This window comes from Chlorobium sp., assembly GCF_049593655.1.
In the GTDB taxonomy this organism is placed as follows: Bacteria; Bacteroidota; Chlorobiia; order Chlorobiales; family Chlorobiaceae; genus Chlorobium.
The window spans coordinates 1-112,738 of sequence record NZ_JBAWHG010000048.1 but is presented as its reverse complement, the minus strand read 5'-3'; the positions used below and the strand labels follow the sequence as shown (position 1 = coordinate 112,738).

Annotated in this window: 112 protein-coding genes and 1 tRNA gene (1 of these 113 cut by a window edge); 71 read left to right on the top strand and 42 right to left on the bottom strand. The window is 56.8% G+C overall.

The window, feature by feature from the left end:
* Positions 1–1,314, bottom strand: partial view of an SAM-dependent methyltransferase gene (locus WBP50_RS08530; protein ID WP_423933410.1) — the 5' portion only. Its footprint begins 84 nt before the window's first position; 1,314 of the gene's 1,398 nt are visible here — the first part of the coding sequence; the start codon lies at positions 1,312–1,314; its stop codon lies off the left edge, out of view.
* A gap of 525 nt (positions 1,315–1,839) precedes the next feature.
* Here WBP50_RS08530 and WBP50_RS08525 point away from each other — a divergent pair.
* Positions 1,840–2,181: a c-type cytochrome gene (locus WBP50_RS08525; protein ID WP_423933408.1), complete on the top strand. Its 342-nt coding sequence runs from the start codon at positions 1,840–1,842 to the stop codon at positions 2,179–2,181.
* A gap of 62 nt (positions 2,182–2,243) precedes the next feature.
* On the opposite strand, the gene WBP50_RS08520 is transcribed toward WBP50_RS08525, so the two are convergent.
* From WBP50_RS08520 to WBP50_RS08500, 5 genes are all read right to left on the bottom strand, one after another.
* Positions 2,244–2,987 (bottom strand): hypothetical protein, encoded by a 744-nt coding sequence (locus WBP50_RS08520; protein ID WP_423933405.1) that lies wholly within the window; start codon positions 2,985–2,987, stop codon positions 2,244–2,246.
* Positions 2,988–3,093: 106 nt separating this feature from the next.
* The gene (locus WBP50_RS08515; protein WP_423933403.1) at positions 3,094–3,963 is read right to left on the bottom strand and encodes a thiamine pyrophosphate-dependent enzyme; all 870 of its coding nucleotides are present in this window, start codon (positions 3,961–3,963) and stop codon (positions 3,094–3,096) included.
* A gap of 1 nt (position 3,964) precedes the next feature.
* Complete coding sequence (locus WBP50_RS08510) at positions 3,965–5,671, bottom strand: 2-oxoacid:acceptor oxidoreductase subunit alpha (RefSeq protein ID WP_423933402.1); 1,707 nt, start codon at positions 5,669–5,671, stop codon at positions 3,965–3,967.
* A 78-nt stretch (positions 5,672–5,749) separates the two neighbouring features.
* Positions 5,750–6,991, bottom strand: coding sequence for a DUF937 domain-containing protein (locus WBP50_RS08505; RefSeq protein ID WP_423933399.1), 1,242 nt, complete (start codon positions 6,989–6,991; stop codon positions 5,750–5,752).
* Complete coding sequence (locus WBP50_RS08500) at positions 6,945–7,313, bottom strand: hypothetical protein (RefSeq protein WP_423933396.1); 369 nt, start codon at positions 7,311–7,313, stop codon at positions 6,945–6,947. Before WBP50_RS08500 ends, WBP50_RS08505 begins: the two co-directional genes overlap by 47 nt.
* A 65-nt stretch (positions 7,314–7,378) precedes the next feature.
* On the opposite strand from WBP50_RS08500, the gene WBP50_RS08495 reads away from it, so the two are divergent.
* From WBP50_RS08495 to WBP50_RS08485, 3 genes are all read left to right on the top strand, one after another.
* Positions 7,379–9,364 carry a hypothetical protein gene (locus tag WBP50_RS08495; protein WP_423933393.1) on the top strand — a complete coding sequence of 662 codons (1,986 nt, stop codon included), beginning with the start codon at positions 7,379–7,381 and terminating at the stop codon, positions 9,362–9,364.
* A 76-nt stretch (positions 9,365–9,440) separates the two neighbouring features.
* Positions 9,441–10,790 (top strand): GNAT family N-acetyltransferase, encoded by a 1,350-nt coding sequence (locus WBP50_RS08490; protein ID WP_423933391.1) that lies wholly within the window; start codon positions 9,441–9,443, stop codon positions 10,788–10,790.
* A 50-nt stretch (positions 10,791–10,840) separates the two neighbouring features.
* The gene (locus WBP50_RS08485; protein WP_423933388.1) at positions 10,841–12,574 is read left to right on the top strand and encodes a phospholipase D-like domain-containing protein; all 1,734 of its coding nucleotides are present in this window, start codon (positions 10,841–10,843) and stop codon (positions 12,572–12,574) included.
* Positions 12,575–12,599: 25 nt separating this feature from the next.
* Here the strand turns inward: WBP50_RS08485 and WBP50_RS08480 are convergent, their stop codons facing one another.
* From WBP50_RS08480 to prfB, 3 genes are all read right to left on the bottom strand, one after another.
* A complete protein-coding gene (locus WBP50_RS08480; RefSeq protein WP_423933386.1) occupies positions 12,600–13,454 on the bottom strand; it encodes a M23 family metallopeptidase in 855 nt (284 codons plus the stop codon).
* Complete coding sequence (locus WBP50_RS08475) at positions 13,451–14,281, bottom strand: metallophosphoesterase (RefSeq protein ID WP_423933383.1); 831 nt, start codon at positions 14,279–14,281, stop codon at positions 13,451–13,453. The genes WBP50_RS08480 and WBP50_RS08475 overlap by 4 nt, the downstream gene beginning before the upstream one ends.
* Positions 14,282–14,319: 38 nt before the next feature.
* A protein-coding gene (gene prfB / locus WBP50_RS08470; RefSeq protein WP_423933380.1) for a peptide chain release factor 2 occupies positions 14,320–15,415 on the bottom strand; the annotation gives its coding sequence in 2 pieces (ribosomal slippage) (positions 14,320–15,345 and positions 15,347–15,415; 1,095 coding nt in all).
* Positions 15,416–15,697: 282 nt separating this feature from the next.
* Between prfB and WBP50_RS08465 the strand changes: the two genes are divergently transcribed.
* From WBP50_RS08465 to WBP50_RS08455, 3 genes are all read left to right on the top strand, one after another.
* Complete coding sequence (locus WBP50_RS08465) at positions 15,698–17,716, top strand: alpha-1,4-glucan--maltose-1-phosphate maltosyltransferase (RefSeq protein WP_423933377.1); 2,019 nt, start codon at positions 15,698–15,700, stop codon at positions 17,714–17,716.
* A 43-nt stretch (positions 17,717–17,759) separates the two neighbouring features.
* On the top strand, positions 17,760–21,059 hold the full coding sequence (gene treS / locus WBP50_RS08460) for a maltose alpha-D-glucosyltransferase (RefSeq protein WP_423933374.1): 3,300 nt from the start codon (positions 17,760–17,762) through the stop codon (positions 21,057–21,059).
* A gap of 69 nt (positions 21,060–21,128) precedes the next feature.
* Positions 21,129–21,782, top strand: a complete 654-nt coding sequence (locus WBP50_RS08455; protein WP_423933372.1) for an alpha/beta hydrolase — start codon at positions 21,129–21,131, stop codon at positions 21,780–21,782.
* On the opposite strand, the gene mazG is transcribed toward WBP50_RS08455, so the two are convergent.
* Positions 21,769–22,584, bottom strand: a complete 816-nt coding sequence (gene mazG / locus WBP50_RS08450; protein WP_423933371.1) for a nucleoside triphosphate pyrophosphohydrolase — start codon at positions 22,582–22,584, stop codon at positions 21,769–21,771. The genes WBP50_RS08455 and mazG overlap by 14 nt on opposite strands.
* A gap of 112 nt (positions 22,585–22,696) precedes the next feature.
* On the opposite strand from mazG, the gene WBP50_RS08445 reads away from it, so the two are divergent.
* From WBP50_RS08445 to WBP50_RS08420, 6 genes are all read left to right on the top strand, one after another.
* Positions 22,697–23,368, top strand: a complete 672-nt coding sequence (locus WBP50_RS08445; RefSeq protein WP_423933368.1) for an SDR family oxidoreductase — start codon at positions 22,697–22,699, stop codon at positions 23,366–23,368.
* A 29-nt stretch (positions 23,369–23,397) separates the two neighbouring features.
* The gene (mnmE, locus tag WBP50_RS08440; RefSeq protein ID WP_423933365.1) at positions 23,398–24,822 is read left to right on the top strand and encodes a tRNA uridine-5-carboxymethylaminomethyl(34) synthesis GTPase MnmE; all 1,425 of its coding nucleotides are present in this window, start codon (positions 23,398–23,400) and stop codon (positions 24,820–24,822) included.
* A 111-nt stretch (positions 24,823–24,933) separates the two neighbouring features.
* Entirely contained in the window at positions 24,934–25,458 is a 525-nt protein-coding gene (locus WBP50_RS08435) for a four helix bundle suffix domain-containing protein (RefSeq protein ID WP_423933363.1), read from the top strand.
* 209 nt (positions 25,459–25,667) lie between these two features.
* Positions 25,668–26,429, top strand: a complete 762-nt coding sequence (locus WBP50_RS08430; RefSeq protein WP_423933361.1) for an SDR family oxidoreductase — start codon at positions 25,668–25,670, stop codon at positions 26,427–26,429.
* Between the two features lie 80 nt (positions 26,430–26,509).
* Positions 26,510–27,100, top strand: a complete 591-nt coding sequence (locus tag WBP50_RS08425; RefSeq protein WP_423933359.1) for a TIGR00730 family Rossman fold protein — start codon at positions 26,510–26,512, stop codon at positions 27,098–27,100.
* A gap of 21 nt (positions 27,101–27,121) precedes the next feature.
* Positions 27,122–27,835, top strand: coding sequence for a class I SAM-dependent methyltransferase (locus tag WBP50_RS08420; RefSeq protein WP_423933357.1), 714 nt, complete (start codon positions 27,122–27,124; stop codon positions 27,833–27,835).
* Positions 27,836–27,841: 6 nt separating this feature from the next.
* On the opposite strand, the gene WBP50_RS08415 is transcribed toward WBP50_RS08420, so the two are convergent.
* A complete protein-coding gene (locus WBP50_RS08415) occupies positions 27,842–28,282 on the bottom strand; it encodes a septal ring lytic transglycosylase RlpA family protein (RefSeq protein WP_423933355.1) in 441 nt (146 codons plus the stop codon).
* Between the two features lie 112 nt (positions 28,283–28,394).
* The gene (locus tag WBP50_RS08410; RefSeq protein ID WP_423933352.1) at positions 28,395–28,895 is read right to left on the bottom strand and encodes a septal ring lytic transglycosylase RlpA family protein; all 501 of its coding nucleotides are present in this window, start codon (positions 28,893–28,895) and stop codon (positions 28,395–28,397) included.
* A gap of 275 nt (positions 28,896–29,170) precedes the next feature.
* On the opposite strand from WBP50_RS08410, the gene WBP50_RS08405 reads away from it, so the two are divergent.
* The 3 genes from WBP50_RS08405 (at position 29,171) to WBP50_RS08395 (ending at position 31,835) form a co-directional block, all read left to right on the top strand.
* Complete coding sequence (locus WBP50_RS08405) at positions 29,171–30,097, top strand: tetratricopeptide repeat protein (RefSeq protein WP_423933349.1); 927 nt, start codon at positions 29,171–29,173, stop codon at positions 30,095–30,097.
* 98 nt (positions 30,098–30,195) lie between these two features.
* Positions 30,196–31,380: a TRC40/GET3/ArsA family transport-energizing ATPase gene (locus tag WBP50_RS08400; protein ID WP_423933438.1), complete on the top strand. Its 1,185-nt coding sequence runs from the start codon at positions 30,196–30,198 to the stop codon at positions 31,378–31,380.
* A 158-nt stretch (positions 31,381–31,538) separates the two neighbouring features.
* Positions 31,539–31,835 carry a hypothetical protein gene (locus WBP50_RS08395; RefSeq protein WP_423933348.1) on the top strand — a complete coding sequence of 99 codons (297 nt, stop codon included), beginning with the start codon at positions 31,539–31,541 and terminating at the stop codon, positions 31,833–31,835.
* Positions 31,836–31,850: 15 nt separating this feature from the next.
* On the opposite strand, the gene WBP50_RS08390 is transcribed toward WBP50_RS08395, so the two are convergent.
* Both WBP50_RS08390 and WBP50_RS08385 read right to left on the bottom strand, forming a co-directional pair.
* Complete coding sequence (locus WBP50_RS08390) at positions 31,851–32,084, bottom strand: hypothetical protein (protein ID WP_423933345.1); 234 nt, start codon at positions 32,082–32,084, stop codon at positions 31,851–31,853.
* Positions 32,085–32,156: 72 nt separating this feature from the next.
* Positions 32,157–33,512: a pentapeptide repeat-containing protein gene (locus WBP50_RS08385; protein ID WP_423933343.1), complete on the bottom strand. Its 1,356-nt coding sequence runs from the start codon at positions 33,510–33,512 to the stop codon at positions 32,157–32,159.
* A 184-nt stretch (positions 33,513–33,696) separates the two neighbouring features.
* Here WBP50_RS08385 and WBP50_RS08380 point away from each other — a divergent pair, with 184 nt between their 5' ends.
* Positions 33,697–34,395: an SDR family oxidoreductase gene (locus tag WBP50_RS08380; protein WP_423933341.1), complete on the top strand. Its 699-nt coding sequence runs from the start codon at positions 33,697–33,699 to the stop codon at positions 34,393–34,395.
* Positions 34,396–34,473: 78 nt separating this feature from the next.
* Here the strand turns inward: WBP50_RS08380 and WBP50_RS08375 are convergent, their stop codons facing one another.
* From WBP50_RS08375 to WBP50_RS08335, 9 genes are all read right to left on the bottom strand, one after another.
* A complete protein-coding gene (locus WBP50_RS08375; protein WP_423933338.1) occupies positions 34,474–34,731 on the bottom strand; it encodes a bacteriochlorophyll c-binding family protein in 258 nt (85 codons plus the stop codon).
* A gap of 153 nt (positions 34,732–34,884) precedes the next feature.
* Positions 34,885–35,244: a response regulator transcription factor gene (locus WBP50_RS08370; protein WP_423933336.1), complete on the bottom strand. Its 360-nt coding sequence runs from the start codon at positions 35,242–35,244 to the stop codon at positions 34,885–34,887.
* On the bottom strand, positions 35,241–38,423 hold the full coding sequence (locus tag WBP50_RS08365) for a PAS domain-containing hybrid sensor histidine kinase/response regulator (RefSeq protein WP_423933335.1): 3,183 nt from the start codon (positions 38,421–38,423) through the stop codon (positions 35,241–35,243). Before WBP50_RS08365 ends, WBP50_RS08370 begins: the two co-directional genes overlap by 4 nt.
* Before the next feature lie 62 nt (positions 38,424–38,485).
* Positions 38,486–39,901 (bottom strand): sodium:solute symporter, encoded by a 1,416-nt coding sequence (locus WBP50_RS08360; protein ID WP_423933332.1) that lies wholly within the window; start codon positions 39,899–39,901, stop codon positions 38,486–38,488.
* A 21-nt stretch (positions 39,902–39,922) separates the two neighbouring features.
* The gene (locus tag WBP50_RS08355) at positions 39,923–41,086 is read right to left on the bottom strand and encodes an exo-beta-N-acetylmuramidase NamZ family protein (RefSeq protein WP_423933329.1); all 1,164 of its coding nucleotides are present in this window, start codon (positions 41,084–41,086) and stop codon (positions 39,923–39,925) included.
* 27 nt (positions 41,087–41,113) lie between these two features.
* Positions 41,114–42,049, bottom strand: a complete 936-nt coding sequence (locus WBP50_RS08350; protein WP_423933327.1) for a sugar phosphate nucleotidyltransferase — start codon at positions 42,047–42,049, stop codon at positions 41,114–41,116.
* Complete coding sequence (locus WBP50_RS08345; protein WP_423933325.1) at positions 42,046–43,053, bottom strand: aminoglycoside phosphotransferase family protein; 1,008 nt, start codon at positions 43,051–43,053, stop codon at positions 42,046–42,048. The genes WBP50_RS08350 and WBP50_RS08345 overlap by 4 nt, the downstream gene beginning before the upstream one ends.
* 137 nt (positions 43,054–43,190) lie before the next feature.
* Positions 43,191–43,418 carry a chlorosome envelope protein B gene (locus tag WBP50_RS08340; protein ID WP_423933324.1) on the bottom strand — a complete coding sequence of 76 codons (228 nt, stop codon included), beginning with the start codon at positions 43,416–43,418 and terminating at the stop codon, positions 43,191–43,193.
* 150 nt (positions 43,419–43,568) lie between these two features.
* The gene (locus WBP50_RS08335; RefSeq protein ID WP_423933321.1) at positions 43,569–43,943 is read right to left on the bottom strand and encodes a hypothetical protein; all 375 of its coding nucleotides are present in this window, start codon (positions 43,941–43,943) and stop codon (positions 43,569–43,571) included.
* Positions 43,944–43,982: 39 nt separating this feature from the next.
* Between WBP50_RS08335 and WBP50_RS08330 the strand changes: the two genes are divergently transcribed.
* The 14 genes from WBP50_RS08330 to ribE all read left to right on the top strand — a co-directional run bounded on the left by WBP50_RS08330 (position 43,983) and on the right by ribE (position 57,850).
* The gene (locus WBP50_RS08330; protein WP_423933319.1) at positions 43,983–44,594 is read left to right on the top strand and encodes a DUF1997 domain-containing protein; all 612 of its coding nucleotides are present in this window, start codon (positions 43,983–43,985) and stop codon (positions 44,592–44,594) included.
* A gap of 124 nt (positions 44,595–44,718) precedes the next feature.
* Positions 44,719–44,949 carry a metal-sensitive transcriptional regulator gene (locus tag WBP50_RS08325; RefSeq protein WP_423933317.1) on the top strand — a complete coding sequence of 77 codons (231 nt, stop codon included), beginning with the start codon at positions 44,719–44,721 and terminating at the stop codon, positions 44,947–44,949.
* Between the two features lie 6 nt (positions 44,950–44,955).
* Positions 44,956–46,281 carry a TolC family protein gene (locus tag WBP50_RS08320; protein WP_423933314.1) on the top strand — a complete coding sequence of 442 codons (1,326 nt, stop codon included), beginning with the start codon at positions 44,956–44,958 and terminating at the stop codon, positions 46,279–46,281.
* 51 nt (positions 46,282–46,332) lie between these two features.
* Positions 46,333–46,749 (top strand): hypothetical protein, encoded by a 417-nt coding sequence (locus WBP50_RS08315; protein WP_423933311.1) that lies wholly within the window; start codon positions 46,333–46,335, stop codon positions 46,747–46,749.
* Positions 46,742–49,972: an efflux RND transporter permease subunit gene (locus WBP50_RS08310; RefSeq protein ID WP_423933308.1), complete on the top strand. Its 3,231-nt coding sequence runs from the start codon at positions 46,742–46,744 to the stop codon at positions 49,970–49,972. The genes WBP50_RS08315 and WBP50_RS08310 overlap by 8 nt, the downstream gene beginning before the upstream one ends.
* Positions 49,969–50,277 (top strand): hypothetical protein, encoded by a 309-nt coding sequence (locus tag WBP50_RS08305; protein WP_423933307.1) that lies wholly within the window; start codon positions 49,969–49,971, stop codon positions 50,275–50,277. Before WBP50_RS08310 ends, WBP50_RS08305 begins: the two co-directional genes overlap by 4 nt.
* 21 nt (positions 50,278–50,298) lie before the next feature.
* Positions 50,299–50,940, top strand: a complete 642-nt coding sequence (locus WBP50_RS08300) for an MBL fold metallo-hydrolase (RefSeq protein ID WP_423933305.1) — start codon at positions 50,299–50,301, stop codon at positions 50,938–50,940.
* Positions 50,941–51,118: 178 nt separating this feature from the next.
* The gene (locus WBP50_RS08295) at positions 51,119–51,565 is read left to right on the top strand and encodes a CBS domain-containing protein (RefSeq protein WP_423933303.1); all 447 of its coding nucleotides are present in this window, start codon (positions 51,119–51,121) and stop codon (positions 51,563–51,565) included.
* Positions 51,566–51,700: 135 nt separating this feature from the next.
* Entirely contained in the window at positions 51,701–53,404 is a 1,704-nt protein-coding gene (locus WBP50_RS08290) for an FAD-binding protein (protein WP_423933300.1), read from the top strand.
* 12 nt (positions 53,405–53,416) lie between these two features.
* Positions 53,417–54,451 carry a succinate dehydrogenase/fumarate reductase iron-sulfur subunit gene (locus WBP50_RS08285; protein WP_423933298.1) on the top strand — a complete coding sequence of 345 codons (1,035 nt, stop codon included), beginning with the start codon at positions 53,417–53,419 and terminating at the stop codon, positions 54,449–54,451.
* 17 nt (positions 54,452–54,468) lie between these two features.
* Positions 54,469–55,317: a CoB--CoM heterodisulfide reductase iron-sulfur subunit B family protein gene (locus WBP50_RS08280; protein ID WP_423933435.1), complete on the top strand. Its 849-nt coding sequence runs from the start codon at positions 54,469–54,471 to the stop codon at positions 55,315–55,317.
* 176 nt (positions 55,318–55,493) lie between these two features.
* Entirely contained in the window at positions 55,494–56,549 is a 1,056-nt protein-coding gene (hemE, locus tag WBP50_RS08275; protein ID WP_423933295.1) for a uroporphyrinogen decarboxylase, read from the top strand.
* Between the two features lie 170 nt (positions 56,550–56,719).
* On the top strand, positions 56,720–57,361 hold the full coding sequence (locus tag WBP50_RS08270) for a D-sedoheptulose-7-phosphate isomerase (RefSeq protein ID WP_423933293.1): 642 nt from the start codon (positions 56,720–56,722) through the stop codon (positions 57,359–57,361).
* A 21-nt stretch (positions 57,362–57,382) separates the two neighbouring features.
* A complete protein-coding gene (gene ribE / locus WBP50_RS08265; RefSeq protein WP_423933433.1) occupies positions 57,383–57,850 on the top strand; it encodes a 6,7-dimethyl-8-ribityllumazine synthase in 468 nt (155 codons plus the stop codon).
* Here ribE and WBP50_RS08260 read toward each other — a convergent pair.
* The 3 genes from WBP50_RS08260 to WBP50_RS08250 are packed head-to-tail and all read right to left on the bottom strand — an operon-like array spanning position 57,841 to position 60,874.
* Positions 57,841–58,557 (bottom strand): lysophospholipid acyltransferase family protein, encoded by a 717-nt coding sequence (locus WBP50_RS08260; RefSeq protein WP_423933291.1) that lies wholly within the window; start codon positions 58,555–58,557, stop codon positions 57,841–57,843. The genes ribE and WBP50_RS08260 overlap by 10 nt on opposite strands.
* A gap of 16 nt (positions 58,558–58,573) precedes the next feature.
* Positions 58,574–59,887: a threonine synthase gene (thrC, locus tag WBP50_RS08255; protein ID WP_423933288.1), complete on the bottom strand. Its 1,314-nt coding sequence runs from the start codon at positions 59,885–59,887 to the stop codon at positions 58,574–58,576.
* A gap of 24 nt (positions 59,888–59,911) precedes the next feature.
* Positions 59,912–60,874, bottom strand: coding sequence for a homoserine kinase (locus WBP50_RS08250; protein WP_423933286.1), 963 nt, complete (start codon positions 60,872–60,874; stop codon positions 59,912–59,914).
* A 243-nt stretch (positions 60,875–61,117) separates the two neighbouring features.
* Between WBP50_RS08250 and atpA the strand changes: the two genes are divergently transcribed.
* The 6 genes from atpA to WBP50_RS08220 all read left to right on the top strand — a co-directional run bounded on the left by atpA (position 61,118) and on the right by WBP50_RS08220 (position 69,659).
* Complete coding sequence (atpA, locus tag WBP50_RS08245; protein ID WP_423933283.1) at positions 61,118–62,698, top strand: F0F1 ATP synthase subunit alpha; 1,581 nt, start codon at positions 61,118–61,120, stop codon at positions 62,696–62,698.
* Positions 62,699–62,748: 50 nt separating this feature from the next.
* Positions 62,749–63,624 (top strand): F0F1 ATP synthase subunit gamma, encoded by an 876-nt coding sequence (locus tag WBP50_RS08240; protein ID WP_423933281.1) that lies wholly within the window; start codon positions 62,749–62,751, stop codon positions 63,622–63,624.
* 177 nt (positions 63,625–63,801) lie between these two features.
* Entirely contained in the window at positions 63,802–66,276 is a 2,475-nt protein-coding gene (gene thrA, locus WBP50_RS08235) for a bifunctional aspartate kinase/homoserine dehydrogenase I (protein ID WP_423933279.1), read from the top strand.
* Between the two features lie 8 nt (positions 66,277–66,284).
* Positions 66,285–67,556 (top strand): CinA family nicotinamide mononucleotide deamidase-related protein, encoded by a 1,272-nt coding sequence (locus tag WBP50_RS08230; RefSeq protein WP_423933278.1) that lies wholly within the window; start codon positions 66,285–66,287, stop codon positions 67,554–67,556.
* A 92-nt stretch (positions 67,557–67,648) separates the two neighbouring features.
* Positions 67,649–69,538 carry a DNA mismatch repair endonuclease MutL gene (gene mutL, locus WBP50_RS08225; RefSeq protein WP_423933275.1) on the top strand — a complete coding sequence of 630 codons (1,890 nt, stop codon included), beginning with the start codon at positions 67,649–67,651 and terminating at the stop codon, positions 69,536–69,538.
* A gap of 48 nt (positions 69,539–69,586) precedes the next feature.
* Positions 69,587–69,659: transfer RNA gene (locus WBP50_RS08220), tRNA-Arg, on the top strand.
* Positions 69,660–69,785: 126 nt separating this feature from the next.
* Here the strand turns inward: WBP50_RS08220 and WBP50_RS08215 are convergent.
* Positions 69,786–70,211: a c-type cytochrome gene (locus tag WBP50_RS08215; protein ID WP_423933273.1), complete on the bottom strand. Its 426-nt coding sequence runs from the start codon at positions 70,209–70,211 to the stop codon at positions 69,786–69,788.
* Positions 70,212–70,546: 335 nt separating this feature from the next.
* Between WBP50_RS08215 and mtgA the strand changes: the two genes are divergently transcribed.
* From mtgA to WBP50_RS08155, 12 genes are all read left to right on the top strand, one after another.
* On the top strand, positions 70,547–71,458 hold the full coding sequence (gene mtgA / locus WBP50_RS08210; protein WP_423933270.1) for a monofunctional biosynthetic peptidoglycan transglycosylase: 912 nt from the start codon (positions 70,547–70,549) through the stop codon (positions 71,456–71,458).
* Between the two features lie 55 nt (positions 71,459–71,513).
* On the top strand, positions 71,514–72,431 hold the full coding sequence (locus WBP50_RS08205; RefSeq protein WP_423933267.1) for a hypothetical protein: 918 nt from the start codon (positions 71,514–71,516) through the stop codon (positions 72,429–72,431).
* Positions 72,432–72,501: 70 nt separating this feature from the next.
* The gene (locus WBP50_RS08200; protein ID WP_423933265.1) at positions 72,502–72,786 is read left to right on the top strand and encodes an ArsR/SmtB family transcription factor; all 285 of its coding nucleotides are present in this window, start codon (positions 72,502–72,504) and stop codon (positions 72,784–72,786) included.
* A gap of 63 nt (positions 72,787–72,849) precedes the next feature.
* A complete protein-coding gene (locus WBP50_RS08195; RefSeq protein ID WP_423933262.1) occupies positions 72,850–73,017 on the top strand; it encodes a hypothetical protein in 168 nt (55 codons plus the stop codon).
* A gap of 33 nt (positions 73,018–73,050) precedes the next feature.
* Positions 73,051–74,034: an ABC transporter ATP-binding protein gene (locus tag WBP50_RS08190; protein ID WP_423933260.1), complete on the top strand. Its 984-nt coding sequence runs from the start codon at positions 73,051–73,053 to the stop codon at positions 74,032–74,034.
* Positions 74,031–74,768, top strand: a complete 738-nt coding sequence (locus tag WBP50_RS08185; RefSeq protein WP_423933257.1) for an ABC transporter permease — start codon at positions 74,031–74,033, stop codon at positions 74,766–74,768. The genes WBP50_RS08190 and WBP50_RS08185 overlap by 4 nt, the downstream gene beginning before the upstream one ends.
* Positions 74,769–74,872: 104 nt before the next feature.
* Positions 74,873–75,349, top strand: coding sequence for an META domain-containing protein (locus tag WBP50_RS08180; RefSeq protein WP_423933255.1), 477 nt, complete (start codon positions 74,873–74,875; stop codon positions 75,347–75,349).
* Positions 75,350–75,686: 337 nt separating this feature from the next.
* Positions 75,687–77,375, top strand: a complete 1,689-nt coding sequence (gene leuA / locus WBP50_RS08175; RefSeq protein ID WP_423933252.1) for a 2-isopropylmalate synthase — start codon at positions 75,687–75,689, stop codon at positions 77,373–77,375.
* Positions 77,376–77,469: 94 nt separating this feature from the next.
* Positions 77,470–77,901: a Fur family transcriptional regulator gene (locus tag WBP50_RS08170; protein ID WP_423933249.1), complete on the top strand. Its 432-nt coding sequence runs from the start codon at positions 77,470–77,472 to the stop codon at positions 77,899–77,901.
* Complete coding sequence (locus tag WBP50_RS08165; RefSeq protein WP_423933246.1) at positions 77,898–78,806, top strand: metal ABC transporter solute-binding protein, Zn/Mn family; 909 nt, start codon at positions 77,898–77,900, stop codon at positions 78,804–78,806. Before WBP50_RS08170 ends, WBP50_RS08165 begins: the two co-directional genes overlap by 4 nt.
* Positions 78,803–79,573 carry a metal ABC transporter ATP-binding protein gene (locus WBP50_RS08160; protein WP_423933243.1) on the top strand — a complete coding sequence of 257 codons (771 nt, stop codon included), beginning with the start codon at positions 78,803–78,805 and terminating at the stop codon, positions 79,571–79,573. Before WBP50_RS08165 ends, WBP50_RS08160 begins: the two co-directional genes overlap by 4 nt.
* Positions 79,574–79,577: 4 nt before the next feature.
* A complete protein-coding gene (locus tag WBP50_RS08155; RefSeq protein WP_423933240.1) occupies positions 79,578–80,399 on the top strand; it encodes a metal ABC transporter permease in 822 nt (273 codons plus the stop codon).
* Here the strand turns inward: WBP50_RS08155 and WBP50_RS08150 are convergent.
* The 3 genes from WBP50_RS08150 to WBP50_RS08140 form a co-directional block, all read right to left on the bottom strand.
* A complete protein-coding gene (locus tag WBP50_RS08150) occupies positions 80,374–80,835 on the bottom strand; it encodes a universal stress protein (protein WP_423933238.1) in 462 nt (153 codons plus the stop codon). The two genes, WBP50_RS08155 and WBP50_RS08150, sit on opposite strands and share 26 nt — an antisense overlap.
* A complete protein-coding gene (gene mobAB, locus WBP50_RS08145; protein WP_423933235.1) occupies positions 80,832–81,956 on the bottom strand; it encodes a bifunctional molybdenum cofactor guanylyltransferase MobA/molybdopterin-guanine dinucleotide biosynthesis adaptor protein MobB in 1,125 nt (374 codons plus the stop codon). The genes WBP50_RS08150 and mobAB overlap by 4 nt, the downstream gene beginning before the upstream one ends.
* A gap of 79 nt (positions 81,957–82,035) precedes the next feature.
* A complete protein-coding gene (locus WBP50_RS08140; protein ID WP_423933232.1) occupies positions 82,036–82,206 on the bottom strand; it encodes a YqaE/Pmp3 family membrane protein in 171 nt (56 codons plus the stop codon).
* 202 nt (positions 82,207–82,408) lie between these two features.
* Between WBP50_RS08140 and WBP50_RS08135 the strand changes: the two genes are divergently transcribed.
* The 4 genes from WBP50_RS08135 to glp all read left to right on the top strand — a co-directional run bounded on the left by WBP50_RS08135 (position 82,409) and on the right by glp (position 85,877).
* Complete coding sequence (locus WBP50_RS08135) at positions 82,409–82,738, top strand: hypothetical protein (RefSeq protein ID WP_423933230.1); 330 nt, start codon at positions 82,409–82,411, stop codon at positions 82,736–82,738.
* A 95-nt stretch (positions 82,739–82,833) separates the two neighbouring features.
* Entirely contained in the window at positions 82,834–83,664 is an 831-nt protein-coding gene (locus WBP50_RS08130) for a glycerophosphodiester phosphodiesterase family protein (protein WP_423933227.1), read from the top strand.
* A 30-nt stretch (positions 83,665–83,694) separates the two neighbouring features.
* Positions 83,695–84,639 carry a bifunctional molybdenum cofactor biosynthesis protein MoaC/MoaB gene (moaCB, locus tag WBP50_RS08125; RefSeq protein WP_423933225.1) on the top strand — a complete coding sequence of 315 codons (945 nt, stop codon included), beginning with the start codon at positions 83,695–83,697 and terminating at the stop codon, positions 84,637–84,639.
* Positions 84,636–85,877, top strand: a complete 1,242-nt coding sequence (gene glp, locus WBP50_RS08120; RefSeq protein WP_423933223.1) for a gephyrin-like molybdotransferase Glp — start codon at positions 84,636–84,638, stop codon at positions 85,875–85,877. The genes moaCB and glp overlap by 4 nt, the downstream gene beginning before the upstream one ends.
* Before the next feature lie 15 nt (positions 85,878–85,892).
* On the opposite strand, the gene WBP50_RS08115 is transcribed toward glp, so the two are convergent.
* The 11 genes from WBP50_RS08115 to tsaD all read right to left on the bottom strand — a co-directional run bounded on the left by WBP50_RS08115 (position 85,893) and on the right by tsaD (position 95,682).
* Positions 85,893–87,209 carry a BatD family protein gene (locus WBP50_RS08115; RefSeq protein WP_423933220.1) on the bottom strand — a complete coding sequence of 439 codons (1,317 nt, stop codon included), beginning with the start codon at positions 87,207–87,209 and terminating at the stop codon, positions 85,893–85,895.
* 20 nt (positions 87,210–87,229) lie between these two features.
* Positions 87,230–88,033: a pyrroline-5-carboxylate reductase gene (gene proC / locus WBP50_RS08110; protein WP_423933217.1), complete on the bottom strand. Its 804-nt coding sequence runs from the start codon at positions 88,031–88,033 to the stop codon at positions 87,230–87,232.
* Positions 88,034–88,114: 81 nt separating this feature from the next.
* Complete coding sequence (locus tag WBP50_RS08105; RefSeq protein ID WP_423933215.1) at positions 88,115–88,375, bottom strand: SemiSWEET transporter; 261 nt, start codon at positions 88,373–88,375, stop codon at positions 88,115–88,117.
* A gap of 202 nt (positions 88,376–88,577) precedes the next feature.
* A complete protein-coding gene (locus WBP50_RS08100) occupies positions 88,578–88,901 on the bottom strand; it encodes a c-type cytochrome (protein WP_423933212.1) in 324 nt (107 codons plus the stop codon).
* A 224-nt stretch (positions 88,902–89,125) separates the two neighbouring features.
* Entirely contained in the window at positions 89,126–89,560 is a 435-nt protein-coding gene (locus WBP50_RS08095; protein WP_423933209.1) for a c-type cytochrome, read from the bottom strand.
* Between the two features lie 99 nt (positions 89,561–89,659).
* The gene (locus WBP50_RS08090) at positions 89,660–91,081 is read right to left on the bottom strand and encodes a B12-binding domain-containing radical SAM protein (RefSeq protein WP_423933207.1); all 1,422 of its coding nucleotides are present in this window, start codon (positions 91,079–91,081) and stop codon (positions 89,660–89,662) included.
* Between the two features lie 6 nt (positions 91,082–91,087).
* Positions 91,088–91,747: a hypothetical protein gene (locus WBP50_RS08085; RefSeq protein WP_423933204.1), complete on the bottom strand. Its 660-nt coding sequence runs from the start codon at positions 91,745–91,747 to the stop codon at positions 91,088–91,090.
* Positions 91,748–91,899: 152 nt separating this feature from the next.
* Positions 91,900–93,039: a pyridoxal-phosphate-dependent aminotransferase family protein gene (locus WBP50_RS08080; protein WP_423933201.1), complete on the bottom strand. Its 1,140-nt coding sequence runs from the start codon at positions 93,037–93,039 to the stop codon at positions 91,900–91,902.
* A gap of 43 nt (positions 93,040–93,082) precedes the next feature.
* Positions 93,083–94,192, bottom strand: a complete 1,110-nt coding sequence (carA, locus tag WBP50_RS08075; protein WP_423933199.1) for a glutamine-hydrolyzing carbamoyl-phosphate synthase small subunit — start codon at positions 94,190–94,192, stop codon at positions 93,083–93,085.
* 9 nt (positions 94,193–94,201) lie between these two features.
* Positions 94,202–94,558, bottom strand: a complete 357-nt coding sequence (gene yajC / locus WBP50_RS08070; protein ID WP_423933196.1) for a preprotein translocase subunit YajC — start codon at positions 94,556–94,558, stop codon at positions 94,202–94,204.
* 62 nt (positions 94,559–94,620) lie between these two features.
* Positions 94,621–95,682, bottom strand: coding sequence for a tRNA (adenosine(37)-N6)-threonylcarbamoyltransferase complex transferase subunit TsaD (gene tsaD, locus WBP50_RS08065; protein WP_423933193.1), 1,062 nt, complete (start codon positions 95,680–95,682; stop codon positions 94,621–94,623).
* Between the two features lie 69 nt (positions 95,683–95,751).
* Between tsaD and WBP50_RS08060 the strand changes: the two genes are divergently transcribed.
* The 10 genes from WBP50_RS08060 (at position 95,752) to gatB (ending at position 105,261) form a co-directional block, all read left to right on the top strand.
* A complete protein-coding gene (locus WBP50_RS08060) occupies positions 95,752–95,931 on the top strand; it encodes a hypothetical protein (RefSeq protein ID WP_423933190.1) in 180 nt (59 codons plus the stop codon).
* Positions 95,932–95,993: 62 nt separating this feature from the next.
* Positions 95,994–96,992, top strand: a complete 999-nt coding sequence (locus WBP50_RS08055; RefSeq protein WP_423933188.1) for an AAA family ATPase — start codon at positions 95,994–95,996, stop codon at positions 96,990–96,992.
* Positions 96,993–97,041: 49 nt separating this feature from the next.
* On the top strand, positions 97,042–97,935 hold the full coding sequence (locus WBP50_RS08050; protein WP_423933186.1) for a DUF58 domain-containing protein: 894 nt from the start codon (positions 97,042–97,044) through the stop codon (positions 97,933–97,935).
* A complete protein-coding gene (locus WBP50_RS08045; protein ID WP_423933183.1) occupies positions 97,919–98,869 on the top strand; it encodes a hypothetical protein in 951 nt (316 codons plus the stop codon). The genes WBP50_RS08050 and WBP50_RS08045 overlap by 17 nt, the downstream gene beginning before the upstream one ends.
* Positions 98,870–98,957: 88 nt before the next feature.
* Positions 98,958–99,935: a VWA domain-containing protein gene (locus tag WBP50_RS08040; protein ID WP_423933180.1), complete on the top strand. Its 978-nt coding sequence runs from the start codon at positions 98,958–98,960 to the stop codon at positions 99,933–99,935.
* Positions 99,936–99,980: 45 nt separating this feature from the next.
* A complete protein-coding gene (locus tag WBP50_RS08035) occupies positions 99,981–100,994 on the top strand; it encodes a VWA domain-containing protein (protein ID WP_423933177.1) in 1,014 nt (337 codons plus the stop codon).
* A gap of 124 nt (positions 100,995–101,118) precedes the next feature.
* Positions 101,119–101,418, top strand: coding sequence for a hypothetical protein (locus WBP50_RS08030; RefSeq protein WP_423933174.1), 300 nt, complete (start codon positions 101,119–101,121; stop codon positions 101,416–101,418).
* 221 nt (positions 101,419–101,639) lie between these two features.
* Positions 101,640–102,968, top strand: a complete 1,329-nt coding sequence (locus WBP50_RS08025; RefSeq protein ID WP_423933172.1) for a Clp protease N-terminal domain-containing protein — start codon at positions 101,640–101,642, stop codon at positions 102,966–102,968.
* Positions 102,969–103,241: 273 nt separating this feature from the next.
* Positions 103,242–103,775, top strand: a complete 534-nt coding sequence (locus tag WBP50_RS08020) for a hypothetical protein (protein ID WP_423933169.1) — start codon at positions 103,242–103,244, stop codon at positions 103,773–103,775.
* Positions 103,776–103,833: 58 nt separating this feature from the next.
* On the top strand, positions 103,834–105,261 hold the full coding sequence (gatB, locus tag WBP50_RS08015) for an Asp-tRNA(Asn)/Glu-tRNA(Gln) amidotransferase subunit GatB (protein ID WP_423933166.1): 1,428 nt from the start codon (positions 103,834–103,836) through the stop codon (positions 105,259–105,261).
* Positions 105,262–105,268: 7 nt separating this feature from the next.
* Here the strand turns inward: gatB and xseB are convergent, their stop codons facing one another.
* A complete protein-coding gene (gene xseB / locus WBP50_RS08010; protein ID WP_423933163.1) occupies positions 105,269–105,535 on the bottom strand; it encodes an exodeoxyribonuclease VII small subunit in 267 nt (88 codons plus the stop codon).
* Between the two features lie 133 nt (positions 105,536–105,668).
* On the opposite strand from xseB, the gene obgE reads away from it, so the two are divergent.
* The 8 genes from obgE to WBP50_RS07970 form a co-directional block, all read left to right on the top strand.
* On the top strand, positions 105,669–106,685 hold the full coding sequence (obgE, locus tag WBP50_RS08005) for a GTPase ObgE (protein WP_423933161.1): 1,017 nt from the start codon (positions 105,669–105,671) through the stop codon (positions 106,683–106,685).
* On the top strand, positions 106,685–107,155 hold the full coding sequence (locus WBP50_RS08000) for an N-acetyltransferase (protein WP_423933158.1): 471 nt from the start codon (positions 106,685–106,687) through the stop codon (positions 107,153–107,155). The genes obgE and WBP50_RS08000 overlap by 1 nt, the downstream gene beginning before the upstream one ends.
* 46 nt (positions 107,156–107,201) lie before the next feature.
* Positions 107,202–107,468: an HPr family phosphocarrier protein gene (locus tag WBP50_RS07995; protein ID WP_423933156.1), complete on the top strand. Its 267-nt coding sequence runs from the start codon at positions 107,202–107,204 to the stop codon at positions 107,466–107,468.
* A gap of 33 nt (positions 107,469–107,501) precedes the next feature.
* Entirely contained in the window at positions 107,502–108,812 is a 1,311-nt protein-coding gene (locus WBP50_RS07990) for a glycosyltransferase (RefSeq protein WP_423933154.1), read from the top strand.
* Positions 108,809–109,651: a glycosyltransferase family 2 protein gene (locus WBP50_RS07985; RefSeq protein WP_423933152.1), complete on the top strand. Its 843-nt coding sequence runs from the start codon at positions 108,809–108,811 to the stop codon at positions 109,649–109,651. The genes WBP50_RS07990 and WBP50_RS07985 overlap by 4 nt, the downstream gene beginning before the upstream one ends.
* Positions 109,648–110,823, top strand: coding sequence for a glycosyltransferase (locus WBP50_RS07980; protein ID WP_423933149.1), 1,176 nt, complete (start codon positions 109,648–109,650; stop codon positions 110,821–110,823). Before WBP50_RS07985 ends, WBP50_RS07980 begins: the two co-directional genes overlap by 4 nt.
* Positions 110,820–112,355, top strand: coding sequence for an oligosaccharide flippase family protein (locus WBP50_RS07975; RefSeq protein WP_423933147.1), 1,536 nt, complete (start codon positions 110,820–110,822; stop codon positions 112,353–112,355). The genes WBP50_RS07980 and WBP50_RS07975 overlap by 4 nt, the downstream gene beginning before the upstream one ends.
* A gap of 167 nt (positions 112,356–112,522) precedes the next feature.
* On the top strand, positions 112,523–112,738 hold a 216-nt coding region (locus WBP50_RS07970), incomplete at its 3' end, for a hypothetical protein (RefSeq protein WP_423933144.1).

Genomic DNA, 112,738 nt, shown 5'->3' with positions numbered 1-112,738 from the left:
CTCCAGGGCGAGGTGGTATTTTTCTGCAAGCGCTCCGATATCGTTGTACCCATTGACGAACGGTTCTCCCATTTTGCGCATGTTTCTCATAAAGTCTTCAGCAGCTTTCACGCCCGTGCCGTCCTCGACAAGATCCTCCGAAACATAGTCGAACCAGAAACAGGAATCCTGTGTCATCATCCTTGTGATTGAGGTGAGGATGAAATCGATCTCCTCAGGCCGGAAATACATCGACCCGCCCTCCCAGATGAAAAACGTCGGCAGTTCATGATCGAAATCCTCCGTTTGCCGCAGCGCATCGTCTATCGGCCGGAGCGTAAGGTCGATGTCGATGTTGCGTATGGTGTTTTTTTTGCTGTAATCGAAAATCCTTTTTCTTTCGTTCAGCATGATCGGCAGGTCGAGTTCGTAAATGGTCGCGTTCTCGACATTCAGTCGCCAGAACCTGCTGTCGTAGCCGGCACCGATATTGACGACATTGCATGCCGGTTTCTCCTGTGCAAATTGTATGATGGCAGCATCGAGATGGAGCGTTCTGGCGGTCACCATGTTTTGCAGATACGGAGTGTCCATGCTGAATCGCCTTGCAAGGGTAATGCCCTGTTTGCCGGCAAGCATGAAGGCGTACGGGTCGTCAAAGCGCCGTTCCTCGACGGGTTTTTCCTGTTCCATGGCACGCAGCCCGACAATGAGCTTCGCTGTTGTTTTCGTTTTGTGTTCGTAGAGTACATTGATTTTTTCCACATCGAAGGCGTTTCTTTTCATGCCGTTGATGTCCTGTGCCCAGTAGGTGAAATCAGCCTGGGCAACGAGCTTCTCCCCGTTGTACATCATTATCGGAACGGTGGTTATGACTCTTTTGCTCTCCGCATATCTTTTTGCCAGCATTTCCCACTTGCTCTTGTCTATCGATGCTTTGCAGGTAAGATTGTGGCAGCTGGGTGCAAACCACTGAATGGCTGCTTTTGCTCCCCACATATAGGCGGCGTTGTCATCGGTAGACGGGACAAAACCGATAATCGGGATCATATGGAACAGTGACGCCAGGGCGATGCCTCCGGTGTAATCGGCGGCAAGCAGCATCAGGGCTGCCTGATGGGTGATATACTGATTGGAAGAGTTGGGGTTGAGCGGGAGCACTGTTTCCGTATAGCCACGTTCAACGGCCGTGATTTTCCAGTCGATAAAGTCGAGTACGGGAACGGATTCATGAAAGGAATCCGTAAGAGCTGCAAGATTGAAGCGCTCTTTGCGATCCTGTTCCCATGCATCGATCGAATGCAGAAGGAACGAGGTATTAAAGTAAAGACTCATGGTTTATCGGTACTTATTTGAATCGGGGTGCGTTGAAATGGCCTGACATTTTGTACCCATACTTCGGTCAGGCGGGAATCTTCGCCGTCCCTGCAAGGCCGGGGATTCCATTCTGATGCTGAGGTATTCGGGGACAGTGAAAAATCATGGGTCGATGTAACCCCTGCACTTCTCAGCTGTTTTTGATACTCAAGCCGAAAAAAACAGAAACAGCGGGAGAGGGTTACGACGACGGTTGTCAACTAATAAAAGGTAACGATCTTTTTTGAAAAGAATGGTGAGTATCCTGTTAAAAAAAGGTCATTTGAGAGGGCTTTAAAATACGGCGTCATGTGAAGGTGCGGGGAATAGACAGATCGGTGCCGGTTGTGGATGCTGCTGCAATGAACGGTTTTTTTGAATGTTTTACGCTGCAGCTGAAATGCCTGGAACCAGGTAAAGGCATTTCAGGTTGGAAAAACGGAAGGGAAGGAGATTGCCCATGGAGTCCCTTCATTCCGGATTGCGGACATAAATCTTTTCATCATGAACCCTATACTGCGAAGCGCGAGCGCCCTGATGCTCGTAACTGCCACGGGGGCTTTTTTCGGCAGCGCAATGGCTGCCGATACGCCTTCGGCCGCCCGCGGCAAAAAACTCTTCAACGACCCCGCTTTGGGCGGTTCGACCAATTCAATGAGCTGTAACGGCTGTCACCCTTCGGGAAAGGGTCTTGAGTATGCATGGAAGAATCCGAAGCTCGCCGAAACCATCAACATTTGCATTACAGGGCAGTTGAAGGGAAAGGCTTTGCCTCTGGATTCGATGGAGATGCGGTCGCTCGTTCTCTATGTCAGGTCGCTGAAGTCGCCTGTTTCCGGTTACTGACATTGGCCTGAGCACCCGTAAAGCGGCGCTGTTTCCCGTTCATTTCCTGTCCGGTATTTCGCTCAGTCTCCGAAGACGAGAACATCGGGTATCTCATACCGCTCGTCGTCCCCAAGGCTGATGGTGTTGAGATCGCCCTTTTTCGTGTAGGTTACCGGATCGGGCGCATCGGAGGCTGCAGGTATGCCCTTCACGAAAAGGATCTTCCGTTTCATGCCGCCCGCGAAACGGGTCTCTACGGTGGCGGTTCCGTCGGTTCCCCTGCGGATGACGAAAGCCTCGCAGGAAACAGCCTTAGGGTCGAAGGGATGGCGTGCGACGATTGTGGCCGAGGCGTGGAACGGTGTGCCGGAAATGAGCGCATCCTCCTTTGCGGAAAGGGCCGCAAGGGGTTTGCCTGTCACCCCGATTTTCAGCGTAAAGCTGCCCGATTCGTTGCGTCGCGCCGCTGCGCGCATCAGATAGACGCGGACGGTGTAGCTGCCGTCGTCGGGAAGCATGCCCCTGAAGCTGTTTCCGGAAGTACTTCCGACGAACATCGACTGCTCGCTCTCCGGCGGGTTGACGTTGAAGCAGTTCTGCGGATTGGTTGTCGTTATGGTTACGGCAAGCGTCTGGCCTGCTTTCGCCTCCAGCCGGTAATCGATGTACTGATAGCCCTTCAGTTTTCCCCTGATGATCGTCGATGCGGCGTTTCCGGCAAACCGTACCTGTTCGGTGCGTTTGTCCTGCGATGCCGCACCGGCTCCTGGCGTCGGCAGGATGCTGATGCATGCCAGTGCCGTTATGGCAACAATTGTTTTCATGTCGAATCACTCACGTTTGTTTGTTGTGACAGCCTTCGGACGGAAATGCGCTGCAGCCGTGGCCTATGCCCGATGATAAGATGCACCGCCCCAGCGGGCGGGTTTCTCAGCGGTATTCGGCAATCATTTTTTCGAAAGCCTCCTCCCGGAACTCCTGAGACCGGAGAGGGGTGTTGCCGATGCCGAGCAGGTCTTCATATACCGGACGTCCTTCCTCGCGGAAAATGACGCCGAGAGGCAGTTTTTCGGTTTCGACGGCTTTCGCGAAGGCCTGCATGCGGTCGGCAGGGTCGTAATCTCCCGGAAGGTAGTAGGTGTTTTCCCGGAACCACTGGTAGGTGTTGAGCCTGTTGAACACCACGCAGGGCTGGAACACATCCACCACGGCAAATCCCCTGAAGGATATTGCCTGCTTGATGATCTCTTTGGTCTCCTCTTCATCCCCGGCACTTGCTCTGGCGACGAACGGCGCGTTCAGCGCCAGCGAGACCGCCAGAGGATTGAAGGGTTCGAGCATGACGCCGTCTATCTGCACGGGTGTTTTCATGCCCGGCAGGGAGGTGGGTGATGCCTGCCCCTTGGTGAGTCCGTAAATCATGTTGTCGTGCACGATCAGTGTCATGTCGCAGTTACGGCGTATGGCGTGCAGAAAGTGGTTGCCCCCCTCTCCGTACATGCACCCGTCTCCGGATTCGGCGATGACCGTCAGATTCCGGTTCGAAAGCCTTATGCCGAGAGCCGCAGGAAGTGAGCGGCCGTGCAGGCCGTTGAACATGTTCGTATTGAGGTACTGCGGTGTTTTGGCTCCCTGTCCGATGCCCGATACGACGACCAGATTGCGGCGGTCGATGCCCAGCTCGATGAGCGCACCCTTGAGTGCATCGAGCAGTTTGTAGTTGCCGCATCCAGGGCACCAGCCCATCTCTTTATTGGGCATGTCGAACGGGTTCGGCTTCGCTGGCGACGGGGTTTTCATCTCAAATCTCCCTGAGTGCTTCGACGACCTCTTCAACCGAAAACGGTTCGCCGGTCCATTTAAGAATTCTGTGTGCCGTGCTTACGGCGAGCTCCCGATGCAGAAGATCGGCGAACTGTCCTGATGCGTTGTTTTCGAGCACGGTGACGATTTTGCCTTTCAGAAGGGCAGCGACAGAGGGATTGATGGGATAGAGCTGGGAAAAGTGCAGCCCGGCCAGATCGGCGCGCTGCAGCGTGTCGAGCGATTCCTCCAGCACGCCCCGGTTCGATCCCCAGGCTACAACGATGTTCGGCGCATCCGCCGATCCTCCGACCAGTTCCGGCATCAGGGATTCCTCCGCGAGGGTGTTTATGCGCCGGAGCCTTTTTTCAACCATGCGGCGGCGGGTTTCGAAGTTTTCGGTGAGATGTCCCGTTTCGTCGTGTTCATGGGAATCGCACTTTACGATTCCCTTTCCGTAGCCGGGCACGCCTCTCGGAGAAAGTCCGTCAGGGGTAAAGCGGTAACGCATGTACTCTTCGTCCGTTTCGACGATATGGCGTTCGATGGGTTCTTTTCTGACGGCGGATTCCGGCACCGTGCCTGCCGAGTCGAGGAAAAACTGGTCGGTAAGCACGAATACCGTCAACTGGTAGCGATCGGCGAGCTGAAAGGCTCGCTGGGTCAGCAGTATCGCTTCGGCAAAGGTGCCTGGCGCCAGGATCACCCTGGGGAATTCGCCGTGTCCGGCATGGAGCACCAGGCTGAGATCGCCCTGCTCCGTGCGGGTGGGCATGCCGGTTGCCGGACCCGGTCGCTGACCGAGGTGCACCACAAGCGGCACCTCGGTCATGCCGGCAAGACTTATTCCTTCCTCCATGAGCGCAAATCCACCCCCGGAGGTGGTCACGATCGCCCGCGCTCCGGCGTATGAGGCTCCAAGTGCCGTGTTGATGGCGGCTATTTCGTCCTCGGCCTGATCCACTACAATGCTGAACTCGTGGGATCTCTGGGCCAGAAAGGTCAGCACTCCGGTGCCGGGAGACATGGGGTAGGAGGAGATGAAGGTGCATCCGGCGGCAACGGCGCCGATTCCCACGGCGGCGGTGCCGTCGAGAAGCAACTCCTTTGGCCGGTTTTTTTCCGGTTCAACGGCGATTTCGACCTCGATCTCTTCGCGCAAAGCGGTCTCACGTCCGAAAGCGTATCCGAGCCGGGCGGCTTCGATATTGTCGGCAACGACCGATTCACCCTTGTCGGCAAAAATTTCGCGAAGATAGTTATCGAGCCCGCCCTGAGGGATACCCAGAAGACCGAGTGCCACGGCGACGGCCGCGGTACTGGAATAGATCGGGTTACCGGCCTGTCTGGCAAACGCGGTGATTGGCGTGTCCACCAGGTGACCCGGATCGGCGCTCTCTACCTGGTTTTTATCGGCAAACACCATGGTCGTCGGTGCGATCCGTGTTTTCAGGTGTTCGATCGCATCGGCGTTGAGTGCAAAAAGAAAATCGATCCGGTTAACATAGGCATGCCTTTTCTTGCCGGTGATGCGCACCTGGGTCGAGTTGCTGCCTCCCCTGACGCGGGACATGAATTCAGTGCAGGCAAACACATGGCAACGGCTCCGCTTGAGCACATTCACCAGAGTCAATGCTATGGTCTGGATCCCCTGACCGGCACCGCCTCCGAAAACAATCGAAATATCGCTTGAGTAGTGCCGCATGCTTCTGATCGTTCGATTGCACCCCCCGGCATATCCGGGGGGCAATTGAAAAAAGAACAGAAATCCAGTCCGATCCGTTCATTTTTTCGCGACCCGGCAATCGACCCTCCGGTTCTTCTGCCGTCCCTCCTCGGTTGCGTTGTCCGCAACAGGGTGCTGGTCCCCGTAGCCCTCGGCGGCCAGTCTGGCCTTGTCGATGCCGAGTTTCACGATCTCTGCCATGACGGCTTCCGCCCGCTCCTGTGACAACTTCAGGTTGGCCTGCGGGTTACCCGCATTGTCCGTATAGCCGCCGAATTTCAGCGTGACCGCAGGGAATGCCTTGAGGATTTCGTTGATGTTGTTGATCTGTTCCTGCGATTCCGGCTTCAGCGTCGCCTTGCCGGTATCGAACACAAGGCGGTCGAACGAGAACCAGGTCTCCTTGTCTGCCGGTTTTGTCGCATCCTCGATGAAGGCGATCAGCTTCCGTTCTATCCCGAACTCCGGAATGTTGAGCTTTACTCCGTTCGGCAATTCGTATTCGGCGAAGGCGCCGAGCGCATTTGCAGAGTCAGGTGCTGCGACTGCAGCGGTATCCGGAGCTGCCGCCGTGGTATCGGGGACAGCAATGGCTGCAGGAGGAGGCGTTTCCTTCACAGGCGTTTGATTACAGGTTTTCAGGAGCAGCAGGATTGCCGCTATCCCGAGCAGGAACGGCCAGAGTCCTTTGAGGAACGCAGGGATGTTCCCGGGAATGCCGATCGGCGCCGATGGCGGCAAACCGCCAAGCTGTGAGAGGCTTGCCAGTCCGAGAACGTTTGACAGAGCTGCAGGTGCGGCGCTCTGAACAAAATCTTTCTGGGAATCCAGCAGTTTCACCACGCCTGCGGAATCGAGATTTTCGTCTGCAGTCTGCTTGCCGAGTATTCCCATGATGAGCGGCGCAAGCATGGCGAGCATGGACGACGAAGATCCTTTCGCCAGGCCGGTCGCCGATGAAACAACCGTTTCCAGATTGCCGAGTTTGCTGCCGAACAGAAACGACAGCAGATCACTGCCAGTCTTGAGCAGATCGTCGGTGCCGCTTTTTCCGGCAAGCATGCCGCTGAAGCGCTTCAGGAAATCACCGGTGTACCCGCCGCTGTTGATACGGCTGAAAATGTCCTGCGCACCGTCATGAGCCGACGCCCTGCTCATGAGACCGGCTATTACCGACGCAGCAGCGGGGCCGATGCTGCCTGTGACGCTGGAACTGCTTTCGCCTAAAAAGGCTGCTATTTTTCCGGCGTTTTCACCGGACAGCTCTTTGGTGACGATATCCAAAAGATTCACTGCCATAGCGGTTTCCTCCTGTTGAAGTTTTTTTTGTAAACGATAAGACAGGAAATGATGACGGCGTACTGATCACGGCCTCACGATACGGCAGGAAAGCCGATTGCTGCAGGCGCGATATGTTTCTGACGAGCGAAGTACAACAGGCATGCTCATGACGACGGGAGCCCTGCCGGTGTTGTCCGGCTCGGGGGATATCTGCTACAGTAAATATAATGTAGCCCGATTTTTTGATTTCCGGTAATGTCAGGTTGGCAAAAAAGGGGCGTTTTTCGATCGGGGCGGCTTCTGGCGGTACAATCCCGAAGGATTCCGGCATTGTTTTCATGCATGCAAAATGTGTATTTTATGCTGTCGCGGCAATCATGTTACAAACTGGAAAAAAACAGCGGCTTGACAGGAGCAGAGAACACCCCCGCATTCAGGATAACCGGCCACCCATGGGTGATAGCCGGTTCATTGTACGGCTTGCGCCAGTCATCACTGGCGGTTCCTCTGCTGATAGAAGAGGACATCGCTCTGGAACGGGTGATGAGGGCAGGTCACGGACTTTCCGCTCTTCTGCCGGATGACTCCATTGTGCGCCATCCCCTGAAACCGGCGTCGATTCATGCGGATTCCGAGGCTGCCGCCGACACCCTGCTCTACTGGATGATGCGTCTGCAGCAGGCAGCAGGAGTTCCTATGCTTGAGCAGGGAAAGATCATTGCAAGGCATGCCGCAACCCGTACCCTCGTGGTCGCCGTTCCTGCGGTTTTACGAATGCATACAGTAACCGGACAGGTTTTGTCCTGGCTGATCGAGATGTTCAACTCGGCAGGCTCCGACAGGGCGCTCAGCGCAGCGCTCAGGGGATTGCCGGACCGTATAAAGCTCCTTGCAAAGACGGTTCCCGGCCGTTCGAACACTCCCCGGTTTTTAAAAGCGGCCTTTGCAATGGGGTTACCCTGCCGTGAAGTAGCCGGAGAGGTCTATCAGTTCGGTTACGGTTCCAGGGCGCGATTGCTCGACAGTACCTTCACCGACAAGACCCCGCAGATCGCCGCCCACTTTGCCCGCAACAAGCTGCTGGCCTCGGATGTATTGCGTGGGGCGGGAATTCCTGTGCCGGCGCACAGACTGGTTCCGGACGTCGCCATGGCCCTGAAGGTGGCAGACGATCTTGGTTTTCCTGTTGTGGTCAAGCCGTCGGATCTCGACGGCGGGGTGGCCGTTTTTGCCGGATTGACTTCTCCCGATGAAGTCAGACGGGCATTTTCCGCCGCTCAGCGGAAATCGAAAAATATTCTGGTGGAGAAGCATGTTGAGGGAAGGGACTATCGGCTGACGGTGTTTCAGGGCGAACTGGTCTGGGCGATAGAGCGGATTCCTGGAGGCGTGACGGGCGACGGATCGAGTACCGTTGCGGCTCTGATAGAGCGCCTCAACAGCGATCCCCGACGGGGGGAGGGCCCTCACGCGCCGCTCAAGCGGATTATACCGGATGAAGAGTCGTCCTTGCTGCTTTCGAGAGCGGGTTTGGGGATGGAGAGCGTGCCCGGCACAGGAGTGTTCGTGCGACTCAGAAGAGCCGCCAACGTAGCATGCGGAGGCATGCCCTGTTCCGTTTTTGAGCAGGTGCACCCGGACAACGCCCTTCTTGCGGTTCGTGCCGCTGCCGCATTGCGGCTCGACTTGGCAGGCGTCGATCTGCTGATTCCCGATATAAGCCGATCCTGGCTTGAAACCGGAGCCGTTGTCTGCGAAGTGAACGGGCAGCCGAATTTAGGCGAAACAACGGCTCCGCATCTCTATGCCGAGCTTCTCAGGAAACTGGTTCAGGGTTCCGGCCGGGTTCCCGCTGTTGTTGTTGTCGGCGCTTCTCCGGAATGGGATATCGGCGAAGCAGTTGCCGGACGCCTGGATGATGCGGGTTTCAGAACGGGAAGAGCTGATTCCGGAGGCGTTATCATCGGAGGGCATTGCGTCACGGCAGGGACTCCCGATTCCTACACAGCAGGAATGATACTGACAGGGGATAACAACGTCGATGCTGTGGTTCTCTGCATAACCGATACCGCTGTTCTGCGCAGAGGCCTGCCGTTTGACCGATACGACATGCTTGTTTTCGCCGGTTCGCATATTACCCTGACCGGGGAGGAACAGCGGATTCCCCGGGAACGGCTTCTGCGTGACTTTTTCGCCGCGCTTTCCCCCTGTTGCGACGGCAGGGTTATTGTCGTTACCGGATCCGGCCTGGATAGTCCGGAACTGTTCGGGAAACTGCCTGAAGCGGTGCGCAACGAACCGGTCGAAAAAAGTCGGGCCGCCGAAACCATTGCCGCAGCATTGATGCATGCCGACTCGAGACATCGCTCCGGGGAGGCTCTCCAGACCTGACGGGGGCCGTGATTTTTTTGCCAGCACAGCCGCAGCGGTGAACGACCGCTGAACAAACCGATAAATTCTTCGAAATATGAATTATACAATCGAAAAGGCGATTCCCGATGATTACGCCATGATTCTGGATGTCATGAAGCCCTGGAACATGCACCATGTTCCCTCTGTAGAGATGGAGGATCTTGACATTTCATGTTTTTTTGTGGCCCGGATGTCCGGCAAGCTTGCCGGTGCGGCGGGCTACAGGCTTCTGTCGGCGACCGAGGGAAAGACAACGCTTCTGGGCATAAGGCCGGAGTTTTCAGGCATGGGCATCGGCCGGGCATTGCAGAATGCCCGACTTGAGGAGATGTTCGGTGCCGGCGTCAGGAGGGTCGTTACGAACGCAGACAGACAGGAAACCATACTCTGGTACAAAAAGCATTACGGTTACCGCCAGATAGGAACCTTGAAGAAACTATGCGATTTCAGTCTTTCCGATGTCGATCACTGGACGACGCTCGAGATGGATCTCATGGAGTACATGCGTTCGAGAGGGGGGCATGAAGAGTACCGCAAATCATATATGGCTCTGAACGACGCCCATCCGCTTTCGCCCTACCCTCCGCTGATCATCAATGCCTGCCTGACCGGAATGGTGCCGACGAAATTCAGCAATCCGCATGTGCCGGTGCATCCTGACGAGATTATAGCGGATGCCATCCGGGTGTTCGATGCCGGTGCAAGGGTTGTCCATCTGCATGCAAGAGACGCAGCGGGCGAACCCACTCCCGATGCGAAGCTGTACGAAAAAATTATTTCAGCCGTCAGAAAAGAACGTCCGGGGATGGTTTGCTGTGTGACGACATCGGGCAGAAACTGGCGGGAGTTCGAGCAGCGGGCGGAGGTTCTCTATCTGAGTGGCGATGCCAAGCCGGATATGGCGAGCCTGACGCTCGGCTCCCTGAATTTTTTCACCGGCCCCAGCGTCAATTCGATTGAAATTGTCGAACGGCTGGCCATGGCCATGCAGGAACAGGATATCAAGCCGGAAATAGAGGTGTTCGATGCGGGAATGATCAATCTCGCGAAATATCTCGAGCGCAACCGCCTGATTTCGGGAAGGAAATATTTCAATCTGCTTCTCGGCAATATCAACACCATGCCGGCGACCATTGCAAATCTTGCCGCGATGGTACAGGCTCTTCCGGATAATGCAATCTGGGCAGGAGCCGGCCTCGGCCAGTTCCAGCTCCCCATGAACGCCGCAGCAATTGTTGCCGGGGGCCATGTGCGGGTGGGTATAGAGGATTCCATCTATTACGATTACGCCAAGGAGGTTCCGGCTTCCAACGAAAGCCTTGTCCGGAGGGTCGTCCGCATTGCCGATGAGCTGCAGCGGCCCGTAGCAACGGTCGCGCAGACGCGGCAGATGATGGGCCTGTAGGTTCAGGCCTTTTCCGGTTACGTTCCATGTTATAAAACAGGGAGGATGATATGGCTGCCGAGTTTCAGGTTATCGGAAAGAATCCTCGGGCGCTTTTCACGCTCAAGCTGCACCGGGGTGAGGGTATGCTGCTGCTTGGCATGAACTGGAAGACCGCTGCTCCCCCCAGGGATTTTTCAGGATTTGCCATTGAGTACAGGGAGCCGGGAGGGGACAGGTTCTTTGCGTTGAAAAACCGGATAGCCTTTTCCGATGAGCACGGCTCGGTCACTTCCGCAACGCTTTCAAGCAGGCTTTCGCCGTTCCAGAAATTCCGCTGGGTGCATTTTCCCCGGAATGCGGAGATGCCCGGAGAGTTCGTTTACCGGGTTACTCCGGTATTCATGAACGACAATGGTGAACTCAGTTACGGAGAGGCGCAGGAGGCATCGATCGAATTACGGCGTGAAACCTTTCCGGGCCTGCTCAATGTGGCCTTCACCCGGGGATTTGTCTCTTCACAGGCATTCGTCGACCGGTACGGGGCGGATACGCTCCCGACGCTTCTTCCCGAAAATGCCGATGAGGGACTGCGTTTCAGACCGACCCATGCAGAAGCGCAGGAGGCTCTGGCGTGGATGGGGTTCGAGGCGCGCAAAGCCATTCTCGGTGTACTTGACGAGGCGGTTGCCGATCCGGATGCGCAGGTTCGCGTCGTAGCCTACGATCTGTGCGAGCCGGAAGTCGTCTCCCGGCTGAAAAAGCTGAAAGGGCGTCTGAAAATCATCATTGACGACAGCGACCACCACGGCATGGCGGATTCTGCGGAGTCCGCAGCGGAAGCGCTTCTCGGGAAGTCCGCCGGCAAGGCAAACGTGAAAAGGCACCACATGAACAACCTCCAGCATAACAAAACCATCGTGGTGGACGGGCCTCTGGTGCAGGCAGTCGTATGCGGGTCAACCAATTTTACCTGGAGGGGTTTTTTCGTCCAGGCCAATAATGCGGTGGTTCTGAGGGGCAGCGGTGCAGTCGGGCCGTTTCTGGGAGCTTTCGACAACTACTGGAGGTACGATTCCGTCAAGGAGTTCGGCAAAACCGAGTCGTCAGAATGGATGGACCTCGGCCTTGAGGGTATCGATGCCAGAGTGGCTTTTTCGCCGCACGACAAGAAACGGAATGCGCTGCTGAAAACGATTGCCGAGGACATCGGAACAACGACATCGAGCCTGTTGTACTCCCTGGCGTTTCTCTACCAGACGCCCGGAGCGGTTCATGATGCCATTGCCGGAGTTACCCTGCGTCCGGATACCTTTGTATACGGTATGTCCGATAAAAAAGTCAAGGGTCGTCTTTCGGGGATCGATCTTCAGCTGCCGGACGGGAAGGTCGCTCCGGTAAGGCCCTCCGCGCTTACCCGGAATGTTCCCGAGCCTTTCAGGTCCGAACCGACAGGTCTTTCCGGTGGAGTCGGCAACCGCATGCATCATAAATTTCTCGTGATCGATTTTGACAAACCTTCGGCAAGGGTCTATCTCGGTTCCTATAATTTTTCGGAGCCTGCCGACACCAGGAACGGGGAAAACCTTTTGCTTATCCGCGATCGCCGGATAGCGGTATCCTATGTCGTAGAAGCTATAAGGCTTTTCGACCATTACCATTTCCGGGTATGCCAGGAGGAGGCAAAGAGGGAGAAACGCCAGCTCAACCTCAAACGGCCCCCGCGGGCACAGGGAGAAGAGCCATGGTGGGCTGAAGACTACCGCGACGGACGCAAAATCCGCGATCGCGAACTGTTTGCCTGAACCCTGATTTCCCTTCCCTGCGGTTTCAGAAGGATTTTCCCTCGAAGAGCTGAGGATCGACGCTGGTGCCGTAGAGATAGGTGCCCCAATGCAGGTGCGGCGCGGTCGAGATGCCGGTATGGCCGACCGTTCCGATCGCCTCGCCCCTTTCAACGAGCTGTCCTGCCCGGACGGCAATCGTGTGCAGGTGCATGTAGATGGTGGTGAGCCCCTGGCCGTGATCAATGACGACGGTGTTGCCGTGCACCCGGAACCCTTCGCTGACCGTTCCGCACAGCACGACCCGCCCTTTCGCCGTGCTTTTTACCGGCGTTCCCTCGGGTGCGGAGATGTCGATACCCTTATGATAGCTCTCTACAGGACCGCCGTCGTACGACCGTTTCAGGCCGAAGAGGCTGCTGGTTCTGCCGGGCGACGGACGGAGGAAGATTCCCGTGTAAAGCTTTTCGGGGCTTTCGGTCAACAGGGCGGCCTTGACCCGTGTTTTTTCCGTCTCGGTCGCCTTGAGCCCCTGTTTCGACGGGTCGAGCGTGATATACTGGATTTTCCGGTTGTTCGGCTTTACCAGCACGGGGATTTTTCTCTCGCCGGACGCGGTTCGTACCAGCAGCGCGTATCCTCCGGGTTTCGTGAGGTTTTCCACCGGCACCATCGCCCGCCATGAGCTATCCGGCTGGCGAAACAGGGTATAGGTGCGCTCCATGAACCAGAGCGAAGGCAGTGTCCGCTCTCCGCTCACCCTGACGGAGAAGAACTCACCCTGTTTTTTTGCGGTTTCGGGAACCTCGACACGGAGGGTATCGGAGGAGAGCGCATGCGCTGCGGACGGTAAAGCCGCCAAGGCAAGAAAAATCAGGAGAAAGGGGGTGAGGCGTATCATGCGTCATCGGTCCTGTTAAGTTCAAGATCAAGCACGACCTCTCCGCTCCTGGCCGTTACGACCAGCCGGTCTTGCAGAAGCTCCGCTACGCTCCATGCGGTTCCGGGATGTTCCGCGCGGTTGACAAATGCCGGCAGCACAAGATAGTGAATGTCCTTTTCTTTCGCATGTCCACCGTAGTGGTAATGGCCTCCGATGCACGCCCTGACCGCAGGATACGCTTCGAGCAGTTTCCTTACCTCCCGGTGGTTCCAGAGCATTCCGTGCTTCAGGTCGGTTGTGGCGGGATGGAGCGGAAAATGGCAGATCACGATGACCGACTCTTTTTTTGCCGACGCCTCCTGCAGTTCGCTGTGGAGCCATTCGATCTGTCGCTTTCCCACTGCGCCGCAATAGTCGTGCAGCTCCGGTCGAGCAAGGCATGAGCGCAGCAGTGCGCGGTCTGCACCGGTTTCCGGCTCGTTCAGAACCGATACGTCCATGCCATCGAGCACGACGAAGCGGAATTTTTCCTTCCTGAAGGAGTAATATGCCCGTTCCATGCCGAGATTTCGCAGCAGATCCTTCTGCGGAACCGCAAGGCAGTGGTTTCCGATGACATGGTGGATGGTGCCTGTATACTTTTTCAGCATCGGGAGCACCTGTCGCAGCTCTTCTTCCGCCCGTTCCGGAGTGCCGTTTATCATGTCGCCGAGCTGCAGGACGAAGTCCAGGGAGCCGTTGCGAAAATCTTCAATACAGGCGCCAAGGTCCGGGGTTGCCGCATGAGCCCCCCCGGCAGCGTCGCTGACGCTGAAGTGTATGTCGGTGATCAGGCCGATGCGCATGGGCCGGTTGTTTTTTCGGCGCCGTTTATCCTGCGGGTTCAGTCGCTGAATTCGGAAAGGTATTTTTCCATGAACGCGTCAAGGTCGCCGTCAAGCACGGTTTCGATATCGAACCGCTCGTAGTTGGTCCGGTGGTCCTTGATGCGCCGGTCGTCGAGCACATAGCTGCGGATCTGGCTGCCCCATTCGATTTTTTTCTTTTTCCCTTCGATCTCGCGTTTCCTGGCATCCTCCTCTTCGCGCTGCCGCTGGTAGAGCTGGGCCATGAGCATTTTCATGGCCCGCTCCCGGTTCTGGAACTGCGAGCGCTCCTGCTGGCAGCCGACCACGATGCCCGAGGGGATGTGCTTGATGCGTACGGCGGTCTCCACCTTGTTGACGTTCTGGCCGCCCTTGCCACCGCTTCGGAAGGTTGAGAGTTCCAGATCCTCCTTGCGCACGTCGATTTCAACGTCGGGAGGCGCTTCCGGATAGGTATAGACGCTGGCGAATGATGTATGGCGTCGGGCGTTCGAGTCGAACGGCGAGACACGCACCAGCCGGTGAACGCCGTTTTCGGCTTTCAGATAGCCATAAGCGTAAGGTCCCTGAATTTCCAGCGTGGCGGTCTTGATGCCTGCGCCGTCGCCCTCCTGGTAGTCGTCGGTATAGACCTTGAACCCTTTGCGTTCGGCCCATCGCATATACATGCGGTAAAGCATTTCGGCCCAGTCCTGCGCCTCGGTGCCGCCTGCTCCGGCATGTATGGTGATGATGGCGTTGCCGGGATCGTCCTTGCCGGAAAGCATGTTTTTGAACTCAAGCGAGGAGATGTCGCCCTCGAGTGCGGCTATGATGCCTGAAAGTTCGTCGTTGAAGGACTCATCTTCGAGTTCGGAGGCCACGTCAAGTTCCTCGCGGCAGGTTTTCGCTCCGGCGGCTAGTCTGTCGTATGCTTCCGTCCAGGATTTATGCTCGTTCAGCTCCTTGAGGATTTTGTTGGCCTGCTGCTGATCGTTCCAGAATGCGGGGTCGGCGGTTATTTTTTCGAGATCGTCGATTTTTTCTTTGCGCTCGTCAACGTCAAAGATACCCCCGTAACTGTTCCAGGCGCTCCTCGATGGCCTGCAGTCTTTCTTTTTGTGGTTCAAACATAATACGTTGTAATACTTGTGGTTAGAAGTGTTCTTGACTTGCAGGGCCGGCATATTTCCCGCTTCTTCCGGGACCCCCGTTTTCTTTCAAAGCTAAGGAATAATTTTTTCCAGAGAATATCAAATGCATGCGGCATGCAAACTTTTATCGATACTGAGGAAATCTTCCTATTTTCCATTCAAGAAAAATACAACAGGGCTATTGCCTGCAGGTTTCCTGCAGGCAAACTGTTTTGCCCCGACTGTCCGGTTCCGTCCGGCCTGCCAACCTGAGAATCCGACTATGAACAACACATTCCGTCACACGGTCCCTCATCTGATCCTCGATGATTTTGACGGCCGCCAGAGAGTTATTATCGAACAGGTCGCACCTGAACTTGACGGGGGCAAATACCCGGTCAGGTGCATGGAGGGCGAGCTGTTGACGGTTGAGGCCGATATTTTTACCGACGGGGCAGATACCATCAGCGCGGCCATCTGCTGCAGGCCTGCGGGCGGTATCGGAGAGTGGCTGCGATTCGTCATGCAGCCAAGAGAGAACGACCGATGGGAAGGCTCTCTGCCTGCCGGCAAACCGGGCAGGTACGAGTATACCATCGAGGCATGGATCGACCATTTCATCACCTGGAAAAAAGGGCTGTCCAAAAAAGTTGAAGCAGGTCAGGACGTATCGCTCGATCTGCGGATCGGGGCGCTGTTCGTGGAGAAGGCTGCAGGCCGGGCACAGGAGGCCGATGCCCTGCAACTGCAGGCATACGGGGCAAAGATGCTTGCCCCGGAACAGGTGACGGCCGTCGCCGCGGCTTCAGACGAAGAGCTTGAGCTGCTGATGCTTCGCTATCCCGACAAGGCGCATGCCTCCCGCTATGAAAAGGCGCTCGTTCTTGTCGTTGAGACGCCGAAAGCAGGCTTCAGTTCATGGTACGAGTTTTTCCCCCGTTCATGGGGTCTCGAACCGGGCAGGCACGGCACCTTCCGCGACTGCATGCGTCTGCTCCCGCTTGTTGCCGGCATGGGGTTCGATGTGGTCTATCTGCCGCCCATACATCCGATCGGCATCACCAAGCGCAAGGGAAAGAACAACGCGCTTGTCGCGGGTCCGGATGAGCCGGGCAGCTGCTGGGCTATCGGCAGTGCCCAGGGAGGTCACAAGTCGGTGCACCCGGAACTCGGCACGCTTGAGGATTTTCGCGCTTTTGTCGCCGAAGCTGAGCGGCACTCCATCTCCGTGGCGCTCGATATCGCCTTTCAGTGTTCACCCGACCATCCCTATGTAAAAGAGCACCCGCAGTGGTTCAGGTGGCGTCCGGACGGAACGGTGCAGTTCGCCGAAAATCCTCCGAAACGGTACGAGGATATTCTGCCTATCGATTTTGAAAGTCCGGACTGGCAGAACCTCTGGATCGAGCTGCGCAGCATTTTTCTATTCTGGATCGGGAACGGGGTTTCCGTTTTCAGGGTCGACAACCCGCACACCAAGGCCTTTCCGTTCTGGGAATGGGCTATTGCCACCATACAGGAGGAGCATCCGGAAACGGTTTTTCTTGCCGAAGCCTTTACCCGTCCGCGTCTGATGGGCCGGCTTGCCAGAGCGGGATTTACCCAGTCGTACAGTTATTTCACCTGGCGCAACACCAAATGGGAGCTGCAGGAGTACCTCAGGGAACTGAGCTCGGCTCCGCTGAAACATTACATGCGTCCGAACTTCTGGCCCAACACGCCCGATATCCTGCACGAAGAGCTGCAGACCGGCGGTCGTCCGAAATTCATCATTCGCCTTGTGCTTGCTGCAACCCTCTCGTCGAACTACGGCATGTACGGCCCGGCATACGAGCTGTGCGAGCATCTGCCGGTCGCGCCGGGCAAGGAGGAGTACCTCGATTCAGAGAAATACGAAATCAAGCGGTGGGATCTCGACCGGCCGGGAAACATCAGAGCCGAAATTACGCTTCTCAACCGGATCAGAAAGGAGAACCCGGCATTGCAGAGTACATCGAACATTACCTTTCTGCGCATCGACGCATCGGCAGGCCATGAGCACGACTGGCTGATCGGGTATGTGAAGCAGTCCACAGACGGGCGAAACATCATTCTGACCGTCGTCAACCTCGACCAGTCCAACAGCCACGGCGGCTGGCTGCACCTTCCGCTCGAACGGTTCGGTATCGACGCGGGCAGCCGTTATCGTATGGAGGACCTTTTCGGCGGCGGAAGTTACGAGTGGCATGGCGAGTGGAACTACATCGAGCTGAACCCGGCAGTGATGCCCGCGCATGTGTTCAGGGTGGACTTTATATCGTAATCTCATTTTCAATAATTACTTATCAGATCTTAACGTTTCTATCATGTATCAACCCGAATCGCTCTGGTACAAAGACGCTATTATTTACGAAGCGCACGTCAAGACGTTTTTCGACAGCAACAATGACGGCATCGGTGATTTTGAAGGTTTGCGCCAGAAGCTTGGTTATCTGGAAAGTCTCGGGGTTACAGCCATCTGGCTGCTTCCGTTCTACCCCTCTCCGTTACGCGACGACGGCTACGACATCGCCGACTATATGAAGGTCAATCCCGATTACGGGACGCTCGACGATTTCCGCCAGTTTCTCGAAGAGGCCCACTCGCGCGGCCTCAAGGTGATCACCGAGCTGGTGGTCAACCACACCTCCGACCAGCACGCATGGTTCCAGCGGGCCCGAAGGGCGCCGGCAGGGTCGCCGGAGCGCAACTTCTATGTCTGGAACGATACGCCCGACAAGTACGCCGAAACCCGGATCATCTTTCAGGATTTCGAGGCTTCGAACTGGACCTACGACCCGGTTGCCGGCCAGTATTTCTGGCACCGCTTCTACCATCACCAGCCGGATCTGAACTTCGAGAACCCGGAGGTGCACAAGGCGCTTTTCGATGTGCTCGACTTCTGGCTCGGCATGGGCGTAGACGGCCTGCGTCTGGACGCCGTGCCCTACCTCTACGAAGCTGAAGGCACCAATTGCGAGAACCTTCCCCCTACCTACGAATTTCTTCGCAGGCTTCGGGCGCATGTGGACGAAAAGTTTCCCAACAGGATGCTGCTTGCCGAGGCCAACCAGTGGCCTGAAGATTCGGCGGCCTATCTCGGCGAAGGCGACCTGTGCCACATGAACTTCCATTTTCCGCTTATGCCGCGGATGTACATGGCCCTTGCCACCGAAGATCGTTTTCCCATTCTCGACATTCTCGAACAGACTCCGGAGATTCCCGAAACCTGCCAGTGGGCATCGTTTCTGCGCAACCACGACGAACTGACCCTTGAAATGGTGACTGACGAAGAGCGCGACTACATGCGACGGGTCTACGCCAACGATCCCAGGGCGCGCATCAACCTCGGCATACGCAGACGGCTTGCCCCGCTCATGTCGAACGACCGGAGGCGCATAGAGCTGATGAACATCATGCTCCTTTCGCTGCCCGGTACGCCGGTGCTCTACTACGGCGACGAGATCGGTATGGGCGACAACTACTATCTCGGCGACCGCGACGGCGTGCGCACTCCCATGCAGTGGAACTCCGACCGCAATGCGGGCTTTTCGCGCGCCAACCCGCAGCAGCTGCTGCTGCCGGTCATCATCGACCCCGAGTATCATTACGAGGCGGTGAACGTCGAGGTGCAGGAGAGCAACGTGAACTCCCTGCTCTGGTGGATGCGCCATACCATAACCACGGCGCGGCGCTACAAGTCGCTCAGCCGGGGCAGCATCGAGTTCCTGCAGGTGAACAATCCCAAGGTGCTGATCTTCACCCGCACGTTCGAGGATGAAACCATGCTGACGGTCATCAATCTGTCGCGTAATGCCCAGGCGGTCTCGATCGACCTGTCGCGCTTCGAAGGGTGCATACCCGAAGAGGTGTTCAGCCTGAACCGCTTCCCGAAAATCCGCAACATCCCCTACATGGTGGCCTTGGGCTCCTACGGGTTTTTCTGGCTCAGAATGGTCAGGGAGAGCGAAAAAGTGGACGCGCACCCTTATCTCGACAAGCCGTACGCGAAAGTATCGCGCTGGCAGGGGTGCTTTACCGGCAAAAACCGCGAGAAGCTCGAAACGGAAATTCTCCCGAAGTACTATATGGGCAGCCGCTGGTTCGGCGGCAAGGCGCGAACCGTCATTCGCGTTGCCATAGCCGATACCATTCCGGTGGAAGGTATGGCAAATGCCAAGCTGCTCATCACCGAAGTAAGCTATGCAAGCGGCGAGAACGAGCGCTACCAGCTTCCGGTCTCTTTTGTGCCCGATGCGGGGATCAACCGCACTGACGACAACTTCTACCTCCGGGCAATCGCCAGAGTCGTGCTCGGCGAGGAAGAGGGGTATCTCTGCGATGCGACCTACGAAAAGAGCTTTCTCGGCCAGCTTTTCCATCTGGTCACCGGCTGCGCCGAATGGAAAGGCAAGCTCGGCAACGTCAACGGGGTCAAGGGCGAGGCGTTCGACGCGCTCTGCAGAATCGACGGATTCGGTTCGGAACCCGCGCTGCTCGGCAACGAACAGAGCAACACCTCCATCCGCTATCGCGACGATCTCTGCCTGAAACTCTACCGGAGAATCGAAGTCGGCGTTTCGCCCGAAGTCGAGATGTGTCGCGCGCTGACCGAAAAAACCTCGTTCCGACAGCTTCCCGATTATCTCGGATCGCTCGATTACGCCCAGAACCGCACCAACCGCTACTCCATCGGCATCCTGCAGAGTTTCGTGCCCAATGAGGGCGATGCCTGGAAGCTCTCGCTCGATTACGTGCAGCGCTATTATGAAGAGGTGCTCTCGAAAGTGCAGGGTGGCATGGAGCTTCCGCCTCTCAGCGGATTGAGCGGCGACCCCGTGGCGATTCCTCCGGTCATGCAGGAGCTGATCGGCGGATCCTGGCTCGGCATGGTTGAAAAACTTGCCGAACGCACGGCCGAGATGCACATCGCGCTGGCATCGATAACCGATCAGCCCGAGTTTGCGCCGGAACCCTTCACGTCGCTCTACCAGCGCTCCATCTACCAGGCCATGTGCGAGCAGGTCAAGCGCAGCATGATTCTTCTGCGTGAAGTACGCGCTTCGATGACCGGCGAGCCCAGGGAACTGGTCGAACTGCTTCTGGCCAGCCAGAAAAAAATCCTGCAGCAGTTCGACCCGATCAGGCTCGGCAAGATCGATACGCTCAAGGTCCGCATTCACGGCGACTATCACCTCGGTCAGGTGCTCTATACCGGCAACGACTTCGTGATCATCGACTTCGAGGGCGAGCCAGCCCGTCCGATCTCCGAGCGCAAGATCAAGCGTTCGGTCTTCCGCGATGTGGCCGGTATGATGCGCTCGTTCGATTACGCGGCTTTCAATGTGCTGCTGCAGAACAACCCGGTCATCAGGCCGGAGGATGCCCAGCGTCTGGAACCGTGGGCGGAACGCTGGAGCTACTACGTGGGTCAGCATTTTGTGGATGCCTATTTCAATGCCGCCAAAGGCCATGAGATCGTTCCCGAAGATGCCGCCCAGCGCGAGCACCTGCTTCGCGGCTATCTTATGAACAAGGCGGTCTACGAGCTGAATTACGAGCTCAACAGCCGGCCGCTCTGGGCGTCGATTCCCATGCGGGGCATTCTGAAGCTTATCGAGTCGTAACCTGCAGGTATTTCTGCCGGTACGGGCCGGGTTTTTCCCGCCCTGCCGGCAATGTTTTTCCCTTCCGCCATGAGCGCTGTTGCTGCATACACCATTCAGGTCCCGGTACACGGGCGCTATCTGCTCCGGATGCCCGAAACCGGAGCTTCCGCTCCGCTGCTGGCCGGATTTCACGGTTACGGCGAAACTGCCGAAGACGAAATGGCTCGGCTCGAAGCCATCGGCGGTGCTTCCGGATACTGCCTTTGCGCCATCGAGGCGCTTCACCCCTTCCTTACACCCAAAGGGGTTTCCGGTGCAAGCTGGATGACCTCGAAGGAGCGCGACCTGCGCATCGAGGAGAATGTCGGCTATGTCGATGAGGTTTTAAGCTCGCTGCTCGATTCGGGCAGGATAAGCGGCAATCTGGTGCTCCACGGGTTCTCGCAGGGGGCAGGCATGGCCTGCCGTACTGCCGTGATTGGCCGGCACGCCGTTACGGGGGTGATGCTGCTCGGCGGCGATATACCGCCGGAACTCGACCGGCTCGAACGGATGCGGCGGGTGCACCTTGCGCGGGGAAGGCGCGACCCCCTCTATGCGGAGGAGCGCTTCGTGCGCGATGCCGGGCGACTCAGGGATGCTGAAGTGGCCTGCTCGCCGGTGACCTTTGCCGGCGGCCACGGGGCCAACGAAGAGTATTACCGTTCGGCAGCGGAGTTTCTGAGGGCTATCGGGAGGTAGCGCTTTTTGCCTTGTTCCACAGCACATCCAGTTCTTCCGGGCCGTACTCCTGCCAGGGCCGGCCTGAGGCCTGCACCTCGCGTTCCATACAGGCGAAGCGTGTCATGAACTTGCCGGTAGCCTTGCGGAGCGAATCCTCGGGGTTCACGCCCAGAAAACGGCTGTAGTTGACGATGGTGAAGAGCAGGTCGCCGAACTCGTCCTCCTGCTCCGTTTTCGTTGTGGCGCCCTGCAGCTCGCCGATCTCTTCGGAGAGCTTTTCGAGCACCTCGTCGCCGGTTTTCCAGTCGAAGCCAACGCCAGCCACCTTTTTCTGCACCCGGTAGGCGCGCAGCAGTTCCGACATGGCCTTCGGCACGCCGTCGAGAAGGCTTATGCGCCCCTCCCTGAGCTTGAGGGTTTCCCAGTTTTTCAGCACATCCGTTTCGCTGTCGGCCACGATGTCGCCGAACACGTGCGGGTGCCGGCCGATAAGCTTCTCGCAGAGCGAGGTGAACACGTCGGAAAAGGTGAACGAGCCGCTCTCCTCGGCCAGAATCACCTGAAAGCAGATGTGCAGAAAGAGGTCGCCAAGCTCTTTTTTCAGCTCGACCTCGTCGCCCTCGTCGATGGCGTGGATCAGCTCGTAGCTCTCCTCGAGCAGCAGATGGGCAAGAGACTCCCTTGTCTGTTTCCTGTCCCAGGGGCACTCATGGCGGAGTACCCTGACGAGATTGACAACCCGCTCGAAGTTATCGGCAACTCCGTTTCCATCGGGATTCAGTACCGAGGCTTTCAGTGATTCGATCGACGGGTCGTTCATGGTTTCCGGGTATTGCATTTCTGGGTGTCATCAGAGTCCGTTGTGTGCCAAAGTTACCATTTCTTCTCTATATTTCTGCTAAACATGGCCAGACAATCAACCCCGTTTACCCGTGAACCTTCAGAACCGTACCGCCGTCGTAACCGGATCGAGTTCCGGGATCGGCCTGCATACCGCAACCGAACTGCTTGAAAAAGGGGCCGTTGTCTACGGCCTGAGCCGCCGCGAAACCCCGATCGGGCATGACCGGTTCCGCTGGATCGGCACCGACCTCTCTGTGCCTTTTGAAATCGCCGCGGCATTCCTGACCATCAGGGAGCTTGCGGGAACCATATCGGTGCTGGTGAACAACGCCGGGCTCGGGATTTTCGGCGATGTCGAGACCATAACCCCCGAAGCGTGGGCGGAGGTTATCGGCGTCAACCTGACGGCGGCCTTTCTCTGCAGTCGCGAGGTTGTGCCGCAGATGAAGCAGCACCGCTCCGGCACCATCGTGAACGTCTCCTCCATAGCCGGAAAGCGCGGCTTCAAGGGAGGGACGGCTTACTGCGCCTCGAAATTCGGCCTGAACGGCTTTTCGGAAGCGCTCATGGAGGAACTGAGGGAGTTCGGCATCCGAGTCTGCACCGTCAACCCCGGATCGACCGATACGGAATTTTTCGACCGATCGGCCGTTCAGCCGAACAAACGCATGGGCCCGCAGGACGTCGCCCGTGTCATCGTTTCGGCCATCGAGCTTCCTGACGACGTTCTTGCCGATCAGATCGTCGTTCGTCCGCTGTAACCCTCGTCATCATCCACTATAACGCACCCATGCCAGACCATCAGCAGCAAGTCGTCATCCAGGAAGAGCCCATAGCAGCCATAGCAACGCCTGTAGGAGTAGGAGCGCTCGCCGTCATCCGCATCAGCGGCAGAGGCGTGCTCGACATCGCACAGCGGCTTTTCAGAAAATCCGGCCATCCCGACTTTCAGCTCCGTGAGTCGAAGGGCTTTACGGCCCATTTCGGCCGGGTGTACGAGCGCGAAGAACTTGTCGACGAGGTGGTTGCCCTGGTGTTCCGCTCGCCGAACTCCTATACCAGGGAGGATATGGTGGAGTTCAGCTGCCACGGCGGGCCTGTGGTTGTCAGGCACATGCTGCAGGCGTTCTGCAATGCAGGGTGCCGTCTGGCCGAGCCTGGCGAGTTCACCCGCAGGGCCTTTCTTAACGGGCGCATAGACCTTCTGCAGGCCGAGGCCATCGGAGAGATGATTCACGCCCGATCGGAATCGGCATACCGGACAGCGGTGAACCAGATGCAGGGCAATCTGTCCATGAAGCTCGAACAGTTGCGCCAGAGACTGCTGGAGTCCTGCGCCCTGCTCGAACTCGAACTGGACTTCAGCGAGGAGGAGGTGGAGTTCCAGAGCCGCGGCGAGCTGAGGCTGCAGCTCGGGCAGCTGCAGGACGAGGTACAGAAACTCGTGGACTCCTACCGGCACGGCCGTCTGCTCAGCGAAGGGGTGGCTACGGTGATCGTCGGCAAGCCCAATGCGGGCAAATCCACCCTGCTCAACACCCTGCTCGGCGAGGAGCGGGCTATCGTGAGCCATATGCCCGGCACCACGCGCGACTACATCGAGGAGTGTTTCGTGCACGAAAAGACCATGTTCCGCCTTACCGATACCGCCGGGCTGCGCGAAGCCGCCGAGGAGATCGAGCGGGAGGGAGTCGGCAGGAGCTACAAAAAGATCGGCGAGGCCGACCTGATCCTCTACATGCTCGACCTGAGCCAGCCGGACTGGCTGAAGGAGGCGGAGGTGATCAGGGAGTTCCGCGACACCTACAACCGGGCAAAACTCATCGTCATAGCCAACAAGACCGACCTCTCCGCTGAAAGCGCATTGCGCATCAGCACGCTGCAGGAAGAGACCTGCTGCGATGTCGCGGGTGTCTCGGCAAAGCAGGGCGAGGGGATCGAAGGGCTGCTCCGGCTCATGAGCGGCATGGTCGAAGGGCTCGACAAGCTGCACGACGCCAGCGTGCTGGTCACCAGCCTGCGCCACTACGCCTCACTGCGCAACGCCGGCGACGCCGTCCGGAACGCACTGGAACTTCTCGGCGCGTACGCCGGCACCGAACTCATCGCCTTCGAACTCCGCTCAGCCCTCGACTATGTCGGCGAGATCACCGGGAAGGTGGTCAGCGGGGAGCTGCTCAACGTGATTTTTGACCGGTTCTGCATCGGGAAATAGCGGGTAAGGACATAAAGGCCGGAACGGGCCAATGGAAAATAAGTTGAGATATTCAGGTCCCTTATGTCCGTTATGTCCCTGCATTCAATAAAACAGCATATTCAATTCTTTATGACCGGCTCGTTCATTCCCCCGCAGGACTGTTATCATAACCAGTTGTCCCGCAAAAAGGCACAGATCGTCTACGATGCCACCGTGTATTTCTGCAACCGGTTTTTCCTCAGGCCCGATCGAACCATCGACCGGATGGTGCAGGCTGCCCGTTCGGGGAAGCAGAATATCGTCGAGGGCAGTCAGGCACCGGGTGCGTCGAAGGAGACGGAGATCAGACTGACCAGTGTCGCCCGGGCAAGTCTGGAGGAACTGCTCGAGGATTACCGCGATTTTCTGAGGATGCAAGGGTTGCAGGAGTGGCCCCAGGGGCATCCGTACACAAAGCGGATGCGGGAGTTGAACGGCCAGCCGGGAGCTGATTACGAGACCTTCCGCAAGGGAATCGAGCATGCCGATCCGGAAATTTCCGCAAATGTGGTGATGGGACTGATAAAGGTCACGACATTTCTGCTCGACAGGCAACTGGAGCAGCAGGAGCACTCATTTCCTGAGGATGGCGGTCTGCGGGGAGCGCAGGCATAATGCCCGAAAACGGAATAAAGACAGTTAGGCCCTTTATGTCCCTTCGGTACCCGAAAGTTTTTCCTATGACCTGTAAGTTACTGCCTCATGGTCCGCAACCGCCATATAGTCCCCGTAAAAAAGCAATCCATGAGCCCTTCACGGATTGCTTTTTTGCTTTGCCTGCGTATATATAAATGATATCAGTAACGTATCAAGCAATACACACCATGAATGAGCAGTATGAAAGGATAGCGATTGTAACCGGAGCCACATCCGGCATCGGTGAGGCGACGGCGCGCCTGTTCGCGGCTTCCGGTTACGGGGTCGTGGGCAGCGGACGCAATGCGGAAAAACTGGCCGATCTTGAGCGCGAGCTCGGCAGGGTATTCTGCGCGGTGGCCGGAGACGCCGCCGATGAGGCGGTGATCGACCGGCTGTTCGCAGCGTCCGGGGCGAGGTTCAGCAGGGAGCCCGACATCGTGGTGGCCAACGCAGGGCGCGGACTCGGCGGTTCGGTGAAGGATGCCGACCTCGGGGAGTTCAGGGAGGTGCTCGACATCAACGTGACCGGAGCGCTGCTGCTTCTGCAGAAGGCCGCCCGCAGGATGGTTGCCATGCAGGAAGGGCGCTTTCCCGGAAAAGCCGCCGATATCGTCGTTGTCGGTTCCACCGTCGGGCGTCAGATTTCGCCTTTCAGTGCGGTGTACGGGGCTACGAAATTCGCCGTGCACTCCCTTGCCGAGGGGCTGCGTCGCGAAATCGGCCCGAAAGGCGTACGGGTGTCGCTGGTGGCGCCTGGCATCGTGGTGAGCGGGTTTCAGTCGGTGGCGGGCTATACCGACGATCTGGTCAATACCTTTCACGACCGGTTCGGTCCGCTGCTCTTCGGAGAGGATGTGGCCCGGGCGATTCACGGGATCGTATCGCAGCCGCCGCATGTGCATTTCAGCGATGTCGTCGTGCGGCCGACACGCCAGGATTATCCCTAAGGGCGAGCTGCATAGTTGTCGGTCTCTTCGGCCGCTTTCGGCCGGCTGAATCGGGAGAAACGGTTATTCCGGAAAAGAAGATGAACCTTAAGTCGATTTGTGTTTACTGTGGATCAAGTCCCGGTATTCTTCCCGAATACATCGCTGCCGCGACGCAATTCGGGAGGCTTCTTGCCCTTCGCGGCATCGAACTTGTCTTTGGGGGCGGCAATGTGGGATTGATGGGCGCAGTCGCTGATGGTGCGCTCGATGCAGGCGGGAGAGTAACCGGCGTCATACCCCGGAGACTTCTGGAAAAAGAGGTCGCCCACAAAAACCTTACCGAGCTTCGCTGCGTTTCCTCGATGCACGAGCGGAAGATGATGATGGCCGACCTGTCGGACGCCTTTGTGGCTTTGCCGGGCGGTATCGGCACGCTTGAGGAGATATTCGAGGTCTATACGTGGACGCAGTTGGGTTTTCACCGGAAACCCTGCGCATTCCTGAATGTCGCCGGTTTTTATTCGGGCCTGTTTTCCTTTCTCGAGTTCATGGTGGAACAGCGGTTTGTCAAGGATGAGCATTACAGGAGCCTGATTGTCGATTCGGATGGCGCCCGGCTCATCGATCGCATCGCCGCATACGAGCATGTTGCCCTCGATAAATGGATAGACAGAAAAAAAGAGGCCTGATCAATCTTATCCGGTAGCGCCGTGTCGTTCTATTCCGAATTCGCCCCCTATTACGAGCAGGTGTTTCCGTTCAGGGAGGAGGTGTACGATTTCCTGAAGGGATATGCCCGGGCCGACGGCGCTGTACTCGATATCGGGTGCGGTCCGGGCCATTACTGCGGAAGATTTGCCCGTGACGGCTTTGCCGCCGTGGGGATCGATCTCGACAGCCGGATGATCGGAGCGGCCAAGGCATCCTATCCGCAGGCCTCGTTCCACTGCATGGACATGGCCGATGCCGGTGTTCTTCAGGGGACTTTCGGTTTGGCGTATTCCATCGGCAACGTGTTGTCCCACCTGTCTCCCGGCAAACTGGAGCGGTTCATTGCAGAGATGTACACCCTGCTCGCTCCGGGTGGATGCTGGGTGCTGCAGGTCGTGAACTGGGAGGAGATGCTCGATCGGAGGGAGTTCCTGTTTCCGGTAAAAACGCTTGATGGCGGAGAGATGACCTTTCATCGCCGGTACAGCGATATAACGCAGGAACAGGTGCGGTTCACGTTTTCGCTCAAAAGGGGGGATGCGGCGGTTTTCAGCGAAGAGTTCGCTCTCTATCCGGTAACTTCCGGCAGGTACCGCCAGCTTCACGAGCGAGCGGGTTTTATCTGTACGGGCAGTTACGGCGCTTTCGGCGGCAAGGCGTTCAGCAGGGAGCGTTCAGCCGCGCTGGTGATGGTTTTCAGGAAAGGGAAATAGCGTATATCAGTTCACGGCCACGATCCGTACCGATGCCGTGCCTCTGCCGAGCAGGCCGAGCTCTCTTGCCGCGGCGGGAGAGACGTCTATAATCCGGCTTCTGAGGTATGGGCCGCGATCGTTGATTCGCACGATAACTTCCCTCCCGTTGTCGAGATTGGTTACCCTGACCGTGGTTCCGAAAGGGAGGGTGCGGTGTGCGGCGGTAAAGTCCTGTACGCTGAAGCGTTCTCCGCTTGCAGTTCTTTTTCCGTGGAAGCGCTGGGAATAATAGGATGCCCGGCCTTCAGAAGCGAGCATGCCGCTGCTGCCGGAAACAGCCGTGGTCGCGGGTGTTTCGGACTGAAAAACAGGTTCGGCAGCACCGCAGGTAGCCGGGCGGAGTGCGACCAGAACGAGCAGTATTGCCGTGGCTGACGCAGACGGGAATTTGAACGTTTGCCGCATGATCCTGTTGTTTTCTGCCGGGTACCGAGCGCTCCGCTTCTCCTGGCAGCCTTTCAGGCAATTGGAGAGCGGCGCGATGCTCGATAGCAGTGCAGGTTTCTGAAAATGCTCTCTATCCGGAGTATGCGTCCGCGATTTGTTTATTGATGGCTTCCACGCGCACCTGGGCGGTTCCGGATCTGAACAGGCCGATCTCTTTGGCTGCTTCTGCCGAAAGATCGATTATTCTTCCCTTGATAAAAGGACCGCGGTCGTTGATGCGCACAATGACATCCTTGCCATTTCGGAGATTGGTGACCCTTACGCGGGTACCGAAAGGCAGGGAAGGATGCGCGGCGGTCAGTTCGTTCATGTCGAACGTTTCGCCGTTTGCTGTTTTTTTACCGTGAAACTGGTTTGCGTAATATGATGCCTTTCCTTCCGAAACCAGAAGAAAGCTTTGGGCTTTGTTTCTGCCCTCAGGACGGGAGTCGGCAAAAGCTGTGGAATGAATTGCTGATTCGAGCTGGTCTGATGAACCCGAAAAAGGCATGCTTGTCTGGCATGCGGAAAAGAGTAAACAGGTCAGTACGCCATAGATCGAAAAAGAGAAGATTTTTTTTTCATGTCTCATAAATGCTAAGGTTTAGCACTCTGTCCCTTAAACAAGATCGACAATAAGAACAGGTAAATTGAATAAAATTTCATTTAGTATTCATTGTTTTGACAACACTAAATATAGAGAATAATATTTTAAAGATGCAAATAAGGCACTAAAGCCGCTGATAGCGGTGCTTTCCGGAGGCATAAATGGCATTTTTCCTCAGAAATCCGGTCGGTTTTTCGTCCGGGTTTGTTACTTTACCATGCCGGTAAAGAGGAGATTGATAAGGGTTTTTTTTAAAAAAAATGAATATTATTCACAGGGCATCCATTGTTGCCGCTGTTTCGCTGCTGCTGCATACGACCACCGTGGTCGCCGAGACCGCAGATGAGTACATTGAGCTGGGTATCGGACTTGGACGACAAGGGCACGTTCAGGAGGCCATCGATTCTTTCAGCAGAGCCATCATGCTCGATCCCGAAAATGCTGGAGCGTATTACAACCGGGGACTCGCAAAATCCCTTGGAGGCGATGCCAGACAGGCTCTTGCCGATTATACCAGAGCGATTGATCTCGATCCGAAACTGCTCGGGGCGTATAACAACAGGGGATTTGCCCGTGCGGCTCTCGGGGATTTCAGGGGAGCAGTCGCCGATATTTCAAAAGCGATAGCGCTTGACCCTGCCATCCCGGAATTCTACAATAACCGGGGCACGGCCAGATCGGCACTTGGCGACTACAAGGGAGCTATTGCAGATTACTCCCGCTCGATACAGCTCAGTCCGCAGCTTGCCGGCGCATATAACAACCGGGGTCTTGCAAAAAGCCTCAGTGGCGACCACAGAGGAGCCATCAGTGATTTCTCGCTCGCTCTCGAACGGGACCAGGGATATGACGCAGCATGGTACAACCGCGGCAACGCCAGGGCGAACAGCGGTGATCTGAAGGGCGCCCTGGAAGATTACAACAAGGCGCTGATTCTCAATACCGGGCTGGTCGAGGCATACAACAACCGAGCCTGTACGAAGGCTGCGCTTGGCGATTACCAGGGCGCAATTGACGATATGAACCGGCTTCTTCAGATCAGACCGGAGAACGCCGAAGCCTATTACAACAGAGGGCTGGCCAGAAAACAGCTGGGAGATGCCGGCGGAGCGATCGAAGATATGCAGAAGGCCGCCAGTCTTGGCGATACGCTTTCCATCCAGGCGCTCAGGGCGCTGGGGAAGTAGGCTTCTTCCGGTCCTCGCTGCCGGTAAACTTTTTATATGACGCTGCCGGTTATAGCAAACGGTGTTTAACGCTTGGTAACGATTGCTGTGAGGTGCCTATGCGTCTTATTCTCATGACCGGCAAAGGCGGCGTCGGCAAAACATCCATGGCGGCTGCGACAGGGCTTCGCTGTGCGGAACTCGGCTACAAGACGCTGGTACTGAGCACCGACCCTGCCCATTCGCTTGCCGACAGCTTCGATATGCCTCTCGGGCATGAACCGGTAAGAGTTTCCGAGAACCTTTACGCTGCCGAGCTCGATGTGCTGCAGGAACTCGAACAGAACTGGGGGGCGGTAAAGCGTTACATCACGGAGGTGCTGCAGGCACGGGGGCTGGATGCCGTACAGGCCGATGAGTTGGCTATTTTGCCGGGAACCGATGAAATTTTCGGGCTTGTCAGGGTGTTCCGCCACCACCGGGAGGGGAGCTACGATGTGCTGATCATCGATTCGGCGCCTACCGGAACGGCTCTGAGACTTCTGAGCATTCCGGAAGTGACCGGCTGGTACATGCGCCGGTTTTACAGGCCGATGGAAAAAGTCGCGCTCTATCTTCGGCCACTCGTTGAACCGATTTTTCGCCCGATTGCGGGGTTTTCGCTTCCCGACAAGGCGCTGATGCAGATTCCCCATGAGTTCTATGAAAACATAGCGGCGCTCGGCGGCATTCTTACCGATAATACCGTTACCTCCGTACGGCTTGTTACCAACCCTGAAAAAATGGTGATCAAGGAGTCGTTGCGTGCGCATGCTTACCTGAGTCTCTACAATATCTCCGTCGATCTGGTCATCGCCAACAGAATCATCCCGCCCGAGGTCAACGATCCTTATTTTGTTTACTGGAAGGCGAACCAGGCAATCTACCGTCAGGAGATTATCGACAGTTTCAGCCCCCTGCCGGTCAAGGAGGTGCCGCTTTATTCCCGTGAAATCTGCGGTATGGATGCGCTGGAAAAACTCAGGGATTTTCTCTATCCGGACGGGGAGGACCCATCACAGGTATACTACCATAACCAGACCTTACGGGTGCTGAAGGTTGCGGACGGGTTTTCTCTCGAGCTGTATCTGCCCGGAATACCCAAAGAGCAGATACAGCTCAGCAAGAGCGGGGACGAGCTCAATATCCGGATCGGGAATCACCGGCGCAATATGGTGCTTCCCCAGTCGCTGGCTACACTGAAAACGGACGGTGCGGAAATGGAGGGCGAGCGTCTGGTGATCCGCTTTACCGAAAAACCCTGAAAACGGACGGTTATCGTACAATAAACCGCATTATTGCGGTTCCTGAAGCGACAAACTGTTTTGAATATCGGTTATCGATTGTAAATTAAAAGTTTAGGGTTTCACTATCATTCAACGCAGTCAAGCAGCCGGATGTCTATGCCGGAGAGGAGGTCAAGATGACGCAGTTCAGGGTTGGCGATGCCATTGTCTACCACAAGCCGAAAAGTTCGTTCTGCCCGGGTCCCAGAGCCAGGCAGGTTTATCCTCTCGAACACGGAGAGGAGTATCATTATGTGGTGGACAAGTTCTGGAAGGTAACGGATGTACATAATGACGGAACCATAGAGGTTACCACCCGTACCGGAAAAAAACATCGGCTTGAAGCCGGCGATCCCAATATCCGCAAGGCAGACATCTTTCAGCACCTCATGTACCGCAAACGGTTTCCGCAACTGGCGGAGATCAGGAAATAGCGGCTCGACAGATTTTCACTCCTCACCATCGCCGGCCGGTTCGGTTCCTGCACGAAGATGATGTGCTTCGGTATCGTACCAGAGCGGAGCGTCATGACGCAGCATGCTGATAACTACCTGAAATTCAGCAGGGTCTTTGAATACCCTGTTTTCTATCTGCTGGTTGTCCGAGTCATAGAAGGCTATGCGCCCTTCATGTTCGGTAATGTCCCATCTGCTGTAGTAGCTCGAAACGAGAATATTTGCCATAACCGGAATTTTTTCAGCTTTTTTCTTTCTGGTCGGGGGGGCGGCCGGGAGTCGGCCGCCCGTTTCCGGTATTCAGGGTTTCCTGAAAATCGCTCCTTTCGGAATGGCCCAGTCTGCAGTTGCATTTTTTCCTGAAGGAAGTATGGTTTCGGGAGTGATGATGGCATTCTTCAGGTTTGTGTCCATCATGTTGGCGCCCTTGAGTATGGCTCCCGAAAGATCGGCACCCTCTAAATCGGCGTCGAAGAGCGAGGTGCCGCTAAGATCGGCGCCGCGCAGGTTGGCCCCTGCGAGCATCGCTCCGTAAAGGTTTGCCCCTGTCAGATCTGCATTGCTCAGATCGGCTTCCCTGAGGAATGTCCGGTCGAAGTTTGCCTTCTGGAGCTTTGCTCCCTGCAGTTTTGCCCCTTTCATGTCGGCTTTCTGGAAATTCGATCCGCTGAAATCCGCGCCGTTGAGAAGCGCCTCGTCGAGGTTGGCATCCTCGAAATCCGATCCTGCCATCGATGCCTGCTGCAGGTTCACTCCCCTGAGCCTGGCATTCTCCAGTTTTTCCTGTTTGAGGGTTATCGGCAGTTCCGGATTTTTGGATCTCATGCTGTTCCATGTCTCCACGTCGTCAATAAGGAGCGCCTGCTGTTTTTCCCTGCTTTGCGGTGCGTTTTTTACGCTTCCTGAACGGTTTTTCGCAGAGGTTCCGTCATCTTCCGGCTGATCCGACAGGTATACCGGTTCGGGGGGCGTCAGGTAGACCGGCGGAGCGGTTTCGGGTTCGCTGACAAAGCGGGCCTTGCGCATGGAGGCCCAGGATCTCGTCGCTTTATCGCCGGAAGCGGTGATGGTGTTGCCGGAAACCGAGGCTCCGTTGAGGTCGGCAGTGTCCAGGAACTGCGCGCCCTTGAAATTGGCGCCTTTCAGATTCGAGTGCTGCAGATTGGTTTCGAAAAGAACCGTACCGGCAAGGTTAGCTCCGGAAAGATCCGCGGCCTCAAGCTGACTCCATCTGAGGTTGACTCCCTGCAGGTTAGCCCTGCTGAGAGAGGCTCCTTTCATGAACGACTCCTTGAGATTCGCCTTGACGAGAGACGCTCCGCTTAAATCAGCCTCTTTCATGTCGGCTTTCTTGATGAAGGCCATGGAGAGATTCGTTCGCTGCAGGTTAGCCCTGTTGAGGTTTGCTCCGCTCAGTTCCGCCCGTACCAGCGAGACGTTGCTGAGATTTGCCCCTTCGAGGTTGGCGTCATCCAGTTTTGCCTTGTTCAGATCGATGGTTTTTCCGGGATTGGACTGCCGTGCGGCATGCCATTGTTCCCGGTTGTTGATGAGCATTTTTATTGCCTCGGGATCGGCAGCCAGGCCGGGAGTCGGAGCGGTACAAAAGCAGGCCGCAAGCAGAAAAGCCTGCGCAAGGGAGCGTTTCAGGTTCATGCCGGGAGTGTTGATGCCCGAACGATGCGTCTTGCTGTCAGTCGCTGCGTTCGTGCGGTGATAAGGGTTATGGTTACGGTAAAAGTAAGGAAAATGCCGGTAAGTAGTGAAACTTTCTTCTTTGAATGGTGATTGTATAATATACGGATAAAATTTATCTGGATTCATTAAAGGAGCTTCAATTATGGACGGAAAGTCATCATATAAAGGCAGGGTGCTTGTTGCCGGAGCGACAGGCAAAACCGGACAGTGGGTTGTAAAGCGTCTGCAGCATTATGGTATTCCGGTTCGCGTACTTGTGAGATCATTCGAAAAAGCCGCGATGTTCGGCAGCGGTGTCGAGGTTGCCGTGGGACATGTGCAGAATACGGAGGAGATTGCCGCCGCTGTAAAGGGCTGCGACGCCGTCATTTCCGCTCTTGGATCGAGTTCTTTTTTCGGAGAGGCATCGCCGCAGGAGGTTGACCGGGATGGAGTTATCCGGCTTGCCGACGAGGCATTGAAGGCTGGCGTGACGCATTTTGCCATGGTCAGTTCCATTGCGGTAACCAAATGGTACCACCCCCTGAATCTTTTTGCAGGGGTGCTTTCCATGAAGTATGCTGCCGAAGAGCATGTCAGATCGGTATTTTCCCGTGAAGGCCGGAGTTATACCATTGTCCGTCCGGGAGGGCTGAAGGATGGGGAGCCACTCATGTTCAGGCTTCACGTGGATGAGGGAGACCGGATATGGAACGGGTGGACGAACCGTTCCGATGTTGCCGAACTGCTTGTGCTTTCGCTGTGGAATGGCAAGGCCCGAAACAGAACCTTCGAGGTGATCAGCGAATCCGGCGAGGTTCAGGAGAGTCTCGAACGGTATTACGACAGGCTGGCGGGTTAGTGCAGCATGGCTGAAACGGTAAAGCCCTCCGAGTGGAGGGCTTTATTGAAATCCGGAAAATCTGTTTCTGCAGCGAAATCAGTCCTTGAACCTGCGCTCGACATCCTTGTTGGGTACCGCATATCCCGACGTGTCGGGGGAAGAGCCTCTCAGCCCTGCGGATGCTCCGCCGCCACCGTAAAGATGAGGGTATGCATTGGCTCCAAGCCGTTTTGTGGTTTTGCCGATGTTTTCCAGGGCATCGCCAACAACCCACCAGTGGCCGTCAATGAACACCTCCAGAAACCTCCCGTATGCTTCGGCACCCTGAACGAATGCTCCTGAATTATTGCTCATTTTTTCTGTTCTTAGTGGTTTGCATATCGATTGTCCCGACCGCATCCTGTTGCAGTGTCAACATCCGGCAGGCGCTTTTTTCAAAGTAAAAAAATATTTCTCGACTGCCAAAGGCTTTTTATCGACCGCACGGGCGGTCAATCGACCCTGTTTTTACAGGTTTCTGATGATGTCGAGCAGCTCCTGCCGTCCGAACGGTTTGCAGAGAGATGCGTCTGCGCCCATCATCAGGGCGAGGTTCAGGTAGTTTTCCGGAATGCATATTCCTCCGCCCGAGATGGCGACGATTTTCGTTGCGGGAGATTGTTTTTTTACCTCTCTGATGGTTTCAATGCCCTCCTTTTCGGGCATGAGCATGTCGGTAACGATCAGGTCGAAAGGTCCCCTGCAGTTCAGCTGCTTCGTGCCTTCAAGACCATTGCACGCCTCCACGACGGAGTGCCCTTCATCAGCCAGGATCAGGCTGATCATGTTTCTGATGTCCGCATCGTCTTCAATCACCAGGACGTTCATGATGTTTTTCCGGAGAGGTTCTGATAGAGAGCTTTTCTGACAGCTGCGGCCAGTTCGCTGAACGCAACCGGTTTTACCAGCACGGTACTGATGTCGGACAGCCGCAGCTGTTCCCGGTCGATATCCTTGTCATTGCCGGCGATGATGATGACCGGGACGCCTGGTTGTGCCGCGCGGACTTTTTCTGCAACGTCGAAACCGTTCATCTCCGGCATGAAAAGGTCGGTGATGACCAGTTCGAAGCCCGAGGGATTTTCCGAAAAGAGGGTTACCGCCTGGACGCTGTCGTTGCCGGTTACGGCGTGATAGCCGAGCTGGTCGAGCATGTGGCTGATGGTTTCGGTGACGGCCGTTTCATCGTCGATCACCAGAATAGATTCATTTTCGCTGCCGGCGACGGCGTTTTCCGGTTTTTCACTGCAGATGTTCCGGTTGCCCAGGGGAAAGTAGACGTGAACGGCGGTTCCCTTGCCGGGTTTGCTGTGAATGGTGATGGTCCCGTGGTGACTCTGAATGATGCCGTGAACAACCGACAGGCCGAGTCCGGTTCCCTTGTCAGGAGGTTTCGTGCTGAAAAAAGGCTCGAAAATCCGTTCGAGATTTTTCTTGCTGATCCCGATACCGGTATCGCATATGGTCAGGCGGATATACTCCTGCCCCGGCTTCAGCCCCGGCCAGGCTTTTGCCATCCTGAGGGTAGAGTGGACGGGCTTCAGTCCGACGGTCAGCGTTCCGCCCTTTTTCTGCATCGCCTGAACGGCATTGGTGCAGAGGTTCATGACGACCTGATGCATCTGTTCGGGATCGGCGAGAATTTCCGCACAGGGGACTGAGAGGAGCTGGCGTACGGATATCCCTGCCGGGATTGACGGTATCAGGAGCGACATCACGTCGGTGACGATGGGGTGAAGGCTGACGGGTTTCTGCTGCTGGGCGGCCTGCCTGTTGAAGGTGAGTATCTGTGCGATGAGTTTTTTTGCCCTGTGGGCAGCCTTGACGATCGAGTCAAGGTACTGGTTGTTCGGATCCGATGCGATCATTCTCAGCTTGGCCATCTCTGCATAGCCGAGGATCGGGGTGAGAATGTTGTTGAAGTCGTGAGCGATTCCTGCGGCGAGGGTTCCTATGGTTTCAAGTTTCTGGGCCTGGCGAAGCTGTTCCTCGAGTTTTTCTTTCTGCGTTTCCGCTTTCTTGTAATTGGTTATGTCGAGAAATACCGTCTGCGTTGCCGGAGTCCGGTTGTATTCGATGGCGGTACTGTGAACGGCAACCCAGACGAAACTGCCGTTTTTGTGCAGGATTCTGTAGTCTCTGCGAGGCTTCTTTTTCTTTCCCGCCAGCCGTTTTCTGAACTGCGCGAAAAAAATGTCGCGGTCTTCAGGGTGAACCATGTCGGAGACCTGCCGGGCACTCAGGCCGACCAGCTCCTCTGGAGTGTAACCCGTGATCGCCTCCATGGGCTGACTGGCATAGGAAATCCTCAGCGGGTCGTCCTGCGCGATGATTACCCCCTGAATCGAACCCTCGACGAGCTTCCGGTATTTTTCCTCGCTCTGCTGCAGGGCATGCTCGATGCTCCTTTTTTCCGTTATATCCTCGTTCAGGGCTATGAAGTGGCTTATTTCTCCTCCGGCCTCCGTAATCGGGCCAATGGTAGTCTTTTCCCAGAAGAGTTCGCCGTTCTTTTTCCTGCTGTGGAACTCCCCCTGCCAGACAGCTCCTTCCGAAATGGTTTTCCAGATGTTCCGGTAGTACTCATCGGGCCGTTCAGGGGTTTTGAACATGCGCAGATTGCGGCCAGCAACCTCGCCGGCCCGGTATCCCGTTGTGTTGACGAAGGCCGGATTGACATACTCGATATCGCCCTCTTTATCGGTGATGATGATGGAGATCGGGCTCTGTTCCACGGCGGCGGAGAGTTTGCGAAGCTGCAGTTCGATCTGTTTTCGCTCCGTGATGTCGATGCAGGTGATGAAAAAGGCAGCTTCGCCTTCGTAGTCGAAGGGGTAGACCTTGTAGTGCAGCCATATCTGCTTCCCGTTTTTTCTTTTGATACGGGTTTCAAAATTTTCCAGAATGCCGTTTTTCCGCAACAGGGCGATGAGGCGATCACGTTCGTCGGGGTCCACATAAAACTGTCGGGAATTAAGCCGGACGATCTCTTCCTGGCTGTAGCCTACGATATTGCACAGAGCCTTGTTCGCGACGTGGATTTTTCCCTTTGCATTGGTGATGGCTACGCCGAGGAACATGTTGTCGAAAAGGAAGCGGTATCTCTCCTCGGAAGCTTTTTTTGCGTTTTCCGCGTTTTTTCGTTCGGTTATATCGGTTATGAATCCTTCCAGAAAGATTCCTTCACCGGGCTCCTCAACGCCGAGCCCTTTTTCCCAGACATGCTTTGTCGAACCCTCAGCGGTTATGATGCGGTACTCGATTTCGAAAGGCTTTTTTTTCTTCAGGGCTTTTCCGACCGCCGTCGAGATTCCCGGGAGGTCATCGGGATGAACCAGATCGGTGAATGCCTTTTTCCGGTTGTGGATCAGGTCATCAGCGGGATATCCGGTAAGGGCAAGGCATCCGTTGCTGATGAATTCCATGGTCCAGAACAGGTCGTTTCTGCACCGATAGGCTATGCCAGGGATGTTGTCCATCAGGTTCGCCAGCTGCCTTTCCGAGTAGCGGAGAGCCTCTTCGGCGTTTTTCTGATCGATGAGGGTGTGCTCTATGGCGTAAACGAACTGTCGTCCGTTTTCGGTGACCATTTCGGTGGTTATTCTTACCGGAAAGGTAGAGCCGTTTTTCCGGAGAGCGTCGCATTCGAACGGCCGGTGCTTATTCGAAAGGGCCCGGCCGATCTGTTCCGTCACGAATTTCCGGTGATGCCGGGCAAAGAGGGAGGTGAAGGGCTGATGCTTCAGTTCCTTCTCCGTAAAGCCGTGTATGGCGCAGGCGGCAGGATTTGCGGTTTCTATGGCCGGACCGCCGTCGTGCGACGGGTCGACGACCACCAGATAATGGGGGGCGTGCTCGACAAAGGCGAAAAAGTTTTTTCTGAGCCCGATCAGGGGTTTTTCAGCATCATCCTGTCGGTCAGCTCTGTTGCCGCACAGCGAAAGCTGCTTTTTCAACGAGGCTATCTCGTCCTGCAGTTCAGCCTTTGTTTTGTTGCGCTCTGACACAGGGGTTCCGGCTTATGGGCTGCTCTTTTTTTTAAAGATACGATATGCCGTCATTATCGCAATCAGGACTTTGCATTCATTTCAGGTTTGATGCTTTTGATCAGGATATCGGCAAGCAGGGTTATCAGAATGTTGACGGAGACCGAAATGATGATGTACCAGGTCCAGGCGATTCCGTTCATCTTCAGGATAAAGACTATCCCCATGCTTGCAAGCAGGCCTGACGCCAGGCTTGCGGGATGAAAGTTCCGTTTGCTTTTCGAGAGCAGGAAGAGGCCGAGCAGCCCTCCGTAGGTAAAGGATGCTATTTCAAGACCGACCATTATGATTGCTTTGTCGTTTTCGTCGAACAGCAGGGCTATTCCGATAAGCACGGCAGCCCATCCTGCGCTGATGATTCTGGAGAGGTTCAGCGACGCCCGTCCGCCCATCAGATCGGTAACGGTCGATGCGGCAAGGGAGTTGATCGAGGATGCTATGGTGGACATTGCGGCTGAAAGAATGCCCGCCAGCAGCAGACCCTTGAGTCCGGACGGCAGGTAGTCGACGATAAACGTGGCGAACTCCCTGTCCTTTTCGGTTACGGCGCCCTGCATGAACAGATACATGAGCGATCCTGCCAGCAGGAAGATCATGAATTGCACGAATACGAAAAGGCCGCTGCCGATCAGGGCTTTTCGTGCCGAGCCGAGGTCGCTGCAGCCGAGTACCCGCTGCACCATCATGTAATCGACACCGTGAGATGCCAGGGAGAGAAACACGCCTCCGAGAAAGGCGCCGCCGAAAGCCATGGGATTGAAAAGCAGGTCGCCGCTCATGTTGAACATGGTGAGCTTTCCTGCAGCCGCAAGGGAGCCGAGTATCTGCGGCAAGCTGTCATCGAGCTGGAGCAGGATAAAGACAATGGATATGATGCCTCCGAGGAGGTAGAGCCCGAACTGGATGCTGTCGAGCCAGACTACGGTTTTCAGGCCGCCCGAAATCGTGTAGATCAGCGTTACTGCACCGATAAGGAGTACTGCGACCGGAAGCGACCAGCCGGTCACAACCTGCACGACAACGCCGGTAGCCAGAAACCTGACGCCGTCGCCGAGGATTCGGGTTACAAGAAAGACGACCGAGGCAAGCTTCTGCATGCCGGTGCCGAATCTCTCGCCGATGATTTCATAAATGGAGCTGACGCCGTTTTTAAAGTACATCGGCAGGAGAAAAGAGCTTACCAGCACCCGGCCCAGGATATAGCCGAGAGGCAGCTGCAGGAAGGTCCAGTCGCCTCTGTAGGCAAGTCCCGGCACGCTGACGAAAGTCAGTACAGATGTTTCCGTCGCGACAATGGAGAGCATGGCGACGACCCAGGGCAGCTTGTGGCCGCCGAGAAAGTAGTCTCCGGTGTTCTTGTTGCTCTTGCCCTGCCAGAGGCCGAGCAGGATATTTCCGGCAAGGAAAAGGATGACGATGGCAATATCGGCAGCATGCATGGAGAGTGGGTTTTCAGGTCGTCATTGATAAAGGTGGTAGTGCTTTTTTGTTTCGGTGAAGGTTCGTTCGTCGGTCTCCCACGATGCGATCAGCGAAGCGGCGTCGCATCCGTCGAGTATCGAGGTGCGGATGGCGCTGTTCCCGGCAAGCAGATCGAAGGCCGGGATGGTGTCGTTGAATTCGTAAATGCCGCCGAGGAACTGCAGGTCGTCGGGATAAAGCTTCTGTAGTGCGGCCGTGAGGGCAACGGCGGCGGCGAAAGGCCTGAACCTGTCGTGGTCGGCGACGTGCAGCCAGATGCCGCCGATAACCGAGCCGCTGAACTTGTGGAAAGTCGGCCTGAACCATGTCGGCCTCATGCGGAGTCCCTCGAATCCAGGTCCCTTGCATTGCTCCATCAGATCGTCGGGGCGAACGAATGGCGCTCCGAAGAGCTGAAAAGGGGTTGTGGTGCCCCGGCCTTCCGAAACATTGAGCCCCTCGAACAGGCACATTCCGGGATATACCGCAGCGGTTTCAACGCTCGGCATGTTCGGCGAAGGAGGTACCCAGGGGAGTCCGGTTTCAGGGAAGCGCATGTCGCGCCGCCACCCTCTCATGCCGAGAACCGTGAGCCGGACGTCGAGTTTTTTCCAGTCGCGGTAGAGCAGGGCCAGTTCTCCGGGTGTCATGCCGTGACGGACCGGAACGGGAAATATCCCGACAAAAGATCGGTATGCCTGATCGAGCAGCGGCCCCTCAACGATGGCGCCTCCAAGAGGATTGGGACGGTCGAGCACCATGATCTCCAGATCCCTGCCGGCAGCAGCTTCCATGAAGAGTGCCAGCGTGTTGACATAGGTATAGTAGCGCGAGCCGACATCCTGAATGTCGAAAAGGATCAGGTCGAGGTCTTCAAGCATGCTGCCGTCGGGTATCAGTGTTTCGGCGGAGCTGCCGTAAAGGCTTGCAAGTTCGATGCCGGGCACCGGCTGACAGCCGACGGCGATCTGGTCCTGCTCGGTGGCGAAAAGACCGTGCTCCGGAGAAAAAATCCGTCGGATGTTCAGCCCTTTTTCCCTGAGTACATCCCACGAGTAACAGAGATCGGCGGTTACCGAAGTCTGGTTCACGATCATGCCGATGTTTCTCTGACGGTACTGCCCGATATTGTCGAGCAGGATATCCAGACCGGTTGCTATCATGGTTGCGAGTGTTGCGTTTTTATTTGTTCAGCAGGCAAGAAAGACGGTGCTGCAGCGGTCCCGGATGGCGGAGCTGAGCGTTTCCCCGGGCTCGACAACTGCACCCGGCAGGAGCACCGAGTTTTCAACTGCAGCGCCCCGGCCGACAGTGCACCCGCTGCCGACACAGGAGCGTACGACGCTCGCTCCGGCATCGATCGCGGCATCGGCTGCGATGCGGCGGGGCATCATGCCGATGGCGGCCCGCACTCTTCCGGCAAGCAGCTCGGGAAGCATGCCCGTGGCCGTGTTGGCCCTGCAGTAGCTTTCGAGCGTTCCGATATCCATCCACGATCCGCCGTGCAGGTATGCGCCAAGTCCTCCGCTGTCGATGAGGCCGGTGAATCCGGTATCGACGATGCTCGAAAACCCCTTTTTCAGGTGAGCGAAAATTGCCGGACTGAGCACGGCTGTACCGGTATAGATAAGCGAGGAGAGGAGGCCGGTAAGGCGCATGTTCCTGAAATCCCTGACAAGGCCGTTTTCGACACCGACGGCTCCGATAGTGCCCGCATCGGGCGTTTCATACAGGGCCAGCGTTCCGGCAACACCCGACATGCGGTGGCTGCCGACAAGTGCCGCGAAGTCGATATCGGAGATAATATCGCTGTTTACGAGCAGAAAATCGTCGTCTTCAAGCAGGGGTTCACATTTTTTCAGACCGCCGCCCGTGCCGAGTATCGACGTTTCTTCCGAAAAGGTGATGCGTAATTTCCCGAAATCGAAAGCATCGACCGCTTTACGGATTTCAGCGGCGTGGTGGTGAATGTTGCAGACGATTTCGGTGACACCCGACTCCTTGAGCAGCGCGAAGGCATAAAAGAGGGACGGAACGTTGAGAACGGGTATCAGGGGCTTGGGGCAGTGCTCGGTAAACGGTCTGAGGCGTGTACCGAAACCGGCGGCAAGGACAAGTGCTTTCATCGGGGGCCTGTTTTTTCAAGGAGCGACTGCAGCAGCACTCCTGCTTTTTTCAGCTCCATGCGGGATTCGATATAGTCTGAAAGGTATGCCAGCGTCGGAGGGATCGATGTTTCATACTGTGTTTTGCCGAGAGCCGCAGTCTGATAACAGAAGGTGCCGAGAGCCTTTACATTGCGCTGGAACGCCATCAGGTCGAAAAGGTAGAGATATTCGTCGAGGCTCATCGTCATGGCGTCGCGGCCCTGAAGCGTCATGAAATGACGGGTTTTCAGTTCGTTGCCGAGAGCCGGATCGAGTACGACATAGGAGTCGCGGATAAGCGAGACGGCATCGTACTGGGGCAGCCCCATGCGGGCATCCTGAAAATCGATGATAACCGGCTTGCCCTTATGGATCATGATGTTTCGGCTGTGAAAATCGCGGTGATTCAGCACGAAATGCTTCGGTTGAACGAGAATTTCCGTTATGGTTTCGAATTCGCGGCGAAGCTCACCGGCTTTGCTGCGGTCGAAATCCGCTTTGAAATAGCCGAGCAGTGCGTGTTCGATGAAAAAATCGAATTCAAACATCAGTTTTTCCCTGTCGAAGCTGAGCCTGAAGGGCAGTCGGTCGGGGTTCCCCGTTATGGACTGGATGCGGGCAAGCGTGTCAATCACCTCCCGGTAGATTTCCGGAGCGGAGTACTGTTTTTCCCCGGAAACGATGTCCTGCAGCTGAACCGTTCCGCAGTCCTCTATCAGTAGAAGGCCTTCTCCGGCATTGACGGCAAGGACTTCCGGAACCGGCAGGTTGTGGCCGCGCATGAGATCGTACACGATCAGGAACGGGTAGTCGTCCGGGTTCGCTTCACGGAGCAGTGGGTCGCAGCAGGCGATTGCGCTGCCGTCCGGGCCGGAGACCCTGTAATAGCTTCGGGTGGAGGCATCGCCCTGTATTGGCGTTATATGAAGCTGATTCCGATCTTCCGGGCTGTAGAAGCCCCGTATATGGTACTCGGTGTTCATACTGGAGCGTGTAAGGATGCCGTGTGTCGGCAAAGGTCAGCGAAAATCAGATACCTCGACAGGTTTTCCCGGCAGCAAGACAAAAAAAAAGCACCTTATCCCTCAAGGCATAAGGTGCTTCAGGAAAAAGGCGTTGCTTACTTTTTCGGAGCAACAGCTGAAGAGACGCTCTGCAGAACCTGGGTAGCGGTAGCTGCGAAGTTTCCGATCAGGTCGGTTGCTGTTTTTGCAAGCGGTTCTGCTACGTTGGCAAGAACCTTGAGGCTGTTGTTCATGAGGTCAAGCTGAAGCTGGAAGAGCTTGCCGGCGGTTTCAACAAGATTGTTGACTGCGCCCTGAACATCGATGTTTGATCCGTTTGACATGATGCTTTATGGTTTGAGTTTGAGAAAGAGTTTAAGGGAGAATATCCGTAACCGACATTGCCCTGGACATATTTGTTTGAAGCTAACTAATTTTCCGATGCGGAACAAATAAAAAACCGGCAGGAAACCATGAAAGATCAAGGGGTTAGATCATTGGAATCCTCTCTCCGGCATTGCAATGGCAGGGCCTGGGGGATTCCTGCGTCCTATCCGGCTTTTTTCTGGCCGGAATTTTTTCCTATGAATTTGTTCAGCAGCAGCACGATGAAAATACCGCTGATAAAAAAAGCCACAGGGGCTACGATCGTCGTATAATTGAATGATTCCTGCATAAGAGAGGCATTGAAGGCGTGAACTGAACGGATCGGCAATGACGGACGGTCCTGCCGTTACAGGATAATAAGAAAAATCCGGCAAATAGATAAGCTGTCCGGAAGGGTTCTCCGCTTTCTGTTCTTTACCGGTTTTTGCAGGGAACTCTTGAAATAGCGTCACTGTTCCTTTGAAGATTTCTCGATTCATCATTTATTACAGGTTTACAAGTAAATCAAGTGTTGACTGACTATGGAGGTTGTTGGAAAAAGCAAGGCCAAGGTGGTTATAGAATCATGTCTGCATGACTCTTCCCGGTATTTTGCCGATCATACAAGAATTATCAGATGCAATCCCTACTGTACCAGCGTTGTTCATCTGAAGGAGCTGGGCATCTACAAATGGATATTTCAGGCCAAGGACCCGAGAAACAATCCCATAACCGCGATTTTCTTCGTCGAGCAGGTCGAGGAGCCGCTCGATCACCATTCGCCTGCAGTGGTTCCGCATGAAGTAGCCCGGCACCTTCCGACGGGGGCAAGGTGCATCAGGTGGGCTCATGCTCAGAATACACCGCATATCGACATCGAAGATAACCACACCTTTGTCGGTCGGGCCAATACGCGTATCTGTCTGTACCATCTGGACGAAGGGAAAACCGAAGTGCACTTCGAGACCGATATCGCACTGGATTTCACGCTTTCGTTTCCCCTGAACATGATGCCTGAAGGGATCATAAAGTTCATGAGTGAAACCATCATGTCCCAGATCATGCAGCAGGCAACCGAGAGCATGCTCTGCCAGGTACAGGCCGATATCTGCTGCTCGACAGCTGAGCTTGCCGTTGAGGGGGGGGCCCGCTAAGCAGTTCCCTCTTTTGGCTTTTAATACTTTTTTTTGTACTTTTTATACCCTAACCGGGTATAGGTATGCCGGCGCCGGGTATGCAGATTTATGCGATGTTTTTCATCAAAAGGGCTTGAAGCGTATGGACGATGTGATTGTACGGCTGAAAAAGGTAGCCGGTCAGGTAGAGGCTCTTGTCAGGATGATCGAGAGCTCGCAGGGATGTGAAAAGGTCATCATACAGTTTCAGGCAGCAAAAGCCGCGCTTGACAAGACCTATTCCCTTGTTCTCGACAGAAGTCTGAAAGAGTGCATGAGCCGTAACGACTCGGAAAATGTGGCACGGATTTTAAAACTCATCTCAAAACAGTAAAACACCATGAAGGTATACCAGGTACTGACCGGTATCTGTCTGTGCGGAGCGCTTCTCTCGCCCGGCCAGGCAGCTGCAGGCAGCAGAACCGTGAGGCTTTCGCTTGAAGATGCGGTGCGCATGGCCCGTGAAAACAATTACACGATCAGGGCGGCACGCAGCCGGGTTGACCAGGCCGAGGCGAAAATCACCCAGTCCCGCCAGTCCTACCTGCCGAAAGTAACGCTGTCTGAGACCTTTCTTGTGACCAACGATCCAGGTGCGGCACTTGTTCTGAAGCTGCAGCAGAACAGTGTCACGATGGCCGATTTCAATCCTGAAAAACTCAACAACGCCGATACGATCAACGACTTCAATACGTCGCTGCAGGTTATACAGCCCATATTCAACGCCGATGCGGCAATTGGCCGCAAGGTCGCTTCGACCTCAAAGAAGGCCCAGGAGCTCATGACGGCAAGAACGGCGGAAGCCATTGAGCTGCAGGTCAGCAAGGTTTATTACGGCCTGATCCTCGCCCGGAAAAACATCGAGGCCATCGACCAGTCCATTGGCACCATGAGCGGGCACAGCCGCGAGGCGGCGAAAGCGTATAGTGTGGGGCTGCTGACAAAATCCGACAAACTTTCCACCGAGGTGAGGCTTGCCGAGCTCAACGAGCAGAAACTCATGCTTCACGACGCCATAAAGAATGCGACCGACGCCCTTAAAGTGCTGCTGAATCTCGAGCAGGACGTCAACGTCATTCCTTCCGGCGATTTCGTTGTCGGCAAGGGAGTGCCTTCGGTCGATGAGGCGGCAGTGCCTGAAAACCGGTCCGACCTCATGGCCATGCAGACCTACCGGGAGATCGCCCGGCAGCAGGGAGATATGGCAAGGGCATCGAGGCTTCCGAGAGTGAACGGTTTTCTCAGAACCGACCTGCACAGCGACAATGTTTTCAGCGGCGGTTCGAGCTGGTCGATGGGGGTGAACATGCAGTGGGATATTTTCGACGGCATGGCCTCGGAAGGCCGGATCCAGGAAGCGAAAGCAAGGGAACTCGAAGCGCGATACTCTTACGAGGCGGCCCGCAGCGGCAGTCTTGCGGAGATCAGGAAAGCTGCTCGTGAAATGAAAACGGCCAAGGCCAGAATGGCCGTTGCCCAGCAGGCGCTCGAGGAGGCGCGGGTGAGTCTCGATTATATCGGAACCCAGTTCAAAACCGGTATGGCCATGACCTTCGAGCTGCTGATGCGTGAAGGAGCCTACACCTATGCGAAGCTGCGCCTCAACCAGGCGCGCCACGACTTCTGCATAGCCAGAAGCGAGTACGACTACTACTCGGGAAAATAGCGCAACAGCTGAATGTTTATCATAAACGGACGGGAAACCGGATTGAGCATTATGGATATAAGGATGATCAGACTGTTTCTTTTTGCCGTACTCTTCAGCATTGTGACGGGGTGCGGAAAAGAGGATCCGAAGTCTCAGGCAATCGTGAAGCCGGCCACTCCCTTGGCGGTGGAAAGCATTGTTACCGTCGGGGAGAGTTCCGGTCGTGAGGGAACGTCAACGCTCACCGTTCCCGGAGGAGCGGTGTTTCACCAGGGGGAGCTGGCAGGGGTTTATGTCGTTGATGGCGAGGATCGGCTTACCGTTCGGTGGGTACGGACCGGCCGTACCGTCAACGGCTCAGTTGTCATTCTCGGAGGTCTCGATGCGGGAGAGAGGATTGTCGGCAGGTATAACCGGTCGCTCCGGGAGGGAGCGCTGGTGAAAGAGCAGGTTTCAGAAACAAAAGAGATTCAGTCCAATGAATGAAGGTATTGCAGGCAGGCTTGCCAGGCAGTTCATCAACTCGAAGATAACGCCGCTTCTGATGGTGGCCTCGCTTCTTGTAGGCGTGATCGCAACGTTCATGACGCCGAGGGAGGAGGAACCGCAGATTGTCGTTCCGATGGTGGACATCTACATTCCCTATCCCGGTGCGCCCCCCTCCGAGGTCGAAGAACGTGTCGCCAAGCCGTTCGAGCGTTCGCTGACCGAAATTCCCGGCGTTGACTATGTCTATTCAACCTCCATGCCGGATTTTGCGCTGGTGACGGTTCGCTTCGACGTGGGTCAGAATACCGAGGAGAGCATGGTCAAGCTCTGGGCAACCCTCATGAAGAACATGGACAAGATGCCTCAGGGGGTACAGATGCCGCTCATGAAAAAGGTGGCCATCGACGATGTTCCGGTGCTGAACCTGACCATGTGGAGCAAGAGCAGGGACCCCTATCAGCTCAGAAAGACCGCCATGGATGTTGCCGATGAACTGAAAAAGACCGAAAATATAGGTGACGTCGACATCAAGGGGGGGCTGAGGCGACAGGTGCGCATTCTTCTGGACAAGCAGAAGCTGCTGCAGTACAACGTAAGCGCCCTGCAGATCGCCCGCCAGGTGCAGATGGCAAACAGCCAGATGCCTTCCGGCGATTTCAGGCAGCAGAACAGCGAAATTCTTGTCCGCTCGGGTAGTTTCCTGGAAAGCGCCTCCGATGTCGGCAACATCGTTGTCGGTATTTACGGCGCATCGCCGGTCTACCTGAGCAGTGTCGCCCGTATTGTCGATGGGCCCGAAGAGGTCAGCAACTACAACTTTTTCGGCTGGGGATCGGCTTCGGAGTCCAAAGACCGCGGCGAATATCCGGCCGTCACCCTGACGGTGGCGAAGCGCAAGGGAGCCGATGCCTCGGTGCTTGCCGAAAAGGTTGTTGCCAAGGTCGATCAGCTCAAGGGATCGGTCATCCCGGCCTCCATTACCGTTACCGAAACAAGGAACTACGGCGAGAGTGCGACGGAGAAGGTGTTCACGCTGCTCGAACATCTCATCATCGCCATTGTTGCGGTGACGATCGTCGTGGGTCTTTTCCTTGGATGGCGGGGCGCGCTGGTGAATTTCGTTTCCGTGCCGATTACCTTCGCCCTGACCCTTCTTGTTTATTACCTGTTCGATTACTCCCTGAACCGGGTGACGCTTTTCGCACTGATTTTCGTGACCGGTATCGTTGTCGATGACTCGATCATCATTGCCGAGAACATTCACCGCCATTTCGCCATGAAGCGTCAGCCGAAACTGCAGGCGGCCATAACGGCGGTCAGCGAGGTCGGCAATCCCACGATTCTGGCAACCTTTACGGTTATCGCCGCCGTGCTGCCGATGGTGTTCGTTTCCGGACTGATGGGCCCATACATGAGTCCGATGCCGATCGGAGCTTCGCTGGCCATGATCTTTTCGCTCCTGATCGCCCTGATCGTAACCCCGTGGCTTTCCTACAGACTGCTGAAAGTCGAGGACGGAGGGCATGCGGAGTATGACATCACGAAGACCGGCTACTACAGGCTGTTTGAAAAGATTCTCTCTCCGCTGCTCGACAACAGCTTCATGCGTCTGATTGCATTTGCCGGAGTCGGTCTGCTGCTTGCCGGCGCGATCATCCTGATACCGCTTAAAGCCGTGCAGATGAAAATGCTGCCGTTCGACAACAAGAACGAGTTCCAGGTTATCGTCGATATGCCGGAAGGCACCGCCCTGGAACGGACGGCAAGGGTTGCCAAGGAGATTTCAGCATATCTGAAAACGGTGCCGGAGGTCAGCAGCTACCAGTACTATGTCGGAACCAGCGCGCCGATAAATTTCAACGGCCTCGTCCGCCACTACTATCTGCGTCAGGCATCCAATCTTGCCGACATTCAGGTCAATCTTGTCCATAAGGGAGAGCGCAAGGACCAGAGCCACGATATCGCCAAAAGGGTCCGTTCCGGAGTCCAGAAGATCGCCCTGAAGTACGGTGGCAATGCGAAAATTGTGGAAATTCCTCCAGGCCCTCCGGTGCTCTCGACCATCGTGGCGGAGATATACGGACCTTCGCAGAAAGAGCAGATCGCGCTTGCAAAAGAGGTTAAGCGGGTTTTTTCCGAGACTCCGGGTGTGGTTGATGTCGACTGGCTTCTGGAGGACGACCAGAAGGTCTACAACCTGGTGGTCAACAAGGAGCGGGCGGCGTTTCGCGGCGTCTCCACCGAGCAGATCGCCCAGACGCTGCGCATGTCGCTCAGCGGCATGGATGTCGGTGTGCTGCATACGCAGAATGTCAAGGAGCCGGTCATGATACAGGTGCGGCTGCCTCAAGCCGACCGGACCTCTCTCAGGGATCTTTCCGGCATCTTTGTCCAGTCGCAGGGAATGGGGTCCCTCACCACCCGTCTGCGCGCCGGAGAGATGATTCCGCTGTCGGAGCTGGTGAAGGTCGAGGAAAAAATACAGGACAAGAGCATCTACCGCAAGGATCTCCGCCGGGTGCTCTATGTAACGGCCGATGTTGCCGGTGCGACGGAAAGCCCGGTCTACGCCATGCTCGACATGGACAAAAAAATCCGGCAGATCAAGGTTCCCGGCGGTTACAGCATCAACCCGCTCTATACCTCGAATCCTGCCGTCGAGGATAGACTCGCCATGAAATGGGACGGGGAGTGGCAGATAACCTTCGAGGTGTTCAGGGATCTCGGTACGGCTTTCGCCGTGGTGCTGGTCATCATCTATCTCCTGATCGTGGGCTGGTTCCAGTCGTTCAAGACGCCGCTCATCATGATGATCTCCATTCCGCTGAGTCTTGTGGGCATCATTCCCGGCCACTTCATTCACGGCGCGTTTTTTACCGCCACAAGCATGATCGGCATGATCGCCCTTGCCGGCATCATGGTGAGAAATTCCGTTCTTCTGATCGACTTTATCCAGATCCGGAGGGAAGAGGGTACCGAACTTAAACAGGCGATCATCGAATCTGCAGCGGTGCGGACGCGTCCGATCATTCTGACCTCCGGGGCTGTGGTTATCGGATCGGTGATCATGCTTTTCGATCCGATATTTCAGGGACTGGCCATTTCGATGATCTGGGGGGGGATTCTCTCGACCGTCCTGACGCTTGTTGTCGTTCCTCTGGTCTATTATATCACTGAAAAAAAGTCGGAAAAACCGGTGCAGGAGGCGAATAAACCATGAAATTCATAGCGATTATGGGTCATGAAGAGACCCGGCCGATGGTCCGTGCCCTGTTCAGGAAGTTTCAGGTGCACATGTTCAGCAATGTCTCTATCCGCGGGTGCAACTGCGACCGCAAAACGGGAACCCAGCAGCCCTGGTGGCCTTCCGATGAGATGATCGGCACCTACTCGTCGCTCTGTTTTGCCGTGCTCGACGACGACAAGGCGGAAGCGATCATGGAGGAACTCGAAACGAACCCCATTGCCGTCGACCGGGATTTTCCGGCAAGGGCTTTTCTCATGAATGTCGAAAAAACCGCCTGACAGGCAACCCAAAGGATATCCATGATCGTCAAACAGTTCCGCACGGGGGGCGACAGGAATTTCGGCTATCTTGCCGCTGATGAACACTCGGGGGATGCGCTGGTCGTCGATGCCTCCTGGGATCCCCGTTCCATTGCCGATTTCGCGGCAGGGCACGGCTACAGGGTCCGTTATGTTTTTTCCACCCACTCTCACGCCGACCATACCAACGGCAACGAAGAGATGGCGCGCCTGACCGGTCTTCATCCGCTGCTTTACGGGGATATCTGCCCTCTGACGGGGACGAGGGTGGAAGATGGCGCGCTTTTCCCGCTCGGCTCGCTTAGCGTGCATATTCTCCATACTCCCGGTCATACTCCTGACTCCATCTGCCTTCACGCGGGCGATGCGCTTTTTACCGGTGATACGCTCTTTACCGGAAAGGTCGGGGGCACCTGTTCCGGGGAGGAAGCCGCCGCCGAATATGACTCGCTGCGCCGGCTGCTGAAAGAACTGCCGCCTTCCACCACGGTTTATCCCGGGCATGATTACGGGGAGCGGCCCATCACCACGCTCGGGGATGAAAAGGCTTCGAACCCCTTTCTCCTGCAGCCCGATCTCAACGCATTCATCGCCCTGAAAAACAACTGGGCCGCCTTCAAAAAAGCTCACGGCATAAAATAATTTTTGTCTCCTTCCGGCTGATTTTCTATATTGTTAAGTTGCTTTTTTTGCGTATAGGCCCTGACGGGCCTCCCTTCCTATCCAGATTTTTCAGACATAGTCCCGGCACTCTTTGCGAGCTGCCTTTTTTCCAATAATAATGGGCGTTTTGTCCTTTTTTTAATCAGAGGGAATTTCTATGGATCAGCTTATAACACTGCGGACTCTCCCGGTTTCGGCTTTGATGCAGAAAGATTTTAAGACGATCAAAGGCAGTTGTACGGTTGCCGAGGCGCTGCAGATCATGAAAAGCACAAAGCAGAGCGGCCTGGTTGTCGAGCCCCGCAATGAAGACGACTGCTACGGTATTGTCACCGAAAAGGATATTCTCGAAAAAGTTATCGATCCCGGCGAAGACGTGCATCGCGATCCATGGAACACTCCGGTTTTTCAGATCATGAGCAAGCCGATCATCAGTATCAATCCCGCACTCAGAGTCAAGTACGCTCTCCGTCTGATGAAGAGAACCAATGTCAGACGGCTTACCGTCATGGAAAACGATAAGGTACTCGGCGTGCTGAACATGACCGATGTCCTCCACGCTGTCGAAGAGCTTCCTGTCCATGACGACCATGTAGCGCTGTAACCGCTCGCTGTTGTCTTGCCGTCTCTCTCCTCTTCACAAGAGACAAATCATTCAACCTGCAGGGTACTGCCCCTTCTGCAGCCCTTCTTACATTCACTGAATCTGTTCTGCAGCTTCATAACGAGATAAGAGCGTATGAAACCATTTGATATTGTTATCGTCGGAGGCGGAGGCGCCGGTTTGTATGCGGCGATGGAAGCCATGAAAACCAATCCGGCGCTCAATATTGCCGTGTTGTCCAAAGTCTATCCCAACCGTTCCCATACATCCGCAGCCCAGGGGGGCGCCAACGCGGCTCTTGCCAACACGGCAAAGGACGATACGGTCGAACTGCATATTTTCGATACCATCAAGGGCAGCGACTACCTTGCAGATCAGGATGCCGTAGAGATACTCTGTTCCGAGGCGCCGAAAATCATTCGTGAGCTTGACAACATCGGAACGCCCTGGTCGCGGCTTGAGGACAACACGATCGCCCAGCGTCCTTTCGGCGGCGCCGGCCGGCCGCGCTGCTGCTACTGTGCCGACAAGACCGGGCATACCATTCTGCAGACCCTTTACGAACAGTGTCTGAAAAAAGGGGTCTTTTTTTTTAATGAGTATTTTGCCCTGCAGCTGTCGGTCAACGGCAGCCGCATGAAAGGGCTTATCGCCCTGAACATCAAGACCGGCAAGGTCGAGGCGTTTCCTGCAAGGACGGTTGTTTTCGCAACCGGAGGCTACGCCAAAATGTACTGGAACCGTTCCAGCAATGCAGCCGGCAATACCGGCGACGGACAGGCCATAGCCTACCGGGCGGGTATTCCGCTCAAGGATATGGAGTTCGTGCAGTTCCATCCCACCGGTCTGAGAAAGAGCGGGCTTCTGGTAACCGAAGGCGCCAGGGGCGAAGGCGGCTATCTTGTCAATGCCGCAGGCGAGCGGTTCATGTCGAGATATGCGCCTGAAAAAATGGAGCTCGGGCCCAGAGATCTCGTTTCCCGGTCGATCGAGACCGAAATTCTGCAGGGACGGGGTTTCGACAGCCCCGCAGGCAAATACGTGCATCTCGACCTGACCCATCTCGGGGCCGACCTTATCATGTCAAGGCTTCCGCAGATTCGCGAGATGTCGATGTATTTCGAGGGCGTGGACCCCATCGAAGAGCCTATTCCGGTAAGGCCTACGGCTCACTATTCGATGGGCGGCATCGATACCGACAATTTCGGCAGAACCGTCATGGACGGCGTCTATGCCGCCGGTGAGTGCGCCTGTGTTTCGGTACACGGAGCCAACCGTCTCGGAGGAAACTCGCTGCTCGACATTCTTGTTTTCGGCCGTCTGGCCGGACGGACTGCCGCCGAGGAGGCGCGCAGATTCGAGCCCGCACAGATCGGCGCAGAAGAACTCAAGGATACGGAAGCAGCGCTCCGGAGTTATATGCGCCCGTCAGGCCACTTCGAGCGTTACGGCACTCTCCGGGAGGAGCTTGGCCAGACGCTCGGCATGAATGTCGGCATCTACCGTGAGGCATCGAAGATCCGGAAAGGCATCGAAGATCTCGCTGCACTCAGTGAGCGTTTCAGGCATATCCGTGTTTTCGACACCAGCGATATATTCAATACCAACCTGCTTCAGGTTCTTGAACTGAAAAACATGCTTGATCTTGCTGAAACCGTCGCATCAGGAGCGCTTGCCCGTGAAGAGAGCCGCGGTTCGCATACGCGCACCGATTTTCCGGTAAGGGATGACGAGAAATGGCACAAGCATACCCTGGCGACTCTCGAAAGAAACGGGATGAGGCTGGGCGAAAAGCCTGTGTCCATGGGCAGGTATGAACTTCAGGAAAGAACCTATTAACAACTACTCGATATGACAGGAGCTTTAGAACTGCATACGGAAGAGAAAAGAGATATAACCCTCAGGGTGTTCCGCTTCAACCCGCAGGTGGACAGCAAGCCGTATTTTGACGATTACACGATACAGATCGAAAAAGGTATCACGGTTCTCCGTTCTCTCAACTATATCAAAGAGCATGTCGATGCCTCGGTGAGTTTCCGGGCATTCTGCCAGGCAGGAATCTGCGGTTCCTGCGGCATGCGCATCAACGGAATTTCAAAACTGGCATGTACCACCCAGGTGTGGGATGAACTTTCGAAATGCAGGGAGGCGGGGATCATCAAGATCGAACCCCTGCGCAACATGCCGCTGATCAAGGATCTCATTGTCGACATGGACCCGCTTGTCGAAAAGATGAAGCAGTACTCGAACTGGATCGAGACCAGAATGCCCGAATCGGAAATCGGCAAAAAGGAGTTTCTTGTATCGGAAGAGGAGTTCCGGAAATACGACAAGGCTACAGACTGCATTCTTTGCGCTTCGTGCGTGTCGGAATGCACCATTCTTCGGGCGCACAAGGAGTATGTCTCTCCTGCGGTTCTTCTGAAATCATACAGGATGAACGTTGACGGCCGTGACGCCATCCACGATGTGCGCCTTGGCGAGCTTGTCAAGGACCACGGGGTATGGGACTGCACGCACTGTTACCGCTGCCAGGAGACCTGCGTGAAACATATTCCCATCATGGAGGCCATTCACGGCATCCGGGAGGATGCGATCGAAGTCAGGGGCGTCAGGGATACGAGCGGAGCGAAACATGCCGAGGCGTTCATGGAGGATATCGAAAAGAAGGGCAAGCTTGTCGAAGCCACTCTGCCCATCCGAACCAACGGGGTTGCCTGGACGCTGCAGAACCTGCTTCCCATGGCGATAAAAATGATCTTGAAGCGCAGAACGCCTCCTCCTCCCCCTCTGGTCAAACCGGCCAAAGGGATGAAAAAATTCAGGGAGATGTTCCGGGAGATGACGGAACACGTCAGGGCGGAACAGAAATCCCATAAAAAATAACCATGGAGAACCGCGGTATGAAGAGGTATGCCTACTATCTGAGTTGTATCAACGAATCCATGACCAAAGAGGTTGACCGTTCCATCGATCTGTGGCAGAACGATCTTGGCATCGAGTTTGTAAAGCTTCATGAAAGCACCTGCTGCGGCGGCAGCAATCTCGATTATGTCAGCCCGAAGCATTTTGCGCTTGTCAATGGCCGCAATATCGCTCTTGCAGAAAAACTCGGACTCGATCTGGTTGTCTCCTGCAATACCTGTCTGATGACTATCCGGACGGCCAAGAAAAAACTCGATGAGACGCCGGAACTGAAAAAAGAGGTCAATGAGCTCCTGAAAAAGGAGGGACTCGAGTACAAGGGAACGGCAAATGTGCGGCACCTTCTCTGGGTGCTTGCCGAAGACGTCGGTTTCGAGGCTATCCGGCAGAAGGTCAGGGTGCCGCTGAAAAATTACCGGATTGCACCGTTTTACGGCTGCCACATCCTCCGCCCCTCGACGGTTCTCGGAAAGGACGATCCGCTCGAACCGAGTACTCTGGACATGATGATCGAGGCGCTCGGCGGAACGCCCCTGCCCTATGAGCATAAAAACCGCTGCTGTGGTTTCCATACGCTGCTTGTTGCCGAGGAGGAGTCTCTCAACGTTGCTGCCGAAGCGCTTGAAGAGGCTATCGAGATCAAGGCGGATTTCATTGTCACCCCATGCCCGCTCTGCCATACCGTACTTGACGGCTACCAGGCCAAAGCGCTCAGGCAGGCCAATGTTAACAGCTCCATCCCTGTTTTTCATCTTTCGGAGATGGTTGGTCTTGCTCTTGGTTATACGGAAAAACAGCTTGGCATCAAGCGGCATATTGTCAGCTGAGCTTTTGTCTTACGGCTTTTTTTAATTGCAGCAGGTCTGACGGCTCATCGGTAAAGTTTTCAAATAAGGCTAAAAAAATGTAGTTTTGCACTTTGAAAAAATACCCGAAGCCGGATGGCTCCGCAAGCTGCAGCGGGTAAAACTGTCTTTACAAACCATTCAAATTATTGCATTGCATGCTCAAAAATGATCTTTTCCTCCGGGCATTGAAGCGTCAGCCGTGTTCCCGGACGCCTATCTGGGTGATGAGGCAGGCCGGTCGCTATCTTCCGGAGTATCGGGCAGTCAGAGAAAAAACGGACTTTCTGACCCTCTGCAAAACGCCTGAACTGGCTGCCGAGGTAACCATCCAGCCAGTTGATCTGATGGGTGTCGATGCCGCCATCATCTTTTCCGACATTCTTGTTGTCAACGAAGCCATGGGCATGAATGTCGAGATCATCGAAACAAAAGGAATCAAGCTTACTCCGGTTATCCGCAGCCAGGCCGATATCGATAAACTCATCGTACCCGACATCGACGAGAAGCTCGGCTATGTTATGGATGCCCTCCGTCTCACCAAGAAAGAGCTCGACAACCGCGTTCCCCTTATCGGTTTCTCGGGCGCAGCATGGACGCTCTTCACCTACGCCGTCGAAGGCGGCGGTTCGAAGAACTACGCTTTCGCCAAGAAGATGATGTACCGCGAGCCGCAGATGGCCCATCAGCTGCTCAGAAAGATCACCGAAACCATCAGCGCCTACCTCCTCAAGCAGGTCGAGGCCGGTGCCGATGCCATCCAGATATTCGACTCCTGGGCCAGCGCGCTTTCGGAAGACGATTACCGCGAGTTCGCACTGCCCTACATCAGGGAGAATGTTCAGGCAGTAAAGGCCAAATACCCGGACATTCCGGTTATTGTCTTCTCGAAGGACTGCAATACCATCCTTTCCGATATCGCCGATACCGGCTGCGATGCCATGGGGCTCGGCTGGGGCATCGATATCGCCAAGGCGCGCAAGGAGCTCAACGACCGCGTGGCCCTGCAGGGTAACATGGATCCCACGGTGCTTTACGGAACGCCCGAAAAAATCAGATCGGAAGCCGCCAAGGTCCTCAGGCAGTTCGGTCAGCATACCGCAGGGTCGGGCCATGTTTTCAACCTCGGCCACGGTATCCTTCCCGACGTCGATCCGGCCAACCTGAAGCTTCTTGTCGAATTCGTCAAGGAAGAGAGCGCGAAATACCACTAGGGAGGGTTTCTGTTTTCATCTCTCCTGAACTCCGCCTGATGCTGCTCGTCAGGCGGAGTTTTTTTTTAAGATTCGGTCCCCTTCGGGTATCACGGGAGGGGGTGGTGCATGCCCTGTTTTTTCCTTATATTATCAGTTTTCAACGTCGTCCCAGTGTTAAACTCTCTGTTATGACCGGCAAATGCAGATGTCCGGCGGGCCTGACCGACCGTACGCCATACGAAGAGGTTGTGCTCGACACCATGCTCTACAGCGCCAGGCTGAAGGAGAGTGTTGCCCGCCAGAACAGTGCGGTTATCGTGGCCATGGCGCGCCTTCTGGCCTCTACCTTCGAGCAGGGGGGCAAGCTGCTGCTCTGCGGCAACGGGGGGAGTGCGGCTGATGCGCAGCACCTGGCTACCGAGCTGACCATCCGCTACCGGAGCAGCGTGGATCGTCCGGCGCTGCCGGCCATAGCCCTGAACGCCGACACGACGGCGCTGACTGCGGGAGCCAACGACCTCGGTTACGATGAGGTGTTCCGCAGGCTTGCCGAAGCCTACGGCAGGGAAGGGGATGTGGTGCTTGGCCTCTCGACCAGCGGCAACAGCCGGAGCGTGCTCAATGTGCTGCACTACGGCCGCGAACACGGCATGAAAACCATCGCGCTGCTCGGGGGGGATGGCGGCATGATGAAAGGTGCGGCCGATCTTTCGATCGTGGTGCCTCATTCGGGATCAGCGGACCGGGTACAGGAGTGTCATATTACCATAGGCCACGTTATCATCGATCTTGTCGAGCGGATGCTCGGTTACGGCCACTCGAAAACCTAACGTTTTAAACTCACAATCATGATGCAGATAAAACAGATTGAAGGCACGCTCAGCGCCAGTGGCATCCGTTTTGCGCTGGTGGTTTCCCGTTTCAACGATTTTATCGGACAGAAGCTGGTTGAAGGCGCTCTTGACTGTATCCTCCGCCACGGGGGCAGCGAGGAGAACGTCACCATCTACCGCTGTCCCGGCGCTTTCGAGTTGCCGATGGTATCGAAAAAAGTCGCCCTGAGCGGCAGTGCCGATGCGGTGATCGCTCTTGGCGTGATTATCAGGGGATCGACTCCCCATTTCGATGTCATTGCCGCCGAGGCGACCAAGGGAATCGCACAGGTTTCTCTCGACACCATGGTTCCCGTATCGTTCGGGGTGCTGACTACGGACAACCTCGAACAGGCAATCGAGCGTGCCGGCACGAAATCCGGCAACAAGGGATTCGACGCCGCCATGACGGCGATGGAAATGGTGAACCTCTACCGTCAGTTCTGACTGCTGCCGTACCGGACGAGATTGGCCTCGATCGCCTTTCTGGATGCCTCCATAAGAGCTTCGACAGTGCTGAACCCGGCCGGTTCGAGAGGTTTTCCGATAACGATCCGTACCGTTCCCCTGTTGATTCTGAGGCTTTTTTTCGGGGTGATCAGGTTGCTGCCGATAATGGTGACCGGCAGTAGCGGGGCGCCCCCTTTCTGCGCTACGAGAAACGCTCCCCGCTTGAAGGGCAGCAGTGTTCCCGTTTCCGAACGGGTGCCTTCCGGGAAAATATGCACCGAGCGTCCGCTTTTGAGGACATCGGCTGCGGCCAGCAGGCTTTTCAGCGCCTCCCGGTTCTGCCCCCTCTTGATCATGACATATCCCGACCGCTTGAGAGCCCATCCGAAAACCGGAATCCGGCCAAGCTCCTCTTTTGCCACAAAGCGCAGATTCAGTCTCATGGCTCCGAGAAGCAGCGGGATATCGGCCATGCCGGCATGGTTGCTGATGACCAGATAGTTCCGGTCCGTTCTGTAGTTTTCCTTGCCGATCACCTCGATGGCGATGCCGAACACTCCGGCGCTGAACCTTCCCCACCAGGAAGCCAGACGGGCGAAGGAGTCACCGGTGCGTTCGAATATACTCACAACGAGAGCGCCGGACATGCCGAAGAACATGACCGGGATGATAATGAGAAAAAAAAGCAGTGTGCGCAGGTTCATGCGGTTGTTCCCCCGGTTACCGGTCGAGCTGTTTCAGGAAATCGGCAAGCTCCCTGTAGTCCGTGCCGATCAGGTCCGCTTTTTTCTCTTTTTCGAGCACCACACGAAGCCGTTCGGGAATCTCGATCTCCCGTTCGAGGGCCTCTTCGATCACTTCGAGGAATTTTGCCGGATGGGCCGTTGAGAGTACGATGCCCGGCGACCTGCTGCCGCTCTGTTTGCGGTACTCTTCGAGCGCGTGGAACCCGACGGCGGTATGCGGATCGGCAATGTATCCGTAGCGTCCGTAAATATTGCGGATCGCGGCGGTTGTGGCTTCATCGGAAACGGAAATCCCGGTGATGTCGGCGCCCATCGCCCGGTAGTCGCTGTTGTAGAAATGCCGGAGTCTGGCGAAGTTGCTCGGGTTGCCTACATCCATGGCGGTCGAGAGCGTCGGGATGGTAGGACGCGGTTCGTACCTGCCCTCATCGAGATAACGGGTGACGCTGTCGTTGGCGTTCGATGCGGCGATGAAATGCCCGATCGGGAACCCCATCATCATGGCAAGCACTCCGGCGGTAAGGTTGCCGTAGTTGCCGCTTGGCACCGAGAAGACCGGGTTTTGCATGCCGTGCTCCGCCTTCAGATGGAGCGATGCCCATGCATAATAGAAGGACTGGGGTATCAGTCGGGAGATATTGATGGAATTGGCCGAGGTCAGGGTAAGCTGCTCCCTGAGTTCGGGATCGATGAAGGCCTGTTTGACCAGTCGCTGGCAGTCGTCGAAATCACCCAGTACTTCCAGTGCATGCACATTGCCTCCCGCGGTTGTAAGCTGCTGTTCCTGAAGGCGGCTGACCTTGCCCGAAGGATAGAGCAGGACGACCCTTGTATTGGGGATGCCCTGAAATCCGTAGGCGACCGCGCTGCCGGTATCTCCGGAGGTGGCTACCAGTACGGTGATGAGCTTCCGCTCTTCCGATGCGAAGTATCCGGTGAGGCGGGCAAGGAACCTTGCTCCGTAATCCTTGAACGCAAGGGTCGGGCCGGAAAAGAGCTCTTCAATGAAGGTGCCCTTTTCAAGTTCGACGAGCGGCGTTTCGAAGGGGAAGCAGCTGTCGATGATATCGCCGAGATGATCGAGGGGTATCTCGCCGCCGACGAACTTTTTTGCGATGGCGAATGCGATGCTCGTGAAGTTTCCTCCTTCGAGCAGCTCCAGCTCCGGCAGGGAAAATTCCGGGACCATGGACGGTACGTAAAGCCCTCCGTCAGGAGCGAGACCTTCGAGCGTGGCTTTTTTTATGGAGACAGGAGTGGATGTCTTGTTTGTGCTGAAGTAGATCATACGCGCTTGAAAAAACAGTGAGATTTACAGTATTCTGGCCCCTTCGCTGCAGATGGGTGATACCCACATATCGGAGTTGAGGTTTGCTTTTGATGAGCGGAAGGCGTGCTGCATCGCATCACCAGCCTCTCTTGCGGTTTTTTCCGATGACGAAAATGCGAACAGGGAGGGTCCCGACCCGGCAATGCTGCAGCCCAGCGCACCGGCTTCGAGTGCGGCATGCTTGACTTCGAAGAATCCCGGAATGAGCGGAGCGCGTTTCGGCTCCGCAACCACATCGACCAGCGCGCGGCCGATCAGTTCGTAGTCCGAAGTGAGCAGCCCCGTGATGAGCGCTCCGACATTTCCCCATTGCTGGATTGCCGTTTTCAGCGGGATATTCCGGGGCAGTACCGAACGGGCGAACGAGGTGCGGAGTTCCGTATGGGGATGGACAAGCGTGCAGAAGAGATCTTTCGGCGAGGGGATGGTAATGAGATCGAGCGGCGTATAGCTGCGGATCAGCACGAAATTGCCAAGGATTGCCGGGGCGGCATTGTCGGCATGCGCGGAACCGCAGGCGACCCGTTCCCCCTCTATGGCGAAATGCACAAGCTCCATTTTTGTGCACGGCTGGCCGAGCAGTTCATTTGCCGCAACCAGAGCCGCGGCGGCGCTTGCCGCGCTGCTGCCCATGCCGCTGCTGAGCGGCAGGTTCTTTTTCAGTTCGAGGGAGATATGGCCGGAAAAATCGATATCCTTGTGCGTCCGGATATATTCGAGAAACTTCAGGACGACAAAGCTGGAGGTGTTTTTTTTGGGATCGAGAGGAAGGGCTCCGCCGTCGCCGGTAATGCCGGTGAGTGATACCGGGCAATCCTCTTTTTTTTCGTCAAGCAGGGTCAGGGTCACTTCATCACCAGGCTCGGTAATGGCAAATCCCAGTACATCAAATCCGCAGGCAACATTGCCGACTGTAGCGGAAGCAAATCCCTTGACCGTTTTCATACTGTTTGCTGTAACTTCTCTTTGTCTGGTTAGTCTTTATTCTGTATTGTGTCTGTACCGGGCAGGATTGCCGGAAGCCGGAAAAGCGCGGTCATCAAATTATGCAGAGAATTTGAATAACTAAAAGCTTTTCGTTAAATTTGGCTTTTATTTTTTGAATGGTAAAAGACCGAGTCAGATTTCAAAAGAAGGTAAGCAGAATCTTTCTCTTTTCTTAAAAACAAATAACCAAGCGAATACGATATGTCTACAACAGTCAGGCCTGATGAGGTTTCATCCATACTTCGCAAGCAGCTTGCCGGTTTCGAGTCCGAGGCGGAAGTTTATGATGTGGGAACAGTGCTGCAGGTTGGTGACGGTATTGCTCGTGTGTACGGTTTATCACAGGTTGCAGCTGGTGAGCTTCTCGAGTTCCCCAACAAGGTGATGGGTATGGCTCTGAACCTTGAGGAAGACAATGTCGGCTGCGTATTGTTCGGTGAATCAAACACGGTAAAAGAGGGCGATACGGTCAGAAGAACCGGCATTCTTGCTTCGGTTCCGGTTGGCGAGGCCATGCTCGGCAGGGTGGTAACCCCCCTTGGAGAGCCGATTGACGGCAAGGGTTCCATTGAAACGGAAATCAGGGTACCTCTCGAACGCAGGGCTCCGGGCGTTATCTTCCGCAAGTCTGTGCATGAACCGCTTCAGACAGGACTGAAAGCTATCGACTCCATGATCCCGATCGGTCGCGGTCAGCGCGAACTGATCATCGGTGACCGGCAGACAGGAAAAACCGCCGTCGCCGTTGACACCATTATCAACCAGAAGGGCAAAGGGGTTTTCTGTATTTATGTTGCCATCGGGCTGAAAGGATCGACCGTTGCCCAGGTGGTCAACACGCTTGAGAAGTACGGAGCAATGGAGTACACCACCGTGATTTCCGCAACAGCATCGGATCCCGCTCCGCTGCAGTTCATCGCGCCTTTTGCCGGTGCGGCGCTCGGCGAGTATTTCCGTGATACCGGACGTCATGCGCTGGTTGTCTACGACGATCTGTCGAAACAGGCCGTGGCCTACCGTCAGCTTTCCCTCCTGCTCCGCCGTCCCCCGGGACGCGAGGCATATCCCGGCGACGTGTTCTATCTGCACTCCCGTCTGCTTGAAAGAGCTGCAAAGATCACTGACGATATCGAAGTCGCCAGAAAGATGAACGATCTTCCCGATGCCATGAAGCCGCTGGTCAAGGGTGGCGGAAGCCTTACGGCGCTGCCGGTTATCGAAACGCAGGCCGGTGACGTTTCGGCATACATCCCGACCAACGTGATCTCCATCACCGACGGACAGATATTCCTTGAGTCCAACCTTTTCAACTCCGGCCAGAGACCGGCCATCAACGTCGGTATTTCGGTATCGCGCGTCGGCGGCGCCGCCCAGATCAAGGCGATGAAGAAAGTTGCCGGTACGCTTCGTCTCGACCTTGCCCAGTTCCGTGAACTCGAGGCCTTCTCCAAGTTTGGTTCCGATCTGGACAAGACCACCAAGGCTCAGCTCGACAGAGGTGCACGGCTGGTTGAAATTCTCAAGCAGGGTCAGTATATCCCGATGCCCGTCGAGAAGCAGGTCGCCATCATCTTCCTCGGTACCCAGGGACTGCTCGATGCCGTCGAGGTTGCTCATATCCGCCGTTTCGAGGAGGAGTTCCTCAGCATGCTCGAACACAAGCATCCTGAAGTCCTGAAGACCATTGCTGAAAAAGGTTCGCTTGAAGCCGACACGGCAAAACAGCTGAAGGAGGCCGCCGAGAGATTCGTCAGCTCTTTCAACCAGAAAGTGAAGGCCTGAAGCGCATTGAAGAGCAAGTAAGCATATAATTTATTAACAGACCCTAATACATGCCGACATTAAAGGATATACGTGTACGAATCAAGGGGATAAAATCCACGCAGCAGGTTACCAAGGCCATGAAAATGGTTGCGGCGGCCAAGCTGCGCAGGGCGCAGGAGCGGGCAATCATGGCCCGACCCTACGCCGGCAAGCTGAAGGAGATGCTGGGCTCCCTTTCGGCGAAGGTGGATACATCGCTCAATCCCCTGCTTTCGAGCCGTCAGGATGTTAAAAAAGTACTGGTGATTCTCATCGCAGCCGACAGAGGTCTGTGCGGAGCCTTCAATACAAACATCATCAAGCTGGCCCAGAAGGTGGTTACGGAGGACTACGCTGCCCAGTACAAAAACGGTGGTGTGTGCATGATCTGCGCAGGTAGCCGGGGGTTTGACTATTTCCGTAAACGGGGATTCTCCATCGTCAAGGGGTATCCTTCGGTGTTCCAGAACCTCGATTTCAGCGTCGCAAAGGAGATCGCCGAAACCGCTTCCGCAATGTACCTGCGCGGTGAAGCCGACAGGGTTATCGTTGTGTACAACGAGTTCAAGAGCGTGCTTGCGCCAGTCCTGAAAGCCGAGGATCTGCTTCCGATAGCAGCCGAAAGCACCGGAAAGGAGAACAGCGGCGATTATATCTATGAGCCCTCTCCCGCGGCTATCATCGATGAGCTTGTACCCAAGCATCTGAGCACGCAGGTCTGGAGAATGATGCTTGAATCCAATGCCGCCGAGCAGGCCGCAAGGATGACGGCAATGGACTCCGCGACGGAAAACGCCAAGGAGCTGCTCAGAACGCTCAATATCAGCTACAACCGGGCCCGTCAGGCAGCCATTACCAAAGAGCTGAGCGAGATCGTGGCCGGCGCTGATGCCCTGAAGAACTGATAACGCACTCTCTTGACCGAATGTGTTGTTTTAGAAGCGCCCGCATGGGCGCTTTTTTTTTGCCGAACCGGTGCGTTTTTCCCTGAAGGGGTTGACGTCTTCATGGAAATGATGTTTATTTCGTAAGTTCGTGATGAGGGCGCCGGTCATTTATTCAATGAATGTGTTAACGTCAGAATGAAGATATTCAAGTTCGGAGGTTCGTCGATCGCATCAGCGACAAAAATCTGCAATGTAGCCGGTATAATCCAGAATGCGTCGAGCAGGACTTCACTTATCATCGTGGTTTCGGCGATTTGGAAAGTAACCGATATGCTTGCCGAGATCGCCTTATTGGCAGGGAAAGGCGATGCGGCTTACCGTGAAAAACTTGACGGGATAGCAGCATTGCACAGCGGGATCGTTCGCGAACTGTTCCGTGAAGCAGCATCAGCAGAAGATTCCTGGCTTCAGGAGCTGCTTGCCGAGCTGAGGGATGTGTTGCACGGGGTGTTTCTGCTGAGGGAGCTTTCCGATAAAAGTCTTGCTCTTGTACTGAGTTACGGCGAACGGCTTTCGTGCAGGATTGTCAGTCGCTATCTCCATTTTTCGGGAACGCCGGCAGAATGTATCGATGCTCGCAGTCTGATTGTGACCGATGAGAACCATTGCTATGCCAAAGTTGATCGTCTGGCTACCGGCAAGCGGATTCGCGAGCGGTTCAGCGAATTTCATTCACTGCCCGTTGTCACCGGTTTTATCGCTTCCGCTCCGGATGGAAGCGTGACCAACCTTGGTCGGGGCGGTTCCGATTTTACGGCCACGATTCTCGGCGCCGCCCTGCATGCCGAGGAGGTGTGGATATGGACCGATGTCGATGGTTTCTACAGTGCCGATCCGAAGCGGGTGACTGATGCACAGGTCATTCCCGAGATCAGCTATGTCGAAGCGCTGGAGCTTTCCCATGCCGGCGCGAAAGTGCTCCATCCACTTGCCGTGCAGCCGGTCATGAAGGCAGGTATTCCTCTGCGGATAAAAAATTCATTCAATCCGGACAGTCCCGGCACCAGAATCGGCAATGAATCCGGCTTGCAGGAAGGACGGCCCGGAACGGTTACCGGTTTGACCTCGATCAACCATGTGGTTCTGCTGAGCCTTTCAGGGAGCGGCATGGCAGGTGTTCCCGGCACGGCATCACGTCTTTTTACCTGCCTTGCCCGGCACAGCATCAATATTATTTTCATCTCCCAGGCATCTTCGGAGCAGTCCATCAGTGTTGCAATTATGCCCGCGCAGGCGATGATGGCCAAGAAGGTGCTCGAAGAGGAGTTTGTCCGCGAAATCGATGAGCGCCGGATCGATCCGGTCAGCGTTCGCCGCAATCTGGCAATGGTGGCCGTGGTCGGCAACAAGATGTCCGGTCATCCGGGGGTGTCGGCGCAGCTTTTCGAGACGCTCGGCAAAAATGGCATCAACGTGATCGCTGTCGCTCAGGGAGCCAACGAGATGAACATCTCGCTCGTCATCGAAAGCGGCGACGAGGACAAGGCGCTCAACTGCATTCATGAGTCCTTCTTCCTGTCGATGCGCAAGGTGCATGTCTTCATCGCCGGCACCGGAACTATCGCTAAAAGTCTTATCAGCCAGATCCGGCAGCATCGCCTGACCCTGCAGAAAGAGATGGATCTTGACGTAGTGGTATGCGGGTTGGCCAATACAAGAGTTATGGTGATTGATGGTGACAGGAAAGAGATGGATTACTGGTATGACACTATACACGAAATGCATGAACGGTCTTCACGTGATGGCCGGGCCGGTATCGATGAGTATATCGGGCTGATCAAGGAAGCGAATAGGCACAATACAATTGTGGTTGATTGTACCGCAAGCAGGCTGGTTGCCGAAAAATATCCGGAGTTGCTTCAGGCAAACATCTCCGTGGCCACGGCCAACAAGCTCGGCATGGCCGGAGAGTGGGCTCTGTACCGCAGGATCATGGATGCCCAGCGATCGAGCAACGCGAAGTTCCTGTATGAAACCAATGTCGGGGCGGGGCTTCCGATCATCAGTACGCTCAACGACCTGAAGAACAGCGGTGACCGGATACTCTGTATCGAGGGGGTGCTGTCGGGTACGCTGAGTTTCATTTTCAACGAGCTGCGCAAGGGTGGCCGGTTCAGCGAGATCGTCAGGAAAGCGAGAGACGCCGGTTATACCGAGCCCGATCCGAGGGACGATCTTTCGGGCGCTGATTTTGCCAGGAAGTTGCTCATTCTTGGCAGGGAGCTTGGCTATAAGCTGGAGTATGCCGATGTGGAGTGCCAGAGCCTTGTTCCCGAATCGTGCCGTGGCGAGATGACCCCCGCCGAATTTCTCGACCGCCTCCCGGCCATAGATGACTGGTATGCCGCCGAGATGGAAAGCGCCGCCAGAGAGGGCTTTAGCATCGCCTATACCGGCGAACTCAAGGAAGGCAAGGCGAAAGTGGGATTGAAGCGGGTTCCGCTCGAGAGTCCTGTGGCCGGACTGAACGGTACCGAAAATCTGGTGGTCTTTACCACCGACCGCTACCTCATGACGCCTCTTGTGGTCAAGGGGCCGGGAGCAGGAGGTGAAGTGACCGCAGGAGGGGTATTCGCCGATATTCTGCGTATCGCAAGTTATCTGGTATAGCGTAAAAAATGGTTGCTGAAATCGTTTCAATCGGCGATGAACTGCTCAAAGGCGGAAAGGTCAACACCAATGCGCCCTTCATTGCTTCCGCTCTCGGAGAGATCGGTATTCCGGTTTCGAGGATCGTGGCCTGTGCCGATGATGAGGTTGCCATCGGTACGGTATTTTCAGAGTCTCTTTCAAGGGCGGATATTGTTCTGGTGACCGGAGGTCTCGGGCCGACCCGTGACGACCGGACGAAGAAAGCCGTCATGCGGCTTCTCCAGAGAGGTCTTGAAGAGAGCCCCGAAGCATTCGGGAAGCTTTCTTCCTGGTTTTCCGCGAGAGGCCGTTCCTTTCCGGAAAGCATGCGGGACCAGGCAATGATTCTCGAAGGCTCCCTGCTTGTTCCCAACAGTGTGGGAACGGCGGCCGGCATGATTGTGCCTTGCGGCGAACGTTTTCATGATCACCACCTGGTGCTGATGCCGGGAGTACCTGCTGAAATGCAGGCCATGATGCGCGGAACGGTCATACCGTTTTTTGCCGAAAAAAGCCCGACGGTCATGCTGCATACCCCGGTCAAAACGGTCGGCATCGGTGAAACCATGCTTGCCGAACTCATCGAAGCCGTCGAGGATGCCCTTCCCGAAGGAACGACCCTCGCCTATCTTCCGCATACGGCCGGCGTCGATCTTGTCGTCACCACCATCGGCGCCACCATGGAGAGCGTGGAGGAGGACAACCGCAGGGTGGTCGAGGCCGTTCTTGGCAGGGCTGGTCGTTTTGTCTACGCAACCGGAGAGGCCACCCTCGAAGAGACGGTCGGCAGGATGCTTGCCGAAAGCAGGAGGAGCATCGCCGTGGCCGAATCGTGTACCGGCGGGCTTGTGGCAAGCCGCCTGACCGATGTTCCGGGTTCATCCGTATATTTTCTTCAGGGGGTGGTGTCCTATGCCGACCAGTCTAAAGTCCGGCTGCTCGGCGTTTCTCCGGAAACTCTCGACAGGTACGGCGCGGTCAGCGAAGCCGTTGCCGAAGAGATGGCTCGAGGCTGTCTTGCAAAGAGCGGCGCCGATGTTGCCGTTTCTACCACAGGCATTGCCGGACCTTCAGGAGGTTCCCGGGAAAAACCGGTGGGGACGCTCTGTATCGGTATTGCAGGAAAACAGCAGGACGGCAGTATCGGTTCCAGAACGGCGTCGCTGCGGATGTACGGCACAAGGCTGCAGAACAAGCAGCGTTTCAGCGAAGCGGCGTTGCGGGAAGTATGGAAGTATCTTCAGGAAACAGGGCAGTGACCGGCTGAAGGTTTTTTTCGGCCTGCAGCGGCAGGATCGGTCGACGGTTACTCGGTGAAACCGGAAGCGATAAACGTATTTACAGGGTTGTAATGGCAAAAATTTCAAGATTACCGGATACGGTTGCCAATAAAATATCGGCCGGCGAGGTTGTTCAGCGTCCGGCTTCGGTTATCAAGGAGCTCCTTGAAAATGCAATCGACGCAGGCGCGTCCAGGATAACCGTCATGGTCAAGGATGCCGGCAAGGAGCTGATCAGGGTTATCGATAACGGCTCGGGCATGAACCGCGAGGATGCACTGCTCTCGGTCGAGCGTTTTGCCACCAGCAAGATTTCGGGAGTCGAGGACCTCGATACCCTGATGAGTCTCGGGTTCAGAGGCGAAGCGCTTGCCAGCATCTCATCGGTCTCCCATTTCGAAATGAAAACCAGGCAATCCGCTTCCGCTCTCGCGCTCAGGTTCCGGTACGAGGGAGGGGCGCTTCTCGAGGAGAGCGAGGTATCCGGTGAAGAGGGGACTTCCGTCAGTGTGAGGAACCTGTTCTACAACGTACCGGCCCGCCGCAAGTTCCTGAAATCCAATGCAACGGAATTCCGCCACATTTTCGAAGCCGTAAAGGCGCTTGCGCTCGCCTACGGCGATATCGAGTGGCGCATGTACAGCGATGACGAAGAGCTGTTTCATTTCAGGAGCCCGGATATCCGCGAACGCCTCGACTACTTTTACGGCTCCGGTTTTTCCGAAGGACTGCTTGCCATCACCGAGGAGAACGATTATCTGTCCATCCACGGATTTATCGGAAAGCCGGGGATGATGAAGCGCCATAAATCCGATCAGCTGTTCTTCGTCAACCGGCGGATCATCCAGAACCGCATGCTCTCCCAGGCGCTCCAGCAGGCTTACGGGGAGCTGCTCGCGGAGCGTCAGGCCCCTTTTGCGATGCTCTTTCTCGGTATCGAGCCCTCACGTGTCGACGTCAACGTTCATCCGGCGAAACTCGAGGTGAAATTCGAGGATGAGCGCAGCGTGCGCAACATGTTCTATCCTGTTATCAAGAGGGCGGTTCAGCTCCATGATTTTTCGCCCGATCTCTCGGCAGCTCCCCTTCAGGAGTCGCCGGGGGGTGAGGTTCGACAGGTGGACGAGGCGCTCTACCGCAGGCTCATGTACCATGATCGTCCTGGAAAGATGTCGACGACGGGGGAACTCTATGAGGGTTTCCGGGAAAACTCCCTTGCGGCCGCTTCCCCTCAGAGGTCCGGATCGTCACGGCAGGAGGAGATTTTTCCTCTCCGTGAAGCTGAAGAGAGGTGGAGGAAAGAGAGCGGAGTACCTGCGGGCGATGAAGTGCTGACCACCATTCTCCAGTCGAGGTTTCAGGACGACCAGAGCGATACTGAACCGGGCGGGGCCGAGCCGAAAATCTGGCAGCTGCACAACAAGTACATCATCTGCCAGATCAAGAACGGCATGATGATCATCGACCAGCATGTCGCCCATGAGCGGGTGCTCTATGAAAGGGCGCTCGATGTCATGAACCAGAACGTGCCGAACTCCCAGCAGCTGCTTTTTCCCCAGAAGGTCGAACTCCGCCAGTGGGAGTACGAGGTATTCGAGGATATCCGCGACGATCTTTACCGTCTCGGCTTCAATCTCAGGGATTTCGGGTCGAGAACCGTCATGATTGAAGGGATTCCCCAGGATGTTCGTTCGGGAACGGAGGTCACCATCCTGCAGGACATGATTTCCGGCTACCAGGAAAACGCCTCGAAGCTCAGACTGGAGAAGCGTGACAACCTTGCGAAGTCCTATTCGTGCCGCAACGCCATTATGGCGGGCCAGAAACTAAGCCTTGAGGAGATGCGCTCCCTGATCGACAACCTGTTCGCGACACGGGTGCCCTATTCGTGTCCTCATGGACGGCCGGTCATCATCAAGCTGATGCTCGATCAGCTCGACAGGATGTTCGGGCGGACGTAACCGGGCGGGGTTGCATGTTTCTGTGAAAAAAACTACATTCAAGCGCATACCCTTGTAGCTCAGTGGATAGAGCAACAGTTTCCTAAACTGTGGGTCGGCAGTTCGAGTCTGCCCAAGGGTACATCGCTTTTCGGGCGAGTTGTGAAAGGAACAGGGCCTTGCCCTGTTTTTTTTATTTTCAGCCGGCCCGGAACTCCGGATGTTGTCCCGGAGGTTCCGGTATGGCTGCAGGATGAATGCCTCCGGTTTAACGGCAGTTGCCGTTTCCCCCGTTCTGTGAGCCGCCCACTCCTTGTCCCATGTTCGGATTATACTGATCCCAGACCCAGCCGGCTACCGCCTTCAGCTCTGCATCGCCCAGCGCCACAGGAGGCATCAGTCCGAAACGGGTAATGGCTTCCGGATCTACCTTCGATGCCGCTTTCGACGGCGATTTCAGGAATGCCGCCATATGGGAGACTCCCGCAGCTTTCGATGCGAACTGCCGGTGGTAGGCCGAGGCGATCGGCACAATGGGCGGAGCGCTTTTCGGCGGAGGATTCACCGAATGGCAGACGCCGCAGTTTCTGTCGAACAGGGCCTTTCCATCGGGACCCGTTGATGCGCCGTGTGCTTCAGGGGCGGCAAGAGGAGCCAGCAGCAGGGCCGGCAGCAGGATAAGAATCGGTTTCATGGCAGTGTTTTTTGCTGGTATTGTGCTACAGGCGTCAGCGTTCATTTTTTTGCGGATCAGCCCCGGGAGGCCGGTGTCACCATCTTCCGGATTGTCATCGGTGTTGCCGGGTTCTCATCTGCGGGAGGGGCATCAGGATGCGGAGTCATGCCGCTCCTGCAGGGATGGAGGTACCGCACGCGACCATTGACGGGGGCTCTCCGGAAAGGTAAAGATTTTATTATTGCGGGGAACAATTTTCCCGCATCCTGACGTCATATGACCGATTATTGGTATTTTACGGTCAAATAAAAGGCCTTTACGGGGATAATCTTTTGATTTCAAATGTACGGAACATGAAGCTTGTCAGAACTCTCGCGACCCTTCTCCTGCTGTTTTTCGTTATCGATGTAGCCCGCTACCTGGTTTTTCCCGATGTCGGTCAACTCGCCCGCGAAAATCCGTCCGTTACCGCATTCATGGAGTACCGTCAAGACCAGTGGAGAAGAGATGGGCTCGACGACAGGAAAATTCTCCAGAAGTGGGTTCCTCTCGACAGGGTATCCCCCAATCTGGTAAAGGCCGTACTGATCGCCGAGGACAACAAATTCTGGGAGCATAAGGGGTTCGACTATGAAGCCATTGAAAAGGCGATCGAAAAAAATATCGAGGCAAAGAAGTTCGAGTCGGGAGCGAGCACCATCAGTCAGCAGCTGGCCAAAAATCTCTTCCTTTCACCATCGAAAAATCCTGTCAGGAAAATCAAGGAGGCTATCCTGACCTGGAGGATCGAAAAGAGTCTCACAAAACGCAGGATTCTTGAACTGTACGTGAACGTAGCCGAATGGGGAGACGGCATATTCGGTATCGAAGCGGCGGCCCGCCACTATTTCGGTGTCAGTGCCGCCGGACTTTCCGCTCAGCAGGCATCGCGTCTGGCCGCAGTGCTGCCCAATCCCCTGGAGTATTCGCCGGTCCACCCGTCCAGCTACGTGAGGAGCCGGGCCCGCCACATTTACGCCATCATGCGAAGGCGGGGAATCGTGGTGCCCGATTATCAGGAGGTCATGACTTCTCCACCGGATACCACAACAGTCGATTCCGTCGTTGTCGGGGTTCCGGATTATCTGATCGAGCAGGCTGAATCATCCGACAGCGCTTCCGTCCCTGGGGTGGAAGCTCCCGGATCCGGCGAGGGAAACGGAAATTCCGACGCCACCGGAGAAAGCCCGGCACCTTCGCCTGAAACCGGTTCATCAAATCCCTGAGGCGAGGGAGATTCAAACTATGGCACTTCAGCTTGGCAGGGCAACAGGCATCGTCATGCGTACCAGCGCATATCTTTTCTATCGTGCAATGGTTTACGGTGTGATTGTCGCGGTGGTGGCGGTTTTTCTGGGTTTTCTTGCGCTCATCGGCTCTGTTTTCGGCGGCGGCGCGGCGGCAGTGCTGTTTTTTCTCTTGCTGCTCGGCGGGGGATTCGGTTTCAGGTTCATCCGGGAGTATGTACTCTACCTGCTGCAGGCCGGTCATATCGCCCTGATTACCGAAATCGTGGAAAATGGAGCGTTACCGCAAGGGATCTCACAGACGGCCTGGGCAAAGGAGCGGGTCATGAGCTGTTTCAGGGAGGTCAGTGTGCTCGCCCTCGTCGATCAGCTGGTCAAGGGTGTGCTTGTTTCTCTCAATCGCACCCTGTTCAACATCATGCAGGCAGTGCCCATTCCTGCGCTTGAAGGACTGGCATCCGTCGTTCAGCGCATCGTGACCTTCAGTCTCACCTATATCGACGAGTCCGTTATCGCCTGGACCTTCCGCACGAAAAACCCGAACGTGTTCGATGCGGCGAAATCCGGCATTCTTATCTACTGCCAGTCGTGGAAACCCCTGCTGAAGAACGCGGTTGCCCTGACCCTGCTCAGTTATCTCTTCGTCATCCTTACAACGATCGTGTTCATGGTGCCTTTCGGCGCCATTGCGTTCGTGCTTCCTCAATCATGGGCTTTCGGAAAGTTCGCGCTCTTCATGCTGGCACTTTTTCTCGGCATCTCGGCCAAGTGGGTACTCTTCGATCCCATAGCCTGCACCTCGACCATGCTGACATTTCTTGATGAGGCAGGCCGGACGGCTCCCGATTCTGTATGGGAGTCGAGAATCGAGGCCGTGAGCGCCGAGTTCCGCACCCTGAAAGCCCGAGCCTCGGAGATGGTTCGTGGCGGAGGAGGGCTGACTCAGTCCTGAGTTGCAGTTTGGCGCTTTCCCGGATATTGTTACATTATATGCGCAGGTACTTAATTAAAAACAGGCTGAAGTGACCAATGCCGGAAGAATAGCCAGGGTATTCAAGGTACTTTCGGTTGAAACCCGTGTGGAGATGCTTGAAATGCTCAGGAGCCGTTCGCTCTGCGTGAATGCCCTTGCCAAGTCTCTTGGCATCACGCCTGCAGCGGTGTCGCAGCATCTGCGCATTCTTCGCGATGCGGATCTGGTGCAGGCAGAAAAAAAAGGCTATTTCGTGCACTACAGGGTCAATGCGGAGGCTCTTGCACGGCTGAAGCGGGATGCCGACCGGTTCCTCACGCACGAAGATGCCTGATTTTTTTTGAAACGGCGAAAAGTATCGGCCTGAAAAACTTGTTGAACTATCAAACGGAGCAGAATGATGACACAGGAACAGAACAAATGTGAAAAGCCTGAGATGCTGAAAGGAAAACCCGAAGAGTGCTCGCCCCAGCAGGTTCAGGAGTGTCACGGAACACCGCAGGAGCATGTCTGCCAGACTCCCCAGAACCCTGCTGAAAAGAAAAAATGCTGCTGCGGATCCTGAGCAGGATGCTTTGTCTGTTGCAGTAAAGAGCCGATGAGCACCATGGCTGGTCCGGCAATCAGGGCGAGCGGGCTGGAAAAACGGTTCGGGGATGTCCGGGCTGTACAGGGGATCGATATCGAGGTCTCCGAGGGGGAACTGTTCGGCTTTCTCGGCCCGAACGGCGCGGGAAAAACTACCACCATGAGCATGCTTACGGGGCTGAGCCGTCCAGATGCCGGCTCGATAGTGATCGGAGGCATCGATTGCAGCCGCAACCCGAAGGCTGCCCAGCACCTGACAGGCGTTGTCTCCGACGAAAGCAATCTCTACCCCGAACTGAGCGGATTCGACAACCTCTGTTTTTCCGGCGCACTCTATGGCATGCGGCGAGAGGCACGGCGCCGAAGGGCTTCGGAGCTGCTCGATATGTTTGGTCTCGGCGAGGCCTCGTCGAGAAAGTTTTCCGGCTATTCCAAAGGCATGAAGCGCAGGCTGGTGATCGCCGCCGCCATCATGCACCGTCCGCCGCTTCTCTTTCTCGATGAGCCCACCTCCGGCATCGATGTCGAGAGCTCTCGCATGATACGCCAGCTGCTTTCCCTTCTGCATCGGGAGGGCGTCACCATATTTCTTACGACCCATTTCATCGGGGAGGCCGAGCGGCTGTGCGACCGGATAGCATTTATTGCCGGCGGAAGAATTGTTCGTACCGACACCGTCGAACGGCTGCTGCAGCCGGTTCAGGGGCGCCATGTCCTGACGGTTTCGCTTTCGGGCGGGTGTACGGTTCCGCTCGGGGATCTCGAACGGGCATTTCCGGGACTCGATTTTTATCTTCCGGCCCCGGACGAGCTGAGGGTTGAATCCGGTGAGCCGCTGAAAGCCGGTTCCCTGGTGCGGTTTCTCGAAGAGCGCGGAGTGGAGGTGGAGGAGGCCAGGAAACGAGTGCTTTCACTGGAAGACGTTTTTGTGGAGATAACCGGCATCGGAGCAGGAAGCATGCTGAAGGAAAAAGAGAGGGGGCGGCGGCAATGAAAACGTGGATTGCCTTTTGGGGAATTGTCCGCAAAGACATGACGGCATACTACCTCAAGCCTCCGAACGTGAGCTGGGGGCTGCTTTTTCCTCTTGCCTGGACAGGCATGTTTTTCATTCGTTCCGGTCAGGGGATCCATTCGCTTCTATCGGTGCTTCCCGGCATGATCGCCCTGTCTATTCTTTTCGGAACCAGTTCCATGCTTGCCGTTGCCGTCACGTTCGAGAAGAAGGCAAAGGCGTTCGACCGGCTGCTCCTTTCGCCGATACCGCTTGTTCTGCTCATGCTGGCCAAAACCTCAGGAGCAATCCTGTTCGGCATGTTCAACGCGCTGGTGCCGGTCCTGCTCGGATTCTGGTTTGCCGATCTTTCCGGCGCCGACTGGCGCATGGTGGTGCCGGCCGTGCTGCTTATGGCCGTCGTTTCGACCTATCTCAGTCTGCTGCTCGCCATTCTGGCCACCGAGGTGTTCGAGGTTCAGACGCTTTCGAACTTCGTGCGCTTTCCCATGATATTTCTCTGCGGGCTGTTTTTTCCGGTCACTGCCCTTCCGGGGTTTCTCCAGCCGGTATCCTTCATGCTTCCCCTCACCTACGGGGTGGATATCCTGCACGCGGCCATCCATGGAGAGCAGCTTCTGCCTTCGGCTCTCGATTTCGCCGCTCTTGCCGGTTTCTGCCTTCTGCTGTTCGTACTGTGCCTCCGCAGCATTAACCGGCACTGGATAGGGTAGCCGGGCCTTATTCCTCCATGAACTTTCTGCGGAGAATGGCGGTACGTAAAGGTACATTGCAACAATCGGCCTGCGTCTGCCGGCAACCTGAAAATCTGTCGATCATGGTATATTCATTGCAATACAGACCTTTTTGCGCATCGGCTTCGATAGGTTTTCTTCTGCTTCTTTTCATGGCGACCGGTTGCTCGGTACCATACTCGAAACCTGACGGATCCAGCCCCTCTTCGGCTCCCAGACTTATCGGCACGACCTGGAGGGCGGTTGAAATTCTGGATCGCAAGGCCTCCTTTTTTCCCGGCCAGAAAATAGATGCGCATCTCATTCTGCACAGCGGCGGGCGTGTTGGCGGCTCGACGGGCTGCAACAATATCAACGGCGTTTACAGCCATAAGGCGGCCAGACTTTCCTTCGTGTCGCTCGGGAGTACGCGCATGGCCTGTTCTCCGAAAATCATGGATCAGGAACGGCGCTTTCTTGGTGCCATGCGCGGCACGGCAGCTTATGAGATTTCAGGTCGCAGGCTGATTCTTCTTGACAGGGGAGGGCGAGCCGTTATGGAGCTTATACCGGTCAGGTGAGGCCGGCATGCGCTGTTTCGTGGTGTTTCGGGAACAGCGGAGGCTTCTGCCGCGTTGTTATGTTGCAATTGCACTCATGAGAGATTTTTGTATATTACGGCAATGTATTTCGTTTTACAGGGAACGCTTTTTTAGGAAAATCATGCACCGGAAGAACCTGAACAGCCTTGCGGCGGGCCTAGGTCTGCTACTACTCCAGAGCGGGAGGGCTCTAAGGGGAGGTGCTTTTTAGTTCGTTTTCCGCAGGAAAAGAACTGTTTTTAAAGCCGCCGGCCTCTCAGGGCTCGCGGCTTTTTTCGTTTCGAGGATTAAAAGATTAAAAAGAGGACAAGCAGGAATGAAAAAGAAAGGGATGAATTACCGGAAGTACACTGCCTATCCCGCAGTGGACATCGTCGGCCGGACATGGCCGGACAACACCATCAGCAAGGCTCCGATCTGGTGCAGCGTCGATTTGAGGGACGGCAACCAGGCGCTGCCGGTTCCGATGAGCGTGGACGAGAAGGTTGCGATGTTTCAGCTTCTTGTTTCCATCGGTTTCAAGGAGATAGAGGTTGGTTTCCCCTCGGCGTCGGCCACCGAGTTCGCTTTTGTTCGAAGGCTCGTCGAGCAGCATCTCATTCCCGATGACGTCACCATTCAGGTGCTGACCCAGGCACGGGAGCATCTCATCAGGAAAACCTTCGAGGCGGTCAGGGGTGCGGATCGTGCGATCGTGCATCTCTACAACTCGACCTCACGTCAGCAGCGGGATGTGGTGTTCCGCAAGAACAGGGAGGAGATCAAGGCCATCGCCGTCGAGGGCACGAAGCTCGTGCGCCGGCTGAAGGAGGAGAGCGGCAACTCAGGCATACGGTTCGAGTACACTCCGGAAAGCTTTACCGGCACCGAACTTGACTATGCGCTCGAAGTCTGTCATGCGGTGATGGACGCATGGGGGGTCGGCCCGGAGGACAGCATCATTATCAACCTGCCTTCGACCGTGGAGATGTCGAGGCCGAACATCTATGCCGACCGTATCGAGTGGTTCTGCCGCAACATCAAAAACCGTGACGCCGTCCTGATCAGCGTGCATGCGCACAACGATCGGGGAACTGCGGTCGCTACTGCCGAATTCGCCATGATGGCCGGCGCCGACCGGGTAGAGGGGGCCCTGTTCGGCAACGGGGAACGGTGCGGCAATATGGATATCGTTACCATGGCGCTGAACCTGTTCAGTCAGGGAGTCGATCCCGAACTCGATTTTTCCGATCTTCCGAGAATCCGCGAGGTCTATCGGAAGTGCACCCGCATGGATGTGCATGCGCGCCATCCCTACGCAGGGGAACTGGTCTATACGGCGTTTTCGGGTTCGCACCAGGATGCCATCAGCAAGGGCATGAAAGCGCATCAGGGCTCGCAGGACGGTATCTGGGACGTTCCCTATCTGCCGATCGATCCTCAGGATGTCGGGTGCAACTACGAGGCTATCGTGCGCATCAACAGCCAGTCCGGCAAGGGTGGCGTGGCCTATGTGCTTGAGCTGGATTACGGCATCCAGATTCCCAAGTGGATGCAGCCCGATTTTGCCGAAGCGGTTCAGGCCGTTGCCGACCGGACCGGCGAGGAGCTGTCTCCGGAGCGCATTCATGAACTGTTTCACGAGGAGTACGTGAAGCTCAAGGAGCCGTTCGTGCTGAAAAAATGCCACATCAGCTGGGACGATGAGGATCCCGGGCGTATTGACGAAGAGGCGACCATCATTACCTGTACGGTTCAGATGAAGGACAGGGAGTTCGGCATAGACGCCAAGGGCAACGGTCCTGTCGATGCGTTTGTCAAGGGTTTCATGGAGGTGAGCGGTCTTGATTTCAGCGTTGAGAATTATGCCGAACACGCCATCGGTCAGAGTGCAGGGGCGCTTGCGGTGGCCTACATCAGAATCGGCTGTTCCGACGGCAGGGTATCCTACGGTGCCGGTATCGATTCCAACATCAGCCTTGCCTCGATCAAGGCTATTGTCAGCGCCCTGAACCGCCTCCCTTAAAAGCATACCCGGATCTGCAGCGGTTTTCCGCAGCAGATCCGGTGGGTGTTGCGTTTTTTTTGTATCTTAAACAGAAATAATTTCCATTTAGGATATGCAGGACGCCCTCGATCTGATCAGGAAAGCCGGCCTCAAGGCAACACCCAGGCGCCGGGCGATGATCGACCTCTTCCGTGAGAGCCTTAAGCCGCTCTCGCCTCTCGAGGTGCAGGCCGTTCTGAAGGCGGAGTTCGGCAGGTGCGGACTGCCGGGAATCTACCGCAACCTCGATACGCTTGCGGAGTGCGGCATTCTGTTCCGTCTGGCAGGTTTCGGCAGGGAAAGGCGCTATGCCATCTGTTCCGGCCTCAGCAGGCATCATCACCACCATATTGTCTGTGTTTCCTGCGGCCAAATAGGCCGGATCGACGAGTGCCGGTACCCCGACGGCATGATGGTCGGCGGTTACCGGGTGCTTTCCCATATTGCGCAGTTCGAAGGAATCTGTCCCTCCTGTCTATCAGAAACAAACAAAGGCCAATCATGATCCAGAGAACGGTTACCCTCCTGTCCATGCTGCTGCTTCTGCTGCTCCAGAACGGCTGCGGCACATCTCCCGAAAGCGGCAGGATTCGGATTGTCGCTTCGATAGCTCCGCTGGCATATTTTGCCGAAAGGATAGGAGGCGACCGTATCGCCGTATCGGTCATGGTGCCGCCGGGAGGAAATCCTCACAGCTATGAACCGACTCCCCGGCAGATGTCCGCCCTTTCCGGCGCTTCACTGTTCGTCAAGGCCGGTTCCGGAGTGGAGTTCGAACTGGACTGGATGCCCCGAATGCTTTCGCTCAACCCGAAGCTTCGGGTCTGCGATGCTTCTGAAGGTGTCACCCTCATTCCCGTGAGCCAGGAAGAGCATGCCGATGAAGAAGAGCACCATGATGATGCCGATCACCATCACCATGGCCGCTTTGATCCGCACTACTGGCTCTCTCCTGAAAATGGCGTCATTATTGCAAGGAATATCGAGAAGGCTCTCGTTCAGGCCGATCCGTCCAATCGGGAGCGTTATGCCGCCAATGCCGATGAGCTCGTTTCAGAACTGGAATCGCTGCAGATCGATATCCGTAACCGGCTTGCACCGCTGAAGAACCGCAGCTTTCTTGTGTTTCATCCGGCCTGGGGATACTATGCCGCCGCATTCGGTCTGAAACAGATAGCCGCCGAAGAGGAGGGCAAGACGCTCACGCCCCGTCAGCTGCAGGAGGTCATAGAGCGGGCAAGAACCTCGAACATCCGGGTGGTTTTCGTTTCTCCTCAATTCAGCACGGTCCAGGCCGAAGCCATAGCGAGAGATATCGGCGGCGTGACCGGAACGGTCGATCCGCTTGCCCGGGACTATCAGGAGAATCTCCGGCAGGCAACCGGGGCGTTTCTGAAGGCGATGCAATGACGCGCGAGATCGTCCGCTGCGACAGGCTCGGCGTGGAGCTTGGAGGGGTAACGGTGCTCAGGGACCTCTCCTTTTCGGTTGATGAAGGCGATTTTCTTGCCATTGTCGGCCCGAACGGAGGAGGGAAAACCACGCTGCTTCGCGTACTGCTCGGCCTGCAGAAGCCTGTCGAAGGTCGCGTCCTGGTGTTCGGAGCCGTTCCGGGGCGCTTTCCCGAAAAGATCGGCTATGTTCCCCAGCGGCTTTTTTTCGATCGTGATTTTCCCCTCGGGGTCAGGGAAGCGGTGCTGATGGGGCGGATGGCATTGAAAACCCCCTTTCAGCACTACAACAAAGCCGACAGGGCGGCGGCCGATGAAGCGCTGGGGATTGTCGGGCTGAGTGCGCTCGGTAACCGCAGAATCGGCGCTCTTTCAGGGGGTGAGTTGCAGCGTGTCCTTATTGCGCGCGCTCTTGCCGGAAAGCCCGAACTGCTTCTGCTCGATGAACCGACGGCAAGCGTCGATCCTGAAATGAGGACATCTATCTATGATCTGCTGGATCAGCTCAAAAAAAGTATCACCATTGTTCTGGTGACCCACGATACCGGTACGGTCAGCCGTTTTGTCGGGAGAGTGCTCTGCCTTAACTGCAGCATGGTGATGCGGGAAAACCCCGAGGGCACCCCGGGAGGAGATACCGCCCGGCAGATCTATCCCTACACGGTCGATCTGCTGGTTCATCATCCTCACGCTCACGATCGGCCGGAATCCAACGTCAAATCCTGACTCCATGAACGGCGATATCTTTGCCTTTGAATTTTTTCGCAATGCGGTGCTGGCCTCGCTGCTCGCAAGCATAGCCTGCGGCATTACCGGCAGTTACGTCGTGGTGAAAAAAGTCGGTTTTATCAGTGGGGGCATAGCCCATACCGCATTCGGCGGCATAGGGCTCGGCTACTATCTCGGCATCAATCCGCTTTTCGGCGTCATTCCCTTCAGCCTTGGAGCCGCCATTGCCATCGGTCTGCTCAGCAGAAAGGCGAAGGTTGCCGAAGATACGGCGATAGCCGCGTTCTGGGCTGTCGGTATGGCTGTGGGTGTCATTCTGATCGGCCTTACCCCCGGATATGCTCCGAATCTGTTCAGTTACCTGTTCGGCAACATTCTGACGGTTCCGACGGGTGATCTCTGGATGATCGCCATGCTCGACCTGCTGATTGCAGCCGTGACCTGGCTGTTCGGCAAGGAGTTTCTGGCGCTTTCTTTCGATGAGGAGTATGCCGAGGTTTCCGGGGTGAAAACCACCCTGTTCTACCTGCTGCTGCTCTGCCTCATAGCGCTTACCGTGGTTATTCTTGTCCGGGTGGTCGGTATCGTGCTGGTTATCGCCCTGCTGACCATACCGGCGGCGATCGCAAGGGTTTTCAGCCGCACTCTCGGAGGGATGATGCTGCTTGCCACACTGTTTTCCGCGTTTTTCTGCCTGACGGGGCTCTGGCTGTCCTATGAACTCGATCTCGCCTCCGGTGCGACGATCATCATTCTGGCCGGAGCTGCGTTTCTGCTGGTCCATGCCGGCCGGCTGGTCATTTCTTCCCGGCGGGCACGATGACCACCGGGCACTGCGCCCTGCGCACGACTCCTTCCGATACGCTGCCGATCAGCAGATGATAGAGCGCTCCGTGACCGTGTGATCCGAGAATGATCATGCCTGCCCGGAACCGCTCCGCAGCTTCGATAATGGCTTTTACCTCGTCACTGTGGGCGATGTGTGCGGATACCTCGATTCCCCGGGTTTTCAGGGTTTCCGCGATTTCGAGAAGCTGTTCACGGGCCCGGCTTTCGGGGAGTATTCCCTCCTGTGATGCAGGCTGTTCCTGAGCGGGCATCAGGGGTTCAATGCTGTTCTCCATATCGAGGACCGGTGTTGCCGGTGCGATGACATGCAGCAGAAAAACCTTTGCCCGGAGTGCGTCGGCCAGTGTGCAGGCGTGAGTGACGATTTCTCCTGTGGTTTCCGAAAAATCGATGGCGACAAGCAGGTTCATGGATGGTTTTCTCCGCTGAAAGACCGGAACTCCCGCACGACTTTCTGCATCGATTCCGGATCGTTGATGTTGCTGATGGCGCGGCTGCCGGAAAGCGTTATCTCGCCTATTCGACGGTTTTCGAGGAGCGCCTGCAGCGAATGGTTGCCTTCTGCATGGCCGGCAAGCAGCGCGGCTCTCGATTTCGGCTCGTAGCAGGCCGAGAGCGGTTCGAATTTTCCTGATCCGGGAATCCTGAACGCGGTCGCGAAGCGCAGCGGCATGCGGTTTTCGAGAAGTTCGCCAAGCAGGGCCGCGTCGAGAAACGGCATGTCGCAGGCAACGGCAAGCCATGCGGTTTGAGGGTGGCGCTGCTGCGCCGACAGCAATCCTCCTGCCGGGCCGGTTTCAAGGTAACGGTCGGTAATGACCGGCAGTCCGAAAGATGCATAGATATCCTCCTGGTCGCTGCGGCAGGAGAGGAACACTTCCCGGCAGTGCTCTTTGAGAAGCGCCGCCGTATGCAGAATCTGGTTTTCGCCGTGATAGGAAAGCAGGGCCTTGTCGGTGCCCATTCTGCGGCTTCTGCCTCCGGCAAGGATCAGGCCCGACAGAGGCGTTTCCGATACGTTTCCTGCAAAAAACGACTCGATGAAGGCGGTAATGGTGTCGATGTCGTCGCGATGGAAAACGGGGATGTCGCAAGGGGAGCAGGGGAATTCCGTTTCGGCGCCGGTCGAGACCAGTGCGACGACCTGCGGTATGGCGCCGGCGGCAAGCTGTTCGAGAATCTTCCTTTCCCGGTCAACCATCAGCAGCTTGGGCAGCTGCAGCTCCTTCAGACCCTCCACCAGCAGCATGTCGCAGTCCAGAAAAACCGTACGTTCCGATAACTGCCGGTTTCCGGTTCCGGTAATCACCGCTTTTTTCTCCGGGTCGGAGATCATGACGGTGCCTGCTCCGGCCTTTTGAAGCGTATGGGAGTCCTTGCCTTCACGGTCTATATCGAAACGGTGGCATCCGTGCTTGTAGTAGCCGACCGCAAACCGTTCCGAAAGACGGTTTACGACTGCGGCAGCAAGGGTTGTCTTTCCGGTCCCGGAAAACCCCGAAAGCGCTATTTCAAAGGGATGAAAAAGCATAGGTGGTCGTTTGCAGTCCCGGTGCCGTGCGACACTGCAGCGGGAAAGCCTTGCCGGGGTACGGGGAGATGCGCTGCAGTTATGCTTTTGCCTGTTTCTTTTCCTGCAGAATCATGATGACGGCTGCAGTAACGCCGGGCAACCATCCGAGCAGGGTGAGAATGCCTGTCAGCATGATTGTTCCAGCCTCCTTGTTCATGACGGCGGCGGGAGGGAGAATAAAGGCAAGTATCCAGCGGCGAATATCCATAACGGGCTCCGGTTTTCGATTTTTACAATGGTAAAACCGCTGAAATTTAATACTTCTCGGAACAACAACCAACGCAAAACCGATATGGCGCTCTTCTGAACGATCTTCTGCTGTCGATAACTTGTTTTTTAGTGTTAAAGTTTTAAATTAGAGTCCCCTTCGAAATGATCCTGAGTGATAACAATTGTATACTCACGGTTTTTTGAACATAAATTGGAATATTTTGCATAAAACAGTTCATCCCGACGTGGTTTTGGATGATGTTGATGAGGTAATCGACGAGCCGAACTTTAATAACCCCAATACCTCACCCGAACCGCCAAGTCCCTACGCCGACCTGGAAAAAAAGTACCGCAAAAACAGGTTCAACAAGAGCAGGAACAAAAATTCTTCCGATCCTCAAGGCTACAACAGCAAGCTTGCATCCGCCTCGCCCAAAGCTTCGAGAGGCAACAAAGTCCAGAAAAGAAAAACAACAGGAAAATCTCCCTCGAAACCCGCCCGCTTTTCTCCAGGAAAACGCAGTTCATGACGGCAGGCTGCCGCATACGGTAAGCAGCTTGTGAAAGCAGAAAAGTTTTTGGAGGGGATGTTCAGCTGAAGGGGGGAACAAGCCTTCTTTATCGTATGCATTTTGAAATACAGGCACACCGGGGAGCGAGGGCGTTCTTTCCCGAGAACACCGTTCAGGCCTTCTGCAAGGCTGCGGATCTGGGTGTGAGGGTTATCGAACTCGATCTTCTTGTTTCCGGAGATCACCAGCTTGTCGTTTCCCACGATCCGTGCCTCGGCGCTCCGCACGCTGCAGCTCCCGACGGCAGGCCGCTCGGAGAGAAGGATCAGGGGCGTTTTTGTCTGTACGATATGTCCTACGCTGAAATCGCAGCTTTCGGTTGCGGCCTTCCCGACCCGCATTTTCCCCTGCAGCGGGGTATCGATACAGCAAAACCGCTTATAGCAGATGTTTTCCGCCAGGTGGACGCCCATATGCTTGCCCATCATCTTCCGGGAGAGATGATTTTCAATCTCGAACTCAAATCCTGGCCGGACAGGGATAACGAGCTGCATCCGCCGCCGGATGTCTACGCGTTTCTTGTTGCCGGGCAAATCCACCGAACCTCCATGGCATCGAGAGTCAGGGTCCAGTCGTTTGACGACCGCCTTCTGAGGGAGGTAAGGATGCGTTATCCGGAATTGTGTTTCGGATTTCTGGTCGATGACGGCTCCCGTCTCGCCAACTTCAGGGCGGAAACAGGTTTTGTTCCTGCCTATGTCAATCCGTATTATTCACTCCTGAACACCCAACTGGTCGAAAGGCTGCACAGCGAGGGTGTTCGTGTCGTTCCCTGGACGGTAAACCGTCCGGAAGAGATGCTTCGCCTGAAGCGCATGGGAGCCGACGGCATCATCACCGACCACCCGGAACTTGCCCTGCAGCTCGAAGAGCTCTTTGCATGAAACCGATTCATCCCGAAAAAGAGGAGCGCTATGGACTTTACCCATCTTGACGAACACGGACATGTCGCCATGGTCGATGTTTCCCATAAACCCGGAACCCAGAGATCCGCAACGGCATCCGGATCCATTTCGATGCGTCCGGAAACCATTCTTCTGCTTTCAGGGGAGGCCATTCCAAAAGGAAACGTTCTCACTGCGGCCAAGATTGCCGGAATTCAGGCGGCCAAACAGACGGCTCACCTCATTCCTCTCTGTCATCAGCTCAATCTCTCCTGGGTGGATATCTCCTTTGCCGTGCTCGAAGACCGCATTGCCATTTCGGCTACGGCCAGAACCCGGGAGTCCACCGGTGTCGAGATGGAGGCGCTCACAGCCGTGTCGGTAGCCGCCCTGACTATTTACGACATGTGCAAGGCTCTCGATTCCACAATGGAGATCGGCTCCATCCGTCTCGAGGGGAAAACCGGCGGGAAAAAGCAGCTCGCCGTGGAGTACCGGCCGAGAACATCCATTCTCGTGCTTTCCGATTCCATCGCTGCCGGAAAGGGGTGCGACCGTTCAGGAAACGTGCTGCGGGAGGGTCTTGAGTCCGCGGGATGTACGATTGAAGAGCTTCGGATCATTGCCGACACGAAAGAGGAGATCGGGGCCGCTGTCGAAGAGTGGGTTGCGGGGGGGGTAGAGCTGATCGTGACTTCCGGCGGCACCGGTCTCGGTCCAAGGGATGTTACGGTCGATACCCTGCAGCCGATGTTTACCAGAAAACTTCCGGGGATCGAACAGGCCCTGTTCAACTGGGGGCAGGGGAAAACAAAAACCGCAATGCTTTCGAGACTTGCAGCCGGAATGATCGGTGATTCGCTTCTGATATGCCTTCCCGGCAGTCCCGGCGCTGCGGCGGATGCTCTCGAGGTGCTTGTTCCCGCGGTTTTCCATGCTTTTGCCATGCTCAAAGGGGAGGGTCACCAGCCATGATTACCGTCCAGGATGCTCATCGCTTGATACGGGAGTCCGTCGGAGTGCTGCCCCTCGAATACCAGCCGCTTGTGCGGCTGCAGGGGCGTGTTCTGGGTGAAGATGTCGCCGCCCCGTTTCACCTGCCCCGTTTCACCAATGCCGCCATGGATGGCTTTGCCCTCCGGCATGCCGATATTGAGGGTGCGTCGCGGGATACTCCGGCCAGGCTGCAGGTCGTTTCCGAAGTTGCTGCCGGCGCCATGCCCGTACGGCCCGTTGTACCGGGAACCTGCGTTCAGATCATGACCGGAGCGCCGTTGCCGGACGGTGCAGATACGGTTGTGGCTTTCGAACAGACCAGCGGATTCGGCAGCCGGGAGGTTTCGGTTTTTTCAGCCCCGAAACAGGGCGCCAATATCCGTTTCGCAGGCGAGGAGGCAGCCGGCGGCGCCGTGCTGCTGCGAAAAGGAACGACCGTTACGCCTTCGGAGATTGCCGTGCTCGCCACACTGGGCATTGAGGGAGCGCTTGCCTGCGGTGTTCCGAGGGTGGCGCTTGTCACGGTAGGCGATGAACTTCGGACGCCGGGAGAGGCGCTCGATGGTCCGGCCATCTACAACAGCAACCGCTTCATGCTGCAGGCGCTCTGCCGCGCATGGGGTATCGAGCCCGTGCTTCAGCTGCATGCTCGTGACGACAGGGAGGCCCTGCGGGACGTGCTTGCCGAGGCTCTTGCCGGATGTGACATGCTGGTGACGGCAGGAGGGATTTCAACCGGTGAATACGACTATGTGCAGGAACTGCTTCGCGAAGCCGGCGTAACTTCCCGATTCTGGACGGTAGCCCAGAAACCGGGAAAACCGCTTTATTTCGGAGTCAGCGGCGACCATCGTCCGGTTTTTGCCCTGCCGGGAAATCCGGTTTCGGCAATGACCTGTTTTCATGAGTATGTCGTTCCGGCACTCTTTCTGCAGCAGGGCCGGGTGCTTCCCGGAAAGATGGACGCACTGCTTGCCGAACCCTTCCCCGCCGATAAAAAACGGCACCGTTTTCTGCCTGGCGCCATCTGGCAGGAGAACGGCCGCTTGTACTGCAGGGTATCCCGGAAGGTCGAGTCGCATATGATCACCGCTCTTGCCGGCGCCGACGGCATCATCGAATCCGGGCCCGCTCCTGATGCGCTTGCGGCCGGCAGCACCGTGGTCTGCTCGATATTTCCCTGGGCTGAAATCATGCAAGCCGCCGGGGAGGAGTGAATGCAGGATCAGGGGCTACGGCCGTCGCAGGCTGCGGAGCAGCTTTTCCCCCTCGCCGAGGAGCAGCTCCAGTTCAACAGCTGAAACTCCGGCCGGACTGAACATCAGGCGGTCGATCGACTCAAGCTGCTTTTCAAGTTCCTTGCAGATATCCCGCGATACGCCTTTTTCCAGAAGTGCGGCAGAAAGCTGCGCCCTGGTGAGGCTTTCCGGTTTCGGAACGCCCTTTTGCCCGATGATGGTGTACAGCGCGTTTTTCATCTCCTGCGGAGTTTCGCCGCCTGATGGGAGTAGAGCTCCGCTTCGAGTCTCCTGCCGCCGGGACCCTCTTCCATGCAGCTTGTTTCTGACAAGCGCCATCGTCAGAAAGACCAGAAGAGCGGTAACGGCAAGTGCGGCCGCAGGCAGAGCGGGAGCCGTTTTTTTTGCGGGCTCTTCCGGTGCGCTATCCGGCAGCCGGCTTGTGCCGGTGGCTTTTTCGGCAGGCAGTACGCTGATCGCGATCGGGTCGGCGGAAAGCGTCCGGTAGCGGTTTTTAAGGGGATCGAAATAGACGAAACGCATCCCCGGAATGGTCTCTTTTCCGGTTTGGTCAGGATAGATGGTTACTCTGCATGAGAATGAGCCTGCAGCATAGGCCTTGCTGCTGTCGAGATGCAGCGCCGTAACCGGAGGTCTCTGGTGGAATGCAGGCGGGAAAACGAGCCTGGGAGCGCTGAGCGCCGCAAGGTTGCCGGTTCCGGCAATGGTCAGGGCTATCGTAACCGGCTCGCCGGCTCTCAGGACCGTACGATCGGCTGTTCGCTCGAAGGAGAATGAGCCTACAGCTCCCTGGAACCCTTCAGGCGCAGGCTCCGGCAACTGCCTGACACGGATGGGCATTTCAGGAGCGGCAAGCACGGTGTTTGCGTTTTTGCCCGGTGGCGGCACATCGGGGAAAAGGCACCGGAGGCGGTATCCCCTGATGCTTTGCTCTCCGGGCTGCAGGGCCGAAATCCGGTACTGCCGCACAAGTGCGCTCCGGTAGAGGGTGCCGTCGATCGTGACGGGCATGCTTTTGACATAGCGCCCGGGATCGATCTCTTCAGCCCGGAATCCTTCGAGCGCAGGATCCGACAGGTCGGAAACCTGCGGGGCGTCACCGGTGAAACAGAGGGTGAAGGAGAGGATGACCTCCTCTCCGGCGTAGGGGGTTCTGTTGGAGATGGTTGTGCGTATGAACGGCGCTTTTTTTGTCGGTGTCCGTTCGCCGTTTGCGGTCGCAGCAAGACAGAATACGGCTACAGCCGCCATCAGGAGAGCGCTCAGCGCAGATCGGACGGTATTCCGCATGGACCCCCTTCCGCGGTTGTTTATTTTTTCAGTTCCCTGGAGCGTGCCGCCGCCGCCGAGACCGTATCAACGAGAATCTGTCGGATGTTCCGCTCGTCCATCACCTGCAGACCGGCTTCGGTCGTTCCTCCGGGAGTGGTGACATCCCTGATCAGTTCTTCAGGGCTTCTGTCGCCGGAGAGCACCATTTTGGCCGCGCCAAGCATGGTCTGTGTGCTCAGGAGCAGGGCGTCCTCCCGCGAAAGCCCGCACTGCATGCCTCCCTCGACAAGCGAAGCGATGATGTGGAACATGTAGGCTGGTCCGCTGCCCGATACCGCGGTGGCGGCATCCATGAGCTGTTCGCTGTCAAGCACGACGGTCCTGCCGATTGCCCGGAACAGCTCTCCGGCAAGCTCGATATCCTCGTCCGTCGCCGCCGCACCACGACACAGGGCGGTCATGCCTTCGCCGGCAAATGCCGGAGTGTTCGGCATCACCCGTATCACTCTCGTTTTTTCGTTCGTGTGTTGCCGGATGAATTCCGAAGAAATGCCGGCAGCCACACTCAGAATCAGATGCCTCTGGGTGAGAAATGGTTTCAGTTCGCCGAGTACGCCCTCTATCTGGTAAGGTTTCACCGAAAGGACGATCACCTCCGCTTTTCCTGCAAGCGCTTCGATGGAAGGGCACGCCTCAACGGGGTAGGCTTCCGATATGCTTTCGATAGCCGCCGGGAGGGTATCGTAGCCGCAGAGGGTTATGTTTTCTTTTTTTGCGAGTCCGGCAATCAGCGCCCGGGCGATTCTTCCGGTGCCGATAAAGCCGGTATGGAGAGTGTTCATCGGTTGAATAATAATGGTTAAAACAACTAGTAACGATATGTAAGCTTTTTCGCCGTTTTTTCCATCAGCGAAACTTTCCGTTTACCGGTACCGCACCTTGAAGAGGAGAATGATGAAGAGCAGCAGGAAAGAGACGCTGTTGGCCGTTATCATCGGCAGGTCGTTTTTCGCCAGGCCATAGCACAGCCAGAGGATAATGCCCACGTTCATGCTGACTGCCCAGAGCAGGCTGATATCGCGGGTCTGCCTGGTAGCCATGATTTTCAGCGCCTGGGGCAGGAGCGCGAGCGTGGTGATGATGCCTGCCGCGAATCCCAGCATCTCGCCTGATTGCATATCCATCGGTTCTCCTTTTCTCGATTGTGAGTTGCGCAGGTCAATATACGAAAAGGTTGTTCTGCGGGAGCCTGGTGCGGAAAACAGGGCGGGGTGAAAAGATCTCGCAAGAATGTCGGGATTTCACGGAGAAGACCGGGGTGGGGAGAATAAACGACAGAAGGCGGGGTCACTCCCCGCCTTTTGCTGAAAAAAAGACAGGAAGCGCTTATTTGCTGACGCTGACCATGTACTCGACGGCGAGTTTGACCTCGGCGTTGGTGAGTTTCGTGTTGCCGCCCTTGGCAGGCATCATGCCTTTCTTTCCCTGGTAGCCGGCGATGGATTTGTTTACCAGCACGTTCACGCCCTGTGCGATGCGAGGAGCCCAAGCCGGCTTGTTGCCGGTTTTCGGCGCGCCCATGATGCCGTCCTTGTGGCATGCCGAGCAGTTGGCGTCATAAACGGCTTTGCCGGTAGCGGCGTTGGCATCGGTCATGCTGAAAGCGATCATAAACAGTGCGCAGAAAGCAGCAGATACGAAACGAGACATAGAGTTCTCCCTTGCAAGAATTAATGATTGTTGATGATTGGTTGTGTGCCGGTTGTGCAAAAAATCTCAAGCCGAATATTTTAGCATTTAAAATCCGGCCTTCCAAATGCCTCCGGAATTTTTATGTGCATGTAGTTATACAGTAGCCGCAAGGAAAACGGAGCATCGTCGCGAGACGTGCTCCGTTTTTATCCGCCTGAATCCGGGACAGTGCCTTAACCGGCTTATTTTGCCAGGCTGGCCAGATAGGCTACGGCGCTCGCGACCTCTTCGTCGGTCAGATCAGCGTTTCCGCCTTTTGCCGGCATCATGCCGCCTTTACCGGTGAATCCCTCGATGGATTTTTTTGTCATGACATCGACACCCTGTGCGATACGCGGAGCCCACGCTGCCTTGTCGCCGGGTTTCGGGGCGCCCATCATGCCTGCGTCGTGGCAGCCGTTGCACCCTTTCGTTTCGTAAACGGTTTTACCTGCGGCAAGTTTCGGGTCGGCAGGCGTTTCCGCTGCGGCAGGAGCAGCAGCAGGAGCGGCGGTTTCGGCCGGTGCCGCGGCCTCTTCCTTGGATTCGGGAAATTCAAGCTTGGCCGGTGGTTTTTCGAGACCGCATGCGCCAAGAAAAAGCATGCCTACAGCGAAAACAGGCAGAAAGCGTTTCATAGTGTGTTCTCCGTTGGAAAGGGTTGTGATGTTGTGAAGGGTATAAAAATGTAACGGCTATAATTTTATGAATAATTTACCGTATGGCAAAATGGTTTTTTATTCAGGGTTGCCCCCGGCAAGCTGCCTCTGGAGGTCCTGCCGTGAGAGCCCGTAGAGATGGGTGTAGAAGAGGTTGAAAAAAAGTACCGCTGTTTTGGCGCTTGGCGCATTGAGACCTCTTCGGATGGAACCGGTTGCACTGAACACCTCACGGGTAAGTTTCGAGTAGCTTTCCACAAAGGCGTCGAGCGGAATGTTTTTAGGCAGGTAGAGCATCTCCTGGCCGAAGGTATAGCGAAAGGCGGTGATGTCGGACGGGTCGAAGAGCAGGCGTCCCTCCTCTCTGAGCCGGTCGAAAACCCTCGTGCCGGGAATGGGCCTGAGAATGTTGATGCCGGGAACGTCGAGCTTCGTTTCGCCGATGAAGTCCAGAATAGCCGCCGGAGTATCGAGGGTATCGCCGTCGAGTCCGTAGATGAAGCTGCCGTAGAGGCTGATTCCCGCACCCCGGATGTTTTTTATTGCCGCCACCAGTTCCGTCGATTTGTTCTGGGTTTTGCGGTGGGCATCCCGGCTTTCCGGTTCTATGCTTTCGATGCCGACCAGCAGGGCCCGGCAGCCGGATCGAGCAAAGGTTTCCAGGAGCCGGGGCTGCTGGCCCAGTGTGGTGGTCGCCTGGCCGAACCAGCTGATGCGATAGGGAATCAGGCGCCGGAAAAGCTCCTCGGCATAGGTCGGGTCGGCATTGATGGAGTCGTCGACAAAAAAGAAAATGCGCCGGTCATGGCGGAGAAACCGGGCAACCTCATCGACAATATCGTCGATCGTTCTTCTGCGCAGCGACCGGCCGTTGAGCACATGGACGTTGCAGAAGTCGCAGTTGTAGGGGCAGCCCCGTCCGGTCTGTATGAGGTTGGTCGTGAAGTAGCGGTTTTTCTGCAGCGCATTTTTGCTCACCGGGCGAGGTTCTTCAAGATCAGGAAAACGGTCGGAGCTGTATTCGGATTTCAGATTGCCGCTTTTCAGGTCTTCGAGCACCGTTTTCCAGAGGTCGTCTGCCTCTCCGTGCACGAGGATATCGCCGTGAACGCGGCAGGAATCGGCGAACAGGGTGACATGCGCTCCTCCGAGAGCTACGGTGATTTTTTTCTCCCTGAGCCTGTCTGCAAGCTCGAAGGCTTTTCTGGCCATGCCGGTCTGTACGCTTATGCCCACCAGATCCCAGTGCTCCGCTTCCGGAAAATCCTCGAATCGCATATCGCACAGCCGCTGTTCGACCCCAGGTACCCCGATCGAGCTGAGAATCATGAGCGAAAGCGGAGGAATGGCGAACTGGCTTCGCTTGATGAGTTTTCTCACCGAGCTGTCGAACCAGTACAGAATCGGGCTTTTTTCCGGTTCTGCGTAGAGCGAGCGGGCGCCGTCGACACCGCTTTCGGAGGGGATAAAGACCAGCAGCACTTTTTTCGGAACGGTCATGGCTTCTTACCAGTCCTTCAGGTTTTTGCCGGATGAGTTTCCCCTGGCGTGGCTCTGCGGGATTTTCCGCATCAGGCTGTTTTCCTGGAGCCGGGCGTTTTCAAGAACCCGCTCAGCCGTTTTCATGAGCCCGCCCGAGGCAGGATCGCCGTTCTCCCTGCGGTTATCCTGCTGTCTTGAAGATGATGATTCCGGCTTGTCGAGCATGCGGAGCACTATTTCGTAATTGATTCTCGCATCGGTGTCGGCGGGGTCGGAACGCAGCACGGAGGTGTAGCGGAGGAGGGCCTGCCGGAGCAGTTCCCTTTTGTGCATTCCCTCTCCGGTGGCGATGCCTTCGAGGGCAAAGGAGGTGCCTTCGTTGTAGAGAGAGGGGTTGCGGAGCCCTTTTTCCCCGGGGTTCAATACGATGCTTCGGTAGATCCGCCGGGCCTGGGTGTGCTTGCCCTGCCGGGCAAGGCTGCCGGCAAGGTTGAAGCGGGCCGGCGCCGATCCCGTCTTTTCCTGAGCGATATCCGGCAGGGTGCGGTAGAGCTGTTCCGCCCGGAAATACTCTCCGCGCATATAGTGCTCGTTGGCTTTATGCATCGTGCGATACTCCCGGAACTCCCCCGACAGGGAAAACGCCGTGGCAAGCAAGAGAAAAAGGGCGTGCAGGGTAATCATTGGCAGGATCTCTTTTCTGCAAGATAGAGCGGCAAGGGCAAAGTCGGAAAAAGAAAGCGGCTTTCGGGTCGTCCGTGCGGCTGAAAAGAAAAAGCCGCCCGGTTCGAAAGAAAGGGGCGGCTTTTCCGGCGTGTTCCTTCAGGAGTGAGCCGTCAGCTGCCGAGGAAGGCTTTCTGAACCGCGCTGACTCCCGCACCGATTTCAAATTTGAAATTGATCTCTTTCAGGGCCCGTTCCAGACCGCCGATAACGGTCAGCATGTCCAGCTCATCATAGAAGCCGAGGTGGGAGACGCGGAATATCTTGCCCTTGTACTCGTCCTGACCTGCGGCGACGGTGATGCCGTTCTTGTTTTTCAGCGCCTTGTTGAACGCCGACCAGTCCACGCCCTCGGGGAGCCAGACCGGGGTGACGGCAAAAGAGGGGGAGTTGCTGAAGAGCTTCATGCCGAGCGCGCTGCAACCCTGCCGACAGGCTGCCGCGAGGCTTTCATGACGTTTCCAGATGTTCTCGATCCCTTCCGCACGGATCATCTGCAGGGCCTCGTCCAGCCCGATTACCAGAGATACCGCCGGAGTGAACGGGGTGTCTTCGGCGCTGTGCGCTTTCAGGGCCTTTTTCAGGCTCAGGTAGAACTGCTGGGTGTGGGTATGCGCGTTGATGATATCCTGGGCCCTTTCCGAAATCGCAACCAGGGCAAGTCCCGGAGGCATCATGAGTCCTTTCTGCGAACCGGTGATGCAGATGTCGGCGCCCCAGTCGTCGAAATGGAACTCATGGGCGCCGATAGCGGTGATGCCGTCAACGAGAATGAGTGCATCCGACTTTTCCCGGATAACCGAGCAGAGCGACCGGATGTCGGCTGCCGTGCCGGTGGATGTTTCGGAATGGGTAAGGCAGACGCCTTTTGCGTCGGGATGCTCCCTGAGCAGTTCAGCCATGCGTTCCGGCTGGATGGCGCTGCCCCACTGTACTTTTTCCTCGATGCAGTTGCCGGTGAAAATCCGCACCAGCTGGCCCCAGCGCTCACCGAACTTTCCTGCGTTGACGGTAATGACCTTTTCCCCCTGCCTGAAGATGCTGGAAACTGCGGCTTCCATGCCGCCGGTACCCGAACAGCTGAGCACCACGACGGGCTGGGTCGTTCTGAAGAGATACCTGAGGTCCTCGTGTACCCGGGTAAGGATTTCCATGAACTCCGGGTTCCTGTGATGGATAATCGGGGCGGCCATGCGAAGCATGACGTTTTCGGGTACAGGGGTTGGTCCCGGGGTGAATAGTCTTTTTTTCATCTCTTCAGAAAAAGGTTTGTGTGGTTAAAGAGATTGCGTTTTTTCAGTTTTTCGCCCTGTCCATCATATCGATGAACTGATCGAACAGGTAGTGGGAATCGTGCGGCCCCGGCGCGGCTTCGGGATGGTACTGGACCGAGAAACAGGGCAGCGAACGGTGCCGGACTCCTTCCACCGTATGGTCGTACAGGTTGAGATGGGTCATTTCGAGGTCTTCGGGCAGCGAATCCATCTTTACGGCGAACCCGTGATTCTGTGAGGTGATCTCGATTTTGCTGTTCCCGAGGTTCTTTACCGGATGGTTGCTGCCGTGATGGCCGAACTTCAGCTTGTAGGTTTCCGCGCCCAGAGCCAGAGAGAGCAGCTGGTGGCCGAGGCAGATGCCGAATACCGGCAGCGGACGGGTCGTACGGTTGTAGTCGGCAAGCGCCCGGATGGTTTCGATGGCGTACCCGACGGCAGCCGGATCGCCGGGGCCGTTGGAAAGAAAGACCCCGTCGGGTTTGAGTCCGATGACCTCTTCGAACGGCGTTGCCGCATTCAGTACGGTCACCCTGCAGCCGCAGTTCTGCAGTATCCGCAGAATGTTGCTTTTGATGCCGTAGTCGAATGCCGCGACATGGTAGCGGGCCTCCGGTTTGTCGAGCACATAGCTTTTACTCGCGGTCACGGTTTTAACCAGATCCTGTCCGGTCATTTCCTCTATGGCAAGCGCCTTTGCTTTCAGGCTTTCCGGATTCAGGTCCACGGCGGAGATAACGCCCCGCATGGCGCCTTTTTCACGGATTTCACGCACAAGCTTGCGGGTATCGATACCCGCAAGTCCCATCACTCCGGCCTGCCTGAGGTAGTTGTCGAGGCTGTCCGAGGCTTCGAAATTGCTGTAGATATGCGATACTTCGCGCACAATGAATGCCGATGCCCATACTTTCGACGATTCGTTGTCATCGGGGGTCACGCCGTAATTGCCGATCAGCGGATAGGTCATCACCACCATCTGGCCGGCATAGGACGGGTCGGTAAGAATTTCCTGATAGCCGGTATGCGAGGTGTTGAAGACCACCTCGCCGGTTGCCTCCCCGATACAGCCGAAAGCCGTTCCCCTGTAGACAGACCCGTTCTCTAAAACCAATAGTGCTGGTGTCTCTTGCATTATCGTTCGTTATTCCTTCGTGGTGATAAGTTTGTCTCCCGATTCCTGTTTCTCGACGTTGGCGATGGCCGTGCGGTCGAACTTGATTTTCAGGTTGTCGCCGACCTGCAGAAGAACGGTTTTCTTTTCCGTATCGATGCCGGCAACCGTGCCGTGAATGCCGCCGATGGTGACCGCCTTGTCGCCTCTTTTCAGACTGTCGAGAACCTTTTCCCGGTCTTTCTGTTTTTTCTGCTGGGGGCGGATCATGAAGAAATAGAAGACCACGAAAATCAGTACCAGAGGGACAAGCTGAATGAATGGATTCGGGTTCTGGCCTCCTGCGGGAGGAGCGAAAAGCAGCAGTGATAAAATGAAGTCGTGCATGATGAACAGGTAGAGTATGTGAAAAATGGCCGTACGAATTCTAATGTACGGTATTAACCTGACTATTTCAATGACGCCTTGCGGGTGCGGTCCCCAAAACTCGAGAACGGGGCTACATCGTACCGGTTTTTTCCGATGAGGCCTTTTTCGTGCATGAGTCCGGCCAGCGAAGCGATCATGGCGGCATTGTCGGTCGAGTAGACCGTTCCCGGCAGATAGAGCTGGATGCCGCTGCGCATACAGGCCTCTTGCATGGCCTTTCTCAGGGCCGAGTTGGCGCTCACTCCTCCGGCTACGGAGACGGCCCCCACCCGGTAGTGCCGGGCCGCGGCCATGGTTTTTTCCACCAGAACGCTGACGATGGCGTGCTGAACCGAAGCGGCGATATCCTGCAGGTGGGTCCGGATGTACTCCTCCGGATGTTTCTGCAGGTAAGTGAGCACCGAGGTTTTCAGTCCTGAAAAACTGAAATCGAAGTTTCCCTTGTAACTCCGGCTTCTCTGCGAGCTCGATGTCAAAGCTCTGGGGAATTCGTGAAAGTGCCGGTCGCCGCCGGCAGCCAGCCGGTCGATAACCGGTCCTGCAGGATAGGCGAGGCCAAGCATCTTGCCGGTTTTGTCGAAAGCCTCTCCGGCCGCGTCGTCGAGTGTTTTTCCGATCACGGCGTAGGAGAGATCTTCCTGCACGACAGAGAGGAGCGTATGGCCTCCCGAGACGGTCAGAGAGATGAATGCTCCTTCGGGTGAACGGTGTCCGGGAGACTCGGGAATGAAGGCCGAAAACATGTGGGCCTCGATGTGGTTAACCGGAACGAAGGGTATTCCGAGGGCGAAGGCCATTCCCTCGGCGAAACAGAGCCCGACCATCACGGCGCCGATAAGGCCCGGGCCTGCGGTGGCGGCTATGCAATCGAGATCATTTTTCGTTATATTGGCTTCAGTTACTGCACTGTCAACTATGGAAACAATCATCCTTTCGTGTTCTCTCGAAGCGAGTTCCGGTACAACGCCACCGAAACCGGTATGGCAGCGCTGCGAGCTGACGATGTTCGAAGCCACCCTCCTGCCGAGCAGTACGGCCGCGGAGGTTTCGTCACAGCTGGTTTCTATTCCTAAAATATTCATGGCTTAATTTTCTCTGGACGTATGGCAAAAGCTAACAAACCGGTAAACAATAGCAAACCGAGGCTCAAGGTGAGCTTTCTGGGCGTGCTCATGATCCTTCTCGGGGCGGATCTCGTTCTGCTTCTGGCTCCCGAAGTCGGCATCCTGAACAGCGGGTTCTATATTCCCGACATCTACACCTGGCCGGCTCTGATAGCCGGAATTGCGCTGCTTGTTACCGGTTTCAGGCATCTCTACAAAAAACCGTGACAGAAAAAGCCGGCGGGGATCGTCCAGCCGGTTTTACAGCAACCTCTTAACGGACGGAAGATATGCAGCATGCAGCAGGGCTCGAGGAACTGGGCCGGGAGATCAGGGATGCGTCGAGGTTCCTGGATCTCGCGGAGGAGCAGATTTCATCCCGGATCATCGGCCAGAAAGAGGTTGTCCACCGGGTTTTCATCGCGCTGCTCGCCGGAGGTCACATTCTGCTCGAAGGAGTGCCGGGACTGGCCAAAACCCTTATCGTCCGAACCTTTGCCGCGGCCATGAACCTGCAGTTCCAGCGCATCCAGTTCACCCCCGACATGCTTCCGGCGGATCTTGTGGGCACCATGGTCTACAACCCGAAAGATATGGAGTTTTACGCCCGTCAGGGTCCGCTTTTCGCCAACGTCATTCTGGCCGACGAAATCAACCGCTCGCCGGCCAAGGTGCAGTCCGCCCTGCTGGAAGCCATGCAGGAAAAACAGGTCACCATCGGCAGCAGCACCTTTCCGCTCCCCGAGCCCTTCATGGTGCTGGCCACGCAGAACCCCATCGAGCACGAAGGCACCTATCTCCTGCCTGAAGCCCAGATCGACCGGTTCATGATGAAGGTTATCGTCGGCTATCCCTCGTACGACGAAGAGCTCGGAATCATGCAGCTTGCGGCGGCGTCTGGAACCATCCCGGAGGTAAGGCCGGTTGTCGACGCGGGCGATATTGCCGCCGCGCGCCGGCTTGTAGACCGCATCTATGTCGATCCGCGGGTCCAGCGCTACATTGTGGACCTCGTGGTCGCCACCCGCAACCCTGCCGCCCACGGCCTTGCGTCGCTTGCCTCCATGATCGAATACGGCGCATCTCCGAGAGCCTCCATCTTTCTCCTGCTGGCTGCCAAGGCGCACGCATTCCTGCAGCACCGGGCCTATATCACGCCGGAGGATGTCAAGGCCATTGCCTACGAAACGCTTCGCCACCGCATCATTCCCGGCTACGAAGCCGAGGCCGACAACATAAGGACGGATGATTTCATTCGCGAAATTCTCCAGCATATAGAGGTGCCGTGAGTTTGACCCTGTCAGGCACCCCTGAAAAGCTCATTCCGGAAACCACGACATGAATCGCAGCGAGGAACAGAGCCCGAAGGCGTTCACGGACACAATCCGGCGGATTGAAATCCGTTCGCGGCGTCTGGCCGCAGAACTGTTCAGCGGCGAATACCACTCGTCGTTCAAGGGGAGGGGCATCGAATTCCAGAGCGTCAGGGAGTACCAGTACGGCGACGACGTACGGACCATCGACTGGAACACCTCCGCCCGAAAGAACGAACTCTATATCAAGATATTCACCGAAGAGCGGGAACGGACCATGCTGCTGCTCGTCGACGGTTCGGCCTCCATGCTTTTCGGCAGCAGGGAGCGAAGCAAGAGGGACCTTGCAGCGGAGGTCAGTGCAGTGCTGGCCTTCAGCGCCATCCAGAACAACGACAAGGTGGGACTGGTCGTGTTTACCGACAGGGTCGAAACCTTCATTCCGCCGAGGAAAGGACGGCAGCAGGTGCTGGTGATTCTCGATGAGCTTTTCAGGATGAAGCCCGCAAGCCGCAAAACCGACATCGACGCGGCACTCTCGTTCGTCGGCCATATGCGCAAGCGCCAGGCCATCGTGTTTCTCCTGACCGATCTGTTCGACAGCAATTACGAGCGGGGCATGAAGCTCCTGAACGCCCGCCATGATTTCGTGCTCATGCACATCAGCGATCCGCTCGACTGCATGCTTCCGGCAGCCGGGCTGCTCGATCTTGAAGATCCCGAAACCGGAGAGCGCATAAGTGTCGATGCCGGGAGCCGCAAATCGCTCGAACGCTACCGTGCAGCGCAGCAGCGTCAGGCGGACGCTCTCCGCGAAAAGCTCCTGCGCATGAAAATCGACACCGTCCGGCTCGACACCGGTCGCTCGTTCATCGGGGAACTCAACACTTTTTTCCGGTCCCGTGAACGGCGGTACTGATCATCCGGGGAGCCCGATGCGGGCGGCCACCCTGCTGCTCGCCCTGCTGCTTGCGGCGCTGCCCTTTCCGCTTCTGGCGGGCCAGACCGGAACGGCATCGACGGTTTTGGGGGTTTCGGTGGAACCCGACAGTCTCTATGCCGGTGAGCGGGTGATCTGTGCGGTAAGGGTCCGGCACCCCGAAGGCACGCTTGTCTCCATCGAACTGCCGGACTCCACGGCGCTCGAGCCCTTTTATCCTGTCGGACAGAAGCACTCCTCATCGATGCTCTCCCGCGGCCTTGCCGAAGAGCGCTTCGAGCTGGAACTGGCCGTTTTCGGCTCCGGCAGCCAGCGTCTGCCGGCTTTCGCCCTCCTGTTCCGGGATACGAGGGGGCGTATGCTCGAGAGGCAGGAATACCGTCCTGCCTCGTCGGTTTTTGTCAGAACGCTCACGCCTCCCGGCATGCTCGAGCTGAGGCCGCTCAAGCCGCCGGTGGATCCCGATTTTCCTTTTCCGCTTCTGACGGCGCTGCTCCTTGCCGTGTTCGGCATGGCGGGAGTCGTGCTGCTTGCCCTTTTTATCATCAAGCGCAAGGTCCGGCTTTTTGCCGAAACCGTCGATCCTGCCCAGGAGGCTCGCCGCAAGCTCGGCAAACTCCATAACCGTCTTTCCTCCGGTCTGCCCCCTGCGGAGTGCTATGCCGAGCTGAGCGCCGTCATGCGGGAGTATCTCGAACGGCACTACCATATCCGGGCGCTCGAGGCCGTCACGCAGGAGATCGAGCGCGATCTGCGCAAACTCGGGGTCTCGTCCTTCGACGCCATCATGAATCTCCTGCGTCAGGCCGATCTCGTGAAGTTCGCCGACAGCCGTCCTTCCGCCGAAGAGACCCGGAACTCGACCCGGCAGGCCGAAGAGATCGTCAGCTCGGGGCGGAGCGGTTCGCATTGAATCAGGAAGCGGAGGACCGGTCTTCCGCAATGGTTGTGATTTTTACAGTATGGAGGAAAGAGGGTGTTAACGCGGTAACGAGTTGCCTATGCAGGAATGGCTGACGCATATTTCCGGGATCGAGATCCTGGAGCCGCTCTGGCTGCTGCTGCTTCCGGTGTTCGCCCTTGCGGTTTGGTGGACGGGCCGGCAGGAGAAGAAAGGCCGTACTGCAGCGGTGATGTTTCCCGATGTCGACCGGCTGCGGAAGGAGGGTTTCGAGGCTCCGCCGGTTTTGCGCCGGCTTCCCGGATGGCTGCGCTGGGCCGCCCTGGTGCTTGGCGTGGCGGCCATGACGCGGCCCCAGCTTGTGGTGGAGGAGACGGTTGCAGAAGCGAGGGGCATCGATGTGGTGCTTGTGCTCGATATTTCCGGTTCGATGGAGCAGCAGGACGCCGGCGGACGGAGCCGTCTCGATGCGCTCAGGGAGGTTGCCCGCGAGTTCATCGGCCGGCATCCGAATGACCGCATCGGGGTGGTGGTCTTCAAGGGCGATGCCTACACGCTCTGTCCGCTCACGCTCGACCACCGGGTGACCGGCATGCTGCTCGACGGCGTTTCGCCCGATGTCGTCCGCAATGACGGAACGGCAATCGGGACGGCCGTGCTTGTTGCCGTAAACCGGCTCAGGGTTTCGCAATCCGCCCGGAAAGTCATGATACTTTTCAGCGACGGCTCTTCGAATGCCGGCCAGATCGATCCACTGACGGCAGCCTCCTTCGCGGCCGCTCACGGCATCCGGATCTATACGGTCGGTGCAGGTTCGGGCGGCTCGACCGCCTCCGCCCTCGACGAAGATGAGCTTCGGAACGTTGCCCGGACGGGTGGCGGTCGTTACTTCCGGGCGGGAAGCAGGGCATCGCTTGCCGAGACCTTCGAGTCCATCGACCGTCTTGAAAAAAGCCCGATTTCGAGTCCGGTCGCCAGAAACCGGTCAGGGCTGTTCGTGCAGCTTCTCGTGCCGGCCATTGTGCTGCTGCTTCTTGAAATGCTTTTATCGAATACCAGACTGCTCCGGATTCCCTGATTCCGGAGCGGCAATCCGGTTTCGTAACAAATAACAGCTGTATCCATGTGCTTTGCCTGGCCTGACAATCTTGTCTACCTGCTGCTGCTGATTCCGCTGGCCGTGCTCTTCGGTTACGGCTTTATGCGGCAGCTGCAGTCGAGGGAGCTGTTCGCCGGCAGGGGCATGATCCGCGGTCCCGGCCGCCGCAGGCTGCTCTTCGGCAGGATGCTGCATTTTTCAGCCATCGCCCTTCTCCTTTTCGCCCTTGCCGGTCCGCAGCTCTGCCGCGGACAGCGGGTGATCTTCCGAAAGGGCGCCGATCTGGTCTTCATGCTCGATGTGTCCACCAGCATGCTGGCTGCGGATGTTCCTCCCGACCGTCTCGAGCGGGCAAAGGACGCGGCGCTCCGCATCAGCAACCAGGTGCGGGACGGCCGCCGCGCCCTCCTGCTCTTTGCTGCGGCCCCTCTGGTGCAGTGCCCGCTTACGCACGACCGCGATGCGTTCGAGGCGCTCATCGCCATGGCCTCTCCGGTTCTCGTGGAGGAGCAGGGCACCTCGTTCGCACCGGCTTTCCAGCAGGCTCTCGAACTTTTTGCCGTTCCCTCTTCGACCGGAGGCGAAGGACGGTTTCGCTCCGAACGGATCGTCGTGCTGCTCAGCGACGGCGAGGACCATACGGGTGGAGCCACAGCTGCAGCCGCAAAGCTCGGGCAGGCTGGCGTCACGCTTTTTGTGCTCGGCGTGGGAGGCCGGGGTGATGCTCTCATTGCGGATCCTTTCCATCCGGGCGAGGTGAAGCGCGACCGGGATGGTAATGCGGTGAAGACCCGTTTCAGTCCTCTCGCACTCCGGCAGGTAGCCCGCGCATCGGGAGGCGCCTACTTCGATACGGCTGGCGGGGATGCCGTCTACGACGACGTCGCCGGGCGCATCAACCGCATCGTCGCCGGTTCGAGGCTGGTTTCGGTGCCGGCTGACGGATTCCCGCTTTACCGCTATGTACTCGGCGCCGGATTGCTGCTCCTGCTTTTCGAAAGGCTTCTTGCCGCATGGAGAAGTACCGGAATGCCCTGAACCATTTTTATGCCGCCACTCCCGCGTCAGGTTCCTGTGCGGTCTGGTTTCTTGACGAAAGATTATTTACATTGTCAGGGTTACTCTACACTTTCAGGTACGTTAATACTTATTTTCAATTGCCATGGAGCAGCAGAATACCGGTCAGAAAATCCTTGATCCGATCGAACGGGCCAAACTCGGAGTCAAGGTGTTCACGATGCCGTTTGCCGACGCCGAAAAAGTGATCGACGACTATGTGAGCGGCAAGAATTACGACACCGCAAGCGTAGCGTTTTTCAAGGACCAGGTAGCCACCCAGCGCCATATCCAGGAGAAAAGCGCCGAACTGCTCGCAACCGGCGGAGAGATCATGCGGCTTGTGACCAATGCCTTCATGAAGAACCTTCCGAAACCGCCGGCAGGCGGAGGCCCGGTGTCCTGATACCGGCTTTTCCTTCGGGATGCGTTTCAGATGCTTTGAAGCCGCGGCAGTTCGATCTTCCGCGGCTTTTTCTATTTACCCCGAAAAATCTGCCGAGGTTAACTTTTTTCTCTTTCAGATGGTTATAAAAGAAAGCGTTACGATATCCTATCACGACTGAACCGTCCGGAAGCGTTCTTTCCCGATGTTTCCGGAGTCCGAAAAAAAAAACAGAACGAACGATGCAATTCGATCCAAACAAATTCACCGTCAAAGCCCAGGAGGCCCTGCAGGCCTCGGCTACGCTTGCCGGAAGCAGGCAGCATCAGCAGATCGAGCCCGAGCACCTGCTTTACACCATGCTCGGCGACAGAACGAGCATCGCCGCGCAGATCGCCCGCAAGCTCGAAGCCCCTGTCGATAACCTGCTGGCCGCAGTGGAGCGTGAAATCGAGCGTCTCCCGAAAGTGACAGGGGCCTCGGCATCCGGCCAGTATGTCTCGCAGAATCTCGGCAAGGTTTTCGACGTGGCCCTCAAGGAGGCCGAAAGCCTCAAGGACGACTATATCAGTTCCGAACACCTTTTCATCGCCATGAGTGAAGCCGGGGTGAAGGTGTCGCAGATCCTTCAGGACGCCGGCATCAGCCGCAATCCCGTTCTCAAGGTGCTCGCAACCATCAGGGGCTCCCAGCGGGTGACCAGCCAGACGGCCGAGGAGACCTACAATTCACTGAAAAAGTATTCGCGCAACCTCAACGACGAGGCGCGCAGGGGAAAGCTCGATCCGGTAATCGGGCGCGACGACGAAATCCGCCGGGTGCTGCAGATCCTCAGCCGGCGCACCAAGAACAACCCCGTGCTGATCGGCGATCCCGGTGTGGGCAAGACCGCTCTTGTCGAGGGTATCGCCCAGCGTATCGTGGCAGGCGATGTCCCCGAAAACCTCAAGAGCAAGCAGATCGCTGCGCTCGATATAGCTCTTCTGGTCGCGGGCGCGAAGTTTCGCGGCGAGTTCGAGGAGCGGCTGAAAGCCGTAGTCAAGGAGGTGCAGTCCGCCGAAGGCGAGGTGATCCTCTTCATCGACGAGATTCACCTGCTGGTCGGAGCGGGTTCGGCCGAAGGCTCCATGGATGCGGCGAACATTCTCAAACCTGCCCTGGCCCGCGGCGAACTGCGCTGTATCGGGGCAACGACGCTCGACGAGTACCGCAAGCACATCGAAAAGGACGCCGCTCTTGAGCGCCGGTTCCAGACCGTGCTGGTCGATCAGCCGAGCGTCGAGGATACGGTTTCCATTCTGCGCGGTCTGAAGGAGAAGTACGAAATCCACCACGGCGTGCGCATCAAGGACGCCGCTCTCGTCGCGGCCGCCGAGCTGTCGAACCGCTACATAGCCGACCGCTTTCTGCCCGACAAGGCCATCGATCTCATCGACGAGGCCTCATCGCGCCTTCGGCTCGAAATCGACAGCAGCCCCGAGGAACTCGACCGGCTGAACCGCGAGATACGCCGCCTGGAGATCGAGCGCGAAGCCCTCAAGCGCGAACTCGAAGCAGGCGGAACAGCGTAAGACGCAGGCAGGAAAATCGCAAGCGGTGGGAGGTGAGCCGCCGGAAGAAGATGCTTCCGCAGCCAGCCGGCGAGTCGAAAAACTACTCCCGGCTTACTGCCGGCGACACACGACTCGCCCTCTGCGTTCTTTTACCGCCCACCGCCTGCTGCCTGCCGCGCACTTCTTGCGCCATTCTCTTTTCTTCCCGAAAATTCATACATTAAGGGTTGCATGACATTGTATGTTTTCTACGGTTTGATTTTATTAACCAACAAAAAACGGAGCGGAACGATGAAAATGATGAGGATTGTTGTGTTGGCCTTCATGCTGGCAGGAATGGTTGTACAGAGCGCTTTCGCAGGCTGGGACCCCCGCGATGAGGACGACGCCCGCAACGCGGTCGAGTTTTTCAGGAAAAACGCTCCGGGCCTTGACCGGTTTTTTGAGCACGCTTACGGCTATGCCGTATTTCCGGATGTCTACAAGGGGGGGCTCATCATGCTCGGCGGCGCTCACGGCAGCGGGTATGTTTACGAGCTGAACACCCTTATCGGGCGCTCCTCCATTACGCAGGTGAACGTAGGGCCGCAGCTCGGCGGACAGTCGTTTGCCGAAATCGTGTTTTTCAAGAGCAAGGAGGACCTCGACAATTTCAAGCAGGGGAACTTCGAACTGAACGCGCAGGCCACGGCCGTGCTGGTAAACTCCGGAATGGCCACCAATATCGATTATTCGAACGGTGTTGCGGTTTTCGTGATTCCGAAGGCCGGGGTTATGGCCGAAGCTACCGTCGGAGGCCAGAAGTTCAGCTACAGGCCGCTCTGAAAGATGTTCAGGGCTGCAGCGGCAGGGTGTTGTTTACAATAACGATGGAATGTATTCAATGAAGTACGAATTAGTTGTGGGCCTTGAAGTCCACTGTCAGCTCAATACCAACAGCAAGGCCTTCTGCGGCTGTTCGACCCGGTTCGGCAATCCGGCCAACACCAACGTGTGCCCGGTATGCCTGGCTCTTCCGGGAGCCCTTCCGGTGCTGAACCGCCGCGTGGTGGAGGATGCCGTCAAGCTCGGTCTGGCAACCGGCTGCTCGATCGCCCCCTCCTCCGTTCTTGCCCGCAAGAACTATTTTTATCCCGATCTTCCGAAAGGGTACCAGATCTCGCAGTTCGAGGAGCCGATCTGCACGGAGGGCATGCTGCAAATCGACGGCGGCGAAGGCCTCCGCGACATCCGGCTGATCAGGATCCATATCGAGGAGGATGCCGGAAAATCGATCCACGACATCGGTGAGGAGACCTATATCGACGTGAACCGCTGCGGCGTGCCGCTTCTCGAGATTGTCAGCTATCCCGATATCAGGACCTCGAAGGAGGCTTCGGCCTATCTGCAGAAGCTGCGTCAGATCGTGAAGTATCTCGGCATTTCCGACGGCAACATGGAGGAGGGGAGCCTCCGCTGCGACGCCAACGTTTCGGTCCGTCTGTTCGGCGACGGGGAGTACGGCACCCGCACCGAGATCAAGAACATGAACTCCTTCAAGAATGTCGAGAAGGCCATCGAGTACGAAATGCAGCGCCATATCGACGTCATCGAGGGGGGCGGAAAAATTGTACAGGAGACAAGGCTCTGGGATGCCGACAAGGGCGAGACCCGCTCCATGCGCGGCAAGGAGTTCGCTCACGACTACCGTTATTTTCCCGATCCCGATCTGGTGCCGGTGCTTGTCGACAGCGAGATGCTCGAACGCATCAGGCTGGAGCTTCCCGAGTTTCCCGAGGACCGGGAGCGGCGTTTCGCTGAAGAGTACGGCATTCCGGCCTACGATGCCGCAGTTCTGACGGTCGAACGTGAAGTTGCCGATTATTTCGAAGAGACCGTGGCGGTTTCGGGCGATGCCAAGGCGGCATCGAACTGGGTCATGGGCGAGGTGATGCGCACCCTCAAGGAGAAATATCTCGACATCGCGGAGTTCGCGATTTCTCCGGCTCGGCTCGGCGGGCTTATCCGGCTGATCGGCAACGGAACCGTCAGCAACACCATCGCCAAGCAGGTGTTCGAACTCATGCAGACGGGTGAGGCTTCCGCGGAAGAGATTGTCGAAAAGGAAGGACTTGCGCAGGTATCCGACACCGGAGCGATCGAGCGGACGGTTGACGAGATACTGGCCGCAAACCCGAAGCAGCTTGCCGATTACCGCGAGGGAAAAACCAAACTGTTCGGTTTCTTCGTGGGCCAGTGCATGGCGCGCATGAAGGGTAAGGGGAATCCGCAGATGCTCAACGAGGTGCTGAAAAGCCGTCTCGACGGCTGAGGGGATATCAGGAGTCGAAGAGATCCTTTGTGCGGGCAGTTTCAGGCCAGGTTTTTGCGAGTTCGGGGTTGATGACCTCGATCTTCCTCCGGGCCTCCTGCAGCCGCTCCTTGCACTTGCCGGCAATGGCGAGTCCCTCTTCGTAGAGGGCGATCGAGCTTTCGATGCCGGTATCGGGGTTTTCGATTTTCCGGGTTATCTCTTCGAGCCTGCTCATGAGCTCCTCGATCGAAAGATCGTTCTGTTTCTGCTCTGCGGCAGCGGTTTTTGCCATCGATGCAATGGTTGGGTTACGGGTTCAGGGGACATCTGTTGATTGCCGGTGAAACGGAAAAAATAAACAGATGCACCCTTTGCTAACGATAGATACATAATGAGGGTGATTATTCAAAAAGGCAGGTGCATGAGTGAAATTTGTCGATAGTGCCATTATCTCTGTCAAGGCAGGGGATGGCGGGAAAGGATGTGTAAGTTTTCGCAGGGAAAAGTTTGTTCCGAAGGGAGGTCCCGACGGAGGAGACGGCGGCAGGGGGGGGCATGTCTGGTTGAGAACCAACAGCCACCTGACCACGCTGCTCGATTTCAAATACAAGAGACAGTACGCAGCCGGACGCGGGGTGCACGGCCAGGGAGCCCGGAAGACCGGAAAGGACGGGGTCGATATCGTTATCGATGTGCCATGCGGCACCCTGGTGCGCAACGCGGCGACCGGGGAGACCATCGCCGACCTGACGGTTGACGACGAGAAGGTGCTTGTCGCATCCGGAGGCAGGGGCGGTCGCGGCAACCAGCATTTCGCCACGCCTACCCGCCAGGCGCCGAGGTTTGCCGAACCTCCGGGAAAGGGCGAGGAGATCGAACTGGAGCTCGAGCTGAAGCTGATGGCCGACGTGGGGCTTGTCGGGTTTCCCAATGCGGGCAAATCGACCCTGATATCGGTATTGAGCGCGGCAAGACCGAAAATTGCCGATTACCCGTTCACGACGCTGGTGCCGAATCTCGGCATCGTTCGTTACGAGGAGTACAAGTCGTTTGTCATGGCCGATATTCCGGGCATTATCGAAGGGGCCGCCGAGGGGCGGGGCCTCGGCCTGCAGTTCCTTCGCCATATCGAACGCACCAAGGTGCTGGCCGTGCTTCTGACGGCGGACTCCGGGGATATCGAGGCCGAATACGCAACACTTCTGGGCGAGATGGAGAAATTCGCCGCATCTCTGCTCCTGAAGCCGAGAATCGCCATCGTAACGAAAATCGATATCGCTCCCGATGACCTGGTTATACCGGAACTTGAAGACGGCACCAGGGTGCTGACTATTTCGAGCGTGACCGGCACGGGGCTCAAGGAACTGAAAGACGAGCTGTGGGTGAGGGTTTCATCCCACGCTTCCGATAAAAAGTATCTCGACAGGAGAGCGGAGGAGTGATGGCAGAGGAGTCCGGGGCAGTGGTCAGGTACGCGCGTCTCTCCGACGCAGGAGCCATTTCGGCCATTACCGCAGAGTACGCCCGCGAGGGGGTCATGCTCGAACGTTCGGCCGAAAGCGTGATCGAGAACATCCGCAACTTTTTTGTTGCGGAACATCAGGGGAAGATCATCGGCTGCTGCGCGATTGCCTTTTACACCTCGAAGCTTGCCGAAATCCGTTCCGTCGCGGTGCTTGCGCAGCATAAAAGAAAGGGCATCGGTCGTCTGCTGGTCGAAAAGGCAGAGGAGATTCTCCGGGAGGAGGGGGTGAAGGAGGTTTTCGTACTGACGCTCAGTCCCGATTTTTTCGGCAGTATCGGCTTTTCTGAAATTAAAAAAGAGTATTTTCCCCAGAAAATATGGAGGGATTGCACTCATTGCCCTAAACTCATGGCGTGCGACGAGATCGCCATGGTAAAAAACCTCTGACGAGCACTCAGAGCAGTACATTAATCCATTCAACAGCCCAGAATCCGTGATTGTTCAGGAAGTCATCGTAAAAAACAACGCAGGCCTGCACACCCGGCCGGCTGCAGCGGTTGTCAAGCTTGCCTCGCGTTTCAAGTCCGATTTTTTCATCGAAATGCAGGGCGTTGAGATCAATGCGAAATCGATTATCGGGGTGATGAGCCTGGCTGCTCCCAAAGGAACGAAGCTCACCCTGAAGCTTGAAGGCGAGGATGCCGACGAGGCTGCCCGTCAGCTTGTCGAGTTTTTTGAACAGGGGTTCGGCGAGCAGTAGGACCCGTAAGGTTTTCTCTATCCCGTTTCCATTTTGCGTATAGCGTTCATCTCTCCTTTTTTTCCCCTCAAGGGGGGGATATCCCGCTTCAGCGGCCTCCTTGCGGATGAGCTGCAGGCGAAAGGACATGCTGTCCAGCGTTCCGGTTTCAAAAAGCTTTTTCCATCCTTTCTCGTTCGCGGCCACTCGCCCGAAGCTCCCGAACACACCGCCGAAACAACTGTCAAGAGCGCCCAAGGTGCCCATGGCACCGCGAGTGTTCAAGGTGCCTCCGGCACCGCGAGTATCAAGAGCGCCTCCGGCACCGCGAGTGAAAAAGACGCGGTCAGCGTCGCGAGTGTTCAAAGTGCCCCTGGCACCGCGAGTGAAAAAGACGCGGTCAGCGTCGCGAGGATACATTCTCTCGTGCTGTACAACCCCTTTTCATGGCTATCCCTGCTGCACAGCCTGAAGCGCGGTCGTCCCGACGTGCTGCTCTTCGCTTACTGGACCGGCCTGCTCGCCCCGCTGCTTTTCACCGTCCGCAGGCTCTCCGGCATCAGAACCGTCGTGCTGCTGCACAACCTTTCCACCCACGAACCCTTCGTGCTCGAACCGTTTTTGCGGAAGCTGCTCCTTGCCTCGGCTGACGGTTTCATCACGCTTTCCCGGGAGGTGGCCGATGCGCTTGCGGCTGCGGGTAACACCAAGCCGGTCGCTTCGCTCTACCATCCCCCCTATCCCCCGGGCCCTCCCCTTTCCGGCAGCGCCCGGTCTGAAAAAAGCCGGGCCCGCCGCAGTCTCGGTTATGAGGGCGACGTGCCGGTGCTGCTTTTTTTCGGTTATGTGCGGCGCTACAAGGGGCTCGACCTCCTGCTTCGCGCGATGCCGGAAGTGCTTGCCGCTTTTCCCGATGCCAGGCTGCTGGTCGCCGGGCAGTTCTATGAACCCGAATCCGGCTACAGGGAGCTGATCGGGCGACTCGGCATAGCCGGAAGCGTTGACCTCCGTCCCGGCTACGCGAGCGACCGGGATACTGCCCGCTACTTCGCCGCAGCCGACGCCGCGGTGCTTCCGTACCGCCAGGCCTCGCAGTCCGGCGTGGTGCAGCTTGCCTACGGCTACGGCCTCCCGGTCATCGTCACCCCTGCAGGCGGGCTTGCCGCCGAGGTGGAACAGGGCCGGACGGGGTGGATTGCCGGGGCGATCACTCCGGAAGCCATCGCCGCCGCCGTGACCGGGTTTCTCCGCGACGAGGACCGCCCGGCAATGGAACAGGGGGTCAGGGAGTACGCAGGCGGGCACACGTGGGAGCGGTTTGCCGGCGAGGCGGCGAGCTTCATCCGCTCCGTGGCACACCGATGAACGCGCAGCCCCTGACCACGGTCATCGTCCTGAACTGGAACGGAAAGGACGACCTGCTCCGGTGCATCGGGTCGCTCGATCCCCTGCTTTCGGAACAATTCTCGGTGCTCGTGGTCGATAACGGATCGACGGACGGTTCGACGGATGCGCTCCGGCAGCGCTTTCCCGGCGTGGAGGTGCTTGCGCTCGAAGGCAACCTCGGCTATGCGGGGGGCAACAACGCCGGGTTCCGCCATGCCATGCAGAAGAAACCCGAGTACGTGGTGTTCCTCAACAACGATACCGTCGTCGCGCCGGACGCCGTTGCCGGGCTGACAGCGGTACTGCGGGACGACTCCGAAGCAGGCATTGCCGTGCCTGAAATATTGTATATGGATGACCCCGACCGGATATGGTACGCCGGCGGCGAGGTGCGGCTCGGTCTCGGACTGGTGCGTCATGTGGGGATCAGGGAGCTTTACGGCCCGGCATACGCCCGCCGGGGGGAGACCGGGTACGCCACGGGGTGCTGTTTCGCCATGCGGTCTGCGGATTTTCTTGCGCTCGGCGGTTTCGACGAGCGGTTCGGCATGTACTGCGAGGATGTGGACCTCTCGCTGCGCGTGCGGCGATCGGGGATGCGTATCGTCTACGAACCGGCGGCGCGGGTGTGGCACAGGGTGTCGGCCTCCTACGGCAGCGCTCTGCACCCCCGCAAACTGCAGGCAAAGAGCCGGGCCATGTTTCGTCTGATGGCTAAACACCGGGCATGGAGCGGAGTGCTGCTCTATCCCTTTGTCCTGGCGGCACAGGCGGCGCAGGCGCTTCCGCGCCTTTTCGGCAGTGGAGGCCGCTCATGAACCGGCGCGGCGTCGGGATGACCTCCTCGGCAACCCGCGATCTGGTCTGGTTTTCGGAGGTGCAGTGGGACTTCCTCTCCACCCGCAAGCAGCGGCTGCTGCAGCGGTTCTCGCCGCGCTGGCGCATCCTCTTCGTCGAACCTTACGCCCTCGGACGAAGCGCGCACTGGCTTCCCGTGACGCGGGGCAACGTCACCGTGGTCACCGTGCCCTTCCTGAAAACCGTGCCGTACCGCATCGGGCGGCTGCTCGACGTCGCGCTCCTGCGTAACGCGGTCGCCTCAGCCGGTGAACTCATCCTGCGATTCTGGCTGCGGAGGCTCGGTTTCGCTTCGCGCGAACGCATCGTCGGCCTCAGCAACGTGTACTGGGGGAGGGTTGCGGCACGGATGCCGTGCGCCCTTCGCTTCTACGACGCCAACGACGACCACCTCGCCTTTCCCGGTTCGCCTTCGTGGCTGCCGGGCTACCAGTCCCGATATCTCGAACGGTGCGGCCTCCTCTTTTCGGTCAGTCCGGAGCTGACGGCAAGGCTTCCGCTCCCGTCAACCGTCCGCTGCATAGAGCTTGGCAACGGCGTCGAGTACGACCACTTCGCCACGCCTCTTCCGGATGCGCCGCCGGAGCTTGCCGCGTTCGCTGCCGAAGGCGGCCCGCTGCTCGGCTATGCCGGCGCGATGGACTGGGTCGATACGGAGCTGCTCCGGGAGACGGCCGCAGCCTGTCCGCACTGCCGGATCGCGCTGCTCGGCCCCGCCTACGACCGCACCTGGCGGGAGCGGAACCGGGCGCTTCTTGAACTGCCGAACGTGCACTGGTTCGGCAAGGTTGACTACCCTGAACTGCCCGCATGGGTGCAGCGCTTTGACCTCGCGCTCATGCCGCTGCTTTGCGATCCCCTCAAACGGGCTTCGCACCCCAACAAGCTCTACGAATATGCCGCGGCTGGCGTGCCGGTGCTGGCCATCGACTACTGCAGCGCGCTCGGCGCGGCCCGCGGGGTGATCCATATCGCAGGCAGTGCGGGCGAGTTCGTGGCCATGGTGCCCGAAGCGCTCCGCGACACACGCAGGGCGGAACGGCAGGCGTTCGCCAGTGAGCACAGCTGGGACGCGCTTGCCCTGCGGATGGAAGAGGAACTGCTTCGCGCTTCGGAAAGGGAGGCCGGATGAACAGGAACAGATCCTCGAGCCGGAACGCGCTCATCGCAGGGCAGGCAGGCATCTCCTACGGCGGATTCATTTTTGGCCAGGCCGTGCGCTTCGGTTTCAACATGGCGGTGGCCCGCATGCTCGGAGAGGAGTCGCTCGGCGTCTACGCCCTGGCGCTCGCCGTCATGCAGATCGTCGAGACCTTCGGCGTGGCGGGTTACGACGCCGCCGCGGTGCGTTACGTGAACATCTACCAGGCGGAAGGTCGCAAGGCATCGGACGCAGCGGGGCTCGCCATCCGCAGCGCGCTCCTCATGAGCCTCGTCCCGGCATTGCTCGTCATGCTCTTCTCCGCGCCACTCGCCCGGCTGCTGGGTGGTGGCGCTTCGCTTGACGTTGGAGGCAGCGCTCCGCTCGGGGGGGACGGCGGCGGCACGCTGCTGCACTTTGCGCTGCTTTCCTACGCCGTGGCCGTGCCCTTCAATGTGGCCGCCACGGTTGCAGGTCATGCGCTGCAGGGGCATCGCGATCTCGTGCCGAAAATCGTGGCCACGCAGATCATCGCACCCGTCGCAATGCTCGCCCTCACGCTGCTGCTCGCCTTTGCCGACGCTCCCGGCCCGGCGCTGCTCGTGCCCTATACGGCGGCCTCCGTGCTCTCCTGCCTCTGGATCTGGCGGCAGCTTCGCCTGAAAACCGGTACCGGCATAAGGGAGGTGCTCGGCGCGCCGGCCGACCGCCGGATGAAGGCCTTCGCCTTTCCGCTGCTCGGGGTCTCGCTTGTGAGCATGATCGCCTACTGGCTCGACGTCCTCCTGCTCGGCATGCTCGGCGGTCCGGTACTCTCCGGCCTCTACCAGCCCGCCGCTCGCACCGCGGGACTGCTCAGGGCCGTGCTTCCGGCATTTTCCGGCATCGCCGCCCCGCTCGTCGCCGCCCTGCAGGCCGGGGACGAGAGCGCCGAAACCGGACGGCTCTACCGCCTCGTCACCCGATGGATGGTGCTTCTCGTCACCCCGGCAACGGTTTTTCTGATGGTGCTTCCCGAACCGGTGCTGCTGCTTTTCGGGCCCCGCTTTTCGGCCTCCGCTCCGGCGCTCGTGCTGCTTGCCGCCGCCGCGTTCGCCCAGGCGTTCGGCGGTATCGCCGGCACCGTGCTCTCCATGGCGGGCCACGGGCGCGTCACCTTTCTGAACGCGCTCGTCGGGTTTGCCGTGCAGGTGGCGCTCTCCGTGCTGCTCATTCCGCTCTACGGCACCGCCGGTGCGGCCGCGGCTTCGCTCGGCGCCATGCTGCTGCTCTCCGCGCTCAGGCTTCTGCAGGTCTCAAGGGTGCTCGGCGTCAGCTCCTTCTCCGGCGCGCTCTGGAAACCCGCGGCGGCAGGGGTCGGCACCGCAGTTCTGCTCTGGCTTTGCAGGCCGTGGCTGCTCGGGTTAGGTCCGGCGGCTTCGGCGCTCACCGGCGTCGTAATCGCTTCTGCCGGTTATCTCGCCCTTACGCTGCTGTTCAGGTTGGAAGCAGAGGATAGGGAGCTTATTTTAGGGAAGCACTAAAAAGCTATTGCGCAAACAAATTGCTGCGTTGGTCGGTGCTCGAAATCCTCATGTACTCCGTGTACACTCCGGTTTCTCCGCTCCGTCCGCCTTGCCCTTTGATCGCTCATCACACTTTTTAGTGGTTCCCTGTAGATTGATAGGTACTAACGTCGTTCCAAATCATAATGCCAGAAAAGTCAGCCAAGCAGCCCAAGCAGCTAAAGTCAGTAACGCCGGACAAGCCGGTTACGTCGCCACTGGGCGGGATCCCTGCGAAGAACGGGGTTCTGCCGTACGCCGCAGCCGCTGCGGCGTACCTGCTGCTTGCCCTTGCGCTCTACTACCAGCTCGTCTTCCTGCCGATGACGCTCTCCGCACCCGATTCGCTGGTGCCCCTGGCC

What these genes read in the sequence shown, in the direction of transcription:
- WBP50_RS08415 (WP_423933355.1), bottom strand. Translation starts at nt 28,282, where the DNA reads ATGCGGCAAACGTTCAAATTCCCGTCTGCGTCAGCCACGGCAATACTG.
- WBP50_RS08335 (WP_423933321.1), bottom strand. Translation starts at nt 43,943, where the DNA reads ATGATGAATCGAGAAATCTTCAAAGGAACAGTGACGCTATTTCAAGAG.
- WBP50_RS08290 (WP_423933300.1), top strand. Translation starts at nt 51,701, where the DNA reads ATGAAACCATTTGATATTGTTATCGTCGGAGGCGGAGGCGCCGGTTTG.
- WBP50_RS08095 (WP_423933209.1), bottom strand. Translation starts at nt 89,560, where the DNA reads ATGAAACGCTTTCTGCCTGTTTTCGCTGTAGGCATGCTTTTTCTTGGC.
- WBP50_RS08360 (WP_423933332.1), bottom strand. Translation starts at nt 39,901, where the DNA reads ATGCATGCTGCCGATATTGCCATCGTCATCCTTTTCCTTGCCGGAAAT.
- WBP50_RS07975 (WP_423933147.1), top strand. Translation starts at nt 110,820, where the DNA reads ATGAACAGGAACAGATCCTCGAGCCGGAACGCGCTCATCGCAGGGCAG.
- WBP50_RS08040 (WP_423933180.1), top strand. Translation starts at nt 98,958, where the DNA reads ATGCAGGAATGGCTGACGCATATTTCCGGGATCGAGATCCTGGAGCCG.
- WBP50_RS08280 (WP_423933435.1), top strand. Translation starts at nt 54,469, where the DNA reads ATGAAGAGGTATGCCTACTATCTGAGTTGTATCAACGAATCCATGACC.
- mazG (WP_423933371.1), bottom strand. Translation starts at nt 22,584, where the DNA reads ATGAACGACCCGTCGATCGAATCACTGAAAGCCTCGGTACTGAATCCC.
- moaCB (WP_423933225.1), top strand. Translation starts at nt 83,695, where the DNA reads ATGGACTTTACCCATCTTGACGAACACGGACATGTCGCCATGGTCGAT.
- WBP50_RS08080 (WP_423933201.1), bottom strand. Translation starts at nt 93,039, where the DNA reads ATGAAAAAAAGACTATTCACCCCGGGACCAACCCCTGTACCCGAAAAC.
- WBP50_RS08310 (WP_423933308.1), top strand. Translation starts at nt 46,742, where the DNA reads ATGAATGAAGGTATTGCAGGCAGGCTTGCCAGGCAGTTCATCAACTCG.
- WBP50_RS08430 (WP_423933361.1), top strand. Translation starts at nt 25,668, where the DNA reads ATGAATGAGCAGTATGAAAGGATAGCGATTGTAACCGGAGCCACATCC.
- xseB (WP_423933163.1), bottom strand. Translation starts at nt 105,535, where the DNA reads ATGGCAAAAACCGCTGCCGCAGAGCAGAAACAGAACGATCTTTCGATC.
- WBP50_RS08330 (WP_423933319.1), top strand. Translation starts at nt 43,983, where the DNA reads ATGGAGGTTGTTGGAAAAAGCAAGGCCAAGGTGGTTATAGAATCATGT.
- WBP50_RS08000 (WP_423933158.1), top strand. Translation starts at nt 106,685, where the DNA reads ATGGCAGAGGAGTCCGGGGCAGTGGTCAGGTACGCGCGTCTCTCCGAC.
- WBP50_RS08520 (WP_423933405.1), bottom strand. Translation starts at nt 2,987, where the DNA reads ATGAAAACAATTGTTGCCATAACGGCACTGGCATGCATCAGCATCCTG.
- atpA (WP_423933283.1), top strand. Translation starts at nt 61,118, where the DNA reads ATGTCTACAACAGTCAGGCCTGATGAGGTTTCATCCATACTTCGCAAG.
- WBP50_RS08380 (WP_423933341.1), top strand. Translation starts at nt 33,697, where the DNA reads ATGGACGGAAAGTCATCATATAAAGGCAGGGTGCTTGTTGCCGGAGCG.
- WBP50_RS08370 (WP_423933336.1), bottom strand. Translation starts at nt 35,244, where the DNA reads ATGAACGTCCTGGTGATTGAAGACGATGCGGACATCAGAAACATGATC.
- WBP50_RS08305 (WP_423933307.1), top strand. Translation starts at nt 49,969, where the DNA reads ATGAAATTCATAGCGATTATGGGTCATGAAGAGACCCGGCCGATGGTC.
- WBP50_RS08185 (WP_423933257.1), top strand. Translation starts at nt 74,031, where the DNA reads ATGAAAACGTGGATTGCCTTTTGGGGAATTGTCCGCAAAGACATGACG.
- WBP50_RS08510 (WP_423933402.1), bottom strand. Translation starts at nt 5,671, where the DNA reads ATGCGGCACTACTCAAGCGATATTTCGATTGTTTTCGGAGGCGGTGCC.
- treS (WP_423933374.1), top strand. Translation starts at nt 17,760, where the DNA reads ATGTATCAACCCGAATCGCTCTGGTACAAAGACGCTATTATTTACGAA.
- WBP50_RS08055 (WP_423933188.1), top strand. Translation starts at nt 95,994, where the DNA reads ATGCAGCATGCAGCAGGGCTCGAGGAACTGGGCCGGGAGATCAGGGAT.
- WBP50_RS08260 (WP_423933291.1), bottom strand. Translation starts at nt 58,557, where the DNA reads ATGAACCTGCGCACACTGCTTTTTTTTCTCATTATCATCCCGGTCATG.
- WBP50_RS08050 (WP_423933186.1), top strand. Translation starts at nt 97,042, where the DNA reads ATGAATCGCAGCGAGGAACAGAGCCCGAAGGCGTTCACGGACACAATC.
- WBP50_RS08085 (WP_423933204.1), bottom strand. Translation starts at nt 91,747, where the DNA reads ATGATTACCCTGCACGCCCTTTTTCTCTTGCTTGCCACGGCGTTTTCC.
- WBP50_RS08180 (WP_423933255.1), top strand. Translation starts at nt 74,873, where the DNA reads ATGGTATATTCATTGCAATACAGACCTTTTTGCGCATCGGCTTCGATA.
- WBP50_RS08375 (WP_423933338.1), bottom strand. Translation starts at nt 34,731, where the DNA reads ATGAGCAATAATTCAGGAGCATTCGTTCAGGGTGCCGAAGCATACGGG.
- WBP50_RS08035 (WP_423933177.1), top strand. Translation starts at nt 99,981, where the DNA reads ATGTGCTTTGCCTGGCCTGACAATCTTGTCTACCTGCTGCTGCTGATT.
- WBP50_RS08315 (WP_423933311.1), top strand. Translation starts at nt 46,333, where the DNA reads ATGGATATAAGGATGATCAGACTGTTTCTTTTTGCCGTACTCTTCAGC.
- WBP50_RS08190 (WP_423933260.1), top strand. Translation starts at nt 73,051, where the DNA reads ATGAGCACCATGGCTGGTCCGGCAATCAGGGCGAGCGGGCTGGAAAAA.
- WBP50_RS08270 (WP_423933293.1), top strand. Translation starts at nt 56,720, where the DNA reads ATGACCGGCAAATGCAGATGTCCGGCGGGCCTGACCGACCGTACGCCA.
- mobAB (WP_423933235.1), bottom strand. Translation starts at nt 81,956, where the DNA reads ATGCTTTTTCATCCCTTTGAAATAGCGCTTTCGGGGTTTTCCGGGACC.
- WBP50_RS08405 (WP_423933349.1), top strand. Translation starts at nt 29,171, where the DNA reads ATGAATATTATTCACAGGGCATCCATTGTTGCCGCTGTTTCGCTGCTG.
- WBP50_RS08215 (WP_423933273.1), bottom strand. Translation starts at nt 70,211, where the DNA reads ATGAAACCGATTCTTATCCTGCTGCCGGCCCTGCTGCTGGCTCCTCTT.
- WBP50_RS07980 (WP_423933149.1), top strand. Translation starts at nt 109,648, where the DNA reads ATGAACCGGCGCGGCGTCGGGATGACCTCCTCGGCAACCCGCGATCTG.
- WBP50_RS07985 (WP_423933152.1), top strand. Translation starts at nt 108,809, where the DNA reads ATGAACGCGCAGCCCCTGACCACGGTCATCGTCCTGAACTGGAACGGA.
- WBP50_RS08205 (WP_423933267.1), top strand. Translation starts at nt 71,514, where the DNA reads ATGCGTACCAGCGCATATCTTTTCTATCGTGCAATGGTTTACGGTGTG.
- WBP50_RS08165 (WP_423933246.1), top strand. Translation starts at nt 77,898, where the DNA reads ATGATCCAGAGAACGGTTACCCTCCTGTCCATGCTGCTGCTTCTGCTG.
- WBP50_RS08320 (WP_423933314.1), top strand. Translation starts at nt 44,956, where the DNA reads ATGAAGGTATACCAGGTACTGACCGGTATCTGTCTGTGCGGAGCGCTT.
- WBP50_RS08130 (WP_423933227.1), top strand. Translation starts at nt 82,834, where the DNA reads ATGCATTTTGAAATACAGGCACACCGGGGAGCGAGGGCGTTCTTTCCC.
- yajC (WP_423933196.1), bottom strand. Translation starts at nt 94,558, where the DNA reads ATGCACGACTTCATTTTATCACTGCTGCTTTTCGCTCCTCCCGCAGGA.
- WBP50_RS08195 (WP_423933262.1), top strand. Translation starts at nt 72,850, where the DNA reads ATGATGACACAGGAACAGAACAAATGTGAAAAGCCTGAGATGCTGAAA.
- thrC (WP_423933288.1), bottom strand. Translation starts at nt 59,887, where the DNA reads ATGATCTACTTCAGCACAAACAAGACATCCACTCCTGTCTCCATAAAA.
- WBP50_RS08115 (WP_423933220.1), bottom strand. Translation starts at nt 87,209, where the DNA reads ATGCGGAATACCGTCCGATCTGCGCTGAGCGCTCTCCTGATGGCGGCT.
- WBP50_RS08395 (WP_423933348.1), top strand. Translation starts at nt 31,539, where the DNA reads ATGACGCAGTTCAGGGTTGGCGATGCCATTGTCTACCACAAGCCGAAA.
- WBP50_RS08525 (WP_423933408.1), top strand. Translation starts at nt 1,840, where the DNA reads ATGAACCCTATACTGCGAAGCGCGAGCGCCCTGATGCTCGTAACTGCC.
- WBP50_RS08230 (WP_423933278.1), top strand. Translation starts at nt 66,285, where the DNA reads ATGGTTGCTGAAATCGTTTCAATCGGCGATGAACTGCTCAAAGGCGGA.
- mnmE (WP_423933365.1), top strand. Translation starts at nt 23,398, where the DNA reads ATGCCAGACCATCAGCAGCAAGTCGTCATCCAGGAAGAGCCCATAGCA.
- WBP50_RS08090 (WP_423933207.1), bottom strand. Translation starts at nt 91,081, where the DNA reads ATGACCGTTCCGAAAAAAGTGCTGCTGGTCTTTATCCCCTCCGAAAGC.
- leuA (WP_423933252.1), top strand. Translation starts at nt 75,687, where the DNA reads ATGAAAAAGAAAGGGATGAATTACCGGAAGTACACTGCCTATCCCGCA.
- WBP50_RS08425 (WP_423933359.1), top strand. Translation starts at nt 26,510, where the DNA reads ATGAACCTTAAGTCGATTTGTGTTTACTGTGGATCAAGTCCCGGTATT.
- WBP50_RS08480 (WP_423933386.1), bottom strand. Translation starts at nt 13,454, where the DNA reads ATGATACGCCTCACCCCCTTTCTCCTGATTTTTCTTGCCTTGGCGGCT.
- WBP50_RS08435 (WP_423933363.1), top strand. Translation starts at nt 24,934, where the DNA reads ATGACCGGCTCGTTCATTCCCCCGCAGGACTGTTATCATAACCAGTTG.
- ribE (WP_423933433.1), top strand. Translation starts at nt 57,383, where the DNA reads ATGCAGATAAAACAGATTGAAGGCACGCTCAGCGCCAGTGGCATCCGT.
- WBP50_RS08020 (WP_423933169.1), top strand. Translation starts at nt 103,242, where the DNA reads ATGAAAATGATGAGGATTGTTGTGTTGGCCTTCATGCTGGCAGGAATG.
- WBP50_RS08410 (WP_423933352.1), bottom strand. Translation starts at nt 28,895, where the DNA reads ATGAGACATGAAAAAAAAATCTTCTCTTTTTCGATCTATGGCGTACTG.
- WBP50_RS08300 (WP_423933305.1), top strand. Translation starts at nt 50,299, where the DNA reads ATGATCGTCAAACAGTTCCGCACGGGGGGCGACAGGAATTTCGGCTAT.
- WBP50_RS08160 (WP_423933243.1), top strand. Translation starts at nt 78,803, where the DNA reads ATGACGCGCGAGATCGTCCGCTGCGACAGGCTCGGCGTGGAGCTTGGA.
- WBP50_RS08025 (WP_423933172.1), top strand. Translation starts at nt 101,640, where the DNA reads ATGCAATTCGATCCAAACAAATTCACCGTCAAAGCCCAGGAGGCCCTG.
- carA (WP_423933199.1), bottom strand. Translation starts at nt 94,192, where the DNA reads ATGCAAGAGACACCAGCACTATTGGTTTTAGAGAACGGGTCTGTCTAC.
- WBP50_RS08140 (WP_423933232.1), bottom strand. Translation starts at nt 82,206, where the DNA reads ATGGATATTCGCCGCTGGATACTTGCCTTTATTCTCCCTCCCGCCGCC.
- WBP50_RS08240 (WP_423933281.1), top strand. Translation starts at nt 62,749, where the DNA reads ATGCCGACATTAAAGGATATACGTGTACGAATCAAGGGGATAAAATCC.
- WBP50_RS08465 (WP_423933377.1), top strand. Translation starts at nt 15,698, where the DNA reads ATGAACAACACATTCCGTCACACGGTCCCTCATCTGATCCTCGATGAT.
- WBP50_RS08030 (WP_423933174.1), top strand. Translation starts at nt 101,119, where the DNA reads ATGGAGCAGCAGAATACCGGTCAGAAAATCCTTGATCCGATCGAACGG.
- WBP50_RS08325 (WP_423933317.1), top strand. Translation starts at nt 44,719, where the DNA reads ATGGACGATGTGATTGTACGGCTGAAAAAGGTAGCCGGTCAGGTAGAG.
- WBP50_RS08345 (WP_423933325.1), bottom strand. Translation starts at nt 43,053, where the DNA reads ATGAACACCGAGTACCATATACGGGGCTTCTACAGCCCGGAAGATCGG.
- WBP50_RS08350 (WP_423933327.1), bottom strand. Translation starts at nt 42,049, where the DNA reads ATGAAAGCACTTGTCCTTGCCGCCGGTTTCGGTACACGCCTCAGACCG.
- WBP50_RS08500 (WP_423933396.1), bottom strand. Translation starts at nt 7,313, where the DNA reads ATGAAAACAATGCCGGAATCCTTCGGGATTGTACCGCCAGAAGCCGCC.
- WBP50_RS08515 (WP_423933403.1), bottom strand. Translation starts at nt 3,963, where the DNA reads ATGAAAACCCCGTCGCCAGCGAAGCCGAACCCGTTCGACATGCCCAAT.
- WBP50_RS08170 (WP_423933249.1), top strand. Translation starts at nt 77,470, where the DNA reads ATGCAGGACGCCCTCGATCTGATCAGGAAAGCCGGCCTCAAGGCAACA.
- WBP50_RS08100 (WP_423933212.1), bottom strand. Translation starts at nt 88,901, where the DNA reads ATGTCTCGTTTCGTATCTGCTGCTTTCTGCGCACTGTTTATGATCGCT.
- WBP50_RS08400 (WP_423933438.1), top strand. Translation starts at nt 30,196, where the DNA reads ATGCGTCTTATTCTCATGACCGGCAAAGGCGGCGTCGGCAAAACATCC.
- WBP50_RS08150 (WP_423933238.1), bottom strand. Translation starts at nt 80,835, where the DNA reads ATGAACCTGCTTGTCGCCATCGATTTTTCGGAAACCACAGGAGAAATC.
- WBP50_RS08475 (WP_423933383.1), bottom strand. Translation starts at nt 14,281, where the DNA reads ATGCGCATCGGCCTGATCACCGACATACACTTCAGCGTCAGCGACGCT.
- WBP50_RS08505 (WP_423933399.1), bottom strand. Translation starts at nt 6,991, where the DNA reads ATGGCAGTGAATCTTTTGGATATCGTCACCAAAGAGCTGTCCGGTGAA.
- WBP50_RS08285 (WP_423933298.1), top strand. Translation starts at nt 53,417, where the DNA reads ATGACAGGAGCTTTAGAACTGCATACGGAAGAGAAAAGAGATATAACC.
- WBP50_RS08250 (WP_423933286.1), bottom strand. Translation starts at nt 60,874, where the DNA reads ATGAAAACGGTCAAGGGATTTGCTTCCGCTACAGTCGGCAATGTTGCC.
- WBP50_RS08340 (WP_423933324.1), bottom strand. Translation starts at nt 43,418, where the DNA reads ATGTCAAACGGATCAAACATCGATGTTCAGGGCGCAGTCAACAATCTT.
- WBP50_RS08455 (WP_423933372.1), top strand. Translation starts at nt 21,129, where the DNA reads ATGAGCGCTGTTGCTGCATACACCATTCAGGTCCCGGTACACGGGCGC.
- mutL (WP_423933275.1), top strand. Translation starts at nt 67,649, where the DNA reads ATGGCAAAAATTTCAAGATTACCGGATACGGTTGCCAATAAAATATCG.
- WBP50_RS08155 (WP_423933240.1), top strand. Translation starts at nt 79,578, where the DNA reads ATGAACGGCGATATCTTTGCCTTTGAATTTTTTCGCAATGCGGTGCTG.
- gatB (WP_423933166.1), top strand. Translation starts at nt 103,834, where the DNA reads ATGAAGTACGAATTAGTTGTGGGCCTTGAAGTCCACTGTCAGCTCAAT.
- glp (WP_423933223.1), top strand. Translation starts at nt 84,636, where the DNA reads ATGATTACCGTCCAGGATGCTCATCGCTTGATACGGGAGTCCGTCGGA.
- hemE (WP_423933295.1), top strand. Translation starts at nt 55,494, where the DNA reads ATGCTCAAAAATGATCTTTTCCTCCGGGCATTGAAGCGTCAGCCGTGT.
- WBP50_RS08385 (WP_423933343.1), bottom strand. Translation starts at nt 33,512, where the DNA reads ATGAACCTGAAACGCTCCCTTGCGCAGGCTTTTCTGCTTGCGGCCTGC.
- WBP50_RS08105 (WP_423933215.1), bottom strand. Translation starts at nt 88,375, where the DNA reads ATGGATATGCAATCAGGCGAGATGCTGGGATTCGCGGCAGGCATCATC.
- tsaD (WP_423933193.1), bottom strand. Translation starts at nt 95,682, where the DNA reads ATGAATATTTTAGGAATAGAAACCAGCTGTGACGAAACCTCCGCGGCC.
- thrA (WP_423933279.1), top strand. Translation starts at nt 63,802, where the DNA reads ATGAAGATATTCAAGTTCGGAGGTTCGTCGATCGCATCAGCGACAAAA.
- mtgA (WP_423933270.1), top strand. Translation starts at nt 70,547, where the DNA reads ATGAAGCTTGTCAGAACTCTCGCGACCCTTCTCCTGCTGTTTTTCGTT.
- WBP50_RS08355 (WP_423933329.1), bottom strand. Translation starts at nt 41,086, where the DNA reads ATGATAGCAACCGGTCTGGATATCCTGCTCGACAATATCGGGCAGTAC.
- WBP50_RS08485 (WP_423933388.1), top strand. Translation starts at nt 10,841, where the DNA reads ATGGCTGCCGAGTTTCAGGTTATCGGAAAGAATCCTCGGGCGCTTTTC.
- WBP50_RS08390 (WP_423933345.1), bottom strand. Translation starts at nt 32,084, where the DNA reads ATGGCAAATATTCTCGTTTCGAGCTACTACAGCAGATGGGACATTACC.
- proC (WP_423933217.1), bottom strand. Translation starts at nt 88,033, where the DNA reads ATGAACACTCTCCATACCGGCTTTATCGGCACCGGAAGAATCGCCCGG.
- WBP50_RS08295 (WP_423933303.1), top strand. Translation starts at nt 51,119, where the DNA reads ATGGATCAGCTTATAACACTGCGGACTCTCCCGGTTTCGGCTTTGATG.
- WBP50_RS08490 (WP_423933391.1), top strand. Translation starts at nt 9,441, where the DNA reads ATGAATTATACAATCGAAAAGGCGATTCCCGATGATTACGCCATGATT.